Source organism: Rhizobium sp. 01N48, assembly GCF_056399145.1.
This window is the reverse complement of record NZ_JBFTQT010000011.1, coordinates 115,344-201,180: the sequence shown is the minus strand read 5'-3', so window position 1 is coordinate 201,180 and position 85,837 is coordinate 115,344. Positions and strand designations below refer to the sequence as shown.

Sequence of the window (85,837 nt, the reverse complement as noted above, 5' to 3'; positions counted from 1 at the left end):
GTTGCGCTTCGCTGACCTGGTGGTTATGGCGGGGCGGCTGCACCCGTTCCCATTCCGAACACGGYCGTGAAACGCCCCTGCGCCTATGGTACTTCGTCTTAAGACGCGGGAGAGTCGGTCGCTGCCAGGTCTGCTAAACGCAACATAAATCTTCTCTGATCGAAAACGGCCGAGGCCGAAACAAAAGGGCCGCCCAAAGCGGTCCTTTCTGCTTTCCAAAGGCCGAAATGCAGAGCAAAATGAATTGGTGAGGCACCTGAAACAAGGTGCGTCCCTTGCAGGAGCAAACCGCCTTCGGGCAATTTGCTCCGGCAGTAAGAGTAAACCCAAAGGGTTTACTCGGACGCGATAAATCCCGAAGGGATTTACGCTGGCGCGGGGTGGAGCAGCCCGGTAGCTCGTCAGGCTCATAACCTGAAGGCCGCAGGTTCAAATCCTGCCCCCGCAACCAAAACTTCTTTTCGAGACAAGTCTTAGAACAGATTTAAGGCCCGCTGTAGGGCAAGTTCGAACTGAGCATCCCTATCAGCTCGTCGTCTTGAGCCGCATGTTTGGTTGATGGAGCCTTCAGTCGTTATTCCTCGTTCCGCCGACAATCATATGCTCATTCGAGAGCATCGAACTAGCTTGGCTCTCGCCACAACACGCTGATTTTGCTCGAATTTAGTGTATCCGCTAGCTGCGTGCTGCCCAGACCAATCCCCGCCGCAATATCAGTCGCATATGTGCATTATCGAACTCTGCGGCGACGTGACCAAGGGCAGAATAGAACACACGGCCGGCGCCAAATCTACGTTTGAACACAACCGGCATACTCACATTGGCGGCTGCCGGATCATGTTCGCCGGTGAAGGTGGTGGTCGCGAGGATTTCGATCGAGGGGTCGTAGTGCAGGTAATATTGTTCGGATCGATACTCGAAATCCGGAATGTCTCGCATCAAAGGGTCTTCCGGGCGGGTTACCGCGACGCGAAAATCGATGATATTGCCGGGATGGGCGACCCAGGTGACGCCGGAGACATAGCGGAACGGCGCGCTTTCCTTGAATGAGGTCGCGAGCGAGCCGTGGTGTCCACCGAGCCCAAGTCCTCCGCGTACGGCTTCCACGAGGGCGTCGGCATGGGCCCTTTCGAGGCTTTCGCCCGTGATCACGGGCACGAGAAGATCGGCTTGAGCAAGCTGCGGCGAACGGAAGATGCCGAGATCGTTGGTGACTTCGGTCTGGAAGCCGTCTTCGGCAAGAAGGCCGGCGACGATGCGAGCGCATTGCTCCGGCTCGTGACCCTTCCAGCCGCCCCAAACGATGATCGCCTTGCGCATGATCTTTCCCTATCTCTGATGTGCTGAACCGCCGGGCTGCGGCGCGCCGGCGGTTCAACACTGTGCAACGATCTCAGCTGCGGATCGTGGCTTTCCCTTCTTCGACTAGCCGCGCCGCCGCTTCGGCGGGCGTCGTGCGCTCAAACGCCAGCTCGTCGGCGATCGGGCGCAGGACGCGCTGGTCGAACTCGGTCGATCCCAAAGGCGCGGGTGCCGGGTAGTCGCCGACCTGATCCTTGAGCAGGTCCACGTATTTCACGGTGTCCTGCTCCGTCGGGTTCAGGTTTGGCAAAATCGCCTCGCGGACCGCCGGCGACAGCGGGACACCGCGTTCAACACCCAGGATCTTGCCGGCCTCCGGGTCGTTGACGAAGAAGCTGATGAACTGCGCGGCGGCTTCGCCGTTCTTCGTCGTCGCGCCGACGCTCCAGATGAGAGCGGGGCGATAGTAGTGGCCTGATGGCCCGCCTTTCTTCTCGCGAGGCAGCATGGTGATGGCGAGCTTGTTCTTCGAGAGGAGCTGGTAGCCCACGAGCTGGTTGGAATAGGCCATGCCCATTGCCGACTTGCCGAGCGCCAGGCAATTGGTGTCGATCGTGTTCTGGTCCAGCGTCTGCACATCGGCGGCAACGGTTCCGCCCTTCTTCCGCAGGTCCTCCCAGAAGCTGTACCACTCCGTGGCGTCCTCGACGTTAAAGCCAAGCGCCGCGTCCTTGTAGAGGCTCTTTCCGCGCTGCCGCAGCCAGGCGTCGAACACGTAGGTGTAGCGCGCGCCGTAGGGGCCGCCCGCGTAATTGGTCTTGCCGATCGCCTTTGTGAGCTCGACCGCCAGCTTGGCATATTCATCCCAGGTGAGATCAGGCGTGGGCAACGGGATGCCTGCCGTTTCGAATGCCGTCTGATCGAAGAAGAGCGCGAAGGAATTGAGGCCAAGACCTACGCCGTAAAGCTTTCCGTCGACGGTCGTTAGTTTCAGTATGTCCTTGCCGAAAGCATCGACCTTCAACGTAGAGGGTATGAATTCGTCTAGCGGCAGGCAGGCGCCGCGCTTGGAATAATCCGAGATTGTTCCAGGCTCGAGCTGAAACACATCCGCGATCGAGCGGCCGGCCATCTGTGTCGCAAGCTTGGTCCAGTATCCGTCCCCGCTAAGGGATTCGCCGATAATCGACACGCCTGGCGTCTTGCCTTGATAAAGCCGGGCGACATCGAGCGTGCGCTTCGCCCGATCGTTCGAGCCCCACCACATGGCGCGCAGCTGTGTGTCCGCCGCGAAGGCCGGCATGCCGGCGCCGAGTGCAAGGCCGCTCGCCACGCCGGCGGAGCCCATCAGAAATGAACGTCGATTGATCTGCATGCTGGTTCCTCCGGTTGTCTGCCCGGCGTCCTCCAACGCCTTTCGGGCATGTGGCGGGAAGATTACGCAAAAACGTTCTGTTTGCAATAAAATATCTTTCTGTTGCAAATTTGCGTAAATTGCATAAGTCTGCGTCTATGAACGAGATTAAAACAAAGCGGCCACGTCAGGCCGATATTGCCGCCGCCGCAGGCGTCTCCGTATCGACCGTGTCGCGTGTGCTGGCGAATGAGCCCGGTATCAGCGAAAGTGTTCGGCAGCACATTCTGCGCGTTGCCGCCGAACACGGCTACCAAACCAAAGGCTCCTCGGAGCCAATGGCGGGCGGTCTTGCTTTGATTGCCAGCGATGGAGCAACTGGGGGGCTGAGCGTCTTTTACGAAACGATCGTGGAAGGCTTGCGGGGGGGGGCGGCGAACGCGGGAATGTCCTTCGAAGTCAGGCTAGTCCGTGAGGATCGCGCCATGCCGGATGTCATTCGCGACCAGATGGAGGCCACTAACGCGGAAGGCCTTTTCCTAGTCGGTATCGACCCCAACCCTGCGCTTCGACAGTGGATCGAGGCGGAGAAGATTCCGGTCGTTCTCGTCAACGGTACTGATCCGAATCTTCGCCTCGACGGCGTCTCTCCAGCCAACTTCTTCGGCGCCCTACAAGCCGGCGAACGGTTGCTTGCGGCGGGACATCGCAATATCCTGCATTTCACCGGTTCTCACCGCCACACCATCCGCGAACGCGTCAGGGGCTTTGATGCGGCGGTCGCATCGGTTGATGGCGCCTCTTGCCGGGTGGTTCCGATGAGTTTCCAAGGCAGTGCCAGCCGGGAAGCCCACGAGTTGATGGCCGCCATCCTGGAGGAGAACGCGGGTTTCACTGCCGCCTTCTGCATGAACGACTTCATCGCGGTCGGTGTTCTTGAAGCCGTCACCGAGGCGGGTCTTCGTGTGCCGGAAGATTTCGCGATCGTCGGCTTCGACGATCTGCCCTGCGCCTTGATGACGAGTCCTCCGCTCTCCACCATGCGCGTTGATCGGGGCGCGCTTGGTCGGGAGGCCATTGGCCTGATGATCGACAGGTTCCATGATCGGTCGGCGCCGGCCCGCCACGTATGCCATGCGGTCGTTCCCGTTGTGGGGGGCACCGCACCAATGCCGAAAACCGATGAGTGATACAGATGACCTATGATCCGGCCAGCGCCAATCCGTTAGCAGGCAACCCGCTGGAGACGCGCGAGGACATGAGCCGCGCGCTCCTTGCTCTCTTCGATCCGTTGCTCCCCTATTTCTCAAAGGGTAATGCACGCGTTCGGCTCGATGGTGCCGGCGCCCATTTTGACCGCGCCGCCGCGGACCTGGAAGGGTTTGCCCGTCCTCTCTGGGGTTTGGCGCCGTTTGGAGCGGGAAAAGGCGACTTTGCCCACTGGCAGCGTTTTGCGGAGGGGCTTGCGAACGGCACGGATCCCGAGCACCCGGAATATTGGGGCGCGGTCAACGGTCGCGATCAGCGAATGGTCGAGCTCGCGGCGCTCGGTTTCGCGCTGGCGCTTGTCCCCGACAAGATCTGGGAGCCCCTGAGCGAGCCGGCGCGAGCTAATGTCATCGCCTATCTCAAGCATGCGCGGCAGTTCGATTATGCGGATAACAACTGGAAGTTCTTCCGCATCTTCGTCGACATCGCCCTTGATCGCGTCGGCGCCGAGTTCGACCGCAGCCTGACAAGGCAGTACCTCGAGGAGCTTGAGGGCTTCTATATCGGTGACGGCTGGTATCGCGATGGCAATGTGCGCCGCATCGACCACTACATCCCCTTCGCCATGCATTTCTATGGGCTGATCTATTCCAAGCTCGCCAATGACGACTACGCCAAGCGCTACCGCGAGCGCGCTGTTCTGTTTGCCAGGGATTTCCGCAACTGGTTTGCGCCCGATGGCGCGACTATCCCCTTCGGCCGCAGTTTGACCTATCGCTTCGCCTGCGCCGGCTTCTGGTCGGCACTCGCCTTTGCCGATCTGGAGGCGCTTCCCTGGGGCGAGATCAAGCATCTCTGCCTGCAGCACCTGCGCTGGTGGAAGGACAAGCCGATGACCAATCGCGACGGCATCCTGTCGATCGGCTTCGGCTATCCGAACCTGTTGATGTCGGAAAGCTACAACTCGGCGGGATCGCCCTATTGGGCGTTCAAGGCCTTTCTGCCATTGGCGATCGCGGATGACCACCCGTTCTGGACTGCGGAAGAGAAGGCTCCGGCTCCGAGCCAAAGCGTCTCGCAGCAGCGCCATCCCGGCATGGTCCTGATGCGGGCAGGTGGCGATGTGGTGGCCCTGTCATCGGGACAAGAAAATCTCCAGATGCGCTTCGGCACGGAGAAATATGCGAAGTTCGCCTATTCGGCGCGCTATGGCTTCAGCGTCGAAGCCGATGAACGGAGCTTCGCCGGCGGTGCGTTCGATTCCGCGCTTGCCTTCAGCGACGATGGACTGCACTACCGCGTGCGTGAGACCAATGTTAAAGCGAAAGTCGCAGGCGACGTGCTCTATTCAAGATGGTCGCCATTCAAGGATGTTTCCGTCGAAACTTGGCTGGTTCCAGCAGCGCCCTGGCACATTCGCGTCCACCGGATCAATTCGCCGCGCCAGCTGCAGACGGCCGAAGGTGGCTTTGCGATTGCCAAGCGCGACTTCGATCTCGATGTGCTTGGGGCAGCGCCGGGGAGTGCTCACGTTATCGGGGAAGCTGACTTCTCCGGCATTCTTGACCTGGGCTCGACGGTGAAGCGAACCGGGCTGGCGCAGAAGGCTCTCCCTAACACCAACGTGATCGTCGCCAAGACACTTATCCCTCAATTGCGCGGCGAAATCCCGGCCGGTGAGACTATTTTTGTCACGGCCGTGCTAGCGCTCGATGACCCGGCCGCGGTTTCCAGCGCATGGATTAGCCCCCCGTTGGCACCGGACATTTCGGCGCTTAAAGCCCGGATTGCCGAGGATAGCGTCACTGTCAGCGCCATCGAAGCGCCGGGGCAAATGTCATGAACCGACCGGGTATTGCCCTTGCCATGCACCCGCGTCGAACGGAGCATGTCCTCCCCGATCGCCTTCTTGACCGGCTGGAAAGTTTGGGCCGATTGCTCGACCGGGAACCGCTTCAGACCTTCGCTGACGAGAGAGCCAGGCGAATATTGCCCGACACGGAAATCCTCATAACCGGATGGGGCGCCCCGTATGTCGGCCGCGATGCGCTTTCACTGGCCGGAGGGCTGAAGATTATCGTCCATGCCGCAGGAACAGTTAAGGGGCTGATCGACGAGGAAGTGTTTCGCGCAGGCATTTCCGTTAGCCATGCGGCTGAGGCCAATTCGATCCCGGTAGCCGAGTACACGCTTGCCGCTATCCTTTTCGCCGGCAAGCAGGTCTTCCGCTTCCGCGACACTTACGTCGCGGACCGCAACCGCGATCGTACCAATGCGATGCAGAGGCTTGCGATTGGAAACTACGGCCGCACGGTTGGCATAATCGGCGCGTCGCGCATCGGCCGGCGCGTGATCGAGCTGCTGAAGCCCTTCAGTTTCAAAATTATCCYTTTCGACCCCACATTGTGCGCATCGGAGTGCGCGGCAATCGGTGCTGAGAAAGCTGACCTTGAAACCCTGATGCGCACCGCCGACATCGTCTCGCTGCATGCGCCTTCCCTGCCGTCGACGCGGCACATGATCGATGCTGAAATTCTAGCGCTTATGAAGAATGGTGCCACGCTCATCAATACTGCACGTGGTGTTCTCATCGACGAAACAGCACTTCTGGCGACGCTTTCGACCGGCCGAATCGATGCAATCATAGACGTGACCGACCCTGAGATACCAAGGGCTGCGTCCCTGTTCTACGACCTGCCGAACGTGTTCCTCACACCTCACGTTGCCGGCGCCATTGGTCTAGAGCGGGTGCGACTGGGTGAGATGGCCGTCGACGAGATAGAGCGACACCTTGGTGGTATGCCACTGGCTTACGGGATCACCTGGGCCGACCTTGCTAGAATTGCTTAGGGCGGCGTTGTTTGTTGATAGTCATTCCATTGCACTAAGGAGACGTTCGAAGAGGTCGCGACCGAGTGCAACGTTCTTGCTGGTCCCGATTTCGATCGGCGAGTTCCTTTGTGAGTTGCCTATCGACGCCCATCTCCACGTTGCGCTCCATGAATACGAAGGCTTCATTCGCATCAAAAGAATCGATGAATCCACGGATCGCGGCAATCGGCTCCTGCATTGGAACCAGAATTGCTCGTGCTGCCTTGCCTGCCGGTGCTGACATCTCGTTCAGAGACCAGTTTCACGCGGATTCACCAAGCCGTCGACAAAAGAGTGCGACGGTTCCAACCGAACGTCCGCCGGGCACGTAGCGTGAGCGACGTATAATTGCGCCCTTGGATCCGCTTCTTCAAAGCGGCGGGATGAGTCGCCAATGCTCACGCCTTGGCGAGATTCTAATTTGCACTTCCCCACGGTAAGAATTGACGGATCGCAGAAGCTCGCCGTCGCTTGACAACCATCGAAGATCAGCTCCGTGAACACACCTACACCAGAGTTCTGCGACCAAATGCACCAGCTGTATCTAGGTCAAGAAAAGTTCACGCAATTCGGCTCTCGGGGAGAACGGTAGCCCGATAATCGATCTCGTCGGCATCGACAAGCCGACCGGGCAGAGCGTGTCTCCTTCCCGCGATTAAAAGGGCAGGACTTCTGCAATGACCATGAGTAGGGTACGGTCGGTGGTGCCGGAGTGCGGATTGCGATGATCTAACGCACTTCGCCAAATAGCAAACTGGTTGGTATCTTTCGGCCGATCGAGACCGCCGTGGTGCACGTCGTGTCGATTTGGCCCTACGGCAGCCCGTCAACTGCTTTCGTCGTATCCGCAGTAATGGAACGTTCGCCAGGAGGGCGCAGGCATATGCCGTTCCGACTTGGGTGTGTCGCGGGCACATTTGGAGCCAATGAGTGCTCGATCTCGATGTCGGTTTTGTTCGTTCATAGAAGCGCTTAGTTTAGCGTCGGGCTGTGGCCCGAGCGATTGGACGCGTGGCCACCGATCCCAACTCATCCCGACGCAACCTTGCGGCGCGTAGTCTGGATGTCGTTCTCCTCGAACAGGAGCAATCTCTGGCTATGCTGAGTAAGAAATCCCAGGAGTGAGCACGGCGTCCATTTCTTGCGCCGCCCCTGGGCTTTGCGCGCCCGACCGGTCGACACATACGCATGTGTGGTTCATGAAAACCGGAGAAGGCCGTGAGTTGTGACGCGTATCGTAGCTGCACCTTGAAGGGCGAAAGCTATGGATCGCAAGACATCTCCGCCGGCTTGGCTGCTTTGAGAGGCGGATCCATGGGGCTGTTCGGAATTCTGCTGGGACTTGGTTTGCTGATGTGGTTCGCCTATCGCGGCTGGAGCGTTTTGCTTCTGGCGCCTGCGGCTGCCCTCATCGTTGCCGCGGCTTCAGGCCAGCCGCTGTTGCCGCACTGGACCTCAACGTTCATGGGAGGCACGGCGCGGTTTGTCACGCAGTGGTTCCCGATGTTCCTGCTCGGCGGCATCTTCGGCAAGATGATGGATGACAGCGGCTCCATTACCTCGATCGCGCGTTTCCTGACCGAGCGGCTGGGCGTGAAGCGAACCATGCTATCGGTGGTGCTGGCATCCGCGGTCGTCACCTATGGCGGCGTCAGCGTGTTCGTCGCCTTCTTCGTACTCGTACCCATGGCGCGCGAAATGTTCCGCGCGGCCAATATTCCGGCCAGACTGATGCCGGCGGCGATCGGCCTCGGCGCGTTCACCTTCACCATGTCGGCGATGCCCGGCACGCCCTCGACGAACAACGCCATCCCGATGCCCTACTTCGGCACGACGACCTTCGCGGCGCCCGGCCTCGGCATCATCGCCTCGATCATCACCTTCGCCTTCGGGATGTGGTGGCTGGCCCATATCGAGGCCAGGGCACGGGCCGCCAATGAGGGGTATACGGAGGACGAAACGCCTGTCGTCATAAGCGAAAAGGTGCGCGAACAGGCAACGACCTCGGGCGACTTCGACCCGAGCGAACTCACCCATGGCAAGAAGAGCGAACAGGGACCGTCCTTCCTCTTCGCCGTTTTGCCGCTGATCGTCGTCATCGGTGTCAATTTCCTGATGGCGCTGGTGGTATTGCCCCAGATCGATTTCTCCAGCGCCGAAGCAGCACTCGGCATCAATATCACCTCGACGGTTGGTGTCTGGGCCGTGCTGATTGCGCTGGCTGCGGCGATCGTCACGGTGATCGGACTGAATTATGGACGGCTGGGTGCATTGCGCGAAAGCCTCGACGCAGGCGCCAATTCGGCAGTGCTGCCGATCATGACTGTTGCGAGCCTCGTCGGCTTCGGCGCGGTGGTCGCGGCCATGCCGGCTTTCAACGTCGTCCGCGATGCCGTCCTGCAGATGCCGGGCGGCCCGCTCGTATCGCTGGTCGTGGCGATGAACGCGCTGGCGGCGCTGACGGGCACCGCTTCCGGCGGCATGGCCATCGCGCTCAATGCGCTGGGCGCCGAATACATGAAGCTTGCAGCCGAACACGGTATCGATCCCGCGCTGATGCATCGCCTGACGACGATCAGCGCCGGTACGCTCGATGCTTTGCCGCACAACGGCACGGTGCTTCTGCTGTTGCAGATCAGCAAGCAGACGCACTCAGGAAGCTATCTCGACATGGTGATGACCGTGATCGTCGGCGTCATTATCTCGCTTGTCGCGGTCTTCGTGCTTGGGTCGATGTTCGGCTCGTTCTGAAGTGGCCAGATCGTAGTGCCAGCATGAGTTCGATGGAGTGCCTGAAAGACTGGATGTCAATCGTTCCTATTCGACCAACCTTAGGGAGATTCGTGCCATGAAGAAGATGCATCTCTTGATCGTCGCGCCTTTGCTGATGGCAAGTACGCCGGCATTCGCGCATGTTGGCCCCGGTGACCATGGGTCCTTCGTCTCCGGGTTCCTGCATCCTCTCACGGGGCCGGATCATGTTCTCGCCATGGTCGCAGTCGGCCTGGCAGCGGTGATGCTTGGGAGCCGCGCGCGGCTCGCCATCCCCGTCGCTTTCGTCAGTGTCATGATCGTCGGCTTTGTCGCCGCCCTTGCGGGTATGCACCTGCCTTTTGTCGAGCCGGTTATTCTTGCCTCGGCCGTCGTCATCGGACTGTTGGTCGCGGTTGCGCGGCCGGCATCGCCCACGCTAGTCGCGGCCATTGTCGGCTGCTTCGCATTCTTTCACGGGCATGCGCATGGCGCCGAGATGGCAGGTGCGAACGCCTTTTCCTTCGGCGTGGGCTTTGTGCTGGCGACGGCATCCCTGCACGCGGTGGGGATGGGAATCGGCATCGCCGCCGGTCGCCTGACGCGCGGCACGACAGCCCTGCGGATAGCCGGTGGAGCCACCGCGCTTGGCGGCGTGCTGCTGCTGGCGAGCTGAGGCGCATGGGCATTTGAACCGCGAGGGTCGGTGTTCGGCCCAGCCACGGGCGATTGTTTCGGGAGATTTATGTGACGTTTCAACCAACATTGGGCCAACCAATATCGGCCGGCTTGCCGCTTCAGTTGCTGCGGCTGGTCAGTCCAAGCCAGCCGGTCGGCGCGTTCGCCTATTCCCGTGGCCTCGAATGGGCGGTCCACGATCGGACCGTTCGCGACGAGGCGACTGCACGAGACTGGATCTTCAGGCTGATCGAACACAGCTACGCCGTCTGTGATGCGGCGCTGTTCCTGCGCATGATGCATGCGCTCGAAGCTGATGATCGCGCGGCGTTCCTGAAAGCCGATGCTTGGCTGTCTGCCGCGCGAGAAAGCAAGGAAGTGGAGCTGGAGGACAAGCAGATGGGCGCATCGATGCTGACGGTCCTCTGCGATCTCGGCGTCTCCTCCGCCAAGACTTTCAGCGGCAGGAAGCTGACCTACCCGGCGGTCTTTGCCCTCGCGGCCACATATTGGAAGATCGCGCCGGCAGATGCGCTGCGCGGGCTGCTGTGGAGTGCGGTGGAAGGGCAGGTATCGGCTGCCATTCGGCTGGTGCCGCTGGGGCATACCGCCGGCCAGCGCCTTCTTATCGCCGCGGCCGAGATCATCGAGCGTGCGGCGCGCACGGCGGAGACGACTGGTGACGATGAGATCGGCAATGCGGCGCCGGCAATGGCAATGGCAAGCGCATGGCATGAAACGCAATACAGCCGGCTGTTTCGCTCCTAGGCGCTGACTGGGCAAAGAGAGCCGCGCGGATGCAGCCGAATTGATCCAAGGGGATGAGTGCATTGATTTCGTTGTTCCGCGGCCTTCGGTCCATTCTGATACTTGCTGCCGCGGGTGTGCTTTTCGGTGCCTTCCTGATGTTCTGGGAAGCGATCTTGATGCTCGTGGAAACCTTCCGGATGACCCGGCTCAATCCGGATATGTCGGTCATCGTATCGGTCCTGCGTGCGACCGACAAGATCCTCCTGGGCATCGTGTTGATGGTGGTCGGCTGCGGCATCGCGCTTGGCTTTGCCCTCGATATCCCGCCGGAACAGCGATCGAGATTACCGCAGTGGATGATCATCGATACCGTCGCGGAACTGAAGAACCTCTTCTTCCAGATGATCATTCTCTACCTCGTCGTGCACTTTGCGGCCCAGGTAGGTGAAACGCAAACGCCTCCGCAATGGGAGGCACTGGTGTTGCCGGTGTCGGCGCTGCTTCTCGCAGGCGCGATGAAGTTGACCGCCAGTTCGCACCATCTTTCGGAAGAGAAACGACACGACAGAAGCGAGAAGCAGAAGCCAGGCGATCAAGCGTGAAGCGCTTTCAGCGATCGCGGTCGACTTCGAACGGGACGTAACACGCCGAGATAACAGAGGGACAGCAAGGGCCGTCAGGCCGGATTGAGAAAGGTTTTTCGCTAATGGTCAATGGTTGGCATGCCGAGCTCGATTTGTGGTTCGCGAATTCCCACGGGAAGACGCGTCTGATGCGCCGGCGGCATGTCGGGCCGCTGGCTGTGCAGCGCGCTTTTCACCCGGAAGACGATGGGTCGGCGCATGTCTACATCCTGCATCCGCCAGGCGGCGTGGCCGGCGGCGATGTTCTCAACATCACCTGCGGCCTTGCGCCCGAGGCGCGCTGCGTTCTGACGACGCCTGGTGCGACCAAGTTCTACCGCAGCGAAATCGGCACGAGTACGCAGCGCATACGGATCGATGTCGGCGCCGGTGCGGTCTGCGAGAACCTCCCGCAGGAGACGATCCTTTTCGAAGGCGCGGATGCCTCGATCAGCACAAGCGTGACGCTCGGCGAGGATGCAGCCTACGTCGGTTGGGATTTCGTCAGCCTAGGCCGCCCCGCCGCGGGCGAGGGCTTCGCAACCGGACGACTTGCCCAGCGCGTCGAGATTTTTCGCGGCGACAAGCTGATCTGGTTCGAACGAATGGCGTTTTCGCGCGCACCTGACGTTCTGGACGCGCCGGTTTTCTTTGCCGGAAAGCCCATCGTCGGGACGATGGTCTATGCGGGGCCGGCGCTGGAAAACACCGTTCAGCATATCCGCGACGAACTCGGCGAGCAGGCGCGCGGCGTCTTCTCGGCCAGCCAGCTAGAGCGCGTGATCGTCTGCCGCTATCTCGGAAGCCGCATGTCCGAGGGCAAGGCACTTTTTCTGCAAGCGTGGAGCATTCTTCGCGAACGCGGCCTGATGAAGAAGGCCGTCGCTCCCCGCATCTGGGCAACGTGAACAGCAAAACAAGGAGGCAAGCTCATGGAACTGCTACCGCGTGAAAGAGACAAGCTCCTGATCTTTACGGCCGGATTGGTCGCGGAGCGGCGCAAGGCGAAGGGTCTGAAACTGAATTACCCCGAAGTCATAGCCTATATCTCGGCAGCCCTCCTGGAAGGCGCCCGCGAGGGGCGGACGGTGGCGGACCTCATGTCCTACGGCGCGACGCTGCTGACCCGCGAGGAGGTCATGGAGGGCGTGCCAGAGATGATCCACGACATCCAGGTGGAAGCAACCTTTCCCGACGGCACGAAGCTCGTGACCGTCCACAACCCGATTCCCTGAGGAGGCTATCATGATCCCTGGCGAATATTTCATCGAGAGTGGCTCGATCGACATCAATGCGGGCCGGCAGACCCTGAAGGTCGATGTCGCCAATTCCGGCGACCGACCGATTCAGGTCGGTTCTCACTACCATTTTTACGAGACCAACGAGGCTCTGCTATTCGATCGCGGGCCCACGCGGGGATTTCGGCTCAACATTCCGGCCGGCACGGCGGTCCGCTTCGAACCGGGCCAGGAACGAACGGTGGAGCTTGTGGCGCTCGACGGCAAGCGTGAGGTTTATGGGTTCAACGCCAAGATCATGGGCAAGCTGTAGGAGGCTATGATGGCAACGATCACAAGGCAGACCTATGCCGATCTCTACGGCCCGACCAAGGGCGACAGGCTTCGGCTGGCCGATACCGAGCTCGTCATCGAGATCGAGGAAGACCGCACGGTTTACGGCGAAGAGGTGACCTTCGGCGGCGGCAAGGTGATCCGCGACGGCATGGGGCAGGGGCAACGCCCCTATGCCGAAGTCGCCGACGTCGTCATCACCAATGTCATCATCATCGATCACTGGGGCATCATCAAAGCCGATGTCGGCATCAAGAACGGACGCATTTCCGGGATCGGTAAGTCGGGTAATCCCGATATCCAGCCGGGCGTTAACATCGTCGTCGGCGGCGCGACGGATGTGATCGCGGGAGAGGGCAAGATACTCACCGCGGGCGGGATCGACACGCATATTCACTTCATCGCGCCGCAGCAGGCGGAAGAGGCGCTGGCGAGCGGCACGACGACGCTTGTCGGCGGCGGTGCCGGCCCGACGGTCGGCACGCTCGCGACCACCGTGACAGCCGGCCCATGGGCGATCCACCGCATGCTTGAGGCGGCGGAAGCGCTACCGATCAATGTCGGGCTGCTCGGAAAGGGCAATATCAGCCTGCCCGATCCGCTGCGCGAACAGGTGCGTGCCGGTGTTGTCGGGTTGAAGCTTCACGAGGACTGGGGCACGACACCGGCGGCGATCGACAATTGCCTGACGGTTGCCGACGAGATGGACGTTCAGGTGGCACTGCACAGCGATACGCTGAACGAAAGCGGCTTCGTACGCGACACCTTCGCGGCCATGAAGGGACGCACGATCCACAGCTTCCACACTGAGGGCGCCGGTGGCGGCCATGCGCCGGATATCATCACGGCAGCGGGCGAGGACAATGTGCTGCCATCGTCCACCAATCCGACAAGACCCTATACGATCAACACGGTGGACGAGCATCTCGACATGCTGATGGTCTGCCACCATCTGAGCCCGCAAATCCCCGAGGACGTCGCATTCGCGGAATCCCGCATCCGGCGCGAGACGATCGCGGCCGAAGACATTCTCCATGATCTCGGCGTGTTCTCGATGATGTCGTCGGATTCGCAGGCTATGGGCCGTATCGGCGAAACGACGCTGCGGTGCTGGCAGACGGCGCACAAGATGAAGGTGCAGCGCGGTCCGCTGCCCGAGGATAGCGGGCGCAACGACAATTTCCGCGTCAAGCGCTACATCGCCAAATACACGATCAACCCGGCGCTGACACATGGGTTTGCCGATCAGATCGGCTCGATCCAGGTCGGCAAGCGCGCAGATCTCGTGCTCTGGAAACCGGCTTTCTTCGGGATCAAGCCGCAGCTGGTGCTGATCGGCGGCATGATCGCGATCGCGCCGATGGGTGATCCCAACGCCTCGATCTCGACGCCGCAGCCGGTGCACTATCGTCCGATGTACGGCGTGCTCGGAAGGGCTCTCGGCTCGACGGGCGTTACCTTCGTCTCGCAGGCCGCACTCGACGACGGAATTGGCGAAAAGCTGAAGCTCTCCAAGCAGCTCGCAGCCGTGAAGGGCACGCGGACGGTGCGCAAGAAGGACATGGTGCACAACAATCTGACGCCGAAGCTGGAGGTCGATCCGCAGAACTATAATGTCCGCGTCGATGGCCAGCTCATCACCTGCGAGCCGGCGGATGTATTGCCGATGTCGCAGCGATACTTCCTCTTCTAGGAAGCCTAAAGCCCGGGCGTGAGGTCGCGCTTGGGCCGGACCAACACGCCGCGGGCACGAGGCACGCTGTCTCTTCCAGGCCGAGCGAAGGAGCAGAGATCAATGAATTTGGATCGTTTCCGTGATCATCCATCCTTGTTCTTCGTGGATTGGTCGCTGCGCGGAGTCGGACAGGTCGTCTTTCAGAACAATCCGCTGTCGGGACTTGTCATCCTCGTAGCACTTGTGTGGAACTCGTGTATCTATGCCGCGATCTGCGTTCTCGGCGTCATCGCCAGCACGGCGACCGCGCTCGTTCTAAAGGCCGACAGGGCGGTGATGCGGGATGGGCTTTATGGTTTCAACGGTGCGCTGGTGGGCCTGGCGCTCGTCGCCTTCACCAGCGAGGATTTTCGCACGGGCGCCGTCCCGTCCGTTGCCATGGTTGTCTATCTCGTATGCGCCGCCGCCTTCACCACAATGGCTTTCGCCAGCATCGGCGCGGTTCTGGCACCCTACAAGACCGCGCCTCTGACCATGCCTTTCGTTCTCGTCGGGTGGCTATTTCTGTTCGCGGTGCTGAAGTTCGACGCGATCGGTGCGGGGCCGATGGCAAAGCCGGTGTCGCCGGAACAGTTTTCCGATACGGTGCCCTATGTCTTTGCGACCTGGTACGAGGGGATAGGGACCTCGATCGGGCAGATATTTTTCCAATTCGGCTCGCCGGAAGCTGCGATCGTCATCTTCGTCGGGCTCAACGTCATACAGTTCGTGATTGGAAGTTACATCGAGCCGCGTGTTGCAGGTTACGCGCTCGCGATGTCGCCATTCCTGGTGCTGTTTTCGGTGTTTTCTTGGTCGTTCGTCTGGGGCGTGTTCGGCGCTTTCATAGGCGTCCCAATCACGATCGCGATCCTTACCTTCTGCACACGCTTTTCCGCGACGCGCTGGATAGCGGAGATCCTCGGCGCGCCGAGCGAACGTGATGGCAAGTTCCTATGAAGTCAGGCTGAATGGATGGTTATCGGCGAAGCCTGGTCATGCGGATCACGCGGCCGGTGTGAGCACTGAGAGCGATCTCAAAATCGCTGCTGCCGCGCCTTGCGTGATAAATGAATGTTCTGCCCCTGCAATCGACGCGGCGCACATTGCGGAACCCGCGGTTCTGAAGGAGCTGTTGCCCTTGCCTGCAGCTGATCGCGCGGCCGAAGTTGAGATCAGAGCCGACGTGAATGTTGACAGTCACGGCATAAGCCGGAGCCGGAGGCGACGCTGTCAGCACGAGAGCGCAGGTCAAAGCAAACGCAGTCCATATATTCAGGCGCATCCTGCCACTCCATCAATGAAAAGTTCGGCGAGATATTTGTGGAATTAAGGCCTTGTCAATGAGTGGTCACGGCAATGACCCATATTAGGGACGCATCGCCCATCTGCTGGACGATTTACGCATAAGGAATGTGTAATTGCCGAGTATTGCGCCGTTGCACCTGAACGGCTGGTTTGGGCCACTCACATGGATCGTAGAATATCTTCGCCATTTTACGCTCGCCGTGAGGAGGACGCGTAGTCGACGAGCCGCTGCGCCTTCATTCCGCAACGCTCGACCGTTAACAGCATTGCTAGCCAATGGCGAATCTCGTCCGTCTGAGGCTGCGGCGCACTGAGCCTTGACAAGTCTTGTTACTGGTGGACAGGCCAAGTTTGATCTTTGCTCGCGCAGCGTATCCGCTCGACAAGCGGGTAAATGGGATCTTCGACATCGGTGGACCAAGGAATGGATCGTTTATTCGACCGCATCTAACTGATGGTGCCAGGCCTGCTTGCGGACTCAGCCAATTGCGCAGTTGCTTTGCAAGCTTTCTACAGGGATTCGGGCCGACGCACGCACGGCGTCCCTCAAGGGTCATTCGGCCGTCAGGTGCTCTACGAGGTGTCTCGCGTGAACGGGCAGGGCAGCGAAGTTACGCGAGCAGACCAAAAGGTGTCTTAGCGCCCAAGCGTCCGTGAGTGTAAGCACGCCAAGTGGAAGCACGTCCTGATATCGCTTGGCGTAGATATCTGGAACGATCGCAAGCCCCACCCCACTTGCGACCATCGCGCAAATATCTGCGAAGCTGTGAAGGCGGATGCGTAACTTGAATTGCCGGCCTTCGCGGGCGGCATGGGTCGCGAGATGCCCCTGCAACGCGCTGTCAGCAGGCAAGCCGATAAATGGTTCGTCGATCACGTCGCGGAACGCTACCGATTTTCGTTGCGCCAGTGGATGGTCGAAAGCAGTGATCAGAACGAGTCTGTCGGTTTTGAACGGTCGGGTCTCGAGCGAGCCGGTGTCGGTCGTATCAGCAGCGATGCCCAGATCGGCAAGAGCTCCAGCGACGGCTGCAACGACGTCAGGGCTCTGCCGTTCCTCCAGATCTATGTCTATCGTCGGATGATCCACAAGAAAGCGCCGAAGGGCTTCTGGCAGATGGGCCATTGCGGCGCGGCCCGAAAGCAGGCGGATCTGGCCGCGCAATCCGGTCGCGAATAGTTGGAGGTCGCCCCGCATCTGCTCCATCTGCCCGAGCACAATGCGGGCGTGGTGGGCGACCGCCTCACCTGCTTGCGTCGCTCGCACGCCACGCGCGCTGCGGTCAAGAAGCGGAACTCCGCTCATGTTCTCCATCCCACGAATACGCGCACTTGCGGACGCTAGGGCCATGCCTGAGCGTTCGGATCCTTGAGTGATGCTCGCCGCCTCCACGACATGGAGAAACAGGCGAAGATCCGTCATGTCAAAGCGCATATTTCCTCCCGGCTAGGACCCTTCGGATTTGACGAAGGCTTCCCTTGTATCTTCCACATTGTGCCAAGTCGCCTTCCGCATTTTATTCGGACGCCATTGGGAAAACCAGGAAACACCATGAACGTGACCGAAAAAATCCTGCGCGCCTTTATCTTAAGGCTGCTGCTGCTCTTGCTGGCCGTGTTTGCGGCGCGCCATCTTCCAGATCATGGTCTGAGTGCGACACCGGGGCCGTCGAGCGAACAGGCCGCGGCGGCACCCGTGGACTGTTATCTGGATACCTTGATTACCGATGAGGCCAGCGCGTCGATCAGCGACATGCTCCTTCATGATTGATGCGTGATCTGGGACTTTCGAGGCGTGCTTTCCAGCATCGGCGCATGGGCACGCGTTATTGGCCACAATACGATTTTTGTTGATGATCGCGATTCGCTCGCGCATGGTTTCCAGATCCGATGAGCGACAACAGCACGCGTGAGATCGATCTGATGACACCGTCCCTCCATGACGACAAGAATAGCCAGGCTCACAACAACCGGCTCAAGGTCGGCTTCGTTCTCGCGCGATCGTTCACGCTGTCTGCACTTGCGATGTTCGTCGACACATTGCGTCTTGCAAGCGACGAGCAGGACCGGTCCGGACGAGTGAAAGCCGACTGGCAGGTGCTTGGAAGTACGCGTCACCTCATCACTTCGAGTTGCGGCGTGCAAGTCGCACCGACGTCGGATTTCGTAGATCCCAGCCGGTTCGATTATATTGTTGTCGTTGGCGGATTGCTCAACAGGGAAGAGCCTGTCGACCGTGAGACAGTGGCTTTTCTAAAGCTGGCGGATGCCAAGAAGATCCCATTGCTCGGTGTTTGCACCGGCACGTTCATTCTTGCCGAGGCCGGCATGATGAAGAACCACGACGTCTGCGTCAGCTGGCTTCACGCAAAGGCTTTCCGGGACCGGTTTCCCGACTTGTCTGTACGCTCGGACAGGATATTCAATCTCGACAGACGTCGAGGCTCCTGCGCCGGAGGAAGCAGTTCCGCCGATATGGCTGCAGCCCTCGTCCGGCGCCACATCAGTCCCGAAGCGGAGCGAAACGCGCTTGAGGTGCTGCAGATCGAGAAGGCCCGCTCTCATCTGGAAGTCCAGCCGCGAAGGCCGCTCTATGAGGAATACAAAGATTCGCGCCTGAGAGCGGTCATGATCCTGATGGAGCAGCATCTCGACGGTGACATGCCGATCGCGCAACTTGCAGCATCGGTCGGCGTTACGCGCCGGCAGCTTGAACGGATTTTTGAGAGAGAGGCGGGCATGTCGCCGGCGCGAGCCTATGCAAAGGTCCGGCTTGAGCGCGCCAAGGTACTTTTGGCGCAGACAAAATTGCCGATGATCGACATCGCCATGGATGTCGGCTTTCACACAGCCTCGCAGTTTACCCGCTCTTTCAAACGCGAATACGGGCAGACGCCGTCATGCTTGCGTTCCACCCTTTCGGGAGCCAACTGATGCACCGAGTTGGGGCCATTACTGAGCTTTGGCGCTATCCCGTCAGTTCCGTTACAGGCGAACAGGTGGACAAGGTTGAAGTCTCCAGCGCCGGGATGATCGGGGATCGCCGGTATGCCCTGGTCGATCGCGCAACGGGTATCGTTGCGCATCCGGAGCGGGATAGACGTAGGCGAGGCTATCTTCATAAGGTCGAGGACTGCAGCCACTGGCATCGAGATTCTTGTGCCGGAATGCGATTGGCAATCCGTCGACGACCCCGGCCTTGCTGCCAGCCTCAGCGAATTCTTAGGCTTCGATGCAGACGTGCGACCCTATAAGCGCACGCTGGAAGCGAGCCGGCGCGATGCGTTCGCGCTCGATCGGTATGACGTATCGCCGCTGCATCTCTGACAAGCGCCTCGGTGGACCATCTGAAGACGTTGCATCCCAGCGGCAATCCCGATCGCCGCCGTTTCCGGCCCAATATCCTTATTCAATCGGAACCCGATATTTGCGGGTTCGAGGAACCCTTGTTCCGTTCGATGACACGAGGCTCCCATCCGGCGCCCGTTACAATGTTGTCTTGCCAATAAGGCCTCGTAGGACGTTGGCAATCGATCGGGCCGCGGCGTGGCTGACTGCAGCTCTGCACGCTTGATCCGACTACGCACTGGTTAGCATGATCGACGGCCGCACCTCAGATCTGTGATCTGATCTCGTCAGCAATCGTGTGAAGATATTTCGAGCCGATTGCGCCAACGAGGCTATAGCCGAGCCCGTTACTGGCCCAGCTCCATCCACGAATGTCGTGCTGGTCGCTCGCGACGATCGGCTTATCCTGGTCGACCTGCATGCGACGGGTCAGCATCACCAGCCGGTTCCCCCTGTCGTCGTCGTACATCAGCATGAGGCCGGATCCATGTGGCGTTGGGACGACGCGACCGCCCATGAGCCGGTAGCCGGCCTTGCTGAGATCGGGGATGATGGCCGGACCACCGATTGTCGCGGACGCCAGGTTTTTCAGATCGTCGCCGCCGTCCGCCCTGACCTCGACCGGTCGCAGGCGATCAGCGGCAAACGCGCTGTAACTCGCCGACGCCTCCTGCGCCAAGGCCGCGACGCCTTCCGTCGGAGGCATACTGTAGCCCTTCAACAGCCAGCCGCCTGAAGCGCCGATTGCCAACAGGATGACGGCAGCGGCAGCCATCGGGGCAACTCGGCTTCGCTTCGCGGGTCGTTGTTTCTCGATGATGTTTGCGAGGTTCAACCGGCTTGGAATAGGCTCGGCAGCGATCGGACCCAAAGCCGATCTGAGCGCCGTAGAACCCTGCTGATAGGCTGAGACGCGTTTCGCGGCATCCTGGTTCGTCCCAAGGAAGGCAGCCACCTCCTGGTGCCGTTCTGCATCGAGGGCTCCGTCGACGAAAGCCTGAAGGTCATCTTCGTTGATCGGTCTATTCGTCATTTGACCCTCCGGATAAATGGACCAACAGGTTTGGCGCTCGTTGGTTTGGTCTCAAGAAGAAGTCTCAATTGCTCCCGTGCGCGAGACAGGCGTGACATCACTGTTCCAACGGGCACGTTAAGCACCGTCGCTGCCTCGGCATAGCTCAGGTCCTCGACTGCGACCAGTAGTAGGATGCTCCGATAGTCCGGCGGCAACCGCTCGATGGCCGCAAGGACATCCTGGCCGAACAAGGTGCTGTCCTGGCTGGCATCGACCGCCGCGGTCGCTTCCGGCATTTCGTCGATCGTGACGAGACCGGCGCGCCTGGCCTCCTGGCGTATCCTGTTGACCGCGAGATTGTGCAGGATGGCGAATACCCAGGAGCGGGCATTGGCATCGCGTCGGTGCGCCCAGTTCGTGACGACCCGCTCAAGGCAATCCTGGACGATATCGTCAGCCGTTTCGCGATCGCGGATCAGCCCGCGCGCGTATCGTCTCAGCGCCGGGATCATCGGCTCTACCTGCGTCAGCAGATCATCCATGTCTCAAATCCTCGAGGGCGAATGGCCCGCAGTCAAACCGCGGACCATCTGGTTTGTGCCAGTCAGGTCACATCAATCGGCCTGCACCTGCAGGACCTTGCCGGGCTTGCCGTCGACCGATGAGGCAACGACGATATACCTGCGTTCATCCTTGTGCTTGGATTCGACGATCTGTCGGATCGGGCCGACTGCGTTGACGATCGCGGAACCGGCCGGGTTCGTCATGAAGTTGGACAGGCCTTGAAGGGGGCCGCTGCCATCGGCCTTGTCGGAGAGTGCCAGTACGTACATCGTCTTCGGTTCCAGCCCGGTCACCGATGCCTGCAACACCTGCGTCAGGCCTTGGTCGAAGAGCGTAACGCTCGTCGGCGCCGTCTTGTCCTTGTCGCCCATTGCCGACAGCGTCAGATGGGCGGCGACGCCTGCGGTGCCGAGCGGCTGCAAGTTCTGCATGCCGTCGCCTTCAAGAACGGCATTCGGCACATAGTTGACGGCCTGTGCCGCCTGGCCGATCGGGATCGTCGCGATCACCTTGTTGGTCAACGTATCGATTGCGGCCATCGCATCGGCGTTTTCAAGGCCGACATAGACGCGCGTGCCGTCGCCGGAGGGCCAGACACCGTGTGGCAGTTTGCCGACGGGGATGGTCGCGACCTGTTCGAAATTGTCGGTGCGGAAGACCTTCACCTCGTTGAGACCGCCGACGGTGATGTAGGCGAAGCTGCCGTTCTTGTTGGTGACGAGGTTGACGTGGTTGGTAATCGGGCCGGTATCGATCGTCTGGATCAGATCGAAAGGCGGCTGCGCATTGAAGACCTGGGTCTTGCCGATGTCCTTGAGCGTGAACCACACCTGTTTTCCATCCGGCGATGCCGCGATGTTCGGGCAGAAGGGGCTTGCCTGCTTCACGTGGCCAACGATCTGGTGGTCGGCGACGGTGACGACGACGGTCTCGGGATTGAAGGATGAGCAGATGTAGCCGTACTTGCCGTCAGGCGAGAAAATCTGCATGCCAGGGCCGGCTGGTACCTTGATCTGCGTCTTCTCCTCGAAGGTGGCGGCGTCGATGACGGAGATATAGTCTTCACCACGGACCGTCACCCAGACTTCCTTGCCATCCGGCGTATAGAATGCCTCGTGCGGAGAGCGGCCGACATAGGTGGTGTGCTTCACCGCGTTTGTTGCGGTGCCGATGAAGGTCACGGAGTTCGAGCCGATAGAGACCACCGCGATCGTCTTCTTGTCGGGCGAGAAACCCATGCCGTGGACCAGCACCTGGCCCTTGTAGAGCGGCGAGAGGTTGCCGGGCTGGGGATCGCCGAGCTTGATGACGCCGAGAAGCTTGTTGGTTGCGGGATCGGTCACCGATACGGTGTTGGAGAATTGTTCGGCGGCGTAGACGCGGTCCTTGCTGCTGACGGGAATGTCCGGATCAGCGGCGGCGAAGGGCGCCTGTCCGGCGAAGGCGGAGAAAGGCAATAGCATGCTGCCCGCCAGCAAGCTGGCGGCAAAAGATGTACGAATGTTCATTGGGAGGACCTCTGGGTTACATCTTCATGTTGGGGTCCATGCCCTGCATGGTCTTGCTGGGCGTGGATCCGGTGGGGGTAGTCTCCGGGCCGACCTGGGTTGGGGCCGCTTCGGATGGGGGGAGCGGATCGCCGATCGCAAGCTTCATGGCCGCGATCTCCTGCTGCTGATCCACGATGATCTCCTGCGCGATGCGCTTAAGCTGTTCGTTCTTGCCGTATTTGAGAACTGCGAGTGCCATCTCGATGGCGCCCTGGTGATGGGGCGTCATCATCGCCACGAAGTCGCGGTCGACATCGCCTGATGGCTTGACCTCCATGTCCGCCATCATCTTGTTCATGGCCGCGTCGTTTTCCGCGAGATAGGCCGCCTCAGGCCCGGCATCATCCATCTGCATCGCCGAATGATCGTGCAGCGAGGGATCATGGGCGAAGGCAGCGCAGGCGCCCGCAGTTGCCAAAATGGTGGCCGCAAGAGCCATCGACTTTCGAGAGGACCAGAGGTTCATCGGCTTCTTCCTTGTTGCTACATCGAGGTAGACACCCGGGCGCAGATTCCATTCCCGAGGGGAGCAAATTATTTTCTCACGCTTGCTGGAGGGACCCGCCAAGGTTGCCCAACACGCCAAGCTGGCCGAAGATGATCGTCGCGGCAGTGTAGCAGTGGAAGGACGTCACCTTGCCATCCTTCAGATGGAAGACGTCGCAGCACGGCGCGTGCATTTCCTTGCCTGTGGCCGCAATCGTGCCGGCTGCCAGCGCGAGAGGGCCGGTATGGGTGCCGTTGAGGGTCAGCTCCACGATGACCACGTCGTCGGTCACGTAGAAGTTTCCGAGCTCGCGGTGCATGTCGTGGAAGGCAGTGGCGTAGATGTCGACGGTCTTGCCGATGTCGGCGCCGTAATATTTCGCGCCAGCCGACACGTCCCAGAAATAGCCGTCCTCGGCGAAGAGAGCGACGAATGCCGCCACATCCTTCACTTCGGCGGTCCGGTAGAGTTCCCGGATGATTTCTTCGTTGGTAGACATGTTGTTTCCTTGGCTTTGCTAGAGTTGGATCAGCGGATGGATTTGAAGGCCTTGCGCATTTCCTGCGCGAAGAGGTCGGGTTGCTCGAATGCGGCGAAGTGACCGCCCTTGTCGACCTCGTTCCAGTAAAACAGGTTCGGCCAGTGGGCTTCGGCCCATGCCTTCGGCGCGCGGTAGATCTCCTTCGGAAAGATCGAGGCTGCCATCGGGAGTTCGATCCGGCCGGCGTCGAAGCCGCCGCCGTTGCGGGCGTTCTCCCAGTAGATGCGGGCGGACGAGGCGGCCGTGCCCGTAAACCAGTAGAGCGAGATGTCATCGAGCATCTCATCGATCGTCAGCGCGTCTTCTGGCTCGCCGCGATTGTCCGTCCAAGCCTGGAACTTCTCATAGATCCACGTTGCCTGGCCGACAGGCGAATCCGCGAGCGCATATCCGATCGTCTGCGGCCGGGTCGCCTGCTCCTTGAAGTAGCCGAACTGATCGTTCGCGAACTTCATCGTCGCATCCATCGCGGCCTTTTCCTCGGGCGTCGGGTTCTTGGGCAATTTCTCCGGAAAGACCAGCGGCCAGTTCACATGGGCTGCCACCAGCCCTTCGGGGCGGACATGTCCGAGCGCATGGGTCACGCCCGATCCCCAATCTCCGCCCTGCGCCACCCACTTGTCGTAGCCGAGGCGTTTCATCAGCGTGGCCCAGGCATTGGCGGTCCGCACCACGGTCCATCCTTCCGAGGCCGGCTTGTCGGAAAAGCCGAAGCCGGGCTGCGAGGGAATGACGACGTGGAACGCGTCCGCAGCCGAGCCGCCGTGCGCGGTAGGGTCGGTGAGGGGGCCGATGACCTTGAGGAACTCGACGACCGATCCTGGCCATCCATGCGTCAGAATGATCGGGAGGGCGTTCTCATGCTTCGATTTCATATGGATGAAGTGGATACCGAGCCCATCGATGCGGGTGCGAAACTGCGGAAACGCATTGATACGCTAATCGAATTTCCGCCAATCATATTTGCGCTCCCAATAGGCGACCAATGATTTCGCCTTGTGGAGCGGAACGCCTTGCGACCAGTCCGAGACGGTTTCCTGATCGGGCCATCGCGTATTTTTGAGACGGCGCTTCAGATCGTCGATCGCGGCCTGCGGAACGGAAACCTTGAAAGGCGTCATCGCGTCGGTTGCCGGCGCAAGCAGGAGTTCCGCCTGCGCCGCAACCGCCTGGGATGTCAGCGAGGCGACGGCGGGTGCTGCCAGGGCGAACTGAAGAATGCGCCGGCGCGTCGCGACGGTCGATGGATCGGTCATTTCTTATTCCTCGATCTGATTGCTGTTTGAGCCCGCTCTCAAGCGTTTCGGGATCGGAGGCGCCTGTTGGGGGGCACGAACCGATCAAAAAAGTGTCAGGAGACGCGACCGCGCGGGTCATCGATGTGCTGCTTTGCGACATCGTAGCGGATACCCTGTCGGTCGAGAATCCGGACATTCTTCACGACCGTGCTCAGAGCCTTGAGGAAGATTGGAGAGTTTTCATGCGCCTCATAGGCGGCTTCGTCTCTCCAGCCCTCGACAAGGTGGAATGTGTTCGGATCCGTCAGATCCTGAGCGAAGGCGTAGAAGACGCATCCCTCGATCTCAGCTGCCGCCTTCATGTCAGGGATCACCGCGTCGATGAAGGTCTGCCGATCGTCAGGATGGACGCGATAATAGGCGCTGACGAGCATGTTCGTCGGCAGGGTCTTGTCGTGGTCGGCCATGGCCGTTTTCTCCTTTGGGTGGCTGATGGTATGTTTCGGTCGCGCGGCGATTAGCGTGACGCGATCAAGACTGTGCCGGATTTGCCTGGCTTTTCGACAAGTGCGGCAGCCTTGCCGACATTCGCGAGATCAAAAGTCTGCTCGACCTGAAAGAGCTCCGGCTTGCCGGCTGCGAGCTCAACCGCCATCTTAAGATCGGCCTTGCGGACGTCTACGGGCAAGCCCGCCCACCGACCGACCGTCACGCCCGACAGCCGGATGTCGCGTGTCGAAAAGTAAAGCGCGGGGACCGAGATCGGCTGTCCGGAAAGGTCGCCGTAGGACACCAGGCTACCGCCTTGGGCGAGCAGGCCGACCACCACACTGGCGGTCTCGCCGCCAACAGGATCGAGCACGACGCCGATGGGATGTCCGTCGGCGGCCGCAACGACCTTGTCCTGCCAGCCGGGCTTGTCTGTGGAAACAACCGGCAGATCCGGAAATACGACGTTGAGCTCGTTCACGCCGGCTTCCCGCCTGATAACGCCGACCACGTCGAAGCCGCGATCGAGCAGCAGCCCGATCACCAGTCTGGCGACCGCGGAACCCGCGGCGGTGAGAACGACGACGTCGCGGCCCGGTTTCGCGCCGGATGTCTCGACGGCCCGCAAAAGAAGTGCGGTCGTCAGCGGATTGACGTGCAGCTGTGCTGCGGCTTCGTCAGATACGTCATCGGGGATTTCGGTGACGTATTCGGCCGAGACGATAGCCTTTTCGCTCCACGCGCCTCGGCCGGGGAAGAAGGCGACGCGGGTGCCCGGCTTCAGATCGACGCCACTGCCCGCTTCCTCGACGATGCCGTAGCCCTCGAAGCCGACACGCACGCCCTCCTTCGGCAGCGCTGCTCCCGGCTGGTAGCGTCCTGCTATACCGAGAAGGTCGCCGTGGTGGACCGGCCGGAGAAGCACCCGGATCAGCACTTCGTTGTGCTCTGGATGTTTGGGATCTTCGACGTCGACTGCCTGAAGAACGTCCTCAGGCTTGCCATGCTTGAAATAGACTGCGGCACGCATCGCGAGCTCTCCTTGAGAATGAGACGTGGAGCGGCTGTTCGCCGCTCCTGTTTTGCGGTTAGACCTGGGCCTGACCACCGTCTGCGAAGAGCTCGGCGCCGTTGACGAAGCTTGCGTCGTCGGAAGCGAGGAACAGAGTTGCCTTGGCGATCTCCTCGGACTCACCGACGCGGCCGAGCGGGATGCGCGAGGCGAGATAGTCGAGCAGGCCCTGCTGCTGCTCCTTGTCGTCGCCGGCAAGCTCGACGAGGCCAGGGGTGCGTGTGGCGCCGGGCGAGACGACGTTGACGCGGATGCCGGTGCCCTTGAGATCAAGCGCCCAGGAGCGGGCGAGGTTGCGGACGGCGGCCTTGGAGGCGGAGTAGACGGAGAAGGCGGCGGTGCCTTCGGTCCCTGCGGTCGAGCCGGTCAGAACGACCGACGAGCCCTTGCCGAGCAGCGGAAGAGCTTTCTGCACCGTGAAGATCACGGCCTTCACGTTGCGGCCGAAGGTGTCGTCGACCTGCTCCTCGGTGATCTGGCCAAGCGGAAGCATGCTGCCGCCGCCGGCGTTGACGACGAGGGCGTCAAGGCGACCCTGTTCCGCCTTCACCTGGGCGAACAGCTTGTCGAGATCAGCATTGCTCGAGGAGTCGGCCTGTACGCCAACCGCGCCATGGCCGATCTCGGCCACTGCCTTGTCGAGCGCATCCTTGCGGCGGCCGGTGATGTAGACGCGAGCGCCTTCGGCGGCGAAGAGCTTGGCGGTCGAGAGGCCGATGCCGCTGGTTGCTCCGGTGACGACGGCGATCTTGTTTTCAAGTCTGTTGGTCATTTTACTCTCCTGATGGTGGGCGCGCGAAAGGGTTCAGCCCGAATGCGCGGCCTGTTGAAATTCTGAAACTGTTCGGGAGGTGGCGTTGGCTGTGGCCTCGTCGCCGTCCGATGAGGAGAAGTTAGTTCGTCAGCTTGGCGGCGAGAAGCCGCTCAGGGTGGAGACATTATCCATGGGGATGGATGGTCTCCGTCGTCACATTGCGTCTGGCATCGACGGCTTCGAATACTTTCGCCGCCCATTCCGTGAAGGCACGCAGCCGCGGGTTCGGAAATCGATCGGCCGGGTAGACGAGGTGCAGCGGATGATTGTCCGGCTTCCAGGCGGGCAGCAATTCGACCAGCGCGCCGCTCTCGAAGTGCGGTCTTGCGAGGAAGCCAAAGCTCTGGCCGATCCCCAGTCCTGACAGCAGCGCGTTCAAATGCGCGGTGCTCTCGTTGACGGAAATGCCGCTGGAGGTCGGGAGATATTCGCTTCGCTCGTCTCCGCGCTGGAACCGCAACGGAAATCGCTTTCCCGACGACGCCGAGAAGTAACTGACGATCCGATGCTGCCCGATATCCTCCGGCCGCTCCGGCAACTGGAGACCATCCAGATAGCTGGGCGATGCGCAAATCACGTAGTCCAACTCGCACAGTTTTCGCGCCTTCATGGATGAGTCACTCAGCGCTCCCCCGCGGATGACGCAATCGATCCCTTCGCTGACGAGGTCGGCGGGCCGATCGCTGACCCCAAGCATGAGGTCGATATCACGATACTGGTGCTGAAAGTCGGCGAGTGCGGGGATGAGGATCTGGTTTGCCAGCACGGAGCCGATATCGACGCGCAGCTTTCCCTTTGGCGCACTGCGGGAACCGGCGACCGTGCCGTCCATATCATCGAGATCGGCGAGCAGCTTCAGCGCGCGCTCGTGATAGGCAACGCCCTCGGTGGTCATCGTGACCGACCGCGTGGTGCGCTCAACGAGCTTTGTGCCCAGATGCGCCTCAAGATCCTGCACGAGTTTACTGACAGAGGAGCGGGGCAGGTTCAGCGTATCCGCCGCCTTGGCAAACGAGCCGGCCTCGGCGACGCGGACAAATGTTCGAATGGCGAGTATCTGATCCACGGGAGGTCCGGCTGCTGTTGGTTAGACGATAATCATCTATACCGGATCGCCGAGCTCCGTCATGCAAGTTATTGCTTGATTTGGATAATCGCACTGTCGATGCGGCTTGTGAATTTGCGGGTCGCCATTGTGAAAACTCTGCCGGCCGCCTTTCCAGCCGGCGACAATCCTGCCGATTTCGCGCAGGGCCGCCTTCGGCCCGGCTGCGTTGACGAGAATGATCGTAGCTTCTTTGCCCACCGCAAGGCCATAGGGAGTGCCGAGCTGGCGCGCGGCGGATCGCCCGACCATGTCGAACACCCCTTTTATTTCGGCGTCGCGCGAGAGCTGGGCGACGTTGGCGTAGAGATTGGCCATCCGGATCAGCGAGGCGTCGCCATAGGGCGTGAAGGGGTTGAGCACATTGTTGGTCGCAATCGAGGTGACGACACCGTGGGCGGCGAGGATATGGGCAGGGGCGACGCCGCGTGGCACCAGATGGTCGTAAGTGCGACCGTTGAGGAAGAGATCGGTGGCCGGCAGCACGGTGAGGGCGATCGCTGCCTCGGAGAGGTTCTTCGCAATCTCGATGACCGATGCCTCCGGCAATGCGGAGAGGTTGGTGACGTGGCCGATCGAGACCCGGCCTTGCCAACCGTGACGTTTGGTGGCCGCGATAACGGCGGGCAGGTCGGTTCTGTCGGGGTCGAGGCTGAAGTCGAGATGGAAATCGACGGCGACGTCGTGTTTCACCGCGAGTTCGAAGATCCTCGCGATGTGGCCTTCGGGATCGGGGTCGGTGTAGGGGCAGCCACCGATGAGATCGGCGCCGCCGGCGAGCGCTGCGTCGAGCATGACCAGGGTTTCGGGCTCATTGGTGAGGCCGTCCTGCGCGAAGGCGCAGATCTCGATGTCGATCGCAAAGGCGTAATCCGCCCTGATGCGCTTGATCGCCTCAAGGGAGCGAAAGCCGGCGCGGGGATCGATCTCGACGAAGGTCCGCATCCGCACCGTGCCATGCGCGATTGCCTTCTCGACGACGCGGGCGGCTCGCTCGTAAACGTCCTCCTCGGTGAAGCCGGGCTTTGCGCGTGCTGTCTCGCGCACCGCTTCGGTAAGCGTTCCCTCGCAGATCGAGCAGCGATCGAGGATGCAGGCCTTGTCCAGATGCACATGCGTATCGACGAAACCGCCGAAGGCGAAGTTTCCTTTCCCGTCGAAGCTCGTGACAGCATCGCAGCTGAAACTCTGCTCGATCGCGGCGATCAGGCCATCACGCACGGCGATATCTACGAGGGCACCATCTTCCTCGATACGGACATTGCGGATGACAAGGTCGAAGAGATGATCGGACATGCTGCTCATAGACCGATGGCTCCGCCATCGCTGCGAGGGTCGTGCGCAGCTTCCATTCGTCCGTCTTCGTGGATGCGGATGAGCCCTGCTTGGCCACCAAGCGGGCTGAGCGGGCCTATTGTCGCGACTTCGTGGCCCATGGCGCTGAGTGCTGCCAGCGTATCTGCGCCGATATTCTCCTCAAGCTTCAGGTTGTCACGACTATCCGAGAAGGTGCGGCCGAGCAGGAAGCGTGGTCTCGAAAGGGCCGCCAACGGGTCAAGGCCATGGTCAATCAGCAGACTGAGCAGTAGCGCCAGTGTCTGCGGCTGGCCATCGGCCCCCTGTGTTCCATAGACCAGATGCGGGCGCCCATCCTTGAGCGCGAGGCCGGGGTTCAGTGTGTAAAAGGGTCGCTTGCCTGGCTGAATGCAATTCGGGCTTGCTGGATCGACGCTGAAGGCCGCACCCCGGTTTTGCCATAGAATGCCGGTGTCGCCGGCAACCACGCCGCTACCCCAATCAAAATAGATGCTTTGCAGCAGGCAGGCGGCGCGGCCTTCGGCATCGACGGCAGCCAAAAGCGCCGTGTCGCCCTGCCTGTAGGGGGCGGGCCACTCGGCGGCGCGGCTGGGGTCGATCGCCGCAGCCTTAGCGGCCAGGCGCGCAGGATCGAGAAGCATTTTCGTGGCATCGTCGCCAAACTCCGGATCCGCGATCAGGTGACGATCAAGGAAAGCCTGTTTCACGGATTCCACAAGCGCATGGTAATAGGCAGCGCTCTCAGGTGCCTTATCCTTGGGCGCCAGCTGGGCAAGCACAGCCATGATGCCAAGGGTGGTAACGCCCTGCGTCGGCGGCGGTGGCGCTAGCAGAACGGTGTCACCATAGCCGAGCCGCACCGGATCGACGATACGCGTCCGCGTTGCCACGAGATCGGCGGCCGTCAGCGGAGAGCCTACGGCGGCAAGGCCGCAAGCTATACGGTCTGCCAACGCGCCCTCGTAGAATTCTCTGGCGCCATTTTCAGCGATGGCCTTGAGGGTTTGCGCCAAAGCCGGCTGGCGCTGGATGCCGTCGCGCTGGAAGAGGTCGCGAAAGCCCGGCCATGTCTCGGATTCGCCCGCGCGGAAATCGTGCCAGAATGTCTGCGACGGGCTGACGGCAAAGCCGTCCTCGGCGAGCGTGATGGCATCGTCGAGCAATGCAGCAAGTTGCTCGGAGCCACCCCATACCGTGGTGGAGTGATCGAGCACCTTCTCCCAGCTATCGACCAGGCAGGCGGTCGTCAGCGTCGAGGCCGGACCGCGTGGCGGGATCGGGCCGTTGATCTCGGCCTTCGCGGCAGCCTGACCGATGCCGAGGAAGGTCCGCGCGTCGCCATCCTGGTCGCAAACCATCCAGACGGCGTCGCCACCGAGACCGCAGAAATGCGGGTAGGTGACGGCGAGCGCGGCACCCGCGGCGACCAGCGCTTCGATCGCATTGCCGCCGCGCGCCAGCACCTTGGCGCCAGCCTCGCTCGCCTGCCAATGCGGTGCCGTCATCATGCCGTCGCGCGATTGTGCGACGGCTGTTTTGGTCTGCCGGCTCCGGTAGTTCATCAGCGGACCACGGCTCCGTTCTCGGCAACCAGCTGGCCCCCCTTGAAGACGCGGCGCGGCTTCGGAATGGCGACGACGGCTTCCGGGATATGCTCGGCCGCGAGCGTCACGAAATCGGCTTTTGCGCCGATGGCGATGCCATAGCCTTCGAGGTTGAGCGCCTTGGCGCCGCCTGCAGTCACCACTTCGAAAGCGGCGGCGAGTTCCGTATCCGTGTAGAAACCGGAGCGATAGGCGATGATTTCGGCGCGGCGCAGCATGTCGCCATCGCCGAAGGGCCACCAGGAATCGCGGATATTGTCGTTGCCCGAGAAGACGGTGACGCCGGCCGCCCGCAGCAGCGCGACCGGCGGGAAGTTGTGGTTGCCCGGCGCGTTGGTCATGATTGCGACACCACTCTTGGCGATCAGCGCGGCGATCTTCTTCATCGCATCGGGTCCGAGATCGCCGAGGCCATAGGCGTGGCTGACGGCGACATGGCCCTGCATGCCGAGCGCCGTCGTGCGGGCGCAGATTTCCTCGATGGTCATCGCGCCCATCGTGCCGGCGTCGTGGAGGTGGATATCGACATCGACGCCGCGCTTTTCGGCAATGCCGAAGACCACATCGAGATGTCCCTTGATGTCGCGGTCGAAGGAGAGCGGATCAAGCCCGCCGACCAGATCGGCGCCCATGCCCATCGCCTCTTCCATCAGTTCAGGCGTGCCGGGGCTTTTCAGAATGCCGCTCTGCGGAAACGCAACGAGCTGTATGTCGATGATATCCTTGTAGGCTTCGCGTACGGCAAGAATTGTCTCCAGCGATTTCAGCCCCACCGAGCCGTCGACCATCACATGGCTGCGCATCTGCAGCGCGCCGTTTGCGATGCAGAGGTCGAGCTGCTTGCGGGCGCGCTCGTCCATCGGTGCTGCGGCCGCCATGTTCTCGGCCTGGAAGGCGACGCGCTCATGCACGTCAAAGCCGTTGGTGCAGGCTTTGTGCGGAATCCACTTGTCGCCGTAGAAGCTGGTGTCGAGATGGATGTGCCCCTCGACGAAACTTGGGACCAGAAGCGCGCCGGCAATGTCGACGGTCTTGGCGGCGGTCGTGCTCGTGCCGGCCTTGTTGATTGCCGAGATGCGGCCGTCCGAGACGAGGATGTCGTTGAGCGAGCCATCGGCCAGCTTGGCGTTCGTGAACAGTGTTTCGGTCACCGGGGTCTCCCTTGATGTCTTTGTTCTATCGTCATTTTTGATGCTCCTCCCCATTCATCAGGGGAGGAACGATGTCGTTCGATCGGAGCGGCGCGCCGATCAGTTCTGCGGCAGGGTGCCCTGCACGCCTTCGATCAGCCAGGTCATGCCCTTGATGTCGGCATCGGCGAGTTCCCGACCCTTGGCGACCTTCACGTCACCCTTCTGATCCTTGATCTCACCGGCAAAGGGCTTCAGCTTCCCACTGATGATCGCGGCTTCGGCGGCCTTCATTTCGGCGGCGACCGATTCTGGCAGTTCCGGATTGCTCGTCGTCATCTTGACGTAGCCGCCCGGCCCGAGACCCAGCCAGCGGCTTTCCGCCTTCCAGTCGCCGGCCATGACGGCCTTGGCGGCGTTGATATGGGCGGCACTCCAATCCAGTTCGAAAGAAACCAGCTGCTTCTTCTTTACATAGGCGGAGAAATCGCCCGTCGAGCCGATCGACCAGACGCCTTTCTCCTCGGCGGCCAGTCCCTGCACCGGCGTGTTGGGGCTGCCGGAGATGACATCTGCGCCCTGCGCGATCAGTGCCGCGACGGCGTCCTTTTCCTTGCCGGGATCGACCCAGGCATTGGCCCAGACAACTTTCAGCGTCACGTCGGGGTTGACCGAGCGGGCGCCGAGCAGGAAGGCGTTCAGGCTGTAGATGACCTGCGGCACCGGGAAGGCGCCGACCCAGCCGAGAACGTTGGTCTTGGTGGTGCGGCCGGCGGCGATGCCGGTGAGGTAGGTGCCCTCATAGTGGCGGGCTTCGAAGACGCCGAGATTGTTGCCCGCCTCGATGCCGGCGCAGCATTCGAAATGCGACTTGGGCAACATCGGAGCCAGTTTCTTCAGCGAGGCATATTGCGAGAAGGTGGTGCCGAAGATCAGCTTGTTGCCCTGTGCGGAAAGCTGGCGGAACAGGCGCTCGCAATCCTGAACCTGTGCGATGTTTTCGAGCACCGTCACCTTCACCTTGTCGCCGAATTCCTTTTCGAGCGATTTCCAGGCGTTAGCCTGGAAGTATTCCCAGCCGGTATCGGAGATGGCGCCCATGTGGATGACGCCGACCTTGAGCGGCTCTTCGGCGGCGAAAAGCGGTCTGGCGCCGGCGCCAATCGCAAGCGCGCCGGCGGCGCTGGTTCTCAGGAAGTCGCGTCTGGAAAATGTGGTCATTTCGGTTCCCTCTGTTGTTGTTTGGTTTAAGTGATGGACGGCTGTTTCAGCCCTCGGCGGCAAATGGCTTGCCGAGGGAAGCGGGGACGTTGAGGCGCATCAGCGCGGCGTTGCGCGAGATCAGCACCAGCACGACGATCGTGACGAGATAGGGAAGGGCGGACATGAGCTCGGACGGCATCCCGATGCCGGCGCTCTGGGCAAAGAGCTGGGCGATCGTGGCGCCGCCGAACAGATAGGCGCCGAGGAAGCAGCGTCCCGCCCGCCAGGTGGAAAAGACGACCAGTGCCACGGCGATCCAGCCACGCCCGGCAATCAGCCCCTCGGTCCAAAGCGAGGTGTAGACGATCGATACGTAGGCGCCCGCAATGCCGGCGCTTGCACCGCCGAAAAGCGTGGCGAGGTAGCGGATCGTGTTAACGGGATAGCCGAGCGCATGCGCAGATGTGGGCGATTCGCCGATCGCGCGCAGGATCAGCCCGCTGCGGCTGCGGTTGAGGAAATACCAGACGCCGGCGAAGAAGGCCCAGGACAGCCAGGCCAGCGGATGAAGTTGGCCGAGAATGACGCCCAGCAGCGGGATTTTCGCGGCAATCCTTGATGCTGTCGAAGGCTCCATCACGATCGCCATGCCGATGTAGGGCTTGCCGATGAACGAGGCGAGACTGGTGCCGAAAATCGTCAATGCCAGCCCGACCGCGATCTGATTGGCGCGGAAGCCGACGGCGAGAACCGCGAACATGAGGGCGAGCAACATCGCCGCCAGCATGGCCGCGACTACTGCGAGCCACAGGCTGCCGGTCGCCATCATCACGATGAAGGCAATCACCGCGCCGATGACCATCATGCCCTCGACGCCCATGTTTAGCACGCCGGAACGTTCGGCGACGAGTTCGCCGAGTGCAGCGTAGATCAGGGGCGTGCCGGCAACGAGTGTGGCCACGAGAATGGGAAGGATCTGGTCCATCATGTGGCGGCTCCCTGGCGGTTGGAGGACTGGAAGCGGATTCGGTACTGAATGAAGACGTCTGTCGTCAGCAGGAAGAAGAGCAGCGTGCTCTGCAACAGGCCGGTGATCGAAGACGGCATGCCGAGCGACATCTGCGCGACATCGCCCGAGAGATAGAGCAACGCCATCAAGAGGCCGGAGAGCAGGATGCCGACCGGGTGCAACCGCCCGAGAAAGGCAACGATGATCGCCGCGTAGCCATAGCCGGGCGAGGCGGTCGGGAAGATCTGGGCAAGCGGGCCGGCGATCTCGCCGACGCCTGCGATGCCGGCAGCCGCACCGCTCGCAAGCATGCCGATCCAGACCGCGCGGCTGACGCCGAAGCCGGCATAGCGGGCGGCGCCTTCGGAGAGGCCCGTGACCTTGAGCTGGAAGCCGGCGAAGCTGCGGTTCATGAACAGCCAGCCCGCGACAACCGCGCCCAGCGCGAAGAGGACGCTGACATTGGCGCGGGTGTCCGCGATCAGGATCGGGAAGAGGGCATCCGGCGCCAGCGGCTCCGACTGCGGGAAGTTGAACCCGGCCGGATCGCGCCAGAGGCCGAAGATCAGCCAGGACAGCCAGAGGGCCGCGACGTAGTTCAACATCAGGCTGACCAGGATTTCGCTGGCATTGAACTTTACGCGCAATAGCGCGGGGATGGCCGCCCAGAAGACGCCGCCGACAGCGCCGGCGATCACCATCAATGGCAGAACCCACCAGCCGCCGGCCGGGCCAAACTTCAGCGCGACATAGCCGGCGAAGATGACGCCCACTGTCAGCTGCCCTTCGGCGCCGACGTTCCAGATGCCGGCGCGAAAGCCGATCGCGAGGCCGACGCCGATCAGCACCAGGGGTGCAGCCTTGATCAGCAGCTCGCCGAAACCGTAGAGATCGGCGAGAGGCGCGGTCAGGAAGATGATCAGCGCTTCAAGTGGGTTTTGGCCGGCGAGCGCGAAGAGCGCCATGGCAACGATCGACGTCAGCGCAATCGCGATGACCGGCGACATCAGGATCATGATGCGCGAGGGATTGGGGCGCGGTTCAAAGCGCATGGGCAAGCTCCTTGCTGGCGCGTTCGTCTGGCTCGTCGCCGGCACTTTGGCCGGACATGGCAATGCCGATCGCATCGCGGTTTGCCTCGGCAATCGGTATGGCCGCCGTCAGCCGGCCGCCGGCTATGACGGCGATTTTGTCGGAGATCTCGAAGAGTTCGTCGAGTTCCTCGGAGATGACGACGATCGCCGCACCCCGATCGCGCAGGTCGAGCAGCGCCTGGCGGATGATGAGTGCCGCTCCGACGTCCACACCCCAGGTCGGCTGCGAGACGATCAGCACGCCCGGCTCCTGCAGGATCTCGCGGCCGATGATGAATTTCTGAAGGTTGCCGCCGGACAGGCTGCCGGCCTGCGCCTGGGCGCCTGGCGTCCTGACGTCGAAGGCCTGAATGCAGCGCTCGGCATAGGCCTTAACGCGATAGAAGCGGATGAGACCGGCGCGAATAGCGCCGTTGCGATTGGCGGTGAGCAGCACGTTCTCCAGGAGCGGCAGCGAGGGGACCGAGCCCTGCTTCAGCCGATCCTCGGGAACGGAGCAGAGGCCAAGCCGCCTCCGGCCGGCCGGATCGCGGTGGCCCGCTGGCTTGCCGTCGATGGTGATTGCATCGGCATTCGATAGCGGCGTTTCGCCCGAGAGTGCTCCCAGCAGTTCCTGCTGACCGTTGCCCGAGACGCCGGCAATGCCGAGAATTTCGCCGCCGCGCACCGCAAAGCTAATGTCGCCAAGTGCCGTGCCGAACGGATCCTGGGTAGGGAGCGTCAGACCGGACACGCTGAGGCGTGTTTTGCCGGCCAACGTGTCGCCGCGATGGCGAAAGCTCGGGAGATCGGCGCCGATCATCATGCGGGCCATCGAGGCCGGGCTTTCCTGTCTAGGATCGCACATGCCGGTGACCCGGCCGCCGCGCAGGATGGTTGCGGTATGGCAGAGATCCCTGATCTCGTTCAGCTTGTGGCTGATATAGAGAATGCTGCATCCCTCGGCCGCGATCTGGCGCAGCGTGACGAAGAGCGTTTCGACCGCCTGCGGCGTCAGCACAGAGGTCGGCTCGTCGAGAATGAGCAGGCGCGGATTTTGCAAAAGCGCGCGGATGATCTCGACCCGCTGCCGCTCGCCGACTGACATCGTGTAGATATGCCGCTCCGGCTCTACCGGCAGGCCATAGCGCGCGGCGACTTCGTTGATCCTTCTCGACAGCGGTTCGATCGGCGGGCGGCCCGGCAGCGCCAGCGCGATGTTTTCCGCCACCGAGAGCGTGTCGAACAGCGCGAAGTGCTGGAACACCATGCCGATACCGAGCTTCTGCGCATCGGCGGGCGAGGCGATCGAAACCTCGCGCCCATCCCACAGGAGCTCGCCGGAATCCGGTCGTACCATGCCGTAGATGATCTTCATCAACGTCGACTTGCCGGCACCGTTCTCGCCGACGACGGCGTGGATCTCACCCGGACGGACGCAAAGGTCGATCCGGTCATTGGCGACCACGGCCGGATAGGCCTTGCGGATTCCTCGCAGCTCGAGGCGGTGTTCGGTATGTGGCGATATCGTATGTGGCATGATGACAATCTTGGCTACATGATCTCTATAATCACGTATGCAACATTGATGCCAGTCCGTATCGATTGTCGCGGCGAACGATGCGCCGAGGCGCTAAATTTATGGAATCGTTGATATAAAGCCCGAGTCGCACCTGGCTGCGCCCAGGTCGACGAGTGGTCGCGGTTGGTTCCACGTCTACATAAAATGCAAAATCATGTATACGTGATTGAAAAAGCGGCAATCAGCCCGCGGTGCGAGCGGAGAAGCGGGAGAGGATCGAGCCAAGATCAGGCTCAATGGCCGCCTCGTCCTCGAACAGCGCCCGGCTTTCTACTGACGACAGATGATCATCCATCAAGCGCTCAGCGGCGGCGATATCGCCCTTCTTGAGGGCAGCGATAAGCCCGGAGTGCTCGCTAATGGCGCATTCGCTCGAATGCGGGCGGCTATACATGGCAAGGATCAGCGAACAGCGCGACACCAGTTCGGAGAGATAGCGCTGCAGGAGTGCATTGCCCGCAAGGTCGGCAAGCTTCAGATGGAACTCGCCCGCAAGCCGCGTCGAAAGCCGGACGTCGCCCTTGGCATGGGCGCCCTCCTCCTCCTGGACATGTTCGCGCAGGCTCTTCTCGATGGCGGGGCTCCAGCGCTTGACCACCGCCTTCATGACCTCGCGCTCCAGCGCACGGCGCACCGCGAATGCATCGCGTGCTTCCTCAAGGCTCGGCTGAGCGACCGTGGCTGTGCGTTTGTGATAGGTATCGACCAGCCCCTGAGCCTGCAATTTTGCCAGCACGGCGCGTACCAGAGTACGGCTCATGGAAAAGTGCTTGCCGATCTCATCCTCGGGCAGCTTGGTACCGGCTTTGATCGCCTGCTCGATAATGGCCTGTCTCAGGGTGCGATGGGCGATATCGACCCGGTCGGAATTCGATGACATGGGACTTCAATGAATGTTTCGGTGGCGTATACGCTATATCGCCATCATGCGTACAACAAGTGCCGCGCCCTATATCGCAGATAACAGTTACCGCGATCCTGCACCGGATGCGCGATGTATACTGCGATATCGCGCAGGCGATTCCATAAGAACCCGCCGGAATGCCGCTGCGAATGCACTGTCGGAGGCATAGCCCAGCGACTGCGCAATGCGCGGCAGGGGTTCCTCACCGCGGCGAAGGCGGGCGGCGGCGATCCGCATCCGCCAACGGACAAGGTAGTCCATCGGGGATGCCCCAACGGTCACCTTGAAGCGTTCGGCAAACGTCGAGCGGGACTGGCCAACGAGGCGCGCAAGCGTTTCGACCGTCCAAGGGTGCGCGGGATCAGCGTGGATTGCCCGCAGCGCCGGTGCCAGGCGATTGTCCGCAAGGCCCGCGAGCCATCCGGGATGCTGAGCGCGGTCCTGCGCGAGGTAGGCGCGCAGAACGTAAATGAACGTCAGCCGCAAAAGATCGTTGCAGGCGACACGAGAACCAGGTGCCGTACCGTTCCATTCACGGTCCAGTTGCTCAAGCAGCCAGCCGATCGGGCCGGCATCGTCACTTTTGATGAGGACGAGCGGTGGCAGCGCATCCGTCAATAGCGAACCATCTACCGTGTCGAGATTGACACTTCCGCCGAGCAACACGAAGTCAGAGCCGTCGGCGATCGTCACATCGAGGCCGGCATTGGCGAAAACCTTGCTTGCCGGGACCGAAGGCACCTTCGGATCGCTGCAAAGTGTAAACGACCTGCCGCTGACGACAAGGCAGTCTCCGGCCTCAACACGGCGAGGTGCGGCGCCGTCCTCGATAATCCATGCGGCACCGCGCCGCACGGCATTGAACTTCAGATAGCTCGGCGCTGGAAAGGCGACTGACCACGGTCCCGAGGCAGCAAACCGCACGGAAAACAGCGCGCGGGCATCGATTGCGCCCAGAACGTCGGAGAGAGCATCATGCATGTTTTGGACGATCACGACAAAATTCCGGATTCTTCAGGCTGTAGTCACCGAAAATCTACACGATATGCGTTGCGGACACCAGAAAAACGAAGGAGTGAATACATGTCCGAGCAAAAACCAATCGGATCGCCATTCGGCGCAGCGAGCACGGCACTTAACGTCGTCGAGGGCCTCGATCTTACCGGCAAGACGGCGATCGTGACGGGCGGCTATTCCGGGCTTGGGGTGGAAACAACGCGGGCGCTTGCAAGCGCCGGCGCGCATGTGATCGTTCCGGCGCGCGATCGCGGCAAGGCCGAGCGGACGCTGGCCGGAATAGGGAACGTGACCATCGAGACGATGGACCTCACCGACGCCGCATCGATCGCCGCCTTCTCGAACAGGATTGTTGGACAGGGCAGGGCTGTCTCCATCCTGATCAACAGCGCCGGGATCATGGCAACGCCGCTGGCCCGCGATGTCGACGGCCATGAGAGCCAGTTCGCCACCAACCACCTTGGACATTTCCGGCTGGTGGCCGGTCTTTGGCCGGCTCTCATTAAGTCGGGTAACGCCCGCGTCGTCTCGGTCTCCTCGCGGGGTCATCAGATCTGCCCGGTCGATTTTGACGATATCGACTTCCGCGCGCGCCCCTATGACAAGTGGCAAGCCTATGGTCAGGCAAAGACCGCCAATGCGCTTTTCGCGCTTGGTCTTGATCAACGTGGAGCGGCATTCGGTGTGCGGGCGTTCTCCTTGCACCCCGGGGTCATCCTGACGGACCTCGCCCGCCATCTCAGCGAAGACGAGATCAATGCGTTTGATGTCTATGACGAGAACGGTGATCGCCGCGTCGATCCCTCCCGCGATTTGAAGTCACCGGAGCAGGGCGCCGCGACGAGTGTGTGGGCCGCAACTTCACCGCAGCTGGTCGGGATAGGCGGTGTCTACTGCGAAGATTGCGAGATATCTCTACCTCAGGAAGAGGCGCCGGGAGACAAGGGCGTTGCGCCGTGGGCGATGGATCCTCAAGCGGCCGATCGGCTATGGGATATCTCGAAAACGATCACCGGTATCTCGCCGGGAGATATGTGACGCCTTGGCCTGCGGCCCGTGGAAAGCGGCCGCAGGCCAAACAAGGGGCGGGAAATGGTACGCCGTGTGTGCGCTGGATGTCACGGTTTTGTCGCTCGCCCTATCGTGCCGCAACAAACCGCAATGCGCGACAGAGCATGACCGTAACGATCGTTGAATGGTCCTCGTCGGCGCCGACCTCGAATTTCACCGCCTTTTCGCCGACAACGGGACGGATGGCCTCCGCAAACTCTCGCGCGTTCTCGATCATCCGTCTTGCCTCGCGCACTTGATGATAGCGACCCGTCAGGCTTTCCAGGTCCTGCCAGGGCGCGAGTTCCTGCTCCCAACGGCCGGCGGAGATATGAAGCCGCAGCGGGGTAGGGGCACGGATCGCGGCGCCCGCCTGCATCAGCCCGGCTCGGTCCCACCAGATGGAGGGGCTGAAGCTGATATAGCCTGAGAACAACTCAGGGCGGCGGCTCAATATGTCGAGGACGAAGTAGCCGGCAAGCGAGTGCCCCATCAGCATTCGGCGGGCCGGATCGGCAGGATAGGCCGTCTCGATATGCGGCTGTAGCTGCGTGCGCAGAAACGCGACGAATGCGTCCTGTCCACCGCAGGCGCCACTGGACGCATCGGGTAGAGCCGCCTCATCCGGCGCATGGCGCGTGAGGTCGAACTGCCGGCGGTCTATGTTGTAGCTTTCGGTATCAGGGTAGCCGATGCCAACAACAATGGACGGTGATATCCCGGTCGCCTGTGGGCGCCGTGACACGCGCTTCATCGTTTCCGAGACGGTCACGAAATCGGAATTGCCATCGAGCAGATAGAGAACGGGGAAACCCGATGCCGGCGGTTCGACGTCTGGAACCGACACGAAGATCTCGTAGTCGAGACCGCTCACGATCGATCGCTGGCGGAACCTTTCGCAGCCGGGCAGGACATAGGGTGTCCGGATCAATGTCTCGGGACATTCTGCCGATTGCTGGTGATGCTTTTTCATGCTGCGACCGAACCCCATCATTTCGTCCAATATGCTCCCGTGAGTGGCACGGCCATGAAGCCGTTGAACTCCTGTCGCACGGCCTCCACATCGATATCGGCAAACAGATCGGGATGCACCCAGCGAGCGATCAGCTCAAGTGCCAGAAGATCGAGCGGCGAATTGAAGAGCTGTTGGGAAATGCCGTGAATATTGCCCTTTTCGATCGCCGGTAGCGATGAGAACCCCGGGCGCGCGAGAAGGCGATCGAGTGACGCCTGTGTCTCCGACGCACTGTAGTTCGGACCGACCAGCAAGCCGCCGCGCTTTTCCATATACTGGCCGCCGCTGGCGATATAGATATCCGGCTTGGTTGCGAGCGCATATTCCAGGCTGATCTGCCCGGATGGTCTTCCCTTTAGAACCGCGCCGATATTGGCGCCGCCGGCAAAATCGATGAAACGGCCCACATTGCCCGAACCCGGTGAATTGCAGCATGCTTCATTTGTGGACGCGTGCGTCTCCATGAAGACGACCGGCTTTTGCAGGGCGCCAGCCATGATGATCCTGTCCATCAGCATGCGTTTCTGTTGCTGCCGGAACGCGACGACCTTTTGCGCCTGTTCATCGCGGCCGATCGCCTTGCCGAGAATATCGAGGCTCTTGTCGGTATTGACGAAGGGATCGGCGGAGAAATCGACGAAGATCACAGGAATGCCGGCTTCATCGAGCTGTGCAAGCTGCTGCTCGGCCGGACGCGAGTGAAGCGACAGGATCACCAGATCGGGCTTGGCCGCGATCACCTGCTCCACCGCCATGTCCTGCGTGTTGCTCGTCGATCTCGGCAAGGTGTCAATCGCCGGGAACTTGGCCAGGTAGGTAGCGTAGAGCTCGCGGCCGAAACGATCGATGTCATGCGGCCATGCGGCAACGAGGCTGATGGGATCGTCGCTCAGGAAAGACAGAGCGATGATCATCCGCCCGTCATCGACCAGAATCCGGCTCGCCGGCTTCTGGAGGGTGACGTTGCGGCCCTTGAGATCGGTCAGCGACAGCTCAGCATGCGCCGCACCCGCAACGCTTAGCCCGATCAGCAAGACAAGGAGGCGAAACATCTCGAGCATGCAGCATCTCATCGAATTGCCCAATCTCATAGCCGCGTCCATTTCCGTCACCACTTATAGGCAAGGGTCGCCATAACCGTGCGGCCAGTGCCGTAGAAGCATTGCGCAGCGGAGGCGCAAGCCGCGACATACTCCTTGTTGAAGAGATTTGTCACATTGACCGCGGCCGTCAGGCCCTTGAACTCTGGGTTGTTCTGGCCGAAGTCGTAATGTACGGCCGCGTCGAACAGAGTGTAGCCAGGCACCTTCATCGCGTCGGTATTCGTGGCGTCGCCGTAAGTGCCGCCGATATAGCGTGCGCCACCGCCAAAACCGAGGCCGGCAAGCGGGCCATCGCTCAGCGTATAGTCGGCCCAAAGGTTTGCCATGTGCACCGGCGCGCCAACGGGGGCGTTGCCTTCCACATTCGCGACGTTGTTCTTCGTGACCTTGATGTCGTTGTAGGAGTAAGACGCGATCAGGTTAAGGTTATCCGTCACCGCGAACTTCGCTCCCAGTTCGACGCCGCGCGAACGGACCTCACCGGTCTGCGTCTGGCACACCGTTGCACTGCAGCCCATGCTCGTTCCGGTGCCCGGATGGGCGGTGTCCGTCGTCAGCACGTTCTGCTGGGTCAGGTCGTAGAGCGCAACGGTAAAGAGCGCGTCCATGTTCTGCGGCTGATACTTGATGCCGACCTCATACTGCTGGCCCGTCGTCGGCTTGAAGTTGACGCCGCCGTAGCCGGTCCCGGTGGTCGGGTCGAAGGAGGTGGAATAGCTGGCGTAAGGAGCGATGCCGTTATCGAACTCGTAGAGAAGACCGGCTTTCCAGGTGAAGGCGCTGTCGGTCGTCTCGGAATTGCTTGTGACATTCGAGGTGAGATTGGTCGTCGCATTGTCGATGCTGGCCCAATCCTGGCGGCCGGCGAGAACGAAGGACCAATTGTCCAGCTTCATCTGATCCTGAATATAGACGCCGGTCTGCCGGCGCGTCTGGTCCTGATGCCCGGTGAACTTGACGTTCGGAGCGGCCTCGTACACGGGGTTGAGGTAGTTCAGATAGGTGGTTGCGCCGTTTCCATAGGTCGCGCTCGCGTCCACCTGCTGGTAATCGAGGCCGAACAGGACGGTGTGCTCCAGCGCGCCCGTATTGAAATCCGCCTGCGCCTGGTTGTCGACGGCCAGCGCGTTGAACTGTTCGACATAATGGGTCGACTGGCGCGAAAGGCACAGATAGCTCACGCCGCCGCAGCTCGCGGCACTTGCCCATGGGGCGCCCGGCGCGACCGAGTAGGCCTTGAACTCGCTCTCATTATGCATGAAGCGCAGGTTCCGCCGAACCGTCCAGGTATCGTTCAGGTGCTGCTCGAACTCGTATCCCAGCGTCGCCTGCGTGCGCTCGAACTGGTTGTAGTTCGGATTGCCGCTGAAGAAATCATAGGGGATCTGGCCGTTCGGGTTCGTCTGCAGGGTGCCGAGCGCCGGCATCCAGTTCGTCAGCGCAGCGTTCGGATCGCGTGTATAGCTCGCCTTCAGGGTCAAGGTCGTGTCGTTGTCGGGCGCCCAGGTAACCGATGGAGCCATCGCGACGCGCGAGCTGTCGGAATAGTCGAAGCCGAGATCGTATTGGGTGGCGATGCCGGTGAGCCGGTAGAGAAGCTGGTCATTGCCTTCAACCGGCCCGGTGAAATCGAAAGCCGCTTCAGCGCGACCATTATTGCCGAAGCGCGTCAGCACCTCGTGAGAGGCCTCCGCTTCCGGCTCCTTGCTGACCAGATTGACGAGGCCGCCGGGATTGCCGGAGCCGTAGAGCACCGATGCCGGTCCGCGGGTGATATCGATACGCTGCAGGAAATATGGATCGACCGACGGCACATTGTAATTGAGCCCCGTCGGCAGCCTCAGACCATCCCAGTAATGGATGTAGTTTGCTGCTCCCCCGAAACCTCCGAAGCCGCGGATGAAGACGCTGTCGAACCGGTCGCCGGGTCGCGAGCCCGTCGTGACGCCCGGCTCATAGCGCAGTGCCGCTGCCACGCTGGTCGCGCGGCGCTTCTCGATGTCTTCTTGCGTCACCACGGAGACTGACTGAGGCGTCTCGATGAGCGGTGTATCGGTCTTGGTACCCGAGCGCGAACGCTTGGCGACCGGACCCTTGTCCTTCGCGCCATCGGCCGTGATGGTGATCTTCTGCAGATCAGTCGCCGTCTGTTCTTGCGCCACGGCGGTGGCCGCTCCGAGAATGGCGGGCGTGACGACCGCTGCGCGGAGGAGAATTCGAATAGAATCCATTATGTCCCTCAGTCACTCACGAGGCATCTGCTGTCCAGTCCAACGACCGGAAACACACACTCGTTTAAAATATGATGGAATTAATCATGTTTATTCTTTATACGGCGAAGGGGATGTCCGGCCACCGCGAACTTGTTTGAAAAAGCCTCAATATCGTTTGCAGAACACACGGTGGCGGTGCGGCATCAAAAAACGGGACTGGTTCGATGAATTCGCTCGTCAAGGCGCAGGATTTTTTTGATCACTTGCAGAAGGAGAACCAATCCTTCCGCCTGCTCGCATCCAACCGGCAGGGCGAGGATACGCTTCTGCGCGGTCGCTTCCAAAAGACACAGATCCGCAGCGGGCTCACCGTTCACTATTCCGACGTCACCAATCTTTGCGACCTGCGCACCGAAACCGAAGCGCCGCCGCATCTTGGCATCAAGCTGTTCTTCCAGGGCGGCGTCAGCGCCAGTATCGGCGACAAGGATATTCCGATGGCGCAGCAGCAATCCGGTTCGGGACGCTGGGTGCCTTCCGCCACGCTGTTCTATCAGAAAGAACGCGAGGTCTTTCGCCGGCGCGCGGCGATCGGCGATCGGGTGAGGAAGCTAACCATCAAGATCTTCCCGGAATGGCTGGAATCAGGGGATGTGCTTGGCGGGTCCGGCGCCGATGCGCTGAGGCAATTCACCGCGACCACACTTGCGGCCCAATCCTGGAAGCCGAGCGCTTCGCTGATCGCGCTTGCGGAACAGGTGATCAACCCAGCCGGAGTCGAGACCTATCTATCGCGCCTCTATATGGAAAGCCGCATCCTGCAGATCATCGCCGATGCTTTCTCCCAGGTCACGAATACCGGCCATGCCCAGCCCGAGCCTCACAGCCTCAGCCCCGTCGAACGCCAGCGCCTGAAACGCGCGGAAGAGTTGCTTGCGGTCGATGGTCCGCCACCTTCCGTCGATGCGCTGGCTGCCGAGGTCGGCGTCGGCGTCAACACGTTGCAACGCCTGTTTCACACCGCCTACGGGACGACGGTGTTTCACTATATACGCAAGATCAAACTTGATCAGGCGCGCGTGGCGCTGGAAACCGGCAAGCTGACCATCGCGCAGGCAGCATTCGTCGCCGGCTATTCAAGCGCCGCGAATTTCGCCACGGCCTTCCGCAAGGTCTTCGGATTTTCGCCGAAGGATGCGCGCTCGAGATAGGCTTGGCGACAGTCAGGCTCTCTGCGGCTGGCGCGTGTCCTGCGCCTCAAGATAACGATAGCGTGCGCCAGGATGGGGCGCCTCTAATCGCGGCCCATGGCCGAACAGCTTTTCGCGCAATGTGCCCTGACGATAATCCGTCTTGTAGACGCCGCGCTTTTGCAATTCCGGCACCAGCAGATCGACTGCGTCCTCGAAGCTCTCGGGCGTGATGGCATAGGCGAGATTGAACCCGTCGACATCGGTATCCTCGACCCATTCCTGCAGCAGGTCGGCGACCGTCTGCGGCGAGCCGACGAAAACAGGGCCGAAGCCGCCGACGCCGACCCAGTCGGCCATTTCGCGCACCGACCAGACCTTGTCGGGGTCGATCGTCGTGAATGTTTCGACAGCCGATTGCACCGCGTTGGTGTGGCGGTGGCGTAGTGGCTCATCGGGTGAGAACTGGCCGAAATCGATCCCCGTCCAGCCTGAGATCAACGTCTGCGCGCCTTCGAAAGAGGCGTAGCGGCGATAGTCATCGAACTTCTTTTTCGCTTCCGCATCGGTCTCGCCGAGGATCACGGTCTGCAGATTGAAGGCGAGGATCTCGCGTGGATTGCGGCCGGCGCGCTCGGCTGCCTCCCGGACATTGGCGACATAACGCTTCAGCACCGGCTTTGAGGGAGCGGCGACGAAGATGCACTCTGCATGTTCCCCCGCGAAATCCTTGCCGCGGCTGGACGCGCCGGCCTGGTAGAGGACCGGCGTGCGCTGTGGGGAGGGTTCGCTGAGGTGGATGCCCGGCACCGTGAAATGCTTGCCGGAATGACCGATCGGGTGGACCTTCTCCGGATGCGTGAAGATGCCGGCAGCGCGATCGCGAACGACGGCGTCATCTTCCCAGCTGCCCTCCCAGAGCTTGTAGCAAACCTCCAGATATTCTTCCGCCAGATCATAGCGGTCGTCATGCTTGGTTTGAGCGGATTGGCCGATGTTGAGTGCACCGCTGTTGAGGTAGGAGGTGACGATGTTCCACCCGACGCGGCCTTTGGTGAGATGGTCGAGCGTCGATATGCGGCGGGCGAAGGTGTAGGGATGTTCGAAGGAGAGCGACGCCGTCAGTCCGAAGCCGAGGTTTTCAGTCACATAGGCCATGGTCGGGATCAGCTGCAGCGGGTCGTTGACCGGCACCTGCGCGGAATGGCGCAGTGCCGCGTCGACATTACCGTGAAGCACATCATAGACGCCGAGGACGTCTGCGATAAACAGGCCATCGAACTTGCCGCGCTCCAGCGTTTTCGCCAGATGCACCCAGTAGTCCATGTCCTTGTAGGTCCAGGACTGATCGCGCGGATGTCGCCAGAGACCTGGTGACTGGTGTCCGACGCAGTTCATGTCGAAGGCGTTCAACCTGATTTCACGGCTCATGTCATTCTTCCTGCGTATTGTCTGGGCGCCCGCCGATCAGGCGCCGCCGGTCTTTCGGTTGATGAAGCTGAAGGCGAGCACGGCGAAGATGAGCGTGCCAGTGCCAACCTGCTGCCAGTAGAAATTCAGCCCGGTGAGGAGCAGCCCGTTGGCGACGATGCTCAGCAGCAGCACGCCAAGCACCGTGCCGGCAATATTGGGCCGGCCGAGCGGCGAAAGCGTTGTACCGATGAAGGTCGCTCCGATCGCGTTCAAGAGAAACGCGTTGCCGGAGGAGGGGATGTAGACGGTGACAGTCGCCGCCAGGATCAGGCCGGCAATGGCGGCGACAATCGCGGTCAGGATGAACGTCACGGCGACATGCCGGCCAAGGCCGATGCCGGAATAGCGCACGACGCTCGGCTGGATGCCGATCGCCAGCACCACGCGGCCAAAGCGTGTGCGGGCGAAGATGAACGCGGCGGCGGCAATGACAAGGATCGCGATCAACAGCGGCAGCGGAAAGCCTGATATCGTGCCGTGGCCGATGAAGCGGAAGGTGTCGGGCACGCCCGATGGCGGCAGATAGACCGGGTTGCCGCCATTGGTCAGCAGTTGCTGCACGCTGCGACCGATGAACAGCGTGCCGAGGGTCGCCAGAAACGGCGAGACGCCGATGCCAGAGATCAGCACCGCGTTGAAGGCGCCGACGATCGCGCCGGCGGCGATGCCGCCAAGCAGACCGATCGCAACCGGCTGTCCGGCAAGGACCAGCGAGACGAAGGCAAAGCTCGCGAAATCGACCGCCGTACCGACCGAAAGATCGATACCACCGGTCGACACCGCGAAGGTCATGGCCACGGAAACGATCGCAAGCAGCGTGAAGTTATTGACGAGAAGGCTCTGCAGATTGCCAGCTGTCAGGAATGTCGGCGTCGCCAGGGAAAAGGCGGCAAAGACGGCGACGAGCGCCAGGATCAGGCCGTATCGCGCGAGACCGGAGAGCACACGGTGGTGCCAGGGCGCGACGGGAGAATGGGAGGCCGAAAGCGACATGGTCAAATCTCCCGCTTGCGCAGCAATGTGGTTGCCGAGACGACGATGAGGATGAGAATTCCCTGGACGCCGCTGACCAGCGTGCTGGAAAGGTTGAGGAGCTGGAAGCCGTTGACAAGGAAGCCGACGAGGAGTGCAGAGAGCAGCGTGCCAGTTATCGTCGGCACAAGTCTGCGGGAGAACACCGCGCCTAGAAGCGCCGTGACGACAACAGGAAGCAGCATCTCGCTGGAGCCTGTCGTGCTGCCGCTCAGATAAGACACCGACAGAATGCCGGCGATACCGCCGCACAGGCCACTCGCCAGGAAGGCTCCTGCCAGCAGGCGCTTCAGCGGCAAGCCGGCAGCGCGCGCAGCATCGGGGAATTCGCCGATCGCATAGAGCCGGAGGCCAAGCGGTGTGTATTGCACGATCGCGGTCACCACGGCGGTGAAGCCGAGGAGCACATAGGCAAGCACAGGAATTCCGAAGGCATCAGAGGCAGATAGTGCGGTCAGGAAATCGGTGGACGCTGGAACGACCGTATTCTGGGTGAGCACCAATTCGAGGCCCGCCACGACGTTCATTACGGCAAGCGTCGCAAGCAGCGGCACGATGCCGGCGAAGACGACGGCGGCCGCATTGACTGCGCCGATCGCCAGCCCCGTCAGCAGGCTTGCGGCAACCGCCGCCGGATCGCCGTAGCCAAGCTGCGTTACCGTCGCGTAGACGGCGGCGCTGAGGCCCATATTCGCGGCGAGTGAGAGGTCGATACCGCCGGTGACGACATTGGCGCCGCCGGCGACAAGCACGATGGTCAGGCCGATCGCCAGCACGCCCGAGATGGCGGACTGGCCGAGCACGTTGCCGATATTGCCGATGCTCAGGAAGTAGGGTGCGGTGAGCGAAAAAACGGTGAGGATGACCGCGAAGGCGATCAGCGAACCGAAGCGCAGCGATGCCGCCGCCAGATTACGGGCGGAGCGCTCCTTGCTGTGTTCCGCTTTAAAGTCGGCCAGATCGCCGATGTGGATATCAGCCGACATGGCGCAATCTTTCCGAGGCACCGGTCGATTCCGCCAGCACTTCATCCGTTGTGGTTTCCGAAGAGATGAATTCGCGCGTCACGCGGCCGCGAAACAGCACCAGGATCCGGTCAGTGATCCCAATCAGTTCCGGCAGGTCGGAGGAGAGAACGATGATGCCGGCGCCGCGTTCGGCAAGCTCGCCGATCAGCGTGTAGATCTCGACCTTGGAGCCGATGTCGACACCGACGGTCGGCTCGTCGAGCAGGTAGATTTCCGAGTGGCGGCTCAGCCACTTGGCGATCGCCACCTTCTGCTGGTTTCCGCCCGATAGCGTGCGCACCAGCGCATCGCGGCCAGCGGTCTTGATCTGCAGGCGCTTGATGAGATCGTCGCTGTCGCGCCTCTCGCGCTTGCCGTTCAGGACACCCAGATTGGTGTAGCGATCAAGGCTCGCGAGCGTGATGTTTTCCGCAACGCTCAGATCGAGCGCGACGCCGTGGCCGCGGCGATCTTCCGGCACCAGCGCGATCTGCCTGACGACGGCGGCCTGTGGCGTGCACGCTCTATCTGCCGCGCCCGCGACCTCGATGTGACCGGACTGCGCACGCTCCAGCCCGAACAGGGTTCGTAAGAGATCCTTGGCGCCGGAGCCGAGCAGGCCAGTGATCCCGAGCACCTCGCCGCGCCGGACCGTGAAGCTCACGTCGGAGAACCGGTTCGCGGCTGTCAGTCCTTTCACCTTGAGGAGGTCCTCTCCGAACTCGACCCGCCGCTTGGGAAACATGTCGGCGATATCGCGCTCGACCATCAGTCGCGCGATGTCGTTGGCCGATGTCTCGGCAATCGGTGTGGAGGCCACGTCGATGCCGTTGCGGAGCACGGTGACGTGGTCGCAGAGCTCTTCGATTTCGTTCAGATAATGCGAGATGTAGATGATGGTGACGCCTTCGTCGCGCAGGCGACGGATCAGGCGGAAAAGGATATCGGCCTCGCGCCGCACAAGCGCCGCGGTCGGCTCGTCGAAAACCAGCACCTTGGGATGATCAAGCAATGCGCGGGTAATCTGGACGATCTGCTTTTCGGCGGTCGACAGCTCCCCGATCAGGGCGTGCGTGGGCAACTTGATCCCGAAATAATCGGCGAGCGTCTCGTTTGCCTGCCGCTGCATCTTACGGCGATCGAGGAATGGTGTTCCCGGAAGTCGTGGCTCGCGACCCAGAAACAGCGCCTCGCCGACGGTGAAGGTCGGAACGAGCAGGCGGTCCTGGTGGATGAAGTGGATGCCGTGGGTTTCGGCTAGATGCGGCGTCAGATGACCGATCCTCTGGCCCTCGATCTCGATCGTGCCTTCGTCTCGTTGGTGCAGGCCGGCGAGGATTTTGATCAGCGTCGATTTCCCCGCGCCGTTTTGCCCCACGAGGCCGTGGATCGTGCCGTGCTTGATCGCCAGCGATGCGCCGGCCAGCGCCTGCGCGCCGCCGAAGCGCTTCACGACGCGGTCGAAGCGGATGATGTCGTCAGGCCGCTTGGCGGGCTGCGGAGGAAGTATTGCCGTCATGTCGGAAACCCCAGTGGAGACGAGGGTGACGCGGCGGTGCCGCATCACCCGTCCGCAATTCAGCCGATGCCAAGCTTCTTCGTGACGTCTTTGACGTTCGCCTTGTTGGCGAGCAACGCCGGAACATAGGTCTCGCGTGGCAGCGTCTGGCCGGCCAGCAGCTTGGCGACATTGCGGATTGCCGTACGGCCGATCTCGGCGGGCTGTTGCGCAGCGTTGGCGCCGGCCGGTGAGTTCGGGTCTGCGACGAGCTGCAGGACCTCGGGGCTTCCATCCACGCCGTAGGTACGGATTTCGGTGCGCCCGGCAGCGGACAGCGCCTGGGTGGCGCCAAGCTGGGGAATATCCCAGGCCGACCAGATGGCCTTGATCGAACCCTTTTCCGGGTACTTGTTGAGGATCGCGGTGATCTGGGTGAAGGCGTCCTGAACTGTGTTCGGGATCACGTCGCGCAGCTCCGGCTGGATGATCTTCACTTTCGGGAAGTACTTCACGACATTGACCAGCTGGTCGTAGCGGATCGCGCAGGGCGTGACGCCGTAAAAACCGTTGAAGACCACAATGTTGCCCTCGGCGCCGATATCGGAGACCAGCTGCAGTGCCAGATCCTTGCCGATGCTCCAGTTGTCCGACGTTGTGTTGTTGATCGAATTGGTCGAGCCGACATCGACGGTGAGAACCGGAATGCCGGCGTCGCGCGCCTTCTTCAACCAGGGATCGATGACGCTGAGCGTGCCGAGAATCTGGACGATCGCATCGGGCTTCTGCGCCACCAGCGTCTGCAACTGAGCGACCAGCTTTCCGTCGTTGCGGCCGGCATCCACCGCAATCGGCTCGCCGCCAAGGCGCTTCACTTCCTCGATCTGCGCGTTATAGGCCTGCAGGTCGAAATAATGGTCGGTACCCGTGGCGCTGATGGCGATGCGCTTGCCCTTCAGGGAAAGGCCTTCGTCGTCTGCCGCGGCTGCGGTGCCGGCGCTTGCGAGAAGGCTGGTGCCGGCGAAGGTTGCGCCTGCCACGGCGGCGAACTTCAGGATTTCGCGACGGCCGAGGCCGGCATTGGTGTGTTCAGTCATTTTGTTGTCCCTCAATAATCAATATCCATAGAATATGTAGATTAAATGGAATTGAGAGAAACGCTTTTCCAAAAGCCGAGGTCAGGAGGAAATGAACCAGAGGCAAGAAGGGGTACGGATAGGCGTTTTCGACGGCAGCGTTCAGGTTGACCAAAGCGAGATACAGCGTGGAAATTGGCGGCCGAATCCGGATCGGCCGCCGGCGGTTTCGAGGCGCTCGGAAGCTCAGCCGCCGTACTCGATGATCTCAAGGCCAGCATTGTAGTCGGTCGCATAGACAAGGCCTGAAGCATCGACGAAGACGTCGGCGGACTGGATGACTTGCGGACGCCCTGGGCGCTTGTCGGTCATGGTTTTCGGCGCGGCGGGCACGAGCGCGCCGGTCTCGACGGGGCGATAAGGATCGGAGATATCGAAGGCGCGGATGCCGGCATTCTGCCAGGTCGCGAAGATCAGCGTCTCGGACACGAACGAACCAGGGCGGTTCTCATGAAGATTGTGCGGCCCGAAATGGCCGCCCTTTTTGGTGTAGTCGACTTCATCAGGGATGGGGAAGGTAGAGATGCTGACCGGGTTGGAAGGCTCGCGGACATCGAAGATCCAAGTGTGTTTGCGGCCGTCCTCTTCACCATCGGCCACAGCCTCGTCTGCGACGACGAGCAGGTTGCGCCCCGGCAACGGTAAAGGCGAGTGGGTGCCGCCGCCATAGGGCGGAGACCAGTTGCGGTGCGCGATTAACTTCGGCGCGGCGTGGTCGGATATGTCAAGCAGCGTCAACCCGCCATCGCGCCAGCAGGCATAAGCCGTGTTGCCGGAAACCAGCGCGTGATGCAGCGCATAGCGTTTGCCCTCGGGTGCCGTGGAGGTTTCGCCGGCCGCGCGGTTCATGCCCGGGAGCCACCAGCGCCCGACGATTTCGGGGCGTGTCGGATCGGCAAGATCGATGGTCACGAAAATGTAGTCTGTGAAGCCGTCGAGGAGCGCCGATGCATAGGCGTAGCGGCCGCCGACATACCACAGACGATGGAAGCCGACGCCCTCGACATCCAGTTGACCGATCCTGCGCGGCTTGTCCGGCGTCGAGATATCGTAGACAGTCATGCCGGCTGTCCAGGAGCGGTTTTTCTTGCGGCCGGCAACGGTCTCGCCGATTGATTTGGTGTAATAGTCCTTCTCGCTGGAAAACGTCTCGACATCGGCGAAGAGATCGAGTGCGTTGATAACGAGCAGCAGATCGTCATGCGTCTGCAGATGAATGTTCCAGGTGTTTGCGGGAGCTGGGATATAGGTAACCGCGCCGGGCCGCTTGGGATCGCGTACATCGACGATCGAGAAGCCCTGCGACCAGGGATGGGCGACATAGGCATGTCCCCGATGCACCATCAGCTGCAATCCGTCGCCACGTCCACCAATGTCGGAATGCCCGATCAGCTTCATGTTGCGGGCGAAATCAGGGCGTGGGAGGTCGAGGCTGTCAGCCATGTGGTCACCTGTAAAATGTGAATTGAAAATAAAAAAGCGCCGTCTCGATGGGCGGCGCTCGATTGTTTCGTATGCTTAGTTTAGCGGCTGGATCCACGCAGCGGTCGCGGCATCGCTCTTCAGGAAGGCGGGGAACTTCTGCTGCAGGTCTTCGATCCTGGTGATCTTGTTGCTGATGAGATCGTCGCGGGTCACCAGCGTTGGCTTCAGGAGCACGGAGCGGCCCGGAAACTGGCCGGCGATATCCAGCGATACGGCACGGACCGAGACTTCGCCGACGACGGCGGCGTTGGTGGCGGCGGTGGCAACCCAGGCGCTGTCGGGTTCGATCATCAGCTGGATATCGGCCGTCGAGGTGTCGACGCCGTAGATCTTCACCTTGTCGGCGACGCCGAGCTCGTCGATCGCCAGCTTTGCGCCCTTGGCGAACTCGTCCCAGGGCGTGAAGATCACCGAGATGTCGGGGTTGGCGCGAAGTACCGCCTTCGTCTGGTCGGCCACGGAGGCCGGAACCGTATCGTTGACCACGCCCCACACGGCTTTTTCCGTCAGATTATGCTTGGCGACGAAATCCTTCCAAACGGCATAGCGGCGATCGAGCGGCGCGAAGCCGGCGACGTAGACGGCGCCGCCGACGAAGCCGTCGCCCTTGTCCTTGACCGCCTGCTCGAGCACGAGGCTCGCCATGTCCTTGTCGCTTTGCTCGATCTGCGGGATCGCCGGGTTGTCGAGGTCGACGTCGTAAGCCACGACCTTGATGCCGGCATCGAGAGCCTTCTGCGCGACGTCCTTCAGCACCTCGGGACGGCCATTGTTGATGATGATGCCATCGACGCCAAGGTTGATCGCCTGTTCGATCAGCGTGCGTTCCGTGTCGTTGTCGTTGCGGGCCTGGGAGATCGTCGTCTTGATCCCGAGCGCGTCGGCCTGCCGCTTGACGCCCGCCTCGAAGGCCTGCAGCCAATCGCCGCCGCCGAGATAGCTGACAACGGCGATATTGACCTGGCGCTTGTCGAACGGCGCCGGCGCGCCTTCGATGCCGGTCGCGAGGCTGGAGCTTGCAAGCAGCACGCCCGCGATGAGCGCGGCGGCAAAGGATTTCAGTGTGGTCTTCATAAGTCAGCCTCTCCTTGGGCTATGGCGTGTGATAGTTTTCGTTCACGGATTGGTTCGGCCGAGGCCATAAGTGAGCGCGAGCGCGCCCGCCAGCACGGCACCCTTGACGAAATCCTGGGTGTAGTAAGGCGCATTGAGCATCGTCAGGCCGTTGAGCAGCACACCGACGAAGACGGCGCCTACGATCGTGCCGAGAACGTTCGGGCGGCGAAGGCCCATGACGGTAAAGCCGATCAGCGAGGCCGCGACGGCGTCCATCAGAAGCGATCCGCCCGATGACACGTCGCCGCGCCCGACGCGGGCAGCAACGATGATGCCGCCGAGCGAGGCCAGCGTTCCGGAGATCACATAGGCCAGCGTCTTCAGGCGCGTGGTCGACGCGCCGGCGAGACGGGTGGCGACCTCGTTTCCGCCGGTGGCAAACAGCAGCCGGCCGATGCGCGTGCGCTCCGTCAGGACGTAGAGAACTAGGGCGACCAGGATCATCAGCACGACGGCCACTGGAACGGTGCCGGCGATGCTGTAGCGGCCGATCAGCAGGAAGCGCGGATCGTAGAGGCCGGATGCCGTCGAGCCATCAGGCAGGATGAGGCCGGCCGAGATCGAGCGACCGGCCGTCGGGATCAGCTGCAGGCCCGAGAGCAGGAACATCATCGACAGCGTCGCCAGCAGGTCCGGCACCTTCAGCCGCACGATGACGAAGGCATTGAGGAGGCCGATGAGCGCGCCGAAGGCGAGCACCAGCGGGACGGTCGCGAAAGCGTCGAGCCCGAGCACGATCATCGCATAGCTGGCGGCCATGACGCTGGAGGCGGCGACCGCACCGATCGAGAGATCGAAGCCGCCGACGGCGAGCGTGACCGTGACCCCTGCACCGAGAATGGCAACCACCGACACGGCCTGCAGGATGCTCATCAGATTGTTGATGTTGATGAAGGCGGGCTGTGCGGCGGTGAAGCCGATCACCAGCGCGATGAGGAGCAGGAAGACCGCGCCGGAGCGGATCACCGCAGCCACGCGGCTCAGAAACGGACCTGTGCCCTGCGGCGAAGGTGTCTCGCCAATGGTTTCATCCTGGATGGAGCTCATGCTGGAATTCCTTCGGCAGCAGGTTTGTCTTCGTGCACTTGCGCGGGGCGGACACTGTGATGATCGATGACGAGGATGCGGTCGGCGACCTCGAAGGCCTCTTCCGGATCGGAGGTCGCGATCAGCGTGGCGCGATCGCTCCGTCCCCTGATGGCTTCGATGACGTCCTGCCGGGCGCCGACATCGACGCCCTGGAATGGCTCGTCGAGCAACAGCAGCCGGCTCGGCTCAGCTTCCCAGCGAGCGAGAACGGTCTTCTGCTGGTTGCCTCCGGAAAGGGTCCATATCGATGCGTCGGGGCCGGAGGTCTTGATGCGCAGTCGCTTGATCGCCTGCTCCGCCTCGCGTGTTTCGCGGTTGCCCCACAGGAAGCCCTGCGGGTACCATTTGCGCAGGTGCGGCAGGCTGATCGTCGCTGCCACGCTGTTTCCCGGCCATGACGGCGGCATCAGGGAAGAGTGATGTCGATCCTCGGCGGCCATGACGATACCGGCCGCAATGGCAGTTGCGGGGCCGTTCGGTTGGTACGGCTGCCCATCGAGTGCCATCGTCCCCGAGGCAAGCGTTCCCGTCCCGAAGATGGCTGACAGGAGCCGGCTTTTGCCGGCGCCGAGCACGCCGGTGACGGCGACGACTTCGCCCTCGCGGATGGATAGGTCGAATGATGTGCTGGTGGCGAGAAGCTTGATATTCGCCATCTCGAAAATGACGCGGCCATTTTGCGCACCTACGTCCGGCCGCGCCGCCTCCAGTTTTCGTCCGATCATTGTCTCGATCGCGGCGCTGAAGTCGATCGGTCTTTCGAAGGCGCTGACCACACGGCCACCGCGCATGACCAGCGCCCGATCTGCGATCGCCTGCAGGTCGGCGGTCCGGTGCGAGATATAGAGAACGGCGAGACCCTGGGCGCGCAAGCGTAGCAGGATTTCGAACAGCCGCTGGCTCTCCCCGATCGACAGGCTGGCCGTTGGTTCATCGAGGATCAGCATGTCCGCCTTGTTTGAAAGGGCACGCGCAATCGCCACCAATTGCCTATCGGCGGCGCCGAGGTCGGCGAAATCGCGATCAAGCGGCAGTTCAAAGCCTGCGGCATCCAGCATGGCCTTTGCCTGCACGCGGACAGTTCGTCTTGAGACGAAGAACGGCTGGCTGCGGTCGGCGAAGCGATTGAGGAGCAAGACATCGGCGACCGTCAGCCCCGGTGCGCCGACCAGATCGGTCGATTGGTGCACGGTCACGATACCGCGCGCTGCTGCTTGCGCCGGCGTCCGCGGCGCGAAGGGTCGACCGTCAATGGTCACCTCTCCGCCGTCGGCGGAAAGCACGCCGGAGAGGATTTTCACGAGTGTCGATTTGCCCGCGCCGTTCGCGCCCATGAGAGCCACGATCTCACCGCGGGCGATCGATAGGGAAGCGCCGGACAGCGCGCGTGTCGTGCCAAAGCTGCGGGTCAGATTTTCAACGGAGAGCAGAGACATGGATGAACTACTAGTGAAGGGGAGCCGAGAGGCGAAGTTAGGGAGCATCGCCTTGATTTGAATGTATTTTACGCGCGCTACTTCGTCTTGAGCGGCCCTCAAAAACCCGGTTTCATTGACGCCAAGTTGCACCGGAACCCGGTGTCGCGACAGGCAAAGTGTTTCCCGCCCCACACGCAAATCGCACAAAGTTTTTCCCGTTCAGCAGAAATATCGGAGCAATTTGTCTACTAAAAACGTAGAAAATATACGCTAATGAAAATGCGGGAGAAAAGCCGCGGATAAATTGGATCTTTTTAGGAGCGCATCATGAAGACCTTCAGCCGCCTGGCGCTTTCTGCCGCCGCGATCTCATTCGTCGCCTTGAGTGGTGCTCACGCCGAAGGGTTGGCTGGCGCGCCGGCGCCATTCGACAAGGGCGGCGTCAAGCTTGCCCTGATCAGCTACATCTCGGCAGGCGACTTCTTCCAGGCCTATCAGGCTGGCGCACAAGCGCAGGCGAAGGCGCTCGGCATTGACCTGCGCGTCTTCCCCGGCCGCCAGAACGCCGCCGAACAGCGCGAGCAGATCCTGCAGGCCGTCAATCTCGGCGTTCAAGGGATCGTCGTTGACCACGGCTTGCCGGAATCGCTTGGTGACGTCGTGCAGCAGGCGCTCGACAAGGGCGTGAAGGTTGTCGCTTTCGACGTCAATCTGAACAACCCCAAGATACCGCAGGTCGAGCAGAGCGATCATGAACTTGCCAAGCAGGCGCTCCAACAGGCGGTGAAGGAAAATGGCACGAGCTTCAACGCCGGCTATGTCTATGTCGCCGGCTTTGCGCCGCTTGACCGCCGCAACGAGGTCTGGGAGAAATTCAAGGCTGACAACAAGGGCGTTGTCGAGAAGGCGCGCTTCGGCAATGTGAGCGACACGACCGCGACATCGACGGCGGACCAGGCGAAGGCGGCACTGACGGCCAATCCCGACATCAGCGTGGTCTTCGCTCCCTATGACGAGTTCGCACGCGGGGTGAAGCTGGCGGCCAATGATCTCGGCATCGCATCCAAGCTGAAGATCTATTCGGCCGATGTTTCCACCGCCGATATTCAGGAGATCACCGAGGAGGGAAGCCCCTGGGTGGCGACCGTCGCGACCAATCCTGCTGTTGTCGGCGCCGTATCCGTTCGCGCGGCGGCCCTGCAGATCGCCGGTGAAGACGTTCCCCACAATATCACCGTGAAGCCGACCCTGTTGACGCAGGCGGCGCTGCGGTCGGCCAACGTCAAGACGATCGAGGATCTGGCGAAGAAGCTGCCCGAGTTCAACACCAGCGACGTGGTGACCGCTCCCTGGATCCCGGCAAAGCTTTTCTGACGCAGGCACGCCAGTCCGGCAGCTCGCCTGCCGGACCGCTCTATTTTCAATGGGAGTTTTCAATGAGCCAATCCAATGTCATTCATGTCGCCGCGCGAGGCGCGACAAGGACCGAGCTTTTCGCGCGGGCGGAGGAGATTTCAGCTGACCTCGCGAGCCGAGGCGCCGAACTCGACCGTGACGGCCGCCCGCCGCTCAATGAGATCGTCAAGCTCAAGAATGCCGGGCTGCTCAACGCGCTGCACGCACAAGCGATAGGCGGGGGCGGCCTTGACTGGGTCGACGGTTTGAGGCTCGTGCGCATTCTCGCCCGTGGAGAAAGCTCGATCGGGCAGCTGCTCGGCTATCACTTCGTCAACAGCCAGTACATCTACTGGGCGATCGACGACGCAGGTCGTGCCAATGCACTTGGCACTGAAACAGTAGCCAAGGGACTTTACTGGGGTGCTGCCGTCAATCCTCGCGATCCGGGCCTCACGCTGACGCGACGCGGCAACGGTTATGTGTTGAACGGCCGCAAGTCCTTCTCCACCGCGGCGCGGATATCCGACTACATCAACGCCAATGCCACGCTGGACGGAAAGATCGCGAGTTTTGCGGTTCCTACCAATCGGCCGGGCTATATCGCCAACGACGATTGGGACAATATCGGCCAGCGACTTTCCGACAGCGGCAGCGTCGAATTCCGGGACTTCCCCGTTTACGAGGAGGATTTTATTGGGGCACCAGCCGAGGCGGGCGCGGCCCCCCCGGTGCTTGCGAGCTTCAACACACCGCTGATCCAGCTTGTTTTCGTGAATTTCTACCTCGGCAGCGCCGAAGGCGCTCTTGCGCAAGCAGTCGACTATGTGAGGACGACCACACGCCCTTGGGTCACATCGGGCGTCGCCAGAGCACAGGACGATCCCTACATCCTTGAGCGTGTCGGAGACTTTACTGCTTCAGTGAAGGCGGCCGCTGCATTGGCGGATCAGGCGGCCGGCGCGGTTCAGGCGGCGCTGTCTCGTGGTGCTGATGTCACGGCGCGCGAGCGCGGGGAAGTGGCCGCTGAAGCCTATGCCGCCAAGGTTCACGCCACAAATGTGTCACTCGACATCACATCCCGCGTCTTTGAGCTGACCGGCGCCCGCTCGACGGCTGAATCCTATCGTTTCGACCGTTACTGGAGAAATGTCAGAACGCACACGCTGCATGATCCCGTTTTCTACAAGGCCAAGGAAGTCGGTGAGTTCGTTCTCAACGACAAGATCCCCGAAGTCAGCCTCTATAGTTAGACAGTGGTCCTAGCGACCCTCGGTAGCCCCGTCGCTTGCGGCGGGGCTACCTGCGTCGGTCAAAGGGCGCCGCTTCGCGGCGGTAGCGCCCCGTTGAGATGATAGTTGCCGACAACATGGTATTTCCAGCGCACCGGATCGTGCAGCGTGTGGGTCCGTGCATTGCGCCAGTGGCGGTCGAGGTTGAGACCTGTGCTCGTGGAGGCCGTGCCGGCGAGTTCGAAGAGCGCGTTGGAGGCGTCTAATGCGATTTCCGATGTCAGGACTTTCGCCGCTGCAACAGCGAGCGTCGCAGCAACGACGTTTTCTTCGGTCGTATCGATCTGTGCAATGTCGACCTTGTTGCCGGCACGTTCGACCAGGGCGGAGGCCGCTTCCAGCCTGATCGCAAGTTCCCCGGCCTTGGCGATGGTCAAAGGATCATCTGATGCTCTTTCAACACCGCTGTTGGTCCATGGCCGCGATCGGGTCTTCACGAAATCGACCATTTCTGAGAAGGCTGCGCGCGCAATGCCGAGATCAATCCCCGCATGGATGATCTGCCCCACCGAACCGATCGTCGTTGGACGCTCGAAACCTTTATGATGGTGCACGACAGCATCGGCCGGGACGTAAACATTATCAAGCAACGTCGTACCGCTGCCGGTCGTCCGTTGTCCAAAACCATCCCAATCATCAAGGATTTCCACACCCTCGCTTCCTTTTTGGACGAAAGACATGGTCAGTTGATCGTTCTCGTTCAATGCGAAGACCGTGATCCAGTCGGCAAATATGACGCCGGTCGAATAGAACTTTCGGCCATTGATGCGATAACCGAGCCCATCACGGACAATTCGGGTATTGTAGTCTCCAACGGTTTTCGTGCCACGCTCCGACAGCGCGTTGCCGAACCGGTCGCCGGAAAGTGCGCGTGCGAAAAAGAAGCGTTTCTGTTCTTCCGTGCCGTCCGTTCGAAGCGCTTCGAGAATATAGAAATGGTTCTGGGGGATCTGGCCGATCGATGCGTCGGCCTCGGCGAGAATGGCGGTCACCTCGGCAAGAACGCTGTTTGAAACATCTATTCCTCCGTATTCGTGAGGAACAGTAATCGCCAGAAGACCTGCGCGTGACAAGGCATCCAACTCATGGTGAGGAAGCAAGCGCTCCTGATCGCGCAGGGAAGCTTCGGTTTTGAAGCGATCCGCCAGCGTCCGCGCGGCCGAGATCGCTTCTTCTTCGCTGGCCAGATGCGCCGTCGCGCCCCCAATTGCGTTTATCTGATGTGGTATCTTGTCCATCTCTCTCTCCAAAGCTGAGGAGATAGGGGTGCAAGATGTCTCGATCAAAAAGAAGAATATTAAATCTATAAACTAATGGACCAATGAAATGTCTTTGCGCTGCACATGGCATCTCAACCGGCGACAGTAAGGCCAAAGGGTGGCTGTTCGCGCACGCCGGGGAGCTCACCAAGTTCCCACGCCTTTCGGTTGCCGGCGTCACGAACAATTTCTGCGATTGCGCCGAACTGAGAGGCCAGAGGATTGGTCTTGCGCCAGACCATGCCGATCGTGCGGAAAGGACGGGGCTCCAGCAGGCGAAACACACTCACATCCGCCGAGCGTGTCTCCGTTCGCACCGCCATCTGCGGTAGCAATGTCACTCCGATGCCGGCGCCGACCATTTGCACCAGCGTGGTCAGCGAGCTCCCTTCCATGAGTTCGCGCGGCGGCGCGGCGGCGATGTTGCAGAAGGAGAGCGCTTGCTCGCGGAAACAATGTCCTTCCTCCAACAAGAGGAGACGCATCTTGCGCAGCATCTCCGAACTCGGCACGGGTTTGCCTGCGTCCTCGATAGGCCGGACGAGAACGAACTCCTCGTTGAAAAGCGGAACCTCCTCAAGCGTCGTCTCTGATACGGGAAGGGCAACGATTGCTGCGTCCAATCTCGCCTCGTGCAGGTCCTCGATCAACCGCTGGGTCACCGCCTCGCGCGGGCGTGGATCAAGCCCCGGATAGCGCTGGGTGAGCGTCTTGATCACATCGGGCAGTAGATAGGGGGCGATCGTCGGAATGACGCCGATGCGAAGCCGGCCCGAAAGCGTCGTCTGCGTGGCGCGCGCCAGATCGGCAAGATCGTCGACCGAACGCAGTATGGCGCGTACGCGCTCCGCAAACTCCTCGCCGAGACTGGTAAGACGGATCTGCCGGCCACCGCGTTCTACCAAAGGAGCGCCGATCAACGCCTCGAGTTCGCGGATTTGCACGGATAGCGCCGGCTGCGAAATCGCACAGGCATCGGCGGCGCGGCCAAAGTGCCCCAGCCGTGCTAGGGCCTCGAAATAACGCAGGTGCTTCATGGATAAGCCAATCATAACCAAAACCTATCAGTGCGTTCAGAATATACAATTGGAATTTATCGACCGGGTCCCTTAATTCCTTTTTCGGGACTTGAGCCAGACAGCTGGTTCGTTGACCCCGCGCAGCATTTCTTGCGCAAGGAACACTTGGCACGCGACGCCAACCCGAGTTCGAATTTTAGGGAGAGTGAACGTGGACACAAAGACACCATCGGCCGGCAAGTGTCCGGTCATGCACGGCGGCAATACGGCGCTTGGCAAATCCGTCACGCAGTGGTGGCCGAACGCGCTGAACCTGGACATTCTGAGCCAGCACGACACCAAGACCAATCCACTCGGCAAGGATTTCAATTATCGCGAAGAGCTGAAGAAGCTCGACGTCGAGGCGCTGAAGAGCGATCTGCGCGCACTGATGACCGAAAGCCAGGAATGGTGGCCGGCCGACTGGGGCAGCTATGTCGGCATGATGGCCCGCGTCACCTGGCACGCGGCCGGCTCCTATCGTGCGGCAGACGGCCGCGGCGGCGCCAACACCGGCAACCAGAGGTTTGCTCCGCTGAATTCGTGGCCGGACAACGTCAATACCGACAAGGGCCGCCGCCTTCTCTGGCCGATCAAGAAGAAGTACGGCAACCGGATTTCCTGGGCCGACCTGATCGCGCTCGCGGGCACGATCGCCTATGACGTCGCCGGCTTGAAGACCTTCGGTTTCGGCTTCGGCCGCGAAGATATCTGGCAACCGGAAAAGGACGTTTACTGGGGTGACGAGCAGGAGTGGCTCGCACCGAGCGACGGCCGCTACGGCGATGTCGCCAAGCCGGCCACGCTTTCGAACCCGCTGGCAGCCGTCCAGATGGGGCTGATCTACGTCAACCCCGAGGGCGTCAACGGCAAGTCCGACCCGCTCGCCACCGCCGCGCAGATGCGCGAAACTTTTGCCCGCATGGGCATGGATGACGAAGAGACCGTGGCGCTGACTGCCGGCGGTCACACCATCGGCAAGAGCCACGGCAACGGCAACCCCGCCGATCTCAGCGCCGATCCTGAAGCGGCAGGTCCGGAATCCCAGGGTCTCGGATGGTTGAACACCAAGGGTCGCGGCATCGGCCGCAATACCGTGGTGTCGGGCATCGAGGGGGCATGGACCACCGAGCCGACCAAGTGGGACAACGGCTTCTTCGAAATGCTCTTCAAGCATGAATGGCATTTGGTGAAAAGCCCGGCGGGCGCCACCCAGTGGGAGCCGATCTCGATCGCCGACGCCGACAAGCCGGTCGACGTGGAAGACCCGAGCATCCGCCTGAACCCGATGATGACGGACGCCGACATGGCACTTCGGGTCGACCCGATCTACCGTGAGATCTCGCTGCGCTTCCGCGACGATTTCTCCGCATTCTCGGATGCCTTCGCTCGCGCATGGTTCAAGCTGACCCACCGCGATATGGGCCCGAAGGCGCGCTACATCGGCCCGGATGTTCCGGCGGAAGACTTGCTCTGGCAGGACCCGATCCCGACAGGCAGCACGAGCTACGACGTCTCAGCCGTCAAGGCGAAGATCGCCGCATCCGGCCTCTCCGTCGCCGACCTCGTCAGCACGGCATGGGACAGCGCCCGTACCTTCCGTGGTTCGGACAACCGCGGTGGGGCCAACGGCGCCCGCATTCGGCTGGCGCCGCAGAAGGATTGGGCCGGCAACGAGCCTGAACGCCTCGCCCGTGTTCTGGCCGTGCTGGAGCCGATCGCTGCCGCAAGCGGCGCTTCGGTTGCCGATGTGATCGTTCTTGCCGGTAACTACGGTGTCGAACAGGCAGCCAAGGCTGCAGGGTTCGATATCCAGGTGCCGTTCGCCGCCGGTCGTGGCGACGCCACTGCAGAGCAGACTGATGCCGAGAGCTTTGCGCCGCTTGAGCCGGTCGCTGACGGTTTCCGCAACTGGCAGAAGGAGCACTATGTGGTCAGCGCCGAGGAACTGCTCCTCGACCGCGCCCAGTTGATGGGGCTGACCGCGCCAGAGATGACGGCTCTCGTCGGTGGCCTGCGCGTCATCGGCGCAAACCACGGCGGCAGCAACCATGGCGTCTTCACATCGAAGGTCGGTGCGCTCACCACGGATTTCTTCGTCACGCTGACCGACATGGACTATTCCTGGGTCCCGACCGGCCGCAACTCGTACGAAATCCGTGATCGCAAGACCGGTGCCGCGCGCTTTACCGCGACCCGTGCCGATCTCGTCTTCGGTTCGAACTCGGTGCTGCGCGCCTATGCCGAAGTCTACGCCCAGGACGACAGCAAGGAGAAGTTCGTGAAGGACTTCGTTGCTGCCTGGACGAAGGTGATGAACGCTGACCGGTTTGATCTGACCGCCTAAGGCGCAGGGTCTACTTACAGACCTCGAAAAGAACCTCCCCGCTTGCGGCTTCATGCGGGGAGGTTTTCCGTCTCATGGGTCGGATATCGTCGTGTCTATCGACGTAGAGCTGCCCGTTAGCCTTTGCCACCACTTGCTGGCTGCACCGCCGATTTGGCGGTGCTTTTGTCCTTGCTCGGCGATGCCTTATGCGCGGGATCTGTGCCTGCATGCTCGCGTGCATGGGCTTCGGGTCCAGCAACGATCACACCATTCTGATCTTCGTCCACATGCTCTTTCGCCCGGCGGTTTGTGACGTCCTTGGCCATCGTCTCGGTCTCCTTTCGCGATACCTCGCACGTTAATGACCAGCAACGAGCCTTGTTCCATGCGGCCGCAGAAAGCGTCGACACAAGGAGGTGGCCGTTTGCTTAGGAATATGAGACGTTGCTTTTGCACCGGGTTGCTCAGCCTGGTCGGAGGTCGTCTTCCGAGACGTGCGAAATGCAGCAGGGAGGAAATAATGCCAGATGCAAGAATGATGTCCCAGATGGCTGAAAAGGCGGGTTTTATCGCTGCTCTCGATCAGAGCGGCGGATCGACGCCGGGCGCTCTGCGCCTCTACGGCATTGCGGATACCGACTACGGCAGTGAAGATGAGATGTTTCGCCTGGTCCACAAGATGCGCGTTCGTATCATGACGGCGCCGGCATTCTCGGGCGACAAGGTGATCGGCACCATTCTCTTCGAGAGAACCATGGACGGTGACGCCAAGGGCAAGCCTGTTCCCGCGTTCCTCTGGGAAGACCGTGGTGTCGTCCCGTTTTTAAAAGTCGATAAGGGGCTGGCAGCCGAAGTCAATGGCGTTCAGGTCATGAAGCCTATGCCGGAACTCGACGGGTTGCTAGAACGGGCCGTCAGGAAGGGTATCTTCGGCACCAAGATGCGCTCCGTGATAGCCCAAGCAAACAGGGCCGGTATCGCCGCCGTCGTCCATCAGCAGTTCACCGTAGGGCAGCGCATCATTGGCCATGGCCTCGTTCCGATCATCGAGCCTGAGGTCTCGATCAAGAGCCCGACCAAGCGCGAGGCGGAGGTGATCCTGCGCGAAGAAATCCTGCGCGAACTCGACGCCCTGCCTGCGGATCAGAAAGTCATGCTGAAGCTTACGCTGCCAAGCGTCGACGACTTCTACAAGCCGCTTGTCGACCACAAGTCAGTCATCCGCGTTGTCGCCTTGTCAGGTGGCTACAGCCGAGCCGAGGCTTGCGAAAAGCTGAGCCAGAACCACGGTATGATCGCAAGTTTCTCAAGAGCACTGGCGGAGGATCTGCGTGTCACGATGAGCGATGCTGAATTCGATCGCAATATGCAAGAGGCTATCGATCAGATCTATGCGGCAAGTGCTGCGACCTAAGTCGGGGCGGCACGAACTCGATTGCATGATGGTCCGAAATGAGGGCGTTCGATCGACTGGTTTATTGCCGTTCGAACGAACGTCCTATCCAGTTCCTGTCCTGAGCAGATTGTGAATAGCCATTTAGCCTATCCAAGCAGTCAAAGTTGAGTGGCCAAAAGGGTTCGCGCGGCAATGTTACTTTTCAGGCAAAGTCACGAGAGGTTCGTCGCCTGCTTGCACAAGCCGAGCGGTAGCGGGAGTTGTTGCAAGTTTTCCGTAAACCCCGTATATTCCGTAAAAAGGAGTTTGATATGACCTCCACTGTGACCGCCGCTGCAGTCTCTAAAAATTTCGGCGCCTACCAGGACGCCGCCGTCCGTGATCCGGTGATCATCACCAAGAATGGACGGCCACGCACCGTGTTGATCGCCTATGAAGATTACCTGCGGCTGACGAAGCGAGAACGGCGCGTCGAGTTGACGTCCGCGCTCGGCGACGACGAGCTTTTGATGATCGAGGCGTCCGAGATAGATGGCGGACTTGATCATCTCAATTTGGAACTGTCGACGAGCAAGTATGCTGCCGACTGAGCCAAAAGTTGGGTGGGTTTTTCGCTATTCCTATCTCTGGCACTGGCAGTCCGTTGAAGGTCGAGAGGAGGGGGACAAGGATCGCCCGGCCGTGGTGCTTGCGATCGTCGCCCGTCTCGACGACGACACGCCGGCAGTGCGGATACTGCCGATTACCCATACCCCTCCTTCCAGTCCTGATGACGCGATCGAAATCCCRCCGGCGACCAAACGCCGCCTTGGGCTCGATGACGAGCGCTCCTGGATTGTCCTGACCGAAAGCAATCGGTTCGTCTGGCCAGGACCGGATATCCGGCCGATCGACAACGACACCGGATATTTCGGGCCTCTGCCACCGGCGCTGTTTGCTGAGGTCAAACGGCGGTTTGTCGAACTGGCGCGAAGCCGACGGCACCAAGCGACGCCACGCAGCGATTAACGTCATTTCCCATCCCACACGCTGTTTCGCTTTGGCTCCAAGCGTCCAACCGGCGGATTCCTGAAATTTGCTCCTACGCCACCACATCCGATAAGAGGTACTTATCGTTTGTCATGCCCCCAGCCACTAAGTGCACGACTTTCCGAGACCGACATGACAGACGTCAGGGTCGGATAAAAAGGTCAGATTCGATTGGATATCAGCGATAGCCCAATGAAGCCTCGTTGGAACAACCGATATTCCGAGCCTCGGCTTCTTGCCCAAGATGATCAGGGTACCGACTTCAAGTTCGGGCTTGGAATTGTTTCGTCGAAGGAGCACCCGACAAGAAGCTCCGTCCGGGCGCGCAGGTGATACGGCCGCCGAAGCCCTCTCTGTCCATCGAGAGTTTCTTCTCTTGCGAATGCAGAGGCAGGCTCGAGCTCACGGCCATACTTGCTTCCGTCCCCGATGTATTCCCCGCGCCGACGTGATATAGTCATCCCATTGGCGATGTGCGATGTCGGTTGTCCGCATGGATTGGTCACATGAGCGATGTCGAGAACCTGTTTAGCGCCCTGCGCCACGCGGTTGACGCAAAGCTTGTCGCGTGCGTCGAGGCGGCTGTCGCCGATGGCGTCGATCGCGACCTCAATCGTATCAACGTGCTCGCCTTTGCTTGCAGACATCAACTTAGCGAGGAGCCTACGATCGCCGCATTTTTGCATGCGGCTCGGCTCGGCATTTTCGACATGACTTGGAACGTGCTCTGTCCGGGCTGCGGCGGGGTGCTCGATACAGGGGTAAGCCTCAAGGGTATTGTCCATGATATCTATCATTGCGGGCTGTGCGCCGCGGGTTATGAGCCGACGCTTGATGAGATGGTCGAGGTGACGTTCACTGTGAACCCACGAGTGCGCCGCATCGCGGCCCATGATCCCGATCTGTTGCCGCCTCTCGAATATTATCGGCAGATGTTCTTCAGCTCCGGTGTCGATTTGCCTGATAATCTCGAAGAAAAGTTTGCGCCTATTCAATTGGAAATGATCGACCTGTCTCCGGGCGAAAAAGCCTTCGTCTCGTTTCAGTTGCCGGCCCAGTTCGTCATCATCTTCGACGCTGTTACGCACTCGGCGCAGTTCATAGATGTAAAGGGCGATCCCACCAGCGAGCGTCAGTCGCTTTCGATGGTCATTACCCAAAGCCATGCGCTCAACGAAACTGTCACGCTGCGTCCCGGTCTGCTCCGGCTCGCGCTTGAAAACCACACCGACCGTAGAGTGGTGCCGAATGTCTGTGTCGCCGGCGATGAGCTACATGATCTGTTGGGACGCAGGCGGCCGTTTCTCACGGCCAAGCGTTTGCTGACGAACCAGAGCTTTCGCGACATATACCGAACCGACACGCTCGACGTCGATCAGCGCCTGAAGATCACCAGCCTCACCTTTCTGTTTACCGACCTCAGAGGATCGACAGCACTTTACGAGCGCGTCGGCGACATTGCGGCATTCGATCTCGTCCGATCGCATTTTCGCGTTCTCAACGAGATTGTCGCGTCCGAAACGGGCGCGGTGGTCAAGACGATAGGGGATGCCGTGATGGCGAGCTTTCCGACGCCCGATCGTGCGGTGGCGGCGGCCTTGCGGATGCGAAAGGCCATGTTGCGCCTGAACGCCGAGCACGGTGCCGACGATCTTCTCTTGAAGATCGGCATCCATGAGGGCTCGTGCCTCGCGGTCAATTTGAACGATCGCCAGGATTACTTCGGCCAGACGGTCAACATTGCCTCACGCGTCCAAGGACTCGCCGATCCGAATGTCATCATGACAACGGAGGCGGTGGTGCACGACAGCCGTGTCTCGGAGATGCTGCGGGAGCGCAGCGTTCATTCGGTGTCGCGCATGGCCGCGCTGCAGGGCATCGGCCGCGAGGTCAAGATTTTCGCGCTGTCGTGATCGCCGACCGCTTATCCTGTTGCGGAAGGGCGCTTCAGGGCCTCGGTAATTTCGGCGCGCGCGACCCCGATCAGTGTTTCCATTGCGCGGCGTGCATTGTCAGGATTGCGCATGCGGATCGCCTCGAGCACATCCTGGTGCTTCTGGATGGCCTGCTCGTGAGACTGGCTGGCGCGGTTCGTCAGCCTGAAACTGGCAAGCAACGCCGCGCGGATCGCGCTGGCGAATTGACGATAGACCCAGTTGCCGCTGGCGTTGATGATCGCCGTGTGAAACTCGAGGTCGGCCCTGCTCCACTCCTCGTTATCGCGCGCATTCGCATCGACCATGTCCTCGAATGCCTGAGCGATCCGGGCGAGCTGCTTGGCAGTGGCCTTGGCTGCCGCTTGGGCGGCAGCGGCCGGCTCGAGCAACTGGCGCGCATCGATCAGCGAGGTGTAAAACGCCTCGTCCCCGCCGATTGAAAGCATCACGTCGAGAACCAGCGGGTCCAGGTAGTTCCAGTTTTCTCGATGGAGCACGATTGTTCCAGCCCGAGTGCGCGAGCGAACCATGCCGAGCGCGCTCAGATATTGCATGGATTCGCGCAGGCTCGTGCGACTGACGGAGAATTTCTCGGTCAATTCTGCCTCATTGGGCAAAGTCGATCCTTCGGCGAAATCGCCCGCAACGATCATATGGACGAGGCGCGATAGCAGGGTTTCGCGAACACTTCTCTTTCCGCGGGATGCGATCTCTACTCCGCCTTCCGTCAATTTCCTGTCTGTTTGCGTTGTCGCCACAGATTTATCTCCGATTCTTCCAGTTCCAGCTTGCTGCCGACGCCAGACCAGTCAAGCGTGCGTACCAAAAAATACGATTTATAGGCGAAACGGCGCTCCGTGTGGATGTGTTTAGCACAGGATACTGCACTAAAAACACATCTTATGAAAAATAAATCGTATTTATATTGACATTGGTAAGACCAAGAATATGGTGGTGGCGCTGGAGGAGGCGGGCGGGTCCGCGTTCCTCACCATCTGATCTCAAGGGAGGGAGCGATGAAGCTCATTACGCGCGCCACAATGCTGGCACTTGGAACATTCGCCGCAGCGGGGCTATCGCCCGCCTTCGCACAGGACAAAGACCTGAAGGTCGGTGCAATCTACATGGACGCTCAGGGCTTTTATGCCGGCGTTCGCAAGGGTATCCAAACGGGTGCCAACGAAGCCGGCCGCAAGCTCGATGTTATCGAGACGAATGCGCAAGGTGACGCCAGCAAGGAATCGTCTTTCATCGATTCGCTTATTTCCTCCGGCGTTCAGGCGATCATCGTTTCCCCGGTTTCTGCCGACGGTTCCTCGCGCGCCATCCGTCGCGCTCATGACGCGGGCATCCCCGTCGTCTGCTACAACACATGCCTGAACGACGCCGACATGAAGGAGTACATCTCCGCTTACGCCGTCGGCGACCCCTATGATTTCGGGCACAAGCTTGGCGAAGCCGCCGCCGATTACTTCATCGCCGAGAAAAAGGACGCACCGAAGATCGCGGTTTTAAACTGCGAATTCGTCGAGGTCTGCGTGACGCGCCGCAAGGGCTTCGAGGAAGCGCTGAAGGCCAAGGTGCCGGGTGCTCAGATCGTCGCCAACCAGGAAGGCGCGATCCTCGACAAGGCTGTCTCCGTCGCCAGCACCATGCTGTCGTCGAACCCTGACATCGATGCATTCTTCGGCGAAGCCGGCGGTGCGACCCTTGGTGCGGCTCGTGCCGTCAAGAGCCAGGGCAAGACCGGCCAGGTCGTGGTCTTCGGCGGCGACATGACGACCGAGATCGCCCAGGAGCTCTCCGACTTCACGGTCATCAAGGCCGTCGTCGACATCTCGGGCCAGGGCCTCGGCAAACTGGCGCTCGCCCAGGCGATCAAGTCCGTCGATGGCCAGGCGCCCGCCGACATCAAGGTTCCCTACGACATCGATGTTTACAAGTCTTCAGAAGACGGCAAGGCTTGGCTGAAGGCACACGCCGACGGTATTCCTTAAGGCTTAGGGCCTGAGTTTCACGACAATCGAGGCCGCCAGGCGACTGGCGGCATCTTTCATCGGTGGAAAGTTTCATGACACAGACATCACTTGCGCCCAACCTCGCTCACCGCCCAATCGCATCCATCAAGGGGTGCACGCGCCGCTATCCTGGCGTGCTCGCCCTTGATAACGCGACATTCCAGGTGGCCGGCGGCGAGGTTAGAGCGCTGCTCGGCAAGAATGGCGCTGGTAAGTCGACGCTGATCCGGATGTTGACCGGCGCGGAAATTCCAGACAGCGGCACCGTCGAGGTTGACGGCGAGGAGTTGCGCCATGCCGGCTCAGGCCGCGCCCAGGATGCTTTCGACAAGGGCGTGCGTGTCGTCTATCAGGAACTGAGCCTTGTTCCGGGCATGACGCTCGCCGAAAACTTGTTTCTCGGACGCTGGCCGCGAAAAGGCGGCGTCATCCAGTACGCGGAGATGGAAGCGCAAGCCTGCGAGGCGATGGGTCGGCTCGGTCTGGAGCGCGCGCCCAACACGCTGGTCGCAAGCCTGAGCCCGGCCGAACGCCAGCTGCTTGAGATCGCCCGCGTTCTCCTCGGAAAGCCGAAGCTCGTCATTCTCGACGAGCCGACGAGTTCGCTTGCCGCCGCCGAGGCCGAGAAGGTCATGGCCGCCGTGACGCGCATTGCCTCCGAAGGCATCGCTGTCATCTATGTCAGCCACCGCATGAACGAAATCCGCYAGATCGCGCATTCGGCCACCGTCATGCGCGACGGACGCATCATCGACACTGTTGACGTCAAGGGTGCCGATACACGCGAGATCGTCCGGCTCATGCTGGGCTCGGAAGGATCGCAGGCAGCGGCGCTGGAAAACAGAAGCCAGGAAAAGACCTTGCTTGAGGTTCGCAACCTCGCGCTGGCGCCGAAGCTGAATTCGGTCTCGTTTCACCTGAAGGCCGGCGAGGTTCTCGGCATCGCCGGGTTGCTGGGCGCAGGCCGCACCGAACTGCTGCAGGCGATCATGGGTGTGCGGCGCCAGGACCAAGGCGAGGTGCTCGTCGACGGCAAGTCAATCCGGCCCGGTCACTATAAGCGCATGCTGTCGCGCGGTTTCGGCTACACGCCGGAAAGCCGCAAGGAGGAGGGTATCGTCCCGCTTCTCGGCGTCGACGAAAACACGCTTGCGACGAACTTTTCCGGCGTCAGCAAGAGCGGCGTTCTTTCGGCGAAGATGATGGCCGAGGCGACGCGCAAGGTCATTGAACGCCTGCACGTCAAGACGGCGCGCACTGACACGCCGATCGGCACGCTGTCTGGTGGTAACCAGCAGAAGATCGTCATCGGCCGCTGGGTCTATGCCAACAGCCGCGTTCTGCTGCTTGATGAGCCGACCAGGGGCGTCGATGTGGAAGCCAAGGCGCAAATCTATGCCATCATTCGACAGTTGGCTGCCGAAGGGCGCAGCGTCATCTTCGTCTCCAGTGAGATCGAGGAGCTACCGCTCGTCTGCGACCGCGTGCTGGTCTTGCGCGACGGAACGCTCGGCGAAGAATTCAAATCACCAAACATCGATCAGGACGCCTTGATGGCTGCCTGCATCGCCGGACATTGAGGGAGAGACGCCATGTCACTCGACCAGGCTGCAACGTCAGCATCATCAAGCAAGAAGTCGGGCTTCAGCTTTTCCCAGCACATGAACGAGCTGAGCCTCTTCGTCGCCATCGTCGTTCTTTATGTGGTCTTCACATCGACAGCCAATGGCTTCCTGTCTTTCAACAACCAGATCAATATCCTGCGCGACGCCGCCACGATCGGCATCGCTGCCTGGGCAGCGACCCTGATCATCATCGCCGGCGAGATCGATGTCAGCGTCGGGCCGATGGTCGCGTTCATCTCGGTGGTTCTTGCCTTCCTTCTACAGTGGGGCGTGCCAACGCCGGTGGCCTTTGCGCTTTCGATCGTCATCGGCGCATTGCTTGGCTCGATTGCCGGCGCGCTGCGCGCTTACTTCGACGTTCCCTCCTTCGTCGCGACGCTTGGTCTCTGGAGCGCGCTTCGAGGAACGGCATTGTTTGTGACCGACGCGCTTCCCGTCTCGATCGGCCGTAACGATACGCTCGATGCCCTGGATCGCTCCGTTCTCGGCATTCCGCCGGCCGCCATCATCATGCTGGTATTCTTCGCGATCTTCGCATTCGTCAGCCGCAAGACCGCCTTCGGGCGCTCCGTCTTCGCGATCGGCGGCAATGCGCATGCGGCTTTTTTGAGCGGCATCAGCGTCTCGAAGATCCGCGTGGCGCTGTTTGCGATCGCCGGCGCGATGGCCGCCATCTCCGGCATCCTGCTCGTTTCCCGCTTGGGCTCGGGTAATGCCACTGCGGCGAACGGGCTCGAGTTTGACGTCATCGCGGCCGTTGTCGTCGGCGGCACGTCGCTCTCCGGCGGGCGCGGCTCGATGCTCGGCACGCTGCTCGGCGTTCTCGTCATCACGCTCATCGGCAACGGCCTCGTCCTGCTCGGCATCAATCCGTTCTTCCAGCAGGTCGTGCGCGGTCTCATCATCGTCATCGCGGTGCTCGCCAATATCCAGGCGATAAAGCGCAGCATGTCGCGCAACAAGGGCTGATGCGATGACGGTGCTCGATCTGAAATCCGGATCGCTTTCGCTTCGCGTCTCTTCCAAGGGAGGCCTGGTCCTGGGCTTCTGGAAGCAGACGCAGGGCGAAAGCGTGCCCTTGCTGCGCGCGGCGCCGTCATCAGAGGCAGACGCACTTTCCTCCGCCTGCTACCCGCTTGTTCCTTTCGGTAACCGCGTCCGCGACAACCGCTTCGTATTCGAAGGTGAGGAGTATCGGTTCGAGCCGAACACCGAATGGGACAAGCATTATCTCCACGGCGAGGGCTGGCAGGCCGATTGGACGATCGACCGGCAGACCGATGAGATGGTCGAGATGAGTTTCGCCCATCGCGGCGGCTCAACACCTTACGTCTATCGCGCAAGCCAGCGCTTCGCACTCGACGCATCCGGCCTGACTATGACGCTGACGGTCGAAAATCGTGGCGACCGGGCCATGCCCTTCGGTCTCGGCTGGCATCCTTATTTCCCGATGACGCCGAAAACGACGCTTCAGGCGCGGTCGCAGAAATTCTGGACCGAGGTCGAGGGTTGGCTGCCGGGCGAGCGGACGGATATCCCAACCGATCTTGACTTCAGACAACCGGCTGAGCTGCCACATCGCTGGGTCAACAACGGGTTCGAAGGCTGGGACGGCAGGGCGACGATTTCCTGGCCCGAGCGGCAGACCGCGTTGAGGCTTGAGGCCGAACCCCTTTTTAAACACGCCTTCGTTTTCGTGTCCGATACCGGCTTCGACCCGAGCTTCAAGCGCGACTATTTCTGCTTCGAGCCGATGACGCATCTGGCCGATGGTCATCACCTCGCTGATCTCGGCGATCTGAAGGTGCTGGCGCCGCATGAAAGCCTCTCGGGCAGCGTTCGTCTGCGCCCCGAGGCAATTTGAGAATACTAAGACCGGAGTTGGTGAATGTCCGCGAAAGACCGTTACGACTACATCATCATTGGCGGCGGAAGCTCCGCCTGCGTGGTCGCGGCCAAACTGGTGCGAGAGGGGAAGGCCAGGGTTCTCATGCTTGAGCGGGGGCCGGCCAAGGCGAACCCGATCATGCATTTTCCCGCCGGCTACATGAAGTTTCTCGCCAAGGACACTTATCTCGCCATGCACCAGACCAAGCCGCAGCCGCAGCTTGACGGGCGCGGACCGATCGTGCCGCAGGGCAAGGTTCTGGGCGGCGGCAGTACGGTCAACGCGATGGTCTACATGCGCGGCCAGGCGGCCGATTTCGATCTGTGGAACGAGCTTTCCACGCCTGAGGGATCGAACGACGATGCTTGGTCGTATCGGGACCTGTTGCCGTACTTCAAGGCACAGGAAGACAATGACCATCTCGCCGGCGAGTTTCACGGCGTCGGCGGCCCTCTGAAGATCTCGCATCTCGGCCACACCAGCCCGATGACGCGGACCTATGTGAAGACGCTGCAGGGTATGGGCATTCCCTACAATCCGGATTTCAATGGCGCCCGCCAGTTCGGCGTCGGCTTCATGCAGCACACGATCGACTGGAGGACGCGCAAGCGCTCGAGCGCCGTGGACGCCTTTTTGGCGCCTGTAATGAGTGATCCGCTTCTAACGATCGAAACCGGCGCCACCGTCACCTCGCTTGATATGGACGGCGACCGAGTGACCGGCGTACGCTATGTGCAAAAGGGTACGCCGAAGCGCGCGCAAGCCGGAAGCGAAGTCATCGTGGCGGCCGGCGCCTACCAGACGCCAAAGCTGATGATGCTGTCGGGTATCGGGCCGGAAGACGAGCTGAAGCGTCATGGTCTGAAGACGGCCGTCGCCCTGCCCGGTGTCGGCAAGAACCTGCAGGACCACTACGAGTGCCCCGTCGTGGCGACCACGAAGGGATCGTTCGGCTATTACGGGCAGGATCGCGGCTGGCCGATGATCAAGGCCGGGTTGCAATATCTGATGTTCAAGTCGGGCCCGGTGTCGACCACGGGCGTCGAAACCTGTGCTTTTTACGATCCTGACGGCAACAACGAGCGGCCGACCATCCAGATGTTTTGCGTGCCAACTGTCTACCTCGATCGCGATGTGATGGGCACCGATCCGGGCGACGGGGTGACGATCAACTCGCTGCTGCTGCGTCCCAAGGCACGTGGCTCGGTCACGTTGTCTTCGAGCGACCCGTTCGCCAACCCGATCGTCGACACGCAGATTTTCGCGCATCCCGACGATCTCAGGCTGACCATGGCCAGCTTTCGCTTCGCCCGCACCGTGCTCGACGCCTCGCCAATGAAGGAACTGATCGACAAGGAAATCTTTCCCGGCCCCGACGTCAGCAGCGATGAGGGCATCGCTGCCCATTGCAAGCGCACCGTCAAGACCGGCTACCATCCTGTCGGAACCTGCAAGATGGGTGCCGACAGCGATCCGGAAGCCGTGCTCGACATGCAGTTGCGGGTCCGCGGCACGCGCGGCCTGCGCGTTGTCGATGCTTCCTTGATGCCCACCATTGTCAGCGGCAATACCAACGCGGCCGTTCTCGCCGCCGCCGGCAAAGCCGCCAACCTCATTCTCAGCTAAAGCGAGTAAGACCATGAAGATCACCAAGCTCACGACCTATATCGTCCCGCCGCGCTGGCTGTTTTTGAAGATCGAGACCGATGAAGGTATCGTCGGCTGGGGTGAACCCGTGGTCGAAGGCCGTGCGCTCACCGTCCAGGCGGCGGTGCACGAACTCGAGGACTACCTGATCGGCAAGGACCCGTTCCTGATCGAGGATCACTGGACGGTCATGTATCGCGGTGGCTTTTATCGCGGAGGCGCCGTCCATATGAGCGCGATCTCGGGCATCGATCAGGCGCTGTGGGATATCAAGGGCAAGGCGCTCGGTCAGCCCATCCACTCGCTGCTGGGCGGCCAGGTGCGTGACAAGATCAAAGTCTATAGCTGGATCGGCGGCGACCGGCCGGCCGACGTCGCGCGCAATGCCAAGGATGTAGTCGCGCGTGGCTTTAAGGCGATCAAGCTCAATGGCTGCGAGGAGATGCAAATCGTCGACAGCAACGAGAAGATCGACAAGGCCGTTGCGACGATCGCGACGATCCGCGAGGCGATCGGGCCGAATGTCGGCATCGGCGTCGATTTCCACGGCCGCGTGCACAAGCCCATGGCTAAAGTGCTCGCCAAGGAACTGGAGCCCTACAAGCTGATGTTCATCGAAGAGCCGGTCTTGTCCGAGCACCGCGAGACGCTGAAGGAAATCGCCAATCATTGCTCGACGCCGATCGCGCTTGGCGAGCGTCTCTATTCGCGCTGGGATTTCAAGTCTGTGTTGTCCGATGGCTACGTCGACATCATCCAGCCGGATCTGAGCCACGCAGGCGGCATTACCGAATGCCGCAAGATCGCGGCGATGGCGGAAGCCTATGATGTGGCGGTCGCCCCGCATTGCCCGCTTGGTCCAATCGCGCTTGCGGCCTGCCTGCAGGTCGATGCCGTCAGCTACAATGCCTTCATCCAGGAGCAAAGCCTCGGCATTCACTACAACAAGAGCAACGACATACTCGACTACATCTCTAATAAGGAGGTGTTCCACTATGCCGATGGTTTCGTGTCTATCCCGCAGGGCCCCGGCCTTGGCATCGAGGTGGACGAGGCCTATGTGATCGAACGTGCGAAAGAGGGGCATCGCTGGCGCAACCCGATCTGGCGTCACGAGGACGGCAGTTTCGCCGAGTGGTAAGGGTGTCCGTCATGTCCAATCGTCTGCTCGACAAGCGTATAATGATTACCGGCGCAGCGCAGGGCATCGGCCTTGCGATTGCAAAGGCATTCGCGCGGGAAGGCGCGAGCCTGTTTCTGATCGATCGCGACGAGGCGTTACTCCAAGAAGAAACTGCGAAGCTTAAGGATGAGGGCTATCGCGTCAGCGTGCGCTCGGCCGATATCACCGATGCCAAGGCAATTGTTGCGGCTGTCAGCGCGGCGGAAACCGAGATCGGGCGCATCAACGCGCTGGTCAACAATGCTGGCGTCAACGTGTTTTCCGAGCCGCTGGAGACCAGCGACGAGGAATGGAACCGCTGCTTCGACATCAATCTTAAGGGCGCATGGAACTGCTCGAAGGCGGTTCTGCCTGGGCTGATCGAACAAGGCGGAGGCGTGATCCTTAACATCGCCTCGACCCATGCCTTTACCATCATCCCGCATACGTTTCCCTATCCGCTGGCAAAGCATGCGCTGCTGGGCATGACCAAGTCGCTGGGGCTCGAATACGCGCCGAAGAACGTCCGCGTGAATGCGCTGGCGCCCGGCTATGTCGCGACCCAGAAGGTCATCGATTATTGGAATGGTTTCCCCGATCCTGAGGCGGCAAAGGCCGAAACGATGAAGTTGCAYCCCGGTGGACGTATCGCCACCCCGCAGGAGATCGCCATGGCGGCCGTATTCATGATTTCGGACGAATGCCCGTTCATAAACGCCACCTGCCTGACGGTGGATGGCGGTCTGAGCGTCCAGCAGCATCCTGCCTGAGCCCAGTTCGCGTAAACACCTTGCCTAAGCATCGGGCGGTAGCATAGACCTGTGTCGTGTCAAACGTCAGCGGGGCGATATAAGCCCCGGGAGAAAATCCCCGATATGAATGCTCATGCGCCGTCCGATATCTATGCAGTTGCTGACATTCATGGACGCGCTGATCTGCTTGAGGTTTTACTGCGCCACATTGCCACCGTCGCTGAGGAACGCCGATCAAAACCAATCGTGATTTTCCTCGGTGATCTGATTGATAGAGGCCCGCAAAGTCCAGCTGTGCTTGATCTGGTCGCCTCGACACTTGAGCTGTACCCCGGTTCGCAGCTCATCCTCGGCAACCACGATTTTTATCTGCGCTCGTTGCTTCGCGGGGAATTGTCTCCGGCGGACGCCGTCAACTGGATGGACTGGGGAGGGGTGGCAACCCTCAGCGCCTATTCGCGGCGGCCGGTGCCTGATTTCAAGGCTATAGCCGCAGACATACGAAGCGCTTTCCCACATCACGCCGTTTTGCTCGATAACGCGCTGACCTATAGGCAGATCGGCGGGTTTTGTTTCGTACATGCGGGAATACGCCCCGGTCTTCCCCTCGCCGAACAGGACGAATACGATCTGCGCTGGATCCGGGCGGGCTTCCTCGACCACATTGACCCTTTCCACCATATGGTCGTGCATGGTCATACGATCACAAACTCGCTGCGTCCGGAAGTTTATGACAACCGTATCGCGCTTGATACGGCAGCCTATAGGACTGGTCGTCTGAGTGCTGCCGTTATTCGGCAAGACAGACTGTCGCATTTCATCTGCACGGCACTGAGCGCGCGCGGGGAGATCTCCGTTGAAGAGTGGGGTGCGAGCATTGTAACTCGCGCTGCTTCCTGACCAGAAGCGATGGTTCTTAAAGATCGGTCGCAGGCCGGCCGATCCTGTGGGATGCGCAATAAATGTCCCATTCGCGGTCACTTCGTCGCCCGTGGGGAGCTTTCAGCGCGAACTGCCGGACGGGCGTTAAAGTTCACTTAGCCACCTTGATTGGTGCGCTAACGACCACAGGAACCGACTGGCAGCTTGGAACTTTATCCCGACAAGGTTGTTGGAAGGTTGTGGATCACGCTTGATCTCGCCTAAAACGATCTGGAGTGCGCACTTCCGCTTTTGACCTGGGTCTTTGGCCCTGGGGCTCATGCCCTTTCAGGACATAACGGAGGAGAAAATGATGTACTTGAAATCAACGATTGCCATACTGGCCGCCGGCTGCGCCAGCGTCCTCGTTCCACCGCAGGCAGCGGCGTTTGACGTCGGAGGATCGAACGGGATCAGCATCAACGGCAATGGCGGCGGGCTCAACGTGTCCATCGGCGGCGCCAACGGCGTCAATGCCACGGTTGGTGGCGGTTCGAACCTCGCCAATGTCTCCGTCGGCGGGGCCGGCGGTGTGAACGCTGATGTCGGCGGTAATTCGACCGGCGGCCTTGGCGTGAATGCGACAGTTGGTGGCTCCGGTGGCATCAACAGCGCCACAACGGTCGGCGGCAACAATTCGTCCGGTGGCCTCGGTGTCGGAACGACAGCAACGATCGGTGGAGCAAGCGGCGTCAACGCCGATGTCGGCGCAACCGTCGGCGGGTCCGGCATCGCGAATGTGGATGCCGTGGTCAATGTTGGTGCCGGTGACAACACGCTTGCCGATGTCAACGCCAATCTCGGTGTTGGCGGCACCTCCGGTGGTAGCGGCACAAACAGCATCGTCGATCTCGGAACAAACGCCAACATCGGCGGCGTGAACGGCGTCAACGCGGATGTCGGTGCGACGGTTGGCGGATCGAACCTCGCGACTGTCGGCGCTATCGCCAATGTTGGGGCGGGCGACAATACGCTCGCCGACATAAACGCCAATGTCGCGGTCGGTGGGGGCTCAACCGGAAGCGGTTCGACAAGCGGCGGTCTAGTTGACGCTGACGTCACCGCGAGTATCGGCGGTACGAATGGTGTGAACGCTGGTGTTGGTGCAAACGTTGGCGGGTCCGGCCCCAGTGTCGCTGCCATGGCCAACGTCGGTTTGGGTGATAACACGCTAGCCGAAATCAGCCTCGCGGTCCCCGGTTCCGGATCGGGGGGCACGGATCCAGGTACACCAGGTGTCCCCGGTACGCCTGGAACACCTGGCAATCCTGGAGGCCCCGGCGCAACCAATCCCGGCGATGATGCCAATGGCGATGCCGGCGGCGACCGCAGCCGCAGCCTGGCGATGATCAACGACATGTCCGCCAGAGACCGCGCCAAGGCAAAGGCTAGCTGCAAGGACGTTGTACGCTCCGGCGGCTTCGAGGCAGGCCTCGTCAGCCTCTGCAAAATGGTGATGGCAAGCCGCTGATTTCGCTGAAAGTCACAAGGGCGTCGGTTTCGACGCCCTTTCTGCGTTCACTCGAACAGGTCTGGATGATCCGCTTCGATTTGCGGCAGGTCCGACAGAATGCCGTTGAGGTGCGCGCGCATGGCAGCCACCGCGGCGTCCGCATCGCGTCCGTCGATGGCCGTGATGATGGCCTCATGCTCGGTGATCAGCCGCATCATGGAATCGGGGTGGCGAAGCTGCAGATTGCAGACACGGTCCATATGCGCCTTGATGTCGGCGATGGCACTCCAGGCAAGACTGCAGCCGGCGCCCTCCGCGATCGCGATATGGAACTGCTCGTCCTCGCGGCGGAATGCGTTGTGGTCATGTGCTTCCATGGCCATCCGCTGCTTGCCGATGATCGTGTCGATCCGGCGGCGCGTCCAGCTGTCGAAGGTCTCACTTGCGCGGCGTGCAACGGCGGTCTCCAGCGCCTCGCGCACGAAGCGCGCCTCCATCATCTGCCGCGCCGAGATGCGAACGACGACCGTGCCCCGGTTTGGGCGCACATCGACCAGCTTTGATCTCCCGAGCGCGATCAGGGCCTCGCGCACCGGCTGGCGCGAGACACCCATGCGGGTGGCGATCTCCTGCTCGGAAAGTCGCGTGCCCGGCGCCAGTTCCAGCTTGATGATCTGCTCGCGCAGGTCACGCTCCACTTGGGCCGCAGCGGTTTCGCCGGTCTCAATCTTCAAGGATTCGAGGTTCATGTCTTTCGTCGCCGTCATGCGTTGACATCCAATTTAAACCACCATACAGTACCATACAATTCAAACGCAACATAAATCCGGTGGTCTGAAACCGGATAAAAAGGGAGGGCCGACACGATGTGTCGGCTTTAAGGGAAACGTGCTGTCCAATTTCATTGCGCCTGATTCCGGTGATCCGCGGCTGAACATTAAATCCCGCTACCAGATGCTTGTCGATGGCAAGTCGGTAGATGCCGCGTCTGGTCGCACGATTGACCGTGTCAGCCCCGGTCACGCGGGCGTCGTCGTTGGTACCTGGCCGGAAGCCTCGGCCGATGATGTCCGCCTGGCGGTTGCGGCTGCCCGCCGGGCCTTCGATACAGGCCCATGGCCGCGCATGTCCGGTGCGGAACGCTCGCGGCTGATGTTCAAGGTGGCCGATCTCATCCTCGCGCACCAAGAAGAGCTGGCTCTGGCCGAAAGCCTTGAGGTTGGCAAGCCGATCGCGCAGGCACGCGGCGAGATCGGCTTCTGCGCCGACCTCTGGTCCTATGCCGCCGGACAGGCGCGCGCTCTGGAAGGCCAGGCCCACAACAATATCGGCGACGATCGCTTAGGCCTGGTGCTGCGCGAAGCCGTCGGCGTCGTCGGCATCATCACCCCGTGGAACTTCCCCTTCATCATCGCTTCCGAGCGCGTGCCGTGGGCGATCGGTGCCGGTTGTACCGTCGTCCTCAAGCCGTCCGAATTCACCTCCGGCACATCGATCCGCATGGCGGAACTGGCGCGTGAGGCCGGCATCCCCGATGGCGTCTTCAACGTCGTCACCGGCTATGGTGATCCGGCCGGCCAGGTGCTTGCTGAAGATCCTGGCGTCGACATGGTGGCCTTCACCGGTTCGGTGCGCGTCGGCACAAAGCTTGGCGAGATCGCCGCGCGCAGTGTCAAACGCCTCGGGCTGGAGCTTGGCGGCAAGGGCCCGCAGATCGTCTTTGCCGATGCGGACCTTGAGGCTGCCGCCGATGGCATCGCCTACGGCGTCTATCACAATGGCGGGCAGTGCTGCATATCAGGCAGCCGGCTCCTGGTTCAGGAAGGCATACGCGACGCACTGATGGAGCGCCTGCTCGACATCTCGCGCAAAGTGACATTCGGCGATCCGCTGAACGATCGCACCAAGATCGGCGCGATGATCTCCGAAGCCCATGTCGGCAAGGTCCATTCTTACGTGGAAGCCGGCATCGCATCCGGTGCCGAACTGTTGCTCGGCGGCGAGCGCGTCGGCAAGGACAAGGGCATCTATTACGCCCCTACCGTGTTTGCCGGCGTGAAGCCCGAGATGTCGATTGCCCGCGAGGAGATTTTCGGACCGGTGCTTTCGACCTTGACCTTCAAGACCGCGGATGAAGCCGTCGCGCTCGCCAATGCCAGCGAGTTTGGTCTTTCCGCCTCGGTCTGGTCGACCAATCTCGAAAACGCCATGCAGAGCATCCGCCGCATTCGCGCCGGCCGGTGCTGGATCAACAGCGTCATCGACGGCACGCCGGAACTGCCGATCGGCGGCTACAAGAAAAGCGGCCTCGGCCGCGAACTCGGCCGCTATGGCTTCGATGAGTATTCCCAGTTCAAGGGCGTGCACGTGACGTTCGGGCGACCGACGCCGTGGTTCGGCTGACAGGGGAGTGACGGATAGGGCGTTCCCGCTTTGGGAGAAGCGGAACGCCTGGGAGGAAAATCTCGGCCGGCGTGATCTTTGGTCGGAGCCCGCCAGCCGAGACTTGGGTCTTTCGACCCGCATTGCACATCCAAAGGGAGGATACGCAAATGAAATTGACCAGGTTGAAAACCGCAGCACTTGCCGCGGGTATCGCCACGATGATGACATCTACGGCATTGGCCGCCGACGTCAAGGCAACGATGATCATCTATCTCGATCCGAGTGTCCAGTTCTTCAACCCTGTGGTGAAGGGCGCCAAGGACGCGGCGGCACAATTTGGCGTCGATCTCGACGTGCAATATGCCAATAACGATCCGGTTCGCCAGAACGACCTGATCGAAAGCGCGACGGCAGCAGGCGTCGATGGTATCGCCGTCGCCATTTCGTCGTCGGATGCCTTCGACGAGAGCATCTGCGCGGCGGTCAAGGCCGGTATCGTCGTCATCGGCTTCAACAATGACGATCTGGAAGGCGCCAAGGGCAATTGCCGCCAGGCCTATGTCGGTATGAACGAATTTTCTTCCGGCTACGAGCTCGGCAACCGGATGATCAAGGAATTCGGCCTGAAATCCGGCGACGTCGTCTTCAACCCGCGCGAGATCCCCGAGGCCAGCTTCGCGGTCGCGCGCGGTGGCGGCATCGAGAAGGCGATGAAGGAAAACGGCATCAAGGTCGAGACAGTTCGCGCCGGTCTTGATCCGGCCGAGGCGCAGAACATCATGGCGCAGTTCCTGATCGCCAACCCGGGCGTCAAGGCCGTGTTCGGCACGGGCTCGGTCACTTCGACCGTCGGTGCCGGCGCCATCAAGGATGCAGGTGTAAAGGTCCCGTTCGGCGGGTTTGACCTTGCGGTCGAGATCGTCAATGCGGTCGAGTCTGGTGCGATGTTCGCGACCATGGACCAGCAGCCTTATCTCCAAGGCTACTACCCGATCGCGCAGATCGCGCTGTCGAAGAAGTACGGACTGACCCCGACTGACGTCGACACCGGCCAGGGCGCCTTCCTCGACAAGTCGCGCATCAGCTCGGTCAAGCCGCTGATCGGCAGCTTCCGCTAACCGCGTTTCGTGGGGGCCTGCCGGCCAGGCCGGCAGGTTCTCCGTCTCCAATCGATCGAGTACCAGACCGTGACACCAATTCTTGAGACCAGTGCCGCGCCCCGGTCGCGGACGCAGAAACAACCGATGATCCGGCAGATCATGGCAATGCCGGCAGGCGCGATCTTCCTCGTCTTCATGACGCTGCAGATCGTCTGCATCGCAGGCGCCTTGCTCTATCCTGATCAGTTCCGCTACCTTTCGCCACAAAACCTGACGATCCTGATGAAGGCGATCCCTGTGCTGGGCTGCCTGGCGCTCGGCGCCGGCGTGCTGATGATCGCGGGCGAATTCGACCTTTCCATCGGTTCGGTCTACACCTTCACCGCCATCTTGATGGCAAGCCTTGTCGGCGCCGGAATGAGTGCCTTCATAGCCGCGCCGCTCGGCGTCTTGGCCGGGATCATGATCGGCCTCTTGAACGGCCACATCACGCTGCGCTTCGGGCTGCCGTCCTTTATCGTGACGCTTGGCGGCCTTTTGTTCTGGCGCGGCGCGGTGCTGCTCTATAACGGCGCGGTCCAGGTTCGCTTCGATCCGGAGCCGATCTTCACCAGCCTGTTTTCCGGCACGCTGCTTGGCATCAATGCCGCTTTCATCTGGATCGTTTTATTTGTCGTCGGCTTCCACTACCTCGTCCATCGTCACCGCTTCGGCAACCATGTGTTCGCTACCGGCGGCAATCGCGGTGCGGCCGAGGCGATCGGCATCAACACCAACCGCGTCAAGCTGGTAGCCTTCGCGATCGCCGGCGGCATGGCGGCGGTGGCCGGCATCATTGCAACCGCGCGTGTTGGCAGCGTGCAGCCGGGGCAGGGCGCCGGACTGGAGCTTCAGGCGATCGCGGCTTGCGTCATCGGCGGATTGTCGCTTCGCGGCGGCCGGGGCTCGATCATCGGCATCTTCCTTGGCGTGCTCTTGATTCACACCATCACCGACGTGCTTTTGCTGCTGCGTGCGCCGGGCTTTTATCTCGACATGTTCATCGCGACGCTGATCGTGCTGGCCGCCATCTTCAACCATCTTATCGAGCGGCGAGGTCTTGCGTGATGTCGGCCCCCAATCTTCTTGAACTGCACAACATTTCGAAAAGCTTCGGCGCGCTGACCGCGCTGCGCAATCTGAGCTTCCATATCGGCGAAGGCGAAGTGGTGGGGTTGCTCGGTGACAACGGCGCCGGCAAGTCGACAACAGTCAATCTGATCTCAGGCATCCACAAGCCAACGGACGGCTATCTGAGCGTCGACGGCAAGAAGACGGCGTTCACCTGCCGGTCGGACTCCGCCGATGCCGGTATCGAGACCATCTATCAGCATACGGCGCTGGTGGATTCGCTTTCGATCACCCGCAACATCTTCATGGGCCGCGAACTTACCGATCGTTTCGGCTTCCTGCGTCAGCGTGAAATGCGCGAGATTGCCATGGAGGTGTTGCAAAACGCGGTGCACATTTCCGGCATCGATAGCCCCGATACACTCGTCGGCAATCTCTCCGGCGGCCAGAAACAGGCTGTCGCCATCGCCCGCGCCGTCTATTTCAAGAAGCGCGTGCTGCTCCTCGACGAGCCGACGTCTGCACTGTCGGTGCGCGAAACTGAGGCGCTCTTGAACCAGGTGCTGAAGCTCAAGGCGGAAAACGTCTCGAGCGTGCTCGTCACCCACAACATCTACCACGCCTATCAGGTCTGCGACCGCTTCGTCATCATGAGCCACGGCACCAAGGTGTTCGATGTCGACAAGGCGGACACGACGATCAACCAGCTGACCGAATATGTCGTGCTCACCTGATCCCACCCAACACACAGAAGGGGCATCGCCCGTGACCATTTCAGTATCAGTACGCCAGGTCGTCGGACCCGAAGATACCGCACGGCGCAACACGCAGGGTCTGCGCGACGGTTTCGTGATCGAGGATCTGTTTCGGCCAGGTGAAGTCAATCTCACCTACAGCCATCTCGATCGCATGATCGTCGGCGGTGTCATGCCGCATACGATGCCGCTTGAGATCGCTGCCATTGCTGAGACCGGCACAGAGCGTTTTCTCGACCGGCGCGAGGCCGCCATCGTCAATATCGGCGGCGCGGGCACGGTCAGCGTCGCGGGCAAGCCTTACGAAC

The 85,837-nt window shown here is 61.2% G+C and carries 76 protein-coding genes, 1 tRNA gene, 1 rRNA gene and 3 pseudogenes (1 of these 81 running past the window's edge); 42 read left to right on the top strand and 39 right to left on the bottom strand.

What is annotated here, in order from left to right; translation table 11 throughout:
* The first annotated feature begins 15 nt into the window (after positions 1 to 15).
* A 5S ribosomal RNA gene (rrf, locus tag AC1DOG_RS20305) occupies positions 16 to 130 on the top strand.
* A gap of 244 nt (positions 131 to 374) precedes the next feature.
* Positions 375 to 451, top strand: a tRNA-Met gene (locus tag AC1DOG_RS20300).
* A gap of 224 nt (positions 452 to 675) precedes the next feature.
* On the opposite strand, the gene AC1DOG_RS20295 is transcribed toward AC1DOG_RS20300, so the two are convergent.
* Positions 676 to 1,320, bottom strand: a complete 645-nt coding sequence (locus tag AC1DOG_RS20295) for a ThuA domain-containing protein (RefSeq protein ID WP_112941114.1) — start codon at positions 1,318 to 1,320, stop codon at positions 676 to 678.
* A 73-nt stretch (positions 1,321 to 1,393) separates the two neighbouring features.
* A complete protein-coding gene (locus tag AC1DOG_RS20290) occupies positions 1,394 to 2,677 on the bottom strand; it encodes an ABC transporter substrate-binding protein (RefSeq protein ID WP_477930573.1) in 1,284 nt (427 codons plus the stop codon).
* Between the two features lie 137 nt (positions 2,678 to 2,814).
* On the opposite strand from AC1DOG_RS20290, the gene AC1DOG_RS20285 reads away from it, so the two are divergent.
* The 12 genes from AC1DOG_RS20285 (at position 2,815) to AC1DOG_RS20230 (ending at position 15,783) form a co-directional block, all read left to right on the top strand.
* The gene (locus tag AC1DOG_RS20285; RefSeq protein ID WP_112820465.1) at positions 2,815 to 3,846 is read left to right on the top strand and encodes a LacI family DNA-binding transcriptional regulator; all 1,032 of its coding nucleotides are present in this window, start codon (positions 2,815 to 2,817) and stop codon (positions 3,844 to 3,846) included.
* A 5-nt stretch (positions 3,847 to 3,851) separates the two neighbouring features.
* Positions 3,852 to 5,708: a DUF2264 domain-containing protein gene (locus AC1DOG_RS20280; protein ID WP_477930570.1), complete on the top strand. Its 1,857-nt coding sequence runs from the start codon at positions 3,852 to 3,854 to the stop codon at positions 5,706 to 5,708.
* Positions 5,705 to 6,715: a hydroxyacid dehydrogenase gene (locus tag AC1DOG_RS20275; RefSeq protein ID WP_477930568.1), complete on the top strand. Its 1,011-nt coding sequence runs from the start codon at positions 5,705 to 5,707 to the stop codon at positions 6,713 to 6,715. The genes AC1DOG_RS20280 and AC1DOG_RS20275 overlap by 4 nt, the downstream gene beginning before the upstream one ends.
* Before the next feature lie 1,335 nt (positions 6,716 to 8,050).
* Positions 8,051 to 9,487 carry a GntP family permease gene (locus AC1DOG_RS20270; protein ID WP_289729627.1) on the top strand — a complete coding sequence of 479 codons (1,437 nt, stop codon included), beginning with the start codon at positions 8,051 to 8,053 and terminating at the stop codon, positions 9,485 to 9,487.
* A gap of 97 nt (positions 9,488 to 9,584) precedes the next feature.
* A complete protein-coding gene (locus tag AC1DOG_RS20265) occupies positions 9,585 to 10,163 on the top strand; it encodes a HupE/UreJ family protein (RefSeq protein WP_477930566.1) in 579 nt (192 codons plus the stop codon).
* A gap of 71 nt (positions 10,164 to 10,234) precedes the next feature.
* Positions 10,235 to 10,933: an urease accessory protein UreF gene (locus AC1DOG_RS20260; protein WP_477930564.1), complete on the top strand. Its 699-nt coding sequence runs from the start codon at positions 10,235 to 10,237 to the stop codon at positions 10,931 to 10,933.
* Positions 10,934 to 10,986: 53 nt separating this feature from the next.
* Positions 10,987 to 11,517 carry a YqhA family protein gene (locus AC1DOG_RS20255; RefSeq protein WP_289729514.1) on the top strand — a complete coding sequence of 177 codons (531 nt, stop codon included), beginning with the start codon at positions 10,987 to 10,989 and terminating at the stop codon, positions 11,515 to 11,517.
* A gap of 170 nt (positions 11,518 to 11,687) precedes the next feature.
* Complete coding sequence (locus tag AC1DOG_RS20250; RefSeq protein WP_289729515.1) at positions 11,688 to 12,446, top strand: urease accessory protein UreD; 759 nt, start codon at positions 11,688 to 11,690, stop codon at positions 12,444 to 12,446.
* 24 nt (positions 12,447 to 12,470) lie between these two features.
* Positions 12,471 to 12,773: an urease subunit gamma gene (ureA, locus tag AC1DOG_RS20245; RefSeq protein ID WP_037179616.1), complete on the top strand. Its 303-nt coding sequence runs from the start codon at positions 12,471 to 12,473 to the stop codon at positions 12,771 to 12,773.
* Positions 12,774 to 12,783: 10 nt separating this feature from the next.
* Complete coding sequence (locus AC1DOG_RS20240) at positions 12,784 to 13,089, top strand: urease subunit beta (protein ID WP_112820449.1); 306 nt, start codon at positions 12,784 to 12,786, stop codon at positions 13,087 to 13,089.
* A gap of 9 nt (positions 13,090 to 13,098) precedes the next feature.
* Positions 13,099 to 14,802 (top strand): urease subunit alpha, encoded by a 1,704-nt coding sequence (ureC, locus tag AC1DOG_RS20235; RefSeq protein WP_113008602.1) that lies wholly within the window; start codon positions 13,099 to 13,101, stop codon positions 14,800 to 14,802.
* A gap of 102 nt (positions 14,803 to 14,904) precedes the next feature.
* Positions 14,905 to 15,783 carry an urea transporter gene (locus AC1DOG_RS20230; protein ID WP_477930560.1) on the top strand — a complete coding sequence of 293 codons (879 nt, stop codon included), beginning with the start codon at positions 14,905 to 14,907 and terminating at the stop codon, positions 15,781 to 15,783.
* Positions 15,784 to 16,684: 901 nt separating this feature from the next.
* Here AC1DOG_RS20230 and AC1DOG_RS20225 read toward each other — a convergent pair.
* Positions 16,685 to 17,566, bottom strand: coding sequence for a LysR substrate-binding domain-containing protein (locus tag AC1DOG_RS20225; protein WP_112941130.1), 882 nt, complete (start codon positions 17,564 to 17,566; stop codon positions 16,685 to 16,687).
* A 117-nt stretch (positions 17,567 to 17,683) separates the two neighbouring features.
* On the opposite strand from AC1DOG_RS20225, the gene AC1DOG_RS20220 reads away from it, so the two are divergent.
* The 5 genes and pseudogenes from AC1DOG_RS20220 (at position 17,684) to AC1DOG_RS20200 (ending at position 19,458) form a co-directional block, all read left to right on the top strand.
* Complete coding sequence (locus tag AC1DOG_RS20220) at positions 17,684 to 17,902, top strand: hypothetical protein (protein WP_477930558.1); 219 nt, start codon at positions 17,684 to 17,686, stop codon at positions 17,900 to 17,902.
* Between the two features lie 21 nt (positions 17,903 to 17,923).
* Positions 17,924 to 18,025: pseudogene (locus tag AC1DOG_RS20215) on the top strand (4-hydroxyproline epimerase); the annotation flags it as partial.
* A gap of 29 nt (positions 18,026 to 18,054) precedes the next feature.
* Complete coding sequence (locus AC1DOG_RS20210) at positions 18,055 to 19,065, top strand: GlxA family transcriptional regulator (RefSeq protein ID WP_112941250.1); 1,011 nt, start codon at positions 18,055 to 18,057, stop codon at positions 19,063 to 19,065.
* A pseudogene (locus AC1DOG_RS20205) lies at positions 19,032 to 19,151 on the top strand (hypothetical protein); the annotation flags it as partial. The gene AC1DOG_RS20210 and the pseudogene AC1DOG_RS20205, both read left to right, overlap by 34 nt.
* 28 nt (positions 19,152 to 19,179) lie before the next feature.
* A complete protein-coding gene (locus AC1DOG_RS20200) occupies positions 19,180 to 19,458 on the top strand; it encodes a hypothetical protein (protein WP_289729523.1) in 279 nt (92 codons plus the stop codon).
* Positions 19,459 to 19,744: 286 nt separating this feature from the next.
* Here AC1DOG_RS20200 and AC1DOG_RS20195 read toward each other — a convergent pair whose 3' ends face one another.
* The 19 genes and pseudogenes from AC1DOG_RS20195 to AC1DOG_RS20105 form a co-directional block, all read right to left on the bottom strand.
* Complete coding sequence (locus AC1DOG_RS20195; RefSeq protein WP_289729524.1) at positions 19,745 to 20,512, bottom strand: anti-sigma factor family protein; 768 nt, start codon at positions 20,510 to 20,512, stop codon at positions 19,745 to 19,747.
* Positions 20,509 to 21,036 (bottom strand): RNA polymerase sigma factor, encoded by a 528-nt coding sequence (locus AC1DOG_RS20190; protein ID WP_289729525.1) that lies wholly within the window; start codon positions 21,034 to 21,036, stop codon positions 20,509 to 20,511. The genes AC1DOG_RS20195 and AC1DOG_RS20190 overlap by 4 nt, the downstream gene beginning before the upstream one ends.
* A gap of 72 nt (positions 21,037 to 21,108) precedes the next feature.
* Positions 21,109 to 22,566, bottom strand: a complete 1,458-nt coding sequence (locus tag AC1DOG_RS20185; RefSeq protein ID WP_477930555.1) for a YncE family protein — start codon at positions 22,564 to 22,566, stop codon at positions 21,109 to 21,111.
* A 16-nt stretch (positions 22,567 to 22,582) separates the two neighbouring features.
* A complete protein-coding gene (locus AC1DOG_RS20180; RefSeq protein ID WP_477930553.1) occupies positions 22,583 to 23,074 on the bottom strand; it encodes a DUF305 domain-containing protein in 492 nt (163 codons plus the stop codon).
* A gap of 76 nt (positions 23,075 to 23,150) precedes the next feature.
* Positions 23,151 to 23,594: a nuclear transport factor 2 family protein gene (locus AC1DOG_RS20175; protein WP_289729528.1), complete on the bottom strand. Its 444-nt coding sequence runs from the start codon at positions 23,592 to 23,594 to the stop codon at positions 23,151 to 23,153.
* Positions 23,595 to 23,623: 29 nt separating this feature from the next.
* Positions 23,624 to 24,892, bottom strand: a pseudogene (locus AC1DOG_RS20170) (epoxide hydrolase family protein).
* Between the two features lie 95 nt (positions 24,893 to 24,987).
* Positions 24,988 to 25,341, bottom strand: coding sequence for a putative quinol monooxygenase (locus AC1DOG_RS20165; RefSeq protein WP_477930551.1), 354 nt, complete (start codon positions 25,339 to 25,341; stop codon positions 24,988 to 24,990).
* Positions 25,342 to 25,391: 50 nt separating this feature from the next.
* A complete protein-coding gene (locus AC1DOG_RS20160; RefSeq protein WP_477930549.1) occupies positions 25,392 to 26,393 on the bottom strand; it encodes an alcohol dehydrogenase catalytic domain-containing protein in 1,002 nt (333 codons plus the stop codon).
* A 58-nt stretch (positions 26,394 to 26,451) separates the two neighbouring features.
* Positions 26,452 to 27,207 carry an SDR family NAD(P)-dependent oxidoreductase gene (locus AC1DOG_RS20155; protein ID WP_112949331.1) on the bottom strand — a complete coding sequence of 252 codons (756 nt, stop codon included), beginning with the start codon at positions 27,205 to 27,207 and terminating at the stop codon, positions 26,452 to 26,454.
* 166 nt (positions 27,208 to 27,373) lie between these two features.
* The gene (locus AC1DOG_RS20150; RefSeq protein WP_477930546.1) at positions 27,374 to 28,315 is read right to left on the bottom strand and encodes a LysR family transcriptional regulator; all 942 of its coding nucleotides are present in this window, start codon (positions 28,313 to 28,315) and stop codon (positions 27,374 to 27,376) included.
* Positions 28,316 to 28,351: 36 nt separating this feature from the next.
* Positions 28,352 to 29,659, bottom strand: a complete 1,308-nt coding sequence (locus tag AC1DOG_RS20145) for an amidohydrolase family protein (protein WP_477930544.1) — start codon at positions 29,657 to 29,659, stop codon at positions 28,352 to 28,354.
* Positions 29,656 to 31,233, bottom strand: coding sequence for a gamma-glutamyltransferase family protein (locus AC1DOG_RS20140; RefSeq protein ID WP_477930542.1), 1,578 nt, complete (start codon positions 31,231 to 31,233; stop codon positions 29,656 to 29,658). The genes AC1DOG_RS20145 and AC1DOG_RS20140 overlap by 4 nt, the downstream gene beginning before the upstream one ends.
* Complete coding sequence (locus AC1DOG_RS20135) at positions 31,233 to 32,426, bottom strand: amidohydrolase family protein (RefSeq protein ID WP_477930540.1); 1,194 nt, start codon at positions 32,424 to 32,426, stop codon at positions 31,233 to 31,235. The genes AC1DOG_RS20140 and AC1DOG_RS20135 overlap by 1 nt, the downstream gene beginning before the upstream one ends.
* A 99-nt stretch (positions 32,427 to 32,525) precedes the next feature.
* Entirely contained in the window at positions 32,526 to 33,626 is a 1,101-nt protein-coding gene (locus tag AC1DOG_RS20130; protein WP_477930538.1) for a BMP family ABC transporter substrate-binding protein, read from the bottom strand.
* 46 nt (positions 33,627 to 33,672) lie between these two features.
* Positions 33,673 to 34,593, bottom strand: a complete 921-nt coding sequence (locus AC1DOG_RS20125) for an ABC transporter permease (RefSeq protein ID WP_477930579.1) — start codon at positions 34,591 to 34,593, stop codon at positions 33,673 to 33,675.
* The gene (locus tag AC1DOG_RS20120; protein ID WP_112941148.1) at positions 34,593 to 35,669 is read right to left on the bottom strand and encodes an ABC transporter permease; all 1,077 of its coding nucleotides are present in this window, start codon (positions 35,667 to 35,669) and stop codon (positions 34,593 to 34,595) included. The genes AC1DOG_RS20125 and AC1DOG_RS20120 overlap by 1 nt, the downstream gene beginning before the upstream one ends.
* The gene (locus tag AC1DOG_RS20115) at positions 35,659 to 37,230 is read right to left on the bottom strand and encodes an ABC transporter ATP-binding protein (protein WP_477930536.1); all 1,572 of its coding nucleotides are present in this window, start codon (positions 37,228 to 37,230) and stop codon (positions 35,659 to 35,661) included. Before AC1DOG_RS20115 ends, AC1DOG_RS20120 begins: the two co-directional genes overlap by 11 nt.
* Positions 37,231 to 37,453: 223 nt before the next feature.
* The gene (locus tag AC1DOG_RS20110; protein WP_112820388.1) at positions 37,454 to 38,152 is read right to left on the bottom strand and encodes a GntR family transcriptional regulator; all 699 of its coding nucleotides are present in this window, start codon (positions 38,150 to 38,152) and stop codon (positions 37,454 to 37,456) included.
* 87 nt (positions 38,153 to 38,239) lie between these two features.
* Entirely contained in the window at positions 38,240 to 39,172 is a 933-nt protein-coding gene (locus AC1DOG_RS20105; RefSeq protein ID WP_477930533.1) for an AraC family transcriptional regulator, read from the bottom strand.
* A gap of 87 nt (positions 39,173 to 39,259) precedes the next feature.
* Here AC1DOG_RS20105 and AC1DOG_RS20100 point away from each other — a divergent pair, with 87 nt between their 5' ends.
* Positions 39,260 to 40,231: an oxidoreductase gene (locus AC1DOG_RS20100; protein ID WP_477930531.1), complete on the top strand. Its 972-nt coding sequence runs from the start codon at positions 39,260 to 39,262 to the stop codon at positions 40,229 to 40,231.
* A gap of 100 nt (positions 40,232 to 40,331) precedes the next feature.
* Here the strand turns inward: AC1DOG_RS20100 and AC1DOG_RS20095 are convergent, their stop codons facing one another.
* From AC1DOG_RS20095 to AC1DOG_RS20085, 3 genes are read right to left on the bottom strand one after another with little or no spacing between them, the layout of a single operon-like run.
* Entirely contained in the window at positions 40,332 to 41,216 is an 885-nt protein-coding gene (locus tag AC1DOG_RS20095) for an alpha/beta hydrolase (protein WP_477930529.1), read from the bottom strand.
* A gap of 17 nt (positions 41,217 to 41,233) precedes the next feature.
* On the bottom strand, positions 41,234 to 42,319 hold the full coding sequence (locus AC1DOG_RS20090; RefSeq protein ID WP_477930527.1) for an ABC transporter substrate-binding protein: 1,086 nt from the start codon (positions 42,317 to 42,319) through the stop codon (positions 41,234 to 41,236).
* A 47-nt stretch (positions 42,320 to 42,366) separates the two neighbouring features.
* Complete coding sequence (locus AC1DOG_RS20085; RefSeq protein WP_477930525.1) at positions 42,367 to 44,592, bottom strand: TonB-dependent siderophore receptor; 2,226 nt, start codon at positions 44,590 to 44,592, stop codon at positions 42,367 to 42,369.
* A 206-nt stretch (positions 44,593 to 44,798) separates the two neighbouring features.
* On the opposite strand from AC1DOG_RS20085, the gene AC1DOG_RS20080 reads away from it, so the two are divergent.
* Positions 44,799 to 45,785: a helix-turn-helix transcriptional regulator gene (locus AC1DOG_RS20080; protein WP_289729540.1), complete on the top strand. Its 987-nt coding sequence runs from the start codon at positions 44,799 to 44,801 to the stop codon at positions 45,783 to 45,785.
* Positions 45,786 to 45,797: 12 nt separating this feature from the next.
* Here the strand turns inward: AC1DOG_RS20080 and AC1DOG_RS20075 are convergent, their stop codons facing one another.
* From AC1DOG_RS20075 to AC1DOG_RS20035, 9 genes are all read right to left on the bottom strand, one after another.
* Positions 45,798 to 47,195 (bottom strand): LLM class flavin-dependent oxidoreductase, encoded by a 1,398-nt coding sequence (locus tag AC1DOG_RS20075; protein ID WP_477930522.1) that lies wholly within the window; start codon positions 47,193 to 47,195, stop codon positions 45,798 to 45,800.
* 36 nt (positions 47,196 to 47,231) lie between these two features.
* Entirely contained in the window at positions 47,232 to 48,230 is a 999-nt protein-coding gene (locus tag AC1DOG_RS20070; RefSeq protein WP_477930520.1) for an ABC transporter permease, read from the bottom strand.
* Positions 48,231 to 48,232: 2 nt separating this feature from the next.
* The gene (locus AC1DOG_RS20065) at positions 48,233 to 49,255 is read right to left on the bottom strand and encodes an ABC transporter permease (protein WP_113199756.1); all 1,023 of its coding nucleotides are present in this window, start codon (positions 49,253 to 49,255) and stop codon (positions 48,233 to 48,235) included.
* On the bottom strand, positions 49,245 to 50,795 hold the full coding sequence (locus AC1DOG_RS20060; protein ID WP_477930518.1) for a sugar ABC transporter ATP-binding protein: 1,551 nt from the start codon (positions 50,793 to 50,795) through the stop codon (positions 49,245 to 49,247). The genes AC1DOG_RS20065 and AC1DOG_RS20060 overlap by 11 nt, the downstream gene beginning before the upstream one ends.
* Positions 50,796 to 50,854: 59 nt before the next feature.
* Complete coding sequence (locus AC1DOG_RS20055; RefSeq protein ID WP_112941158.1) at positions 50,855 to 51,871, bottom strand: sugar ABC transporter substrate-binding protein; 1,017 nt, start codon at positions 51,869 to 51,871, stop codon at positions 50,855 to 50,857.
* A gap of 225 nt (positions 51,872 to 52,096) precedes the next feature.
* Positions 52,097 to 53,353, bottom strand: coding sequence for an LVIVD repeat-containing protein (locus AC1DOG_RS20050; protein WP_477930515.1), 1,257 nt, complete (start codon positions 53,351 to 53,353; stop codon positions 52,097 to 52,099).
* A gap of 75 nt (positions 53,354 to 53,428) precedes the next feature.
* On the bottom strand, positions 53,429 to 54,469 hold the full coding sequence (locus tag AC1DOG_RS20045) for a substrate-binding domain-containing protein (RefSeq protein ID WP_477930513.1): 1,041 nt from the start codon (positions 54,467 to 54,469) through the stop codon (positions 53,429 to 53,431).
* 42 nt (positions 54,470 to 54,511) lie between these two features.
* Positions 54,512 to 55,558 carry an ABC transporter permease gene (locus AC1DOG_RS20040; RefSeq protein WP_112941160.1) on the bottom strand — a complete coding sequence of 349 codons (1,047 nt, stop codon included), beginning with the start codon at positions 55,556 to 55,558 and terminating at the stop codon, positions 54,512 to 54,514.
* Positions 55,555 to 57,036 (bottom strand): sugar ABC transporter ATP-binding protein, encoded by a 1,482-nt coding sequence (locus AC1DOG_RS20035; RefSeq protein WP_477930511.1) that lies wholly within the window; start codon positions 57,034 to 57,036, stop codon positions 55,555 to 55,557. Before AC1DOG_RS20035 ends, AC1DOG_RS20040 begins: the two co-directional genes overlap by 4 nt.
* Positions 57,037 to 57,345: 309 nt before the next feature.
* Between AC1DOG_RS20035 and AC1DOG_RS20030 the strand changes: the two genes are divergently transcribed.
* Complete coding sequence (locus AC1DOG_RS20030; RefSeq protein WP_113008582.1) at positions 57,346 to 58,392, top strand: substrate-binding domain-containing protein; 1,047 nt, start codon at positions 57,346 to 57,348, stop codon at positions 58,390 to 58,392.
* Between the two features lie 62 nt (positions 58,393 to 58,454).
* Positions 58,455 to 59,666 carry an acyl-CoA dehydrogenase family protein gene (locus tag AC1DOG_RS20025; protein ID WP_477930508.1) on the top strand — a complete coding sequence of 404 codons (1,212 nt, stop codon included), beginning with the start codon at positions 58,455 to 58,457 and terminating at the stop codon, positions 59,664 to 59,666.
* Between the two features lie 59 nt (positions 59,667 to 59,725).
* On the opposite strand, the gene AC1DOG_RS20020 is transcribed toward AC1DOG_RS20025, so the two are convergent.
* The gene (locus AC1DOG_RS20020; RefSeq protein ID WP_296433470.1) at positions 59,726 to 60,943 is read right to left on the bottom strand and encodes an SfnB family sulfur acquisition oxidoreductase; all 1,218 of its coding nucleotides are present in this window, start codon (positions 60,941 to 60,943) and stop codon (positions 59,726 to 59,728) included.
* Between the two features lie 113 nt (positions 60,944 to 61,056).
* Complete coding sequence (locus AC1DOG_RS20015; protein WP_477930506.1) at positions 61,057 to 62,016, bottom strand: hydrogen peroxide-inducible genes activator; 960 nt, start codon at positions 62,014 to 62,016, stop codon at positions 61,057 to 61,059.
* 178 nt (positions 62,017 to 62,194) lie between these two features.
* On the opposite strand from AC1DOG_RS20015, the gene katG reads away from it, so the two are divergent.
* Positions 62,195 to 64,369, top strand: coding sequence for a catalase/peroxidase HPI (katG, locus tag AC1DOG_RS20010; protein ID WP_113199747.1), 2,175 nt, complete (start codon positions 62,195 to 62,197; stop codon positions 64,367 to 64,369).
* Positions 64,370 to 64,485: 116 nt separating this feature from the next.
* Here katG and AC1DOG_RS20005 read toward each other — a convergent pair whose 3' ends face one another.
* Positions 64,486 to 64,677 (bottom strand): hypothetical protein, encoded by a 192-nt coding sequence (locus AC1DOG_RS20005; RefSeq protein WP_112941167.1) that lies wholly within the window; start codon positions 64,675 to 64,677, stop codon positions 64,486 to 64,488.
* Between the two features lie 194 nt (positions 64,678 to 64,871).
* On the opposite strand from AC1DOG_RS20005, the gene AC1DOG_RS20000 reads away from it, so the two are divergent.
* The 4 genes from AC1DOG_RS20000 to AC1DOG_RS19985 all read left to right on the top strand — a co-directional run bounded on the left by AC1DOG_RS20000 (position 64,872) and on the right by AC1DOG_RS19985 (position 68,689).
* Positions 64,872 to 65,765 (top strand): fructose bisphosphate aldolase, encoded by an 894-nt coding sequence (locus AC1DOG_RS20000; RefSeq protein ID WP_477930503.1) that lies wholly within the window; start codon positions 64,872 to 64,874, stop codon positions 65,763 to 65,765.
* 293 nt (positions 65,766 to 66,058) lie between these two features.
* Entirely contained in the window at positions 66,059 to 66,337 is a 279-nt protein-coding gene (locus tag AC1DOG_RS19995) for a type II toxin-antitoxin system Phd/YefM family antitoxin (RefSeq protein WP_112941169.1), read from the top strand.
* Complete coding sequence (locus tag AC1DOG_RS19990; protein WP_477930501.1) at positions 66,324 to 66,755, top strand: plasmid maintenance toxin (PemK-like); 432 nt, start codon at positions 66,324 to 66,326, stop codon at positions 66,753 to 66,755. The genes AC1DOG_RS19995 and AC1DOG_RS19990 overlap by 14 nt, the downstream gene beginning before the upstream one ends.
* 527 nt (positions 66,756 to 67,282) lie before the next feature.
* Complete coding sequence (locus AC1DOG_RS19985; protein ID WP_477930499.1) at positions 67,283 to 68,689, top strand: DUF5939 domain-containing protein; 1,407 nt, start codon at positions 67,283 to 67,285, stop codon at positions 68,687 to 68,689.
* Between the two features lie 11 nt (positions 68,690 to 68,700).
* On the opposite strand, the gene AC1DOG_RS19980 is transcribed toward AC1DOG_RS19985, so the two are convergent.
* Positions 68,701 to 69,471 carry a FadR/GntR family transcriptional regulator gene (locus AC1DOG_RS19980; RefSeq protein ID WP_112941171.1) on the bottom strand — a complete coding sequence of 257 codons (771 nt, stop codon included), beginning with the start codon at positions 69,469 to 69,471 and terminating at the stop codon, positions 68,701 to 68,703.
* A 258-nt stretch (positions 69,472 to 69,729) separates the two neighbouring features.
* Here AC1DOG_RS19980 and AC1DOG_RS19975 point away from each other — a divergent pair, with 258 nt between their 5' ends.
* The 9 genes from AC1DOG_RS19975 (at position 69,730) to AC1DOG_RS19935 (ending at position 80,197) form a co-directional block, all read left to right on the top strand.
* Entirely contained in the window at positions 69,730 to 70,710 is a 981-nt protein-coding gene (locus tag AC1DOG_RS19975) for a substrate-binding domain-containing protein (protein ID WP_018897696.1), read from the top strand.
* Positions 70,711 to 70,784: 74 nt separating this feature from the next.
* Entirely contained in the window at positions 70,785 to 72,311 is a 1,527-nt protein-coding gene (locus AC1DOG_RS19970) for a sugar ABC transporter ATP-binding protein (RefSeq protein WP_477930497.1), read from the top strand.
* Positions 72,312 to 72,323: 12 nt separating this feature from the next.
* On the top strand, positions 72,324 to 73,325 hold the full coding sequence (locus tag AC1DOG_RS19965; protein WP_112536412.1) for an ABC transporter permease: 1,002 nt from the start codon (positions 72,324 to 72,326) through the stop codon (positions 73,323 to 73,325).
* 4 nt (positions 73,326 to 73,329) lie between these two features.
* Entirely contained in the window at positions 73,330 to 74,220 is an 891-nt protein-coding gene (locus AC1DOG_RS19960) for an aldose 1-epimerase (RefSeq protein ID WP_112941174.1), read from the top strand.
* 24 nt (positions 74,221 to 74,244) lie between these two features.
* Positions 74,245 to 75,870 (top strand): GMC family oxidoreductase, encoded by a 1,626-nt coding sequence (locus AC1DOG_RS19955; protein WP_477930494.1) that lies wholly within the window; start codon positions 74,245 to 74,247, stop codon positions 75,868 to 75,870.
* A 13-nt stretch (positions 75,871 to 75,883) separates the two neighbouring features.
* Positions 75,884 to 77,032, top strand: coding sequence for a galactonate dehydratase (gene dgoD, locus AC1DOG_RS19950; protein WP_112941176.1), 1,149 nt, complete (start codon positions 75,884 to 75,886; stop codon positions 77,030 to 77,032).
* Between the two features lie 11 nt (positions 77,033 to 77,043).
* Positions 77,044 to 77,823, top strand: a complete 780-nt coding sequence (locus AC1DOG_RS19945) for an SDR family oxidoreductase (protein ID WP_477930492.1) — start codon at positions 77,044 to 77,046, stop codon at positions 77,821 to 77,823.
* A gap of 105 nt (positions 77,824 to 77,928) precedes the next feature.
* The gene (locus tag AC1DOG_RS19940; RefSeq protein ID WP_112941178.1) at positions 77,929 to 78,705 is read left to right on the top strand and encodes a metallophosphoesterase family protein; all 777 of its coding nucleotides are present in this window, start codon (positions 77,929 to 77,931) and stop codon (positions 78,703 to 78,705) included.
* A gap of 334 nt (positions 78,706 to 79,039) precedes the next feature.
* A complete protein-coding gene (locus AC1DOG_RS19935; RefSeq protein ID WP_477930489.1) occupies positions 79,040 to 80,197 on the top strand; it encodes a hypothetical protein in 1,158 nt (385 codons plus the stop codon).
* 47 nt (positions 80,198 to 80,244) lie between these two features.
* On the opposite strand, the gene AC1DOG_RS19930 is transcribed toward AC1DOG_RS19935, so the two are convergent.
* Positions 80,245 to 80,946, bottom strand: coding sequence for a GntR family transcriptional regulator (locus AC1DOG_RS19930; RefSeq protein ID WP_162704984.1), 702 nt, complete (start codon positions 80,944 to 80,946; stop codon positions 80,245 to 80,247).
* 121 nt (positions 80,947 to 81,067) lie between these two features.
* On the opposite strand from AC1DOG_RS19930, the gene AC1DOG_RS19925 reads away from it, so the two are divergent.
* The 5 genes from AC1DOG_RS19925 to kduI all read left to right on the top strand — a co-directional run.
* Positions 81,068 to 82,582 (top strand): aldehyde dehydrogenase family protein, encoded by a 1,515-nt coding sequence (locus AC1DOG_RS19925; RefSeq protein WP_477930487.1) that lies wholly within the window; start codon positions 81,068 to 81,070, stop codon positions 82,580 to 82,582.
* A gap of 149 nt (positions 82,583 to 82,731) precedes the next feature.
* A complete protein-coding gene (locus AC1DOG_RS19920) occupies positions 82,732 to 83,682 on the top strand; it encodes a sugar ABC transporter substrate-binding protein (protein ID WP_112820326.1) in 951 nt (316 codons plus the stop codon).
* A 69-nt stretch (positions 83,683 to 83,751) separates the two neighbouring features.
* The gene (locus tag AC1DOG_RS19915; protein WP_183795221.1) at positions 83,752 to 84,771 is read left to right on the top strand and encodes an ABC transporter permease; all 1,020 of its coding nucleotides are present in this window, start codon (positions 83,752 to 83,754) and stop codon (positions 84,769 to 84,771) included.
* On the top strand, positions 84,771 to 85,508 hold the full coding sequence (locus AC1DOG_RS19910) for an ATP-binding cassette domain-containing protein (protein WP_016554332.1): 738 nt from the start codon (positions 84,771 to 84,773) through the stop codon (positions 85,506 to 85,508). The genes AC1DOG_RS19915 and AC1DOG_RS19910 overlap by 1 nt, the downstream gene beginning before the upstream one ends.
* Before the next feature lie 31 nt (positions 85,509 to 85,539).
* A protein-coding gene (gene kduI / locus AC1DOG_RS19905; RefSeq protein ID WP_296435537.1) for a 5-dehydro-4-deoxy-D-glucuronate isomerase crosses the window boundary here: on the top strand, positions 85,540 to 85,837 show its beginning. It continues 545 nt past the right edge of the window; the window shows 298 of its 843 coding nt (coding positions 1–298); its start codon is at positions 85,540 to 85,542; its stop codon lies off the right edge, out of view.

Bases quoted from the DNA above. Each gene is read 5' to 3' on its own strand.
- AC1DOG_RS20295 (WP_112941114.1), bottom strand. From the start codon at position 1,320: ATGCGCAAGGCGATCATCGTTTGGGGCGGCTGGAAGGGTCACGAGCCG.
- AC1DOG_RS20290 (WP_477930573.1), bottom strand. From the start codon at position 2,677: ATGCAGATCAATCGACGTTCATTTCTGATGGGCTCCGCCGGCGTGGCG.
- AC1DOG_RS20285 (WP_112820465.1), top strand. From the start codon at position 2,815: ATGAACGAGATTAAAACAAAGCGGCCACGTCAGGCCGATATTGCCGCC.
- AC1DOG_RS20280 (WP_477930570.1), top strand. From the start codon at position 3,852: ATGACCTATGATCCGGCCAGCGCCAATCCGTTAGCAGGCAACCCGCTG.
- AC1DOG_RS20270 (WP_289729627.1), top strand. From the start codon at position 8,051: ATGGGGCTGTTCGGAATTCTGCTGGGACTTGGTTTGCTGATGTGGTTC.
- AC1DOG_RS20265 (WP_477930566.1), top strand. From the start codon at position 9,585: ATGAAGAAGATGCATCTCTTGATCGTCGCGCCTTTGCTGATGGCAAGT.
- AC1DOG_RS20255 (WP_289729514.1), top strand. From the start codon at position 10,987: ATGAGTGCATTGATTTCGTTGTTCCGCGGCCTTCGGTCCATTCTGATA.
- AC1DOG_RS20250 (WP_289729515.1), top strand. From the start codon at position 11,688: ATGCGCCGGCGGCATGTCGGGCCGCTGGCTGTGCAGCGCGCTTTTCAC.
- ureA (WP_037179616.1), top strand. From the start codon at position 12,471: ATGGAACTGCTACCGCGTGAAAGAGACAAGCTCCTGATCTTTACGGCC.
- AC1DOG_RS20240 (WP_112820449.1), top strand. From the start codon at position 12,784: ATGATCCCTGGCGAATATTTCATCGAGAGTGGCTCGATCGACATCAAT.
- ureC (WP_113008602.1), top strand. From the start codon at position 13,099: ATGGCAACGATCACAAGGCAGACCTATGCCGATCTCTACGGCCCGACC.
- AC1DOG_RS20230 (WP_477930560.1), top strand. From the start codon at position 14,905: ATGAATTTGGATCGTTTCCGTGATCATCCATCCTTGTTCTTCGTGGAT.
- AC1DOG_RS20225 (WP_112941130.1), bottom strand. From the start codon at position 17,566: ATGCGCTTTGACATGACGGATCTTCGCCTGTTTCTCCATGTCGTGGAG.
- AC1DOG_RS20220 (WP_477930558.1), top strand. From the start codon at position 17,684: ATGAACGTGACCGAAAAAATCCTGCGCGCCTTTATCTTAAGGCTGCTG.
- AC1DOG_RS20210 (WP_112941250.1), top strand. From the start codon at position 18,055: ATGACACCGTCCCTCCATGACGACAAGAATAGCCAGGCTCACAACAAC.
- AC1DOG_RS20200 (WP_289729523.1), top strand. From the start codon at position 19,180: ATGCCCTGGTCGATCGCGCAACGGGTATCGTTGCGCATCCGGAGCGGG.
- AC1DOG_RS20195 (WP_289729524.1), bottom strand. From the start codon at position 20,512: ATGACGAATAGACCGATCAACGAAGATGACCTTCAGGCTTTCGTCGAC.
- AC1DOG_RS20190 (WP_289729525.1), bottom strand. From the start codon at position 21,036: ATGGATGATCTGCTGACGCAGGTAGAGCCGATGATCCCGGCGCTGAGA.
- AC1DOG_RS20185 (WP_477930555.1), bottom strand. From the start codon at position 22,566: ATGAACATTCGTACATCTTTTGCCGCCAGCTTGCTGGCGGGCAGCATG.
- AC1DOG_RS20180 (WP_477930553.1), bottom strand. From the start codon at position 23,074: ATGAACCTCTGGTCCTCTCGAAAGTCGATGGCTCTTGCGGCCACCATT.
- AC1DOG_RS20175 (WP_289729528.1), bottom strand. From the start codon at position 23,594: ATGTCTACCAACGAAGAAATCATCCGGGAACTCTACCGGACCGCCGAA.
- AC1DOG_RS20165 (WP_477930551.1), bottom strand. From the start codon at position 25,341: ATGGCCGACCACGACAAGACCCTGCCGACGAACATGCTCGTCAGCGCC.
- AC1DOG_RS20160 (WP_477930549.1), bottom strand. From the start codon at position 26,393: ATGCGTGCCGCAGTCTATTTCAAGCATGGCAAGCCTGAGGACGTTCTT.
- AC1DOG_RS20155 (WP_112949331.1), bottom strand. From the start codon at position 27,207: ATGACCAACAGACTTGAAAACAAGATCGCCGTCGTCACCGGAGCAACC.
- AC1DOG_RS20145 (WP_477930544.1), bottom strand. From the start codon at position 29,659: ATGAGCAGCATGTCCGATCATCTCTTCGACCTTGTCATCCGCAATGTC.
- AC1DOG_RS20140 (WP_477930542.1), bottom strand. From the start codon at position 31,233: ATGAACTACCGGAGCCGGCAGACCAAAACAGCCGTCGCACAATCGCGC.
- AC1DOG_RS20130 (WP_477930538.1), bottom strand. From the start codon at position 33,626: ATGACCACATTTTCCAGACGCGACTTCCTGAGAACCAGCGCCGCCGGC.
- AC1DOG_RS20125 (WP_477930579.1), bottom strand. From the start codon at position 34,593: ATGGACCAGATCCTTCCCATTCTCGTGGCCACACTCGTTGCCGGCACG.
- AC1DOG_RS20120 (WP_112941148.1), bottom strand. From the start codon at position 35,669: ATGCGCTTTGAACCGCGCCCCAATCCCTCGCGCATCATGATCCTGATG.
- AC1DOG_RS20115 (WP_477930536.1), bottom strand. From the start codon at position 37,230: ATGCCACATACGATATCGCCACATACCGAACACCGCCTCGAGCTGCGA.
- AC1DOG_RS20110 (WP_112820388.1), bottom strand. From the start codon at position 38,152: ATGTCATCGAATTCCGACCGGGTCGATATCGCCCATCGCACCCTGAGA.
- AC1DOG_RS20100 (WP_477930531.1), top strand. From the start codon at position 39,260: ATGTCCGAGCAAAAACCAATCGGATCGCCATTCGGCGCAGCGAGCACG.
- AC1DOG_RS20095 (WP_477930529.1), bottom strand. From the start codon at position 41,216: ATGAAAAAGCATCACCAGCAATCGGCAGAATGTCCCGAGACATTGATC.
- AC1DOG_RS20090 (WP_477930527.1), bottom strand. From the start codon at position 42,319: ATGCTCGAGATGTTTCGCCTCCTTGTCTTGCTGATCGGGCTAAGCGTT.
- AC1DOG_RS20085 (WP_477930525.1), bottom strand. From the start codon at position 44,592: ATGGATTCTATTCGAATTCTCCTCCGCGCAGCGGTCGTCACGCCCGCC.
- AC1DOG_RS20080 (WP_289729540.1), top strand. From the start codon at position 44,799: ATGAATTCGCTCGTCAAGGCGCAGGATTTTTTTGATCACTTGCAGAAG.
- AC1DOG_RS20075 (WP_477930522.1), bottom strand. From the start codon at position 47,195: ATGAGCCGTGAAATCAGGTTGAACGCCTTCGACATGAACTGCGTCGGA.
- AC1DOG_RS20070 (WP_477930520.1), bottom strand. From the start codon at position 48,230: ATGTCGCTTTCGGCCTCCCATTCTCCCGTCGCGCCCTGGCACCACCGT.
- AC1DOG_RS20065 (WP_113199756.1), bottom strand. From the start codon at position 49,255: ATGTCGGCTGATATCCACATCGGCGATCTGGCCGACTTTAAAGCGGAA.
- AC1DOG_RS20060 (WP_477930518.1), bottom strand. From the start codon at position 50,795: ATGACGGCAATACTTCCTCCGCAGCCCGCCAAGCGGCCTGACGACATC.
- AC1DOG_RS20055 (WP_112941158.1), bottom strand. From the start codon at position 51,871: ATGACTGAACACACCAATGCCGGCCTCGGCCGTCGCGAAATCCTGAAG.
- AC1DOG_RS20050 (WP_477930515.1), bottom strand. From the start codon at position 53,353: ATGGCTGACAGCCTCGACCTCCCACGCCCTGATTTCGCCCGCAACATG.
- AC1DOG_RS20045 (WP_477930513.1), bottom strand. From the start codon at position 54,469: ATGAAGACCACACTGAAATCCTTTGCCGCCGCGCTCATCGCGGGCGTG.
- AC1DOG_RS20040 (WP_112941160.1), bottom strand. From the start codon at position 55,558: ATGAGCTCCATCCAGGATGAAACCATTGGCGAGACACCTTCGCCGCAG.
- AC1DOG_RS20035 (WP_477930511.1), bottom strand. From the start codon at position 57,036: ATGTCTCTGCTCTCCGTTGAAAATCTGACCCGCAGCTTTGGCACGACA.
- AC1DOG_RS20030 (WP_113008582.1), top strand. From the start codon at position 57,346: ATGAAGACCTTCAGCCGCCTGGCGCTTTCTGCCGCCGCGATCTCATTC.
- AC1DOG_RS20025 (WP_477930508.1), top strand. From the start codon at position 58,455: ATGAGCCAATCCAATGTCATTCATGTCGCCGCGCGAGGCGCGACAAGG.
- AC1DOG_RS20020 (WP_296433470.1), bottom strand. From the start codon at position 60,943: ATGGACAAGATACCACATCAGATAAACGCAATTGGGGGCGCGACGGCG.
- AC1DOG_RS20015 (WP_477930506.1), bottom strand. From the start codon at position 62,016: ATGATTGGCTTATCCATGAAGCACCTGCGTTATTTCGAGGCCCTAGCA.
- AC1DOG_RS20005 (WP_112941167.1), bottom strand. From the start codon at position 64,677: ATGGCCAAGGACGTCACAAACCGCCGGGCGAAAGAGCATGTGGACGAA.
- AC1DOG_RS20000 (WP_477930503.1), top strand. From the start codon at position 64,872: ATGCCAGATGCAAGAATGATGTCCCAGATGGCTGAAAAGGCGGGTTTT.
- AC1DOG_RS19995 (WP_112941169.1), top strand. From the start codon at position 66,059: ATGACCTCCACTGTGACCGCCGCTGCAGTCTCTAAAAATTTCGGCGCC.
- AC1DOG_RS19985 (WP_477930499.1), top strand. From the start codon at position 67,283: ATGAGCGATGTCGAGAACCTGTTTAGCGCCCTGCGCCACGCGGTTGAC.
- AC1DOG_RS19975 (WP_018897696.1), top strand. From the start codon at position 69,730: ATGAAGCTCATTACGCGCGCCACAATGCTGGCACTTGGAACATTCGCC.
- AC1DOG_RS19965 (WP_112536412.1), top strand. From the start codon at position 72,324: ATGTCACTCGACCAGGCTGCAACGTCAGCATCATCAAGCAAGAAGTCG.
- AC1DOG_RS19960 (WP_112941174.1), top strand. From the start codon at position 73,330: ATGACGGTGCTCGATCTGAAATCCGGATCGCTTTCGCTTCGCGTCTCT.
- AC1DOG_RS19955 (WP_477930494.1), top strand. From the start codon at position 74,245: ATGTCCGCGAAAGACCGTTACGACTACATCATCATTGGCGGCGGAAGC.
- dgoD (WP_112941176.1), top strand. From the start codon at position 75,884: ATGAAGATCACCAAGCTCACGACCTATATCGTCCCGCCGCGCTGGCTG.
- AC1DOG_RS19940 (WP_112941178.1), top strand. From the start codon at position 77,929: ATGAATGCTCATGCGCCGTCCGATATCTATGCAGTTGCTGACATTCAT.
- AC1DOG_RS19935 (WP_477930489.1), top strand. From the start codon at position 79,040: ATGTACTTGAAATCAACGATTGCCATACTGGCCGCCGGCTGCGCCAGC.
- AC1DOG_RS19930 (WP_162704984.1), bottom strand. From the start codon at position 80,946: ATGACGGCGACGAAAGACATGAACCTCGAATCCTTGAAGATTGAGACC.
- AC1DOG_RS19920 (WP_112820326.1), top strand. From the start codon at position 82,732: ATGAAATTGACCAGGTTGAAAACCGCAGCACTTGCCGCGGGTATCGCC.
- AC1DOG_RS19910 (WP_016554332.1), top strand. From the start codon at position 84,771: ATGTCGGCCCCCAATCTTCTTGAACTGCACAACATTTCGAAAAGCTTC.